99 protein-coding genes and 1 pseudogene (1 of these 100 cut by a window edge) are annotated in these 114,527 nt (G+C 71.3%); 39 read left to right on the forward strand and 61 right to left on the reverse strand.

Translation table 11 applies throughout. The features are described 5' to 3' along the window. Window positions 1-338 precede the first annotated feature (338 nt). Complete coding sequence (locus tag ACZ6MA_RS10025) at window positions 339-1,460, reverse strand: glycerate kinase family protein (protein WP_469433131.1); 1,122 nt, start codon at window positions 1,458-1,460, stop codon at window positions 339-341. Window positions 1,461-1,753: 293 nt separating this feature from the next. On the opposite strand from ACZ6MA_RS10025, the gene ACZ6MA_RS10030 reads away from it, so the two are divergent. Then, window positions 1,754-3,487, forward strand: a complete 1,734-nt coding sequence (locus ACZ6MA_RS10030; protein WP_469432556.1) for a BCCT family transporter — start codon at window positions 1,754-1,756, stop codon at window positions 3,485-3,487. Between the two features lie 6 nt (window positions 3,488-3,493). Here ACZ6MA_RS10030 and ACZ6MA_RS10035 read toward each other — a convergent pair whose 3' ends face one another. Together ACZ6MA_RS10035 and ACZ6MA_RS10040 are read right to left on the reverse strand one after the other, a co-directional pair. Next, complete coding sequence (locus ACZ6MA_RS10035) at window positions 3,494-3,997, reverse strand: methylated-DNA--[protein]-cysteine S-methyltransferase (RefSeq protein ID WP_469432557.1); 504 nt, start codon at window positions 3,995-3,997, stop codon at window positions 3,494-3,496. Between the two features lie 94 nt (window positions 3,998-4,091). After that, window positions 4,092-5,564, reverse strand: a complete 1,473-nt coding sequence (locus tag ACZ6MA_RS10040) for an AlkA N-terminal domain-containing protein (RefSeq protein WP_469432559.1) — start codon at window positions 5,562-5,564, stop codon at window positions 4,092-4,094. A gap of 145 nt (window positions 5,565-5,709) precedes the next feature. Here ACZ6MA_RS10040 and ACZ6MA_RS10045 point away from each other — a divergent pair, with 145 nt between their 5' ends. Both ACZ6MA_RS10045 and ACZ6MA_RS10050 read left to right on the forward strand, forming a co-directional pair. Next, a complete protein-coding gene (locus tag ACZ6MA_RS10045; RefSeq protein ID WP_469432560.1) occupies window positions 5,710-5,934 on the forward strand; it encodes a hypothetical protein in 225 nt (74 codons plus the stop codon). A 3-nt stretch (window positions 5,935-5,937) separates the two neighbouring features. After that, window positions 5,938-6,528, forward strand: coding sequence for a Clp protease N-terminal domain-containing protein (locus tag ACZ6MA_RS10050; protein WP_469432561.1), 591 nt, complete (start codon window positions 5,938-5,940; stop codon window positions 6,526-6,528). A 134-nt stretch (window positions 6,529-6,662) separates the two neighbouring features. On the opposite strand, the gene ACZ6MA_RS10055 is transcribed toward ACZ6MA_RS10050, so the two are convergent. From ACZ6MA_RS10055 to ACZ6MA_RS10065, 3 genes are all read right to left on the reverse strand, one after another. Continuing rightward, entirely contained in the window at window positions 6,663-8,087 is a 1,425-nt protein-coding gene (locus tag ACZ6MA_RS10055; RefSeq protein ID WP_469432563.1) for a phytoene desaturase family protein, read from the reverse strand. Between the two features lie 28 nt (window positions 8,088-8,115). Further along, on the reverse strand, window positions 8,116-8,943 hold the full coding sequence (locus ACZ6MA_RS10060; protein ID WP_469432564.1) for an inositol monophosphatase family protein: 828 nt from the start codon (window positions 8,941-8,943) through the stop codon (window positions 8,116-8,118). Window positions 8,944-9,059: 116 nt separating this feature from the next. Then, window positions 9,060-9,551 carry a DUF3761 domain-containing protein gene (locus ACZ6MA_RS10065; RefSeq protein WP_469432565.1) on the reverse strand — a complete coding sequence of 164 codons (492 nt, stop codon included), beginning with the start codon at window positions 9,549-9,551 and terminating at the stop codon, window positions 9,060-9,062. A gap of 258 nt (window positions 9,552-9,809) precedes the next feature. Here ACZ6MA_RS10065 and ACZ6MA_RS10070 point away from each other — a divergent pair, with 258 nt between their 5' ends. After that, window positions 9,810-10,865: a lipoate--protein ligase family protein gene (locus tag ACZ6MA_RS10070; protein WP_469432567.1), complete on the forward strand. Its 1,056-nt coding sequence runs from the start codon at window positions 9,810-9,812 to the stop codon at window positions 10,863-10,865. A gap of 62 nt (window positions 10,866-10,927) precedes the next feature. Here ACZ6MA_RS10070 and ACZ6MA_RS10075 read toward each other — a convergent pair whose 3' ends face one another. The 15 genes from ACZ6MA_RS10075 to ACZ6MA_RS10145 all read right to left on the reverse strand — a co-directional run bounded on the left by ACZ6MA_RS10075 (window position 10,928) and on the right by ACZ6MA_RS10145 (window position 31,370). Then, window positions 10,928-12,205: an MFS transporter gene (locus ACZ6MA_RS10075; protein WP_469432568.1), complete on the reverse strand. Its 1,278-nt coding sequence runs from the start codon at window positions 12,203-12,205 to the stop codon at window positions 10,928-10,930. Continuing rightward, window positions 12,205-13,452 carry an ATP-grasp domain-containing protein gene (locus tag ACZ6MA_RS10080; RefSeq protein ID WP_469432569.1) on the reverse strand — a complete coding sequence of 416 codons (1,248 nt, stop codon included), beginning with the start codon at window positions 13,450-13,452 and terminating at the stop codon, window positions 12,205-12,207. Before ACZ6MA_RS10080 ends, ACZ6MA_RS10075 begins: the two co-directional genes overlap by 1 nt. Before the next feature lie 92 nt (window positions 13,453-13,544). After that, a complete protein-coding gene (gene panD, locus ACZ6MA_RS10085; RefSeq protein WP_469432571.1) occupies window positions 13,545-13,967 on the reverse strand; it encodes an aspartate 1-decarboxylase in 423 nt (140 codons plus the stop codon). A 29-nt stretch (window positions 13,968-13,996) separates the two neighbouring features. Then, complete coding sequence (locus ACZ6MA_RS10090) at window positions 13,997-14,965, reverse strand: ornithine carbamoyltransferase (protein WP_469432573.1); 969 nt, start codon at window positions 14,963-14,965, stop codon at window positions 13,997-13,999. Between the two features lie 78 nt (window positions 14,966-15,043). Then, entirely contained in the window at window positions 15,044-18,991 is a 3,948-nt protein-coding gene (locus ACZ6MA_RS10095; RefSeq protein WP_469432574.1) for a non-ribosomal peptide synthetase, read from the reverse strand. An 80-nt stretch (window positions 18,992-19,071) separates the two neighbouring features. Continuing rightward, entirely contained in the window at window positions 19,072-20,946 is a 1,875-nt protein-coding gene (locus tag ACZ6MA_RS10100; protein ID WP_469432575.1) for a non-ribosomal peptide synthetase, read from the reverse strand. Then, a complete protein-coding gene (gene sbnA, locus ACZ6MA_RS10105) occupies window positions 20,943-21,944 on the reverse strand; it encodes a 2,3-diaminopropionate biosynthesis protein SbnA (protein WP_469432577.1) in 1,002 nt (333 codons plus the stop codon). The genes ACZ6MA_RS10100 and sbnA overlap by 4 nt, the downstream gene beginning before the upstream one ends. A gap of 50 nt (window positions 21,945-21,994) precedes the next feature. Then, window positions 21,995-23,026 (reverse strand): 2,3-diaminopropionate biosynthesis protein SbnB, encoded by a 1,032-nt coding sequence (sbnB, locus tag ACZ6MA_RS10110; RefSeq protein WP_469433132.1) that lies wholly within the window; start codon window positions 23,024-23,026, stop codon window positions 21,995-21,997. Window positions 23,027-23,277: 251 nt separating this feature from the next. Beyond that, window positions 23,278-24,318, reverse strand: coding sequence for a TIGR03842 family LLM class F420-dependent oxidoreductase (locus ACZ6MA_RS10115; protein WP_469432578.1), 1,041 nt, complete (start codon window positions 24,316-24,318; stop codon window positions 23,278-23,280). Between the two features lie 11 nt (window positions 24,319-24,329). Next, a complete protein-coding gene (gene hydA, locus ACZ6MA_RS10120; protein ID WP_469432580.1) occupies window positions 24,330-25,730 on the reverse strand; it encodes a dihydropyrimidinase in 1,401 nt (466 codons plus the stop codon). Further along, on the reverse strand, window positions 25,727-27,001 hold the full coding sequence (locus tag ACZ6MA_RS10125) for an aspartate aminotransferase family protein (RefSeq protein ID WP_469432581.1): 1,275 nt from the start codon (window positions 26,999-27,001) through the stop codon (window positions 25,727-25,729). Before ACZ6MA_RS10125 ends, hydA begins: the two co-directional genes overlap by 4 nt. Window positions 27,002-27,078: 77 nt before the next feature. Next, window positions 27,079-27,921 (reverse strand): nitrilase-related carbon-nitrogen hydrolase, encoded by an 843-nt coding sequence (locus ACZ6MA_RS10130; RefSeq protein ID WP_469432583.1) that lies wholly within the window; start codon window positions 27,919-27,921, stop codon window positions 27,079-27,081. Window positions 27,922-28,173: 252 nt separating this feature from the next. Continuing rightward, the gene (gene ggt / locus ACZ6MA_RS10135; RefSeq protein ID WP_469432584.1) at window positions 28,174-30,006 is read right to left on the reverse strand and encodes a gamma-glutamyltransferase; all 1,833 of its coding nucleotides are present in this window, start codon (window positions 30,004-30,006) and stop codon (window positions 28,174-28,176) included. Window positions 30,007-30,116: 110 nt separating this feature from the next. Next, a complete protein-coding gene (locus ACZ6MA_RS10140) occupies window positions 30,117-31,010 on the reverse strand; it encodes an SGNH/GDSL hydrolase family protein (RefSeq protein ID WP_469432586.1) in 894 nt (297 codons plus the stop codon). A 138-nt stretch (window positions 31,011-31,148) separates the two neighbouring features. After that, a complete protein-coding gene (locus ACZ6MA_RS10145) occupies window positions 31,149-31,370 on the reverse strand; it encodes a hypothetical protein (RefSeq protein ID WP_469432588.1) in 222 nt (73 codons plus the stop codon). 480 nt (window positions 31,371-31,850) lie between these two features. Between ACZ6MA_RS10145 and ACZ6MA_RS10150 the strand changes: the two genes are divergently transcribed. The 6 genes from ACZ6MA_RS10150 (at window position 31,851) to ACZ6MA_RS10175 (ending at window position 39,823) form a co-directional block, all read left to right on the forward strand. After that, window positions 31,851-32,357, forward strand: coding sequence for a hypothetical protein (locus ACZ6MA_RS10150; protein ID WP_469432590.1), 507 nt, complete (start codon window positions 31,851-31,853; stop codon window positions 32,355-32,357). 153 nt (window positions 32,358-32,510) lie between these two features. Further along, window positions 32,511-34,097 (forward strand): S1 family peptidase, encoded by a 1,587-nt coding sequence (locus tag ACZ6MA_RS10155; protein ID WP_469432591.1) that lies wholly within the window; start codon window positions 32,511-32,513, stop codon window positions 34,095-34,097. A gap of 156 nt (window positions 34,098-34,253) precedes the next feature. Then, on the forward strand, window positions 34,254-36,161 hold the full coding sequence (locus ACZ6MA_RS10160; protein ID WP_469432592.1) for a trypsin-like serine peptidase: 1,908 nt from the start codon (window positions 34,254-34,256) through the stop codon (window positions 36,159-36,161). A 116-nt stretch (window positions 36,162-36,277) separates the two neighbouring features. Next, complete coding sequence (locus ACZ6MA_RS10165) at window positions 36,278-36,736, forward strand: RrF2 family transcriptional regulator (RefSeq protein WP_469432594.1); 459 nt, start codon at window positions 36,278-36,280, stop codon at window positions 36,734-36,736. Between the two features lie 94 nt (window positions 36,737-36,830). Then, window positions 36,831-38,021, forward strand: coding sequence for a globin domain-containing protein (locus tag ACZ6MA_RS10170; RefSeq protein ID WP_469432596.1), 1,191 nt, complete (start codon window positions 36,831-36,833; stop codon window positions 38,019-38,021). A gap of 206 nt (window positions 38,022-38,227) precedes the next feature. Next, entirely contained in the window at window positions 38,228-39,823 is a 1,596-nt protein-coding gene (locus ACZ6MA_RS10175; protein ID WP_469432597.1) for a CocE/NonD family hydrolase, read from the forward strand. A 20-nt stretch (window positions 39,824-39,843) separates the two neighbouring features. Here ACZ6MA_RS10175 and ACZ6MA_RS10180 read toward each other — a convergent pair whose 3' ends face one another. Genes ACZ6MA_RS10180 through ACZ6MA_RS10195 form a run of 4 tightly spaced genes read right to left on the reverse strand, consistent with a single transcriptional unit; the run spans window position 39,844 to window position 43,112 of the window. Then, the gene (locus ACZ6MA_RS10180) at window positions 39,844-40,707 is read right to left on the reverse strand and encodes an amino acid ABC transporter permease (RefSeq protein WP_469432599.1); all 864 of its coding nucleotides are present in this window, start codon (window positions 40,705-40,707) and stop codon (window positions 39,844-39,846) included. Then, window positions 40,704-41,348 (reverse strand): amino acid ABC transporter permease, encoded by a 645-nt coding sequence (locus tag ACZ6MA_RS10185; protein ID WP_469432602.1) that lies wholly within the window; start codon window positions 41,346-41,348, stop codon window positions 40,704-40,706. Before ACZ6MA_RS10185 ends, ACZ6MA_RS10180 begins: the two co-directional genes overlap by 4 nt. Window positions 41,349-41,405: 57 nt before the next feature. Continuing rightward, complete coding sequence (locus tag ACZ6MA_RS10190; RefSeq protein WP_469432603.1) at window positions 41,406-42,350, reverse strand: glutamate ABC transporter substrate-binding protein; 945 nt, start codon at window positions 42,348-42,350, stop codon at window positions 41,406-41,408. Between the two features lie 18 nt (window positions 42,351-42,368). Next, window positions 42,369-43,112 carry an amino acid ABC transporter ATP-binding protein gene (locus tag ACZ6MA_RS10195; RefSeq protein ID WP_469432605.1) on the reverse strand — a complete coding sequence of 248 codons (744 nt, stop codon included), beginning with the start codon at window positions 43,110-43,112 and terminating at the stop codon, window positions 42,369-42,371. A gap of 195 nt (window positions 43,113-43,307) precedes the next feature. Here ACZ6MA_RS10195 and ACZ6MA_RS10200 point away from each other — a divergent pair, with 195 nt between their 5' ends. After that, window positions 43,308-44,054 (forward strand): GntR family transcriptional regulator, encoded by a 747-nt coding sequence (locus tag ACZ6MA_RS10200; protein WP_469432607.1) that lies wholly within the window; start codon window positions 43,308-43,310, stop codon window positions 44,052-44,054. A 42-nt stretch (window positions 44,055-44,096) separates the two neighbouring features. Here ACZ6MA_RS10200 and ACZ6MA_RS10205 read toward each other — a convergent pair whose 3' ends face one another. Next, window positions 44,097-44,537 (reverse strand): DUF6278 family protein, encoded by a 441-nt coding sequence (locus tag ACZ6MA_RS10205; RefSeq protein WP_469432608.1) that lies wholly within the window; start codon window positions 44,535-44,537, stop codon window positions 44,097-44,099. A gap of 250 nt (window positions 44,538-44,787) precedes the next feature. On the opposite strand from ACZ6MA_RS10205, the gene ACZ6MA_RS10210 reads away from it, so the two are divergent. Then, entirely contained in the window at window positions 44,788-46,557 is a 1,770-nt protein-coding gene (locus ACZ6MA_RS10210) for an SGNH/GDSL hydrolase family protein (RefSeq protein ID WP_469433134.1), read from the forward strand. A 35-nt stretch (window positions 46,558-46,592) separates the two neighbouring features. Here the strand turns inward: ACZ6MA_RS10210 and ACZ6MA_RS10215 are convergent, their stop codons facing one another. The 4 genes and pseudogenes from ACZ6MA_RS10215 to ACZ6MA_RS10230 form a co-directional block, all read right to left on the reverse strand. Further along, on the reverse strand, window positions 46,593-47,372 hold the full coding sequence (locus ACZ6MA_RS10215) for an exodeoxyribonuclease III (RefSeq protein ID WP_469432610.1): 780 nt from the start codon (window positions 47,370-47,372) through the stop codon (window positions 46,593-46,595). A 73-nt stretch (window positions 47,373-47,445) separates the two neighbouring features. After that, on the reverse strand, window positions 47,446-48,090 hold the full coding sequence (locus ACZ6MA_RS10220; protein ID WP_469432611.1) for an MBL fold metallo-hydrolase: 645 nt from the start codon (window positions 48,088-48,090) through the stop codon (window positions 47,446-47,448). 60 nt (window positions 48,091-48,150) lie between these two features. Continuing rightward, window positions 48,151-48,924 (reverse strand): carboxymuconolactone decarboxylase family protein, encoded by a 774-nt coding sequence (locus tag ACZ6MA_RS10225; RefSeq protein ID WP_469433135.1) that lies wholly within the window; start codon window positions 48,922-48,924, stop codon window positions 48,151-48,153. Next, a pseudogene (locus tag ACZ6MA_RS10230) lies at window positions 48,901-49,854 on the reverse strand (alpha/beta fold hydrolase); the annotation flags it as partial. The pseudogene ACZ6MA_RS10230 and the gene ACZ6MA_RS10225, both read right to left, overlap by 24 nt. Window positions 49,855-50,360: 506 nt before the next feature. On the opposite strand from ACZ6MA_RS10230, the gene ACZ6MA_RS10235 reads away from it, so the two are divergent. The 3 genes from ACZ6MA_RS10235 (at window position 50,361) to ACZ6MA_RS10245 (ending at window position 52,478) form a co-directional block, all read left to right on the forward strand. Next, window positions 50,361-50,645: a hypothetical protein gene (locus tag ACZ6MA_RS10235; protein WP_469433164.1), complete on the forward strand. Its 285-nt coding sequence runs from the start codon at window positions 50,361-50,363 to the stop codon at window positions 50,643-50,645. 602 nt (window positions 50,646-51,247) lie between these two features. Beyond that, the gene (locus ACZ6MA_RS10240; RefSeq protein ID WP_469432612.1) at window positions 51,248-52,108 is read left to right on the forward strand and encodes a leishmanolysin-related zinc metalloendopeptidase; all 861 of its coding nucleotides are present in this window, start codon (window positions 51,248-51,250) and stop codon (window positions 52,106-52,108) included. A 13-nt stretch (window positions 52,109-52,121) separates the two neighbouring features. Beyond that, window positions 52,122-52,478, forward strand: a complete 357-nt coding sequence (locus ACZ6MA_RS10245) for a hypothetical protein (RefSeq protein WP_469432614.1) — start codon at window positions 52,122-52,124, stop codon at window positions 52,476-52,478. A gap of 221 nt (window positions 52,479-52,699) precedes the next feature. On the opposite strand, the gene ACZ6MA_RS10250 is transcribed toward ACZ6MA_RS10245, so the two are convergent. Further along, entirely contained in the window at window positions 52,700-53,647 is a 948-nt protein-coding gene (locus ACZ6MA_RS10250) for a PLL family lectin (protein WP_469432615.1), read from the reverse strand. Between the two features lie 302 nt (window positions 53,648-53,949). Beyond that, window positions 53,950-54,978 carry a helix-turn-helix transcriptional regulator gene (locus tag ACZ6MA_RS10255; protein WP_469432616.1) on the reverse strand — a complete coding sequence of 343 codons (1,029 nt, stop codon included), beginning with the start codon at window positions 54,976-54,978 and terminating at the stop codon, window positions 53,950-53,952. Window positions 54,979-55,288: 310 nt separating this feature from the next. Here ACZ6MA_RS10255 and ACZ6MA_RS10260 point away from each other — a divergent pair, with 310 nt between their 5' ends. The 7 genes from ACZ6MA_RS10260 to ACZ6MA_RS10290 all read left to right on the forward strand — a co-directional run bounded on the left by ACZ6MA_RS10260 (window position 55,289) and on the right by ACZ6MA_RS10290 (window position 61,790). Next, window positions 55,289-56,113 (forward strand): VOC family protein, encoded by an 825-nt coding sequence (locus ACZ6MA_RS10260; RefSeq protein WP_469432618.1) that lies wholly within the window; start codon window positions 55,289-55,291, stop codon window positions 56,111-56,113. 121 nt (window positions 56,114-56,234) lie between these two features. After that, window positions 56,235-56,795, forward strand: coding sequence for a Gfo/Idh/MocA family protein (locus ACZ6MA_RS10265; protein ID WP_469432620.1), 561 nt, complete (start codon window positions 56,235-56,237; stop codon window positions 56,793-56,795). Then, window positions 56,792-57,178 carry a hypothetical protein gene (locus ACZ6MA_RS10270; RefSeq protein WP_469432622.1) on the forward strand — a complete coding sequence of 129 codons (387 nt, stop codon included), beginning with the start codon at window positions 56,792-56,794 and terminating at the stop codon, window positions 57,176-57,178. The genes ACZ6MA_RS10265 and ACZ6MA_RS10270 overlap by 4 nt, the downstream gene beginning before the upstream one ends. A gap of 401 nt (window positions 57,179-57,579) precedes the next feature. Continuing rightward, window positions 57,580-58,353, forward strand: coding sequence for a UbiA family prenyltransferase (locus ACZ6MA_RS10275; protein ID WP_469432624.1), 774 nt, complete (start codon window positions 57,580-57,582; stop codon window positions 58,351-58,353). 52 nt (window positions 58,354-58,405) lie between these two features. After that, window positions 58,406-59,431, forward strand: a complete 1,026-nt coding sequence (locus tag ACZ6MA_RS10280) for a spirocyclase AveC family protein (RefSeq protein WP_469432626.1) — start codon at window positions 58,406-58,408, stop codon at window positions 59,429-59,431. Next, window positions 59,428-60,807, forward strand: coding sequence for an FAD-dependent oxidoreductase (locus ACZ6MA_RS10285; protein WP_469432627.1), 1,380 nt, complete (start codon window positions 59,428-59,430; stop codon window positions 60,805-60,807). Before ACZ6MA_RS10280 ends, ACZ6MA_RS10285 begins: the two co-directional genes overlap by 4 nt. After that, entirely contained in the window at window positions 60,804-61,790 is a 987-nt protein-coding gene (locus ACZ6MA_RS10290) for an SDR family oxidoreductase (RefSeq protein WP_469432629.1), read from the forward strand. The genes ACZ6MA_RS10285 and ACZ6MA_RS10290 overlap by 4 nt, the downstream gene beginning before the upstream one ends. 76 nt (window positions 61,791-61,866) lie before the next feature. On the opposite strand, the gene ACZ6MA_RS10295 is transcribed toward ACZ6MA_RS10290, so the two are convergent. From ACZ6MA_RS10295 to ACZ6MA_RS10345, 11 genes are all read right to left on the reverse strand, one after another. Next, complete coding sequence (locus tag ACZ6MA_RS10295; RefSeq protein WP_469432631.1) at window positions 61,867-62,421, reverse strand: Clp protease N-terminal domain-containing protein; 555 nt, start codon at window positions 62,419-62,421, stop codon at window positions 61,867-61,869. Between the two features lies 1 nt (window position 62,422). Next, entirely contained in the window at window positions 62,423-62,665 is a 243-nt protein-coding gene (locus tag ACZ6MA_RS10300; protein WP_469432632.1) for a hypothetical protein, read from the reverse strand. 439 nt (window positions 62,666-63,104) lie between these two features. Then, entirely contained in the window at window positions 63,105-63,665 is a 561-nt protein-coding gene (locus ACZ6MA_RS10305) for a hypothetical protein (RefSeq protein ID WP_469432634.1), read from the reverse strand. Between the two features lie 5 nt (window positions 63,666-63,670). After that, a complete protein-coding gene (locus ACZ6MA_RS10310) occupies window positions 63,671-64,789 on the reverse strand; it encodes an ROK family glucokinase (RefSeq protein ID WP_469432636.1) in 1,119 nt (372 codons plus the stop codon). A gap of 525 nt (window positions 64,790-65,314) precedes the next feature. Continuing rightward, a complete protein-coding gene (locus ACZ6MA_RS10315) occupies window positions 65,315-66,139 on the reverse strand; it encodes an ATP-binding cassette domain-containing protein (RefSeq protein WP_469432637.1) in 825 nt (274 codons plus the stop codon). Then, on the reverse strand, window positions 66,136-67,188 hold the full coding sequence (locus tag ACZ6MA_RS10320; RefSeq protein ID WP_469432638.1) for an ABC transporter permease: 1,053 nt from the start codon (window positions 67,186-67,188) through the stop codon (window positions 66,136-66,138). Before ACZ6MA_RS10320 ends, ACZ6MA_RS10315 begins: the two co-directional genes overlap by 4 nt. Then, the gene (locus ACZ6MA_RS10325; protein ID WP_469432640.1) at window positions 67,185-68,198 is read right to left on the reverse strand and encodes a sugar ABC transporter substrate-binding protein; all 1,014 of its coding nucleotides are present in this window, start codon (window positions 68,196-68,198) and stop codon (window positions 67,185-67,187) included. Before ACZ6MA_RS10325 ends, ACZ6MA_RS10320 begins: the two co-directional genes overlap by 4 nt. 251 nt (window positions 68,199-68,449) lie before the next feature. After that, entirely contained in the window at window positions 68,450-69,199 is a 750-nt protein-coding gene (locus ACZ6MA_RS10330) for a GntR family transcriptional regulator (protein ID WP_469432642.1), read from the reverse strand. A gap of 191 nt (window positions 69,200-69,390) precedes the next feature. Continuing rightward, window positions 69,391-70,590, reverse strand: a complete 1,200-nt coding sequence (locus tag ACZ6MA_RS10335) for a cytochrome P450 family protein (protein ID WP_469432643.1) — start codon at window positions 70,588-70,590, stop codon at window positions 69,391-69,393. Between the two features lie 57 nt (window positions 70,591-70,647). After that, window positions 70,648-71,376, reverse strand: a complete 729-nt coding sequence (locus ACZ6MA_RS10340; RefSeq protein ID WP_469432644.1) for a bifunctional 4-hydroxy-2-oxoglutarate aldolase/2-dehydro-3-deoxy-phosphogluconate aldolase — start codon at window positions 71,374-71,376, stop codon at window positions 70,648-70,650. 574 nt (window positions 71,377-71,950) lie between these two features. Next, window positions 71,951-72,370 carry a guanyl-specific ribonuclease gene (locus ACZ6MA_RS10345; RefSeq protein ID WP_469432646.1) on the reverse strand — a complete coding sequence of 140 codons (420 nt, stop codon included), beginning with the start codon at window positions 72,368-72,370 and terminating at the stop codon, window positions 71,951-71,953. Window positions 72,371-72,553: 183 nt separating this feature from the next. Between ACZ6MA_RS10345 and ACZ6MA_RS10350 the strand changes: the two genes are divergently transcribed. From ACZ6MA_RS10350 to ACZ6MA_RS10365, 4 genes are all read left to right on the forward strand, one after another. Continuing rightward, a complete protein-coding gene (locus tag ACZ6MA_RS10350; RefSeq protein WP_469432647.1) occupies window positions 72,554-73,225 on the forward strand; it encodes a helix-turn-helix domain-containing protein in 672 nt (223 codons plus the stop codon). Then, a complete protein-coding gene (locus ACZ6MA_RS10355) occupies window positions 73,222-73,419 on the forward strand; it encodes a DUF6126 family protein (RefSeq protein WP_469432648.1) in 198 nt (65 codons plus the stop codon). Before ACZ6MA_RS10350 ends, ACZ6MA_RS10355 begins: the two co-directional genes overlap by 4 nt. An 86-nt stretch (window positions 73,420-73,505) precedes the next feature. Then, entirely contained in the window at window positions 73,506-74,168 is a 663-nt protein-coding gene (locus ACZ6MA_RS10360) for a heme oxygenase-like domain-containing protein (protein WP_469432650.1), read from the forward strand. 21 nt (window positions 74,169-74,189) lie between these two features. After that, window positions 74,190-74,774, forward strand: coding sequence for a GNAT family N-acetyltransferase (locus tag ACZ6MA_RS10365; RefSeq protein ID WP_469432651.1), 585 nt, complete (start codon window positions 74,190-74,192; stop codon window positions 74,772-74,774). Here ACZ6MA_RS10365 and alc read toward each other — a convergent pair. Next, window positions 74,749-75,900 carry an allantoicase gene (gene alc, locus ACZ6MA_RS10370; protein ID WP_469432652.1) on the reverse strand — a complete coding sequence of 384 codons (1,152 nt, stop codon included), beginning with the start codon at window positions 75,898-75,900 and terminating at the stop codon, window positions 74,749-74,751. The genes ACZ6MA_RS10365 and alc overlap by 26 nt on opposite strands. Next, window positions 75,897-77,240: an allantoinase AllB gene (allB, locus tag ACZ6MA_RS10375; RefSeq protein WP_469432654.1), complete on the reverse strand. Its 1,344-nt coding sequence runs from the start codon at window positions 77,238-77,240 to the stop codon at window positions 75,897-75,899. Before allB ends, alc begins: the two co-directional genes overlap by 4 nt. A 270-nt stretch (window positions 77,241-77,510) precedes the next feature. Between allB and ACZ6MA_RS10380 the strand changes: the two genes are divergently transcribed. Beyond that, window positions 77,511-78,299 carry an IclR family transcriptional regulator gene (locus ACZ6MA_RS10380; RefSeq protein ID WP_469432655.1) on the forward strand — a complete coding sequence of 263 codons (789 nt, stop codon included), beginning with the start codon at window positions 77,511-77,513 and terminating at the stop codon, window positions 78,297-78,299. Window positions 78,300-78,927: 628 nt separating this feature from the next. Here the strand turns inward: ACZ6MA_RS10380 and ACZ6MA_RS10385 are convergent. Beyond that, window positions 78,928-79,407, reverse strand: coding sequence for a DUF5955 family protein (locus tag ACZ6MA_RS10385; protein WP_469432657.1), 480 nt, complete (start codon window positions 79,405-79,407; stop codon window positions 78,928-78,930). 196 nt (window positions 79,408-79,603) lie between these two features. Here ACZ6MA_RS10385 and ACZ6MA_RS10390 point away from each other — a divergent pair, with 196 nt between their 5' ends. Then, on the forward strand, window positions 79,604-80,245 hold the full coding sequence (locus ACZ6MA_RS10390; RefSeq protein ID WP_469432658.1) for a nucleotidyltransferase family protein: 642 nt from the start codon (window positions 79,604-79,606) through the stop codon (window positions 80,243-80,245). Window positions 80,246-80,479: 234 nt separating this feature from the next. Next, window positions 80,480-82,105, forward strand: coding sequence for a malate synthase A (aceB, locus tag ACZ6MA_RS10395; RefSeq protein ID WP_469432659.1), 1,626 nt, complete (start codon window positions 80,480-80,482; stop codon window positions 82,103-82,105). A gap of 30 nt (window positions 82,106-82,135) precedes the next feature. Here aceB and ACZ6MA_RS10400 read toward each other — a convergent pair whose 3' ends face one another. The 6 genes from ACZ6MA_RS10400 to uraD form a co-directional block, all read right to left on the reverse strand. Next, a complete protein-coding gene (locus ACZ6MA_RS10400; RefSeq protein WP_469432660.1) occupies window positions 82,136-83,647 on the reverse strand; it encodes a YfcC family protein in 1,512 nt (503 codons plus the stop codon). Window positions 83,648-83,753: 106 nt separating this feature from the next. Continuing rightward, window positions 83,754-85,172: a nucleobase:cation symporter-2 family protein gene (locus tag ACZ6MA_RS10405; RefSeq protein ID WP_469432662.1), complete on the reverse strand. Its 1,419-nt coding sequence runs from the start codon at window positions 85,170-85,172 to the stop codon at window positions 83,754-83,756. Window positions 85,173-85,594: 422 nt separating this feature from the next. Next, the gene (locus ACZ6MA_RS10410) at window positions 85,595-86,992 is read right to left on the reverse strand and encodes an 8-oxoguanine deaminase (protein ID WP_469432663.1); all 1,398 of its coding nucleotides are present in this window, start codon (window positions 86,990-86,992) and stop codon (window positions 85,595-85,597) included. A 28-nt stretch (window positions 86,993-87,020) separates the two neighbouring features. After that, complete coding sequence (gene pucL / locus ACZ6MA_RS10415) at window positions 87,021-87,923, reverse strand: factor-independent urate hydroxylase (protein ID WP_469432665.1); 903 nt, start codon at window positions 87,921-87,923, stop codon at window positions 87,021-87,023. 7 nt (window positions 87,924-87,930) lie between these two features. Continuing rightward, a complete protein-coding gene (uraH, locus tag ACZ6MA_RS10420) occupies window positions 87,931-88,287 on the reverse strand; it encodes a hydroxyisourate hydrolase (protein WP_469432666.1) in 357 nt (118 codons plus the stop codon). Further along, window positions 88,284-88,811 (reverse strand): 2-oxo-4-hydroxy-4-carboxy-5-ureidoimidazoline decarboxylase, encoded by a 528-nt coding sequence (gene uraD / locus ACZ6MA_RS10425; RefSeq protein ID WP_469432668.1) that lies wholly within the window; start codon window positions 88,809-88,811, stop codon window positions 88,284-88,286. The genes uraH and uraD overlap by 4 nt, the downstream gene beginning before the upstream one ends. Window positions 88,812-89,081: 270 nt before the next feature. Between uraD and ACZ6MA_RS10430 the strand changes: the two genes are divergently transcribed. After that, on the forward strand, window positions 89,082-89,942 hold the full coding sequence (locus ACZ6MA_RS10430; protein WP_469432670.1) for a caspase family protein: 861 nt from the start codon (window positions 89,082-89,084) through the stop codon (window positions 89,940-89,942). A gap of 31 nt (window positions 89,943-89,973) precedes the next feature. Here the strand turns inward: ACZ6MA_RS10430 and ACZ6MA_RS10435 are convergent, their stop codons facing one another. Together ACZ6MA_RS10435 and ACZ6MA_RS10440 are read right to left on the reverse strand one after the other, a co-directional pair. Further along, window positions 89,974-90,309: a helix-turn-helix domain-containing protein gene (locus tag ACZ6MA_RS10435; protein WP_469433136.1), complete on the reverse strand. Its 336-nt coding sequence runs from the start codon at window positions 90,307-90,309 to the stop codon at window positions 89,974-89,976. Window positions 90,310-90,362: 53 nt separating this feature from the next. Then, on the reverse strand, window positions 90,363-90,614 hold the full coding sequence (locus ACZ6MA_RS10440) for a YkoF family thiamine-binding protein (RefSeq protein ID WP_365207936.1): 252 nt from the start codon (window positions 90,612-90,614) through the stop codon (window positions 90,363-90,365). A 123-nt stretch (window positions 90,615-90,737) separates the two neighbouring features. Between ACZ6MA_RS10440 and ACZ6MA_RS10445 the strand changes: the two genes are divergently transcribed. The 4 genes from ACZ6MA_RS10445 (at window position 90,738) to ACZ6MA_RS10460 (ending at window position 95,257) form a co-directional block, all read left to right on the forward strand. Further along, window positions 90,738-91,562 (forward strand): TIM barrel protein, encoded by an 825-nt coding sequence (locus ACZ6MA_RS10445; RefSeq protein ID WP_469432672.1) that lies wholly within the window; start codon window positions 90,738-90,740, stop codon window positions 91,560-91,562. A gap of 83 nt (window positions 91,563-91,645) precedes the next feature. Continuing rightward, window positions 91,646-92,548: a 2-hydroxy-3-oxopropionate reductase gene (locus ACZ6MA_RS10450; protein ID WP_469432673.1), complete on the forward strand. Its 903-nt coding sequence runs from the start codon at window positions 91,646-91,648 to the stop codon at window positions 92,546-92,548. 11 nt (window positions 92,549-92,559) lie between these two features. After that, the gene (gene gcl, locus ACZ6MA_RS10455) at window positions 92,560-94,272 is read left to right on the forward strand and encodes a glyoxylate carboligase (protein WP_469433137.1); all 1,713 of its coding nucleotides are present in this window, start codon (window positions 92,560-92,562) and stop codon (window positions 94,270-94,272) included. Between the two features lie 271 nt (window positions 94,273-94,543). Then, window positions 94,544-95,257, forward strand: coding sequence for a hypothetical protein (locus tag ACZ6MA_RS10460; protein ID WP_469432674.1), 714 nt, complete (start codon window positions 94,544-94,546; stop codon window positions 95,255-95,257). Between the two features lie 195 nt (window positions 95,258-95,452). Here ACZ6MA_RS10460 and ACZ6MA_RS10465 read toward each other — a convergent pair whose 3' ends face one another. Then, on the reverse strand, window positions 95,453-97,090 hold the full coding sequence (locus ACZ6MA_RS10465) for an AMP-binding protein (protein ID WP_469432675.1): 1,638 nt from the start codon (window positions 97,088-97,090) through the stop codon (window positions 95,453-95,455). Then, window positions 97,087-98,889, reverse strand: a complete 1,803-nt coding sequence (locus ACZ6MA_RS10470; protein WP_469432676.1) for an AMP-binding protein — start codon at window positions 98,887-98,889, stop codon at window positions 97,087-97,089. The genes ACZ6MA_RS10465 and ACZ6MA_RS10470 overlap by 4 nt, the downstream gene beginning before the upstream one ends. Window positions 98,890-99,184: 295 nt before the next feature. Here ACZ6MA_RS10470 and ACZ6MA_RS10475 point away from each other — a divergent pair, with 295 nt between their 5' ends. The 4 genes from ACZ6MA_RS10475 to ACZ6MA_RS10490 all read left to right on the forward strand — a co-directional run bounded on the left by ACZ6MA_RS10475 (window position 99,185) and on the right by ACZ6MA_RS10490 (window position 102,733). Beyond that, window positions 99,185-99,580: an SAV_915 family protein gene (locus ACZ6MA_RS10475; RefSeq protein ID WP_469432677.1), complete on the forward strand. Its 396-nt coding sequence runs from the start codon at window positions 99,185-99,187 to the stop codon at window positions 99,578-99,580. Window positions 99,581-99,652: 72 nt separating this feature from the next. Then, a complete protein-coding gene (lysA, locus tag ACZ6MA_RS10480; protein ID WP_469432678.1) occupies window positions 99,653-100,999 on the forward strand; it encodes a diaminopimelate decarboxylase in 1,347 nt (448 codons plus the stop codon). 115 nt (window positions 101,000-101,114) lie between these two features. Continuing rightward, window positions 101,115-102,269 carry a magnesium and cobalt transport protein CorA gene (locus tag ACZ6MA_RS10485; RefSeq protein WP_469432680.1) on the forward strand — a complete coding sequence of 385 codons (1,155 nt, stop codon included), beginning with the start codon at window positions 101,115-101,117 and terminating at the stop codon, window positions 102,267-102,269. 215 nt (window positions 102,270-102,484) lie between these two features. Then, on the forward strand, window positions 102,485-102,733 hold the full coding sequence (locus tag ACZ6MA_RS10490) for a hypothetical protein (RefSeq protein WP_469432682.1): 249 nt from the start codon (window positions 102,485-102,487) through the stop codon (window positions 102,731-102,733). A gap of 499 nt (window positions 102,734-103,232) precedes the next feature. Here the strand turns inward: ACZ6MA_RS10490 and ACZ6MA_RS10495 are convergent, their stop codons facing one another. From ACZ6MA_RS10495 to ACZ6MA_RS10515, 5 genes are all read right to left on the reverse strand, one after another. Next, entirely contained in the window at window positions 103,233-103,493 is a 261-nt protein-coding gene (locus tag ACZ6MA_RS10495; RefSeq protein ID WP_469432683.1) for a hypothetical protein, read from the reverse strand. Further along, a complete protein-coding gene (locus tag ACZ6MA_RS10500) occupies window positions 103,493-107,359 on the reverse strand; it encodes a polymorphic toxin-type HINT domain-containing protein (RefSeq protein ID WP_469432685.1) in 3,867 nt (1,288 codons plus the stop codon). Before ACZ6MA_RS10500 ends, ACZ6MA_RS10495 begins: the two co-directional genes overlap by 1 nt. Before the next feature lie 380 nt (window positions 107,360-107,739). After that, entirely contained in the window at window positions 107,740-109,332 is a 1,593-nt protein-coding gene (locus ACZ6MA_RS10505; protein ID WP_469432687.1) for a trypsin-like serine protease, read from the reverse strand. Further along, a complete protein-coding gene (locus ACZ6MA_RS10510; protein WP_469432688.1) occupies window positions 109,322-110,923 on the reverse strand; it encodes a S1 family peptidase in 1,602 nt (533 codons plus the stop codon). The genes ACZ6MA_RS10505 and ACZ6MA_RS10510 overlap by 11 nt, the downstream gene beginning before the upstream one ends. 85 nt (window positions 110,924-111,008) lie before the next feature. Further along, window positions 111,009-111,521, reverse strand: coding sequence for a hypothetical protein (locus tag ACZ6MA_RS10515; RefSeq protein WP_469432690.1), 513 nt, complete (start codon window positions 111,519-111,521; stop codon window positions 111,009-111,011). 585 nt (window positions 111,522-112,106) lie between these two features. Between ACZ6MA_RS10515 and ACZ6MA_RS10520 the strand changes: the two genes are divergently transcribed. Beyond that, window positions 112,107-114,527: the 5' portion of an nSTAND1 domain-containing NTPase gene (locus ACZ6MA_RS10520; RefSeq protein ID WP_469433138.1), read on the forward strand. Its footprint extends 1,506 nt past the window's final position; the window shows 2,421 of its 3,927 coding nt (coding positions 1-2,421); it begins with the start codon at window positions 112,107-112,109; its stop codon lies beyond the right edge, outside the window.

The following is a 114,527-nucleotide window of genomic DNA, read 5'->3' on the forward strand; positions in this document are numbered from 1 at the left end:
AGGCACGCTTGGTTTTACGGGGGGAGGAGCGCTGTCGCAAGAACTGGAACCCGGGGGGGGGGGGGGGGGCGCCCCCCCCCCCCCCCCACGCCGTTTGTCGTTTGGCGGTGGAGGTTCCCCGGCCGGGGGATACTCGGCTACCGGCCGTCTTGGCCGCCTCTCGCCTGGCCGGCGGGTTCTTCGCCTGCGGGCGGTCTTGGCCGCCTGCGGCGGCTTGGCGCCCTGCGGGCGCGTCCTCAATCGCCGGACGGGCTTAATTAAGCCCGTCCGGCGATTGAGGACAACCGCCGCGCAGCGGTGGTGCAAACAGCAGACGCGGCGGCCGGCACGGCAACGGCTCAGGTCAGGAAATCGCCGGCCAGGCGCTGGGCCGTGCGTTCCAGGAGAGTCGCCGCGTCGGTCATGCAGCGGGTGGGGTCGGGTTCCAGGTCGGTGAGGGCGTAGGCGCGGCGGATGCCCGCGCGGCCCAGGGCCTCCGGGGGGAGGGCCAGGCGGCCGCAGACGGCGATGACCTCCAGGCCGCGGGCGCGGGCCGCCGCCGCCACGCCCGCCGGGGCCTTGCCGTGCAGGGTCTGCTCGTCCAGCGACCCCTCCCCCGTGATCACCAGGTCCGCCCGGTCCAGCGCCGCCGCGAAGCCCAGGACCTCCAGCATCACGTCGATGCCCGGCCGGAAGCGCGCGCCGAGCCCGACGAGCGCCCCGAACCCGAGGCCGCCGGCGGCCCCCGCGCCCGGGGCGCGGGCGTACTCGGCCGCCTGGGGGCCGACGGCCTGTTCCAGGATCCAGGCGTAGTGCGCGAGGGCCGTCTCCAGCTCCGCGACGTCGCCCTCGTCGGCGCCCTTCTGCGGCGCGTAGACCGCCGCCGCGCCCGTCGGGCCGGTCAGCGGGTTGTCGACGTCGCTCGCGAGGGTGACGACTGTCTGTGCCAGGCGTGGGTCCAGCCCGGAGAAGTCCGCGGTGACCAGCCCGGCGAGCGGGCCGCCGCCCGGGGTGAGGGGCTGCCCGTCGGCGGCGAGGAAGCGGGCGCCGAGCGCCGCGAGCATCCCCGCTCCGCCATCCGTGGTGGCGCTGCCGCCGACGCCGAGGACGATGCGCCGGGCGCCCGCGTCCAGCGCCGCCCGCAGCAGCTCGCCGGTGCCGTACGTAGTGGCCGTGAGCGGGGCCCACACGCCCTCCGGCAGGTGCCGCAGGCCCGAGGCCTCGGCCATCTCCACCACGGCCGTCTCGCCGCGCAGCGCGTACGCGGCGTCGACGGGTGCCCCCAGCGGCCCGGTGACGTGCTTCGCGCGGCGCTCGAAGCCCGCCGCGAGGGCCGCCTCGACCGTGCCGTCGCCGCCGTCGGCGACCGGCAGCGACTCGACGGTCAGCCCGGGCACCGCACGCCGCAGTCCGGCCGTGAGGTGGGCGGCGACCTGCACGGCCGTGAGGGAGCCCTTGAACTTGTCGGCGGCGATCAGCACCCGTGGGGGCGTCCCCCCGGCACCGCTCGCGGGCCCCGGGCCGGGGGCGGCCCCGGCGTCCGGGTCCGCCGGCCGCCCCACCGAGGCGGTCATCGTCGGCCCCGGGCGGCCTTCCGCGTCCGGGCCGGTCGTCCTCGCAGCGTCTGCCACCTTGCATCCCCTGTTCTCCGGGCCTGCTCGCGCACAGGCAGTCGCGCCGCTGCGACCCTACCCGGCGGCATATGGCGTTGCCCATGCCTCGGGCGGCGTGCCAGGCCGCCCAATTGGGACTCTCCCGGCCATAGTGGGGCGTCATGAGCACCGACGCATCCGAGTCGACCGGCTCGGCCCCGCCGTCCGGCCCCGCCGAGCCACCACGGAACGGGCCTCCGCAGGACGGGCCGCCCGATCTCGCCGTCGTCGCCATCGGGGGCGCCGCGGTCCTGGCGGTGGTCGCCTGGGCGGCGCTCGGCAAGCATTCGTTCGACAGCGTGTCGTCGTCCGCCCTGAACTGGGTACTGTCGAATTTCGCCTGGCTGTTCGTGATCGCGGCCGATGTCTTCCTCGTGCTGTGTGTGGTGATCGCCGCGAGCCGGTTCGGCCGGATCCGGCTGGGCAGGGACGAGGACCGGCCGGAGTTCGGCAGCCTCGCGTGGATCGCGATGATGTTCAGCGCCGGGATGGGCATCGGCCTGATGTTCTACGGCGTCGGTGAGCCGCTCCAGCACTTCACCTCCCCGCCGCCCGGCAGCGGCGTCCCCGCCGGCACCCCGGCCGCGGCCCGGACGGCGCTGGAGTACTCCTTCTTCCACTGGACCCTGCACCCGTGGGCCATCTACGGGATGTCCGGCCTCGCCCTCGCCTACGCGGGCTTCCGCAAGGGCCGGGGCAACCGGCTCAGCTCGGCGTTCGTACCGCTGCTCGGGCAGCGGCGGGCGGACGGCTGGCCGGGCCGGGCCATCGATCTGCTGGCCGTGTTCGCGACGGTGTTCGGGACGGCGACCAGCCTGGGCCTGGGCGCGCTCCAGGTGTCGAAGGGCCTGAACATCACGACCGGGGTCGAGGATTCCAAGACCCTGGAGCTGATCATCATCGCGGGGCTGTCGGGCGCCTTCGTCCTGTCCGCCTTCTCCGGGCTGCACAAGGGCGTGAAGTGGCTGAGCACGATCAACATCCTGCTCGCCGCGTGTCTGATGCTCTTCGTCTTCCTGCTCGGGCCGACGGTCAACATCCTCAACACCATCCCCGCGGCCACCGGCGGCTATCTGCACGATCTGCTGGTGCTGGCCACGCGCACCGGGGCGTTCACGGACTCGAAGTGGCTCGGCGCCTGGACGATCTTCTACTGGGCGTGGTGGCTGTCGTGGGCCCCCTTCGTGGGCACCTTCATCGCCCGCATCTCGCACGGCCGGACGATCCGCGAGTTCCTCGTCGGCGTGCTGCTGGTGCCCAGTGGCGCGACGGTGGTGTGGTTCTGCGTCATGGGCGGCAGCGCGCTGCGGCTGGACATGACCGGTGCGGCCGACATGGCGGGGACGGTCGCGGACGGCGCGGAGGCGTCGATGTTCGCGCTGCTGGACACCCTGCCGCTCGCCACGCTCGTGTCGTGGGTGGCGATGGTGCTGGTGATGACGTACTTCATCACCAGCGCGGACTCCGCCTCGCTGGTGATGGGCTCGCTCTCCAGCCGGGGCGCGCTGCATCCGCGCACCTGGCTCGTGGTGACCTGGGGGGTGCTCATGGCGGCGGTCGCCGCCGTCCTGCTGGTGGCCGGCGGGCTCGGCTCCCTCCAGTCGGCGACGATCCTGGTCGCGCTCCCGTTCGTGCTGGTGATGCTGGCGCTGTGCTGGTCCCTGCTGACGGAGCTGCGCGCGGACCCGGGTGCGGGCCCCGCCCGCCATCACGCGGCGCACGGGCTGCGGGACGCGATGCGCACGATGATCGGCGAAGCGATCACCGAACGGGACCGGACCCGGCACCCCCGGCTGCGCCGGCTGGCGGACAGCGCCCGCGGCCGCGACGACTCCGATACCGGCCCCCGGGGCTGAGCCGCCTCAGAACAGCCGGTCCGGGGGCGAGGGCGTCGCGCCGCGCTCGAAGTCCAGCAGGCGGCGCTTGCGGTCCAGGCCGCCGCCGTAGCCGGTGAGGCTGCCGTTGGCTCCGATGACACGGTGGCAGGGGACGATGATGCTGATGGGGTTCTTGCCGTTCGCGAGGCCGACCGCGCGGGAGGCGCCCGGTGCCCCGATGCGGGCGGCGAGTTCGCCGTAGGAGAGCGTCTCGCCGAAGGCGATCTGCCGGAGGCCGTCCCAGACGCGGCGTTGGAACGGGGTGCCGTCCTGGTGCAGCGGGAGGTCGAAGGTGGTGGCCGCGCCGGTGAAGTAGGCCTCCAGTTGACGCACCACCTCGGGGAAGGGCCGGCCGTCCCGCGCACCGAAGGTCTCCAGGGGCGGCCGGTGCCGGTGGTCGGTCATATAGACCCCGGACAGCAGGCCGTCGGTCGCGACGAGGGTGAGCGGGCCGTAGGGGCTGTCGATGACGGTGTGGACACGGGTCATGAGGAGCGTTTCCGTTCGGATCGCGGCGGACGAGGAGCGTGGTGGAGGCGAGCGGAGGCGGCGGCACCGAGGGCGCCGGTCGTCGCCCGGCCGGTCAGGCCACCGGCATGCGGGCCGCCGCGTGATCGTCGGCCGACCACAGGTACTGGACGGCGTACGCGCGCCACGGCCGCCACGCGCTGGCGTGCCGGGTGAGCGCCCCGGGCGTGGCGGGCAGGCCCGTGGTGGCCGCGGCGCGCCGGACGCCGAGGTCCGTGGGGAGGAAGGCGTCGGGGTCGCCGAGGGCCCGCATCGCGATGATCTCCGTCGTCCAGGGGCCGATGCCGGGGAGCGCGGTCAGGCATGCCCGCGCCCGCTCCCAGTCGCTCCCGACGCCGAGGGCGAGTGCGCCGCTCGCGAGGGCGTCGACGACACGGACGACGGTGGCCCGGCGCCCGGTGGGCATGGCGAGGGCGGCGGGGTCGAGGCCGGCCAGTGCCTCGGCGGTCGGGAACAGGTGGGTGAGGCCGCCGTGCGGGGTTTCCAGCGGCGTGCCGTGGGCGGTGACGAGCCGGGCGGCGAGCGTGCGGGCGGCGGCGGTCGACACCTGCTGGCCGAGCACGGCCCGGACGGCGAACTCCTCGGCGTCCACCGTGCGGGGCACCCGCCGCCCCGGCGCCCTGCCGACGAGGCGGGCGAGCATCGGGTCGGTGCCCAGCAGCGTGTCGACGGCCTCCGGATCGGCGTCTAGGTCCAGGAGCCGCCGGCAGCGGCTGATGGCGCCCGCCAGGTCGCGCTGGTCACCGAGGGCGAGCCGGCAGTCGATGTGGCCGGGGCGTGGGCGCAGGGCGACGGTGCCGTGTCCGTAGGGCAGTCGCAGGGTGCGGTGGTAGGCGCCGTCGCGCCACTCCTCGACGCCGGGGACGGCCGTCGCGGCGAGGTGTCCGAAGAGGTTGTCGGGGTTCAGGGGCGCCCGGAACGGCAGACGGAGCGTCAGGACGCCGGCGGTGGAGGGTTGGTTGCCCCGGGTGGCGCGGGCGCGCAGCTCGGTCGGGGCGAGCGCGAAGACCTCCCGCACGGTCTCGTTGAAGGCCCTGACCGAGGCGAATCCGGCGGCGAAGGCGACGTCCGCCATGGGCAGTCCGCTGGTCTCGATGAGGATCCGGGCGGTCTGGGCGCGCTGGGCCCGGGCGAGGGCGAGGGGGCCCGCGCCCAGCTCGGCGAGCAGCTGCCGTTCGATCTGACGGGTGCTGTAGCCGAGGCGGGCGGCGAGCCCGGGGACGCCCTCGCGGTCGACCGTGCCGTCACCGATGAGCCGCATGGCACGGGCGACGAGGTCGGCGCGTTCGTTCCAGCGCGGCGAGCCGGGGCTGGCGTCGGGCGCGCAGCGCTTACAGGCCCGGAAACCGGCCTGCTGGGCGGCGGCCGCACTCGGGTAGAAGGACATGTTCCGGTCCTTCGGCGGTACGGCGGGGCAGCTCGGCCGGCAGTAGATCCGGGTGGTGAGGACGGCGGTGTAGAACCATCCGTCGAAGCGGGCGTCCTTGGACCGCACGGCCCGTACGCAACGGTCGAAGTCGGTGTGCATGAGTCAAGACTCGCCCCTCCGGGACGGCCTTGGCTGGCGGAAATCCGACATGGACGCCGGGCCGACCACGGGGGTGGCCATTCACCCACCTCCCACTTTGTCAACGGTGGTTGACGTCCGGCGTTTGTCACCCTAGGTTGACAGCATGGCCGGAACGGATGCGAAGGACGCGGTCGGCACCACCGAGGCCGCCATGAACGCTGATCCCCACGTGGGACTGCGCGCCGTCGCCGCGCTGCGGCGGCTGGTCGAGCGCCTGGAGGCGCTCCAGGTCGACAGCGCGCGGCGGCAGGGCTGGTCCTGGGAGGAGATCGGGGCCGCGCTGGGTGTGAGCAGGCAGGCAGTGCACAAGAAACACGCCAGGAGGTAGCTCATGTTCGAGAGGTTCACCAAAGAGGCCCGGTGCGCGGTGATCCAGGCGCAGGAGGAGGCGCGCGACCTGGCCCACACATGGATCGGCAGCGAGCACCTGCTGGTCGCCGTGGCCGCACAGGAGGGGGCACCGGGGGCTGCCACGCTGGCGCGGCTCGGCATCACGCCCGCCGCTTGCCGTGCGGCCCTCACCCCGGCGGGACCGCTCGACGCCGGTGACGCGGAGGCGCTCCGCGCGCTCGGGATCGACCTCGACGCGGTGCGTGCCCGTGCCGAGGAGAGGTTCGGGCCGGGCGCGCTGGGCCCCCGGGAGGAGCCCGTCAGGACCCGGCGGTTGCCGTTCGGCCGCCACCGGGGCGGCGCGAAGGGATCCCGGAGCCACATCCCGTTCACCCCGCGCGCCAAAAAGGCGCTGGAGCGTTCGCTGCGCGAGGCACTGGCCCGCAAGGACGGCCGCATCGGCCTCGAACACGTACTCCTGGGCGTCCTCCACCCGGAGGACGCCGTGACGGCCGGGGTCCTGCACAGGCTCGGCACGGACCCGGCGACCGTACGTGCCGGGGTCGTGGCCGACCTGGACCGGGCGGCGTAGCTGGTTTCGGCTGGGCTCAGCCAAATCAAGCCCGTCCGGCGATTGAGGACGCGCCCGCAGGGCGCCCGCCGCCGCAGGCGGCCAGGACGGCCCGCAGCCGAAGCCGTCGGTCAGGCACCCCCGGAGGACACGGCCTAGCCCGCGGAGCGAACCGTAAGCCGTCGCCAAACGGCCTTCGCCGCATGGTGCCCCGACATCCCGTGCACGCCCGGCCCCGGCGGAGTCGCGGAGGAGCAGAGGAAGACCGCCGGGTGGGCCGTGGCGTAGGGGACGCGGGCCAGCTTCGGGCGGATCAGCAGGCGCAGACCGGCGACGGAGCCGGTCGCGATGTCGCCGCCGACGTAATTGGCGTTGCGGGCGGCGAGCTGCGGCGGACCGGCGGTGGCGCGGGCGAGTACGAGATCGCGGAAGCCGGGTGCGAACCGCTCGATCTGACGCTCGATCACCTCGGTGGCGTCGCCCTCCCAGCCGCTCGGGACGTGCCCGTACACCCAGAAGGTGTGTTTGCCCTCCGGGGCGCGGGACGGGTCGACGAGGCTGGGCTGGGCGGTGATCAGGAAGGGGACGGCGGGGTCGTGGCCGTTGAAGGCGGCGTACAGGGCGGTGGAGATCTCGCCGTACGTCGGGCCGACGTGGACGGTGCCGGCCCGCCGGGCCTCCTCGGCCGTCCACGGCACCGGCCCGTCGAGGGCGTAGTCGACCTTGAAGACGCTCGGTCCGTAGCGGAAGCGGCGGTAGGCGTCGCCCAGGCCGGCGATCCGGGCCAGGGCCGTCGGTGAGGTGTCGAAGACGTATGCGCGGGCGGGCGGCAGGTCGTCGAGCCGCTTGACCTCGAAGTCCGTGTGGACGGCACCGCCCAGCGCCCGCAGGTACGAGCCGAGCGCGTCGGCGATCGACTGGGAGCCGCCGCGCGGCACCGGCCAGCCGCCCGCGTGTGCGGCGAGCGCGAACACCAGCGCCATGCCGCCGGTCCCGAGACCGGTGAGCGGCGCGATGCCGTGGGCGGCGAGCCCGGCGAACAGGGCGCGCGCCTTCTCGTCGTGGAAGCGACGGGTGAGCAGCGCGGCGGGCTGCGCGGCGACCAGGCCGAAGCGCGCGTAGCCGACCGGGTCGCGTGGCAGCCCGTCCCACTGGGTGCGCAGGAAGTCCGCCGCCAGCGTCTCCCACTTGCCGTGGAACGGCGCGACGAGCCTGCGGTACGCGCCGGCGTCCCGCGGGCCGAAGGAGTGGGCCGTGGCTCCGATGCTGCGGGAGAGGACCGCGGCCGTGCCGTCGGGGAAGGGGTGTGCCATGGGCAGCTCGGGGTGCAGCCAGTCGAGGCCGTACCGGGCCAGCGGCATGGCGTTGAAGGCGGGCGAGCCCGCGCCGAGCGGGTGCACGGCGGAGCACGGGTCGTGGCGGAAGCCGGGGAGGGTCAGCTCCTGGGTGCGGGCTCCGCCGCCGATCGCGTCGGCGGCTTCGAACACCTCGACCCTCAGGCCCCGCCGGGCCAGTTCGACCGCGGCCGTCAGCCCATTGGGCCCGGCCCCTACGACGACCGCGTCGAGCATCGTGGGCACCGCACGGACTCCCCTCGTCCCCTGCAGATCAGCCGGCGGACGCCAGCAGATCAAGGATATGCCGGGCCGTCGCGGCATCCCTCGCCGCGGTGAAGGGAAGGGTGTTGCCGCCTCCTATCCGGAACGGGTCCCCGCTGAGGGTCGCGCTCGCGCCACCCGCCTCGGCGACGAGCAGCAGCCCGGCCGCGTGGTCCCAGGCGTTCTCCCAGGAGAAGGCCACCGCGTCGAGGGTGCCCTCCGCCACCCGCAGGTACTCCAGGCCGGCGGAGCCGCACGGGCGCGGCACGACGCCGTCGGTGAGCAGCTTCCCGAGGATGAGCTTCTCCTCGTCGGTGGTGAAGTCGTAGTGCGAGACCGCCACCCGCAAGTCCTTGCCGGGCTCGGGCGAGCCGGAGCGCAGCGGCGAGCCGTTCAGCACCGCTCCTCCGCCGCGTCGCGCGACGGCCATCCGGTCCAGCGCCGGGGCGTACGTCCACGAGGCGAGCAGTTCGCCGTGGTGCGCGAGGCAGACGAGGGTGGCGAAGGCGGGGTCGCCGTGCACGAACTGGCGGGTGCCGTCGACGGGGTCGACGATCCATACCGGGTCCGGGCCGTGGAGCGCCTCCAGGACCGACAGGTCGGCGTGCACGGCTTCCTCGCCGACCACGACGGAGCCGGGCAGCAGGGCGGTGAGCGAGGCCGCGAGGTGCCGCTCGGCGAGCCGGTCGGCGACGGTCACCAGGTCGTGCGGGCCGTTCTTCTCGACGATCTCGTCCGCGGCGAGCTGCCGGAAGCGGGGCATGATCTCGGCGGCGGCCGCCCTGCGGACGGCCTCCTCGACATCGGTGAGGTCACCTGCGAGAAATTCATCGATCATACGTCCATCGAATCACGCCGCACCGACAATCGGTGGTGAGCCGGAGTCGGTGCGGCGTCATCGAGGTGAACCCTGCTTCCGGCGGTGGCGCTCAGGCCGTGGTCAGGACGGCGGTGTCAGGACGGCAGGTCCTTGAGCCACTGCGACACACCGCCGTGGTGGGAGCAGGTGCCCCTGCGATGGGCCGAATAGGAGTAGCTGCCGTCATTGCAGAGCGCGGAGGCGCCGCTGTGCGAACCGCCCGTCGAGGAGCCGCCGCCGCTCGCGCTCGACGAGGTACCACCGGACGAGCCGGAGCCGCCGCCCGAGCCGGAGCCGCCCGAGGAACCGCCGGAGGCCGATCCCGACGCGTCGGCGGGCGGCTCCGTCGTGGGCTCGGATGTGGGAGCCGAGCTGCTGCCGGCGGGCGTGGGGGTAGGGGTCGGGGTGGGGGTCGGCGACGGCGTGGATATCTCCGAGGGGGCCGCCGATGCCGACAAGGCCGGCTTGGGGTCCTGCTTGCTCCCGCCGTCTCCGTCGTCACAGCCCACCGCGCCGAAGCCCAGAGCCAGCACGGCGGCCAGTGCCGCGCCCGCTCGTGCCAGTCTGCCCGTCTGGTACGTGCTCACGATCAGGATCCCCCCTGTCGCACAGCTGCGCGAAGACGTTCCGCGCATGGCTCCGCACCCGGTCACGAGCCGGCGCCCGGCGATTCCGGGAGGGCGGGGTGGGGGGCGTGAAGCAGTGTGGAGCAGGCGCGTGGGGGCGCGTGAAGCTGTGCAGAGTGTACGTGGCCCACGTGGACGAAGCGTCGTAGAGCGGAGTTACCGTTGGTTCCCGCTGCCCCGGCCGGGTCGGCCGGTGGACAACAAGCTGGAGGATGCGCCGTGCACGGTGAGTACAAGGTGCCGGGCGGCAAGCTCGTCGTCGTGGACCTGGAGGTCGGGGACGGCACGCTGCGCGATGTGCGCGTGGCCGGGGACTTCTTCCTCGAACCCGACGAGGCGCTCCTCGACATCAACCGTGCCCTGGAGGGCGCTTCCGCCGACACCCCCGCCCCGCAGCTCGCGGCGCGCATCGACGCGGCGCTTCCCGAGGGCACGGTGATGTTCGGCTTCTCCTCGGAGGCCGTGGGCATCGCGGTGCGCCGGGCGCTGGCGCACGCCACCGACTGGCGGGACTACGACTGGGAGCTGATCCATTGCGGTCCGCAGTCCCCGGCCCTGCACATGGCCCTCGACGAGGTGCTGACGGCCGAGGTCGCCGCCGGGCGGCGGCCGCCGACGCTGCGGGTGTGGGAGTGGGGCTCCCCCGCCGTGGTGATCGGCAGCTTCCAGTCGCTGCGCAACGAGGTCGACGCGGAGGCGGCCGAGCGGCACGGCATCACCGTGGTGCGCCGGATCTCGGGCGGCGGCGCGATGTTCATCGAGCCCGGCAACACCATCACGTACTCGCTGTCCGTCCCCGACGCCCTCGTCCAGGGCCTCTCCTTCGCCGACAGCTACGCCTACCTCGACGACTGGGTGCTCGGCGCCCTGGACGACATGGGCGTCAAGGCGTGGTACCAGCCCCTCAACGACATCGCCACCGACGCCGGCAAGATCGCGGGCGCGGCGCAGAAGCGCGTGGTCAGTGGTGAGGGCGCCGTGCTGCACCACGTGACCATGGCGTACGACATCGACGCCGACAAGATGCTCGACGTGCTGCGCATCGGCAAGGAGAAGCTGTCCGACAAGGGCACCAAGAGCGCCAAGAAGCGCGTCGACCCGCTGCGCCGTCAGACCGGACTGCCGCGCTCCGCCGTCATCGAGAAGATGGTGGCGTCCTTCCGCGGCCGCTACGGGCTGGCGGAGGGTGCGGTCACCGCCGAGGAGATGGCACGGGCCGAGGAGCTGGCGGCGACGAAGTTCACCTCGCCCGAGTGGACGGCGCGGGTGCCGTAACGGGGCTCGGGGGGGGGCGGCTTCCGGGTGCGGTCCCCACTCCCCCCGGGCGCCCGTGGAAGTCAGGTGCGTGCCAACTCCCCGGGCTCCTCACCCGGCACCGCGTGCCGTGCGCGGTCGGCCCGCCGCAGGAAGTGGAAGACGACCGCGACGGCGGCGATGGCGGCGCCCGCCGTGTACCAGGGGACGGACGGGCCGGCCAACGAGGCGATGACGAGGGCGAGCTGTGATGCCGCCATCAGGCCCACGTTCATCGCGGCGGCGTACAGGCCCATGTTCCGCGACGTCTTCGCCGGGGGCGACAGGACGGAGACGTAGTGGATGAGCCCGGGCAGGACCATCATCTCGGCCACCGTCCACAACAGCGTCGCGAGAACCAGCACGGGTCCCGTCCGCGCCACTCCCATGAGGGCGAATCCTCCGGCCGCCAGCACATAACCGGTGATGAGGGTCGGCAGACTGCCGACATCGCGCATCACGGTGTTGAGGGGAACCTCGAAGAACACGATGATTCCGGCGTTGACGGCGAAGACGACCCCCACCCACATGTTCGGCAAGTGCAGGTAATGCGGGATGTAGACGCTGAGGAAGATCAGCGGCAGCCCATAGGCGTAGTGGATGGGAAGGCTGAGCAGCAGCACGGCCCACAACCGGCCGCCGCCGCCCGCCGGTTCCGGCACGGCGGTGGTCTTCTCCGCCGCTTCCGGTGGCGCGGGCCCGTCCCCGCGCACCGCCGGCTGCCGGAGGGCCCGGCTTCCCCAGGGGGACGCCAGACACAGCCCCACGGCCACGGCGGCCAGTGCGTTGAGGACGAACAGCACCGAGGGCCACCGGTCGAACAGGAAGGCGCCCACCACGGGCCCCGCCCCCAGGCCCAGATTGAAGGCGAGCCGGTTGAACGAGAACGCGATCTTCAGATCGCCCTCCGGGGACAGCCGGACCGTCTCCCCGTAGGAGGCAGGCATGAAGATCTCGTAACAGAACCCCCAGGCCAGCACGGTCGCGGCGAGCACCACCGGGTGGTGCGCGTAAGGGATCGCCGTCACCAGGACGGCGTTCCCCACCAGGCCCGACTTCATCAGGGTCGAAGCGGTCACCGCCCGCAGCAGTGGGCCCGAGCACAGGTCGGCGAGCAGCCCACCGAGGCTGTAACACGCGACGATCAGGCCCACCGTTCCCATGGCGTACTGATGACGGGCGATCAGATAGGCCGTGAGGAACGGGAGGACGACGCTTCCGCCCTGCAGGAGGAACGTGGCCAGGAACAGGACGCGGTTGCCCGGCCCGAGTCGGCGCACCGCCGCGGCGGTGTCGCGGAGAACGGAGCTGAGGACGGCCATCAGAGGCGGTACACCGAGTCCTTGAGCACCCGGACGCGCGCGTAGTCGGCGAGCACCGCGTCCCACGCCGGCCCGGTCAGGTAGACGCGCATCGCGCAGGTGGCCGCGTCGACGGTGGGCCGGATGCGTTGTCCCGGGGTCAGGTGCGGGTCGGCCCGGTGCACGCTCGGCAGCGCGGTGATGGCCGCCAAGGTCTCCTCGTCGACGGACCGGACGGTGCCTTCCGCGGTCGTGGCGGCCATGTAGCAGAGCGCCGGCTGACGCCGCTCGCAGATCCTTCCGGCGTACGCCTCCAGGAACGCGTCGGGGTCCACGTACGCCATGACGGACAGGTCCGCCTGATTCTGTCCCAGGCACACGTCGTGCAGGCTGGGCAGCATGCCTCCGTTCAGGCGCGCGCCGGTCTCCACCAGGACCGGTCCCCCGGAGGTCAGCATCACCTCGCTGTGCGCCGCGCCGTGCCGGATGCCCAAGGCGTCCAGCACGGTGAGCACATACGGGATCAGCACGGTCGCGGGGCCCTCGTCCGCGGGCAGCAGGATCTCCTTGTCGTACAGGTTCTTGCCGTCGGACCGGGTCTTCTCGTACTTCCAGACACTGCTGACGAACCGCTGCCCGTCGCGGCTCACGGTGTCCACGACGTATTCCTCGCCGTCGAGGTACTCCTGCACCAGTACGTGGGTGTTCGGCAGAGCGAAGGCGTCCCGGCCGGAGAGGACCTCCTCGGCCGCCCGCCGCACCTCGTCCGCCGTCGCGCAGATGCGGACGCCGTCCGCGTTGCAGGAGCTGAGCGGCTTCACCACCACGGGGAAGACCCCGCGCCGGGCCGCCCAGCCGACGGCCTCGTCCGCCGTGTCCGCCCGGTACTGCTCCGCGCTGCGCACACCGGCCGCGCGCAGCGTCTCGGCCATGACGTACTTGTCGCGGCGGGCCTCCGACAGCCGGGAGCCGTTGGTGGGCAGGCCCAGTGCTTCGCTCAGCCGGTCGGCCAGCGGTACGCCGGGCTCCTGGCCCGCGATGACGCACAGCGGGTCGTACTGCTTGAGGACGTCGAGGGTCGTCGCGTCATCGGTGTGCACGATGCTGCGCTCGTAGGCCGCCGGGTCCGGCGGAGTCCACGAGGGGATCGGCTCGGTCGTGCTCTGTACGTGGACGACGCGGACGCCGTGGCGGGCGAAGGCCTCGGGGTAGAACGCGGCGTTGTAATAGCCGTCCACGATGACGGCGACGGGAGCAACGGTCGGCATGGCATTCCTTGGTCGGGGGTCGGGCACGGCCGGGGGAAAGGGTGTGGCGACGCCGGCCGTGGTCCGCCGGGACCACGGCCGGCGTCGTTCACTCATCCGACGGAGTGGGCCACGTCGCCGCGCAGCGCACCGGGCAGTTCCCCGGGCTCGGCCGGGTCCTGGCCGACCGAGGTGATCCGGTTGCGCTCGTCCACGAACACGACGCGGGGCTCGTACTCGCCCGCCGTCGCCTCCGGGCACATCCGGTAGGCGATGATGATCACCAGGTCGCCGACGCCGATCAGCCGGGCGGCGGCGCCGTTGATGCCGACGACGCCCGACCCCTTCGGCCCCGGGATCAGGTACGTCGAGAGCCGGTTGCCGTTGTTGATGTCGACGATGTCGACCTTCTCGCCGGGCAGCAGACCGGCCTGGGTCATGAGGTCCTCGTCCAGGGTGAGCGACCCCACGTAGTGCAGGTCGGCCTGGGTCACCGTGGCCCGGTGGATCTTGGACTTGAGCATGGTCAGATACATGTGTCCTCCTGATGTCATCGGGTCGCGTGTCAGCGGGTCGCTGCGGGGGCCGCCGGCGGCAGGCCCGCCAGGCACCACTCGAGGACGCTCATGGCGCCGTAGAGCTTGTGCGCCGCCTGCTGGAAGGCGACGCTGCGGTCGCCGTCGAGGACGTCGGCGTCGACCTCCTGGCCGCGGTGCGCGGGCAGGTCGTGCATGAAGACCGCCGACGGGTACCGCTTCATCAGGGCCTCGTCCACGCGGAACGGGGTGAACGCGGTCATCCAGTCGGGGTCGTTCTTCACGGTTCCGGTGGTCTGCCACCGCGTGGTGTAGACGACATCGACGTCATCCGGCAGGTCGTCCATGTCATGGCGCTCCTCGACCAGCGCCTGATGTGCCGCGGCGTGCTCCTTCGCCCGCTCGAGACACGACTGCGGCAGGCCGTAGCCCCGCGGGGTGCGGACGTGCAGCTCCGTGCCGTGATAACGCGACAGGGCGAGGCTCAGCGCCGTGGCGGTGTTGTTGCCCTCTCCCACGTAGAGCACGCGCAGGCCCTTCAGCCGGCCGAGCGTGGTGAGCATGGCCGACAGGTCGGTGACGGCCTGCGTGGGGTGCTCGTCCTCGGTCATCGCGTTGATCACGGACATGGTGTTCCAGGAGGCGATGGTGCGCAGTTCGGCGGCCTCGGCCGACGTCCGGGCGACCAGGGCGTCGAGCATGAGACCGAGGATGCGTCCCGTGTCGGCCGCGTCCTCCCCGGTGTTCTCCTGGAGGTCGTCCGGGCCGTAGGCGACCAGGTGCGCGCCGAGTCGCAGGGCGCCGGTGGAGAAGGCGGTGCGGGTACGGGTGGACGTGGTACGGAAGTACGTCGCCACGACGCGGTCGGCGAGCGGACGGTGGCTCGCCGGGACCTCACCGCACGCGTACGCGCGCGACCGGTCGACCAGGGCGTACAGCTCCTCGTCGCTGACATCGTCGAGTGACAGCAGATGCCGTACGGGAGTGGAGCGGTGCAATGTCGTGTCCTTGTCTGCTGGGGCTGACTGCTGGGCTGTCTGCTGGGCTCGGGGGTTTTCGGGCTCGCCGGGCACGGCTCACCTGTTCTGGGGGACGCCCGCGGACAGGCGGGCGAGCAGTCCTCGCGCCGACGTGGCGATGTGCGGGGGCCGCATCATGTCGTAGTGGTCGGCGTCGACCACCTCCTCGGTCCAGGGAGCGGAGGTGAAGCGCTGCCAGGCCGTGCGCGCGACGCTTCCGTCCCGCAGGCTGGGGCCCGCGTAGACGACGTGCAGCGGCACCCGCAGCGGTGTGGGCTCCCAGTCCCGGAAGAGTTCCGTCTGCTGCCGGATCACGTGGAAGTGCCGGAGCAGGGCGGCGTTGTCCGCGGCGCTGCCGAGCGGTCGCGTCCGCTCCTGGACGGAGCGCAGCGCCTCGTCGTCGAGCGTCCGGCCGTCCGGCACCGCCGAGAGGACGGCGGAGACGAGCGGGGCGTGCCGCTGGAGGGCGTCGGGGCCGAAGGCGGCCCGCAGGGCCATCCGGAGCGACTCCCGGTCGCCGAGGGGTTCCTCGGTGCCCACGCCGCAGTCCCACACCTCGGCGAAGTCGATGACGATGCCGCGTGCCTCCAGCTCGGCGGCGACCGCGAGGGCGATGAAGCCGCCGAGGGACCAGCCGAACAGCACCAGGCGCCGCGCCGGGACGTGTTGGGTGACTTCGTCGGCGTACCGCCGCACCAGGTCTGCCACGTCGGCGGGTTCGGAGCCGGCACCGGCGGCCGACGGGGAACGGATTCCCCACACGGTCGTCGTCGGCGGCAGCAGACGCAGCAGCGGCTGGTACGAGTAGAGCGTTCCGCCGAGGGGGTGGAACAGCACCGTCGCGGACCGGGCGTCGGTGGCTCCGGCACCTTCCGCGAGCAGGACCGCCAGCCCGTCGCGGGTCTCGTCGGCGGTGGGCGGAGCGCCGTCGGCCGACAGTTCGGTCCGCACGGCCTCGGACAGGGCGGTGAGGGTCCGGCTGCCGAACACGGTACGCAGCGGGAGCCGGACGCCGAACTCCTTGCCGATCTCCCGTACGAGACGGCTGACCAGCAGCGAGTTCCCGCCGAGCGAGAAGAAGTCGTCGCCGCCCGAGACGGCCTCGCGGGGCAGCAGCCGGGTCCACACGGACGCCATGCGCCGCTGGACCGGGTCCGTGAAGTCTTCTCGCACGGCCGGCTCCGGGAGGTCCCCGGCACCGGCCACGAGTGCCGCGGTGTCGAGTTTCCCGGCCGGGGTCCGTGGCAGGCGCGGTACGACCGAGAACGACGCGGGGACCATGTACGCGGGCAGGCGGGCCGCCGCGAACGCGCGCACCCGCGCCGGGTCGCCGGCCGGGCCGGCCAGGACGAGGGCGGCGTGCAGCGCGGCCGTGGGAGTGCCGGAGCGCAGGACCACGACGGCGGCGTCCGTCACGTCCGGCGCGGCCCGCAGGACCGTGGCGATCTCCGTCGGTTCGACGCGGTAGCCCCGCAGCTTGACCTGGTTGTCGCCGCGCCCCAGGAATTCGAGGTCGCCGTCGCTCCGGCGGCGGACCACGTCACCGGTCGCGTACATGCGCCTGCCGTCCGGAGCCCGGCGGAAGCGTTCCGCCGTGAGGTCCGGGCGTCCGACGTATCCGGCCGCCAACTGGGGTCCGGCCAGGAAGAGTTCACCGGGGAAGCCGTCCGGGACCGGACGCATCAGGTCGTCCATGACGCGGGCGGTCACTCCGGCGAGCGGCCGGCCGATGACCGGGCGGGCGTCGGCGTCCTGGATGCGGCAGCCGGTGGCGTTCACCGTGAACTCCGTCGGCCCGTAGACGTTGAACGCCCGGGTCCGGGCGGTGGCGAGCCGCCGCCACAGCTCGGCGGGCACCGCCTCGCCGCCGGCCACGACGGTCCCCGGGACGTGCGCGTCGTCGTCGAGCAGTCCGGCGTCCACCAGCGCGGCTATGTGGGTGGGGGTGCCGTCCAGCACGTCGATGGCGTTGGCGCGCAGGAAGGCGACCATGGCGTCGGGGTCCGCCCTGATCTCGTCCGGCACCGGGTACAGGGTGTGTCCCGCGTGCAGCAGCTGGGTGCCCTGCCAGGACGCGTCGAACGAGAACGGGGCGTTGACCGCCACCCGTGCGGCCTGCGGCAGTTCGTCGAAGGCCAGGCGACCCATCGCCCGGCCGAACGCGGCCAGGCTGCCGTGGCGCACCGAGACGGGCTTCGGCGGGCCGCTGGTGCCGGAGGTGAAGATGAGGTAGGCGATGTCCTCCGGGTCGGGCCGTACCGCCGGCGCGGGCACGGCGTGGTCACCGGCACGGGCCGGGTCGTCCGCGCCGGCCGCGGTGCGCACCGGCACGCGGCGCACGTCGGCGAAGGCCGGTGAGGCCTCGCTTCCGGCATCCACCAGCACCAGCGTGATGCCGGCCGCTTCCCGCATCGAGCGCAGGCGGTCGGCCGGCAGGGCGGGGTCGAGCGCGGCGCAGGCGGCCCCGGCCGACCAGGCGCCGAACAACGCGCAGGTCTGGTCGACGGACCGGCCGACCGCCACGCCGACGACGTCGCCGGGCCGCACCCCCTGGTCGATGAGTGCCTGCCCCACGAGATCGGCTCGACGGACGAACTCCGCGTAGCTCATGGCTACTTCGCCGAAGACCACCGCCGGGCGGTCCGGATGGCGTGCGGCCCCCGCGCGAACGGCCTCCGGAAGGGGAACGAGGTCCCCGAGGGGCTGCTCGTCGCCGGTCCGCTCGCCGTGCGCGGACTCGCCCCCGGCCGGTTCGGCGATCGGGAGGTGGCGCACCGGCGACGACGGGTCGGCGCACAGCCCGGCGAGCAGCGTGCGGAACGCCGCGGCCAGGGCCCGGGCGGTCGCCGCGTCGTAGAGTTCCGTGCGGTACTCCAGATAGCTCTCCGCGCGCCGGGCGGCGCCGAGATGGAAGGTGAAGTCGAACTTCGCCGTCCCCGGGTCCACCGGCAAACGCTCGACGGCCACCTGGGGAAGGCGCAGGTCGGCCGACTCGTAGTGCAGTTCCAAAGCCGCCTGGAACAACGGGGCGTGTCCGTCTCCGAGGCGGGGCAGCCGGCCCAGGATCTCGTCGAACTCGACGCCGGTGTGTTCCATCGCGTCGAGCACGGTCTCGTGCGCCGAGCGCAGCAGCTCGCCGGCCGGTGCCGAGCCGTTCACGGTGAAACGCAAGGGGACGGTCTTCATGAAGTAACCGACCGCGTCGTCCGCGTCCGCCGCCGAGCGCATGTTCACCGTGGTGCCGAGCAGCAGGTCGTCGGAGCGGGCGAACCGGGTCAGGACGACGGACAGGGCCGAGGAGACGACCGCGAACGGCGAGACGCGCGACGCCGCGGCCGCCGTCCGCACCCGTGCGAACCAGTCGTCGTCCAGCGGCACCCGGCACCGGGCGCCCTGGTGCCCGGCGAGCGGCCCGCCGGCGTGGTCGGCCGGGAACAGTGCCCGGTCCGTGGCGTCGCCCAGCCGGCCCTGCCAGTAGTCGAGGTCGTCGCGCTCCTGCGCCTCGTCCACTTCCTCCCGCAGTGACCATTGTGCCCCGCAGGGGTCGTCGTGGGCCGGGGGGAGAGCGGTGCCGGCGTACAGGGCGCCCAGTTCCTCGAACAGCACCCGGAAGCTTTCCCCGTCGCAGACCACGTGGTGCAACACCAGGACGAACAGCCACTCCCGGTCCGCGCAGCGGATCAGGTGGGCCGCCGCCAGGGGGCCCCGGTCCAGGTCGAAGGTCTGGCGCGCCGCCTCGGTGACGGCCCGCATGCCCAGTCGGCGGGCCTCTTCGTGCGGATGCCGGCGCAGGTCCAGCTCCTCGTAGGGGAACGGGCCGGCCGGCAGGAGGCGGACCCACGGCCGCTCGTCCTCGTCCGTCGTGACCACGGTGCGCAGCGCCGGATGGCGTGCGTAGAGCGTGTCCAGGGCGCACCGCAGGGCGTCCGTGTCCAGGGGGCCGGTCAGCCGGAAGCCTTCCGCCTCGGTGTAGACCGGCAGGTCCTGTGTCAGCCTGCTCGCCATCCACACCGGTCGCATGATGGCCGGGAGAGGCCTGAGTTCAGCGGTGTTGCGCATGCGTGCTTACTCTCCAGGGGGGTGCGCTACGACTGCGGGCGGGTGGCTGCCGAGGCCGCGAGGGCGTCCGCCACCGCTTGCGACTGGCCGCCCAGCGTCGCCACCCGCATGAGCTGGACCGCGTTCAGCCGGACGCCGAGGCGGGAGCGGATCTTTTTGGTCATGCGCATGACGTCCAGCGAGGTGCCGCCCAGCGCGAAGAAGTCCGCGTCCGCGCCGTGCGGCGCGGCACCCAGCACGTCCTGCCAGATGCCGGCCAGCACGTCGGTCACGTCGTGCGCACCGTCACCGGACGGCCCGGCAGCGGATTCGGTCGTGGCTGAAGTCGCGGCTGAAGTCGCGGGTTCGGGTGTCGGCGCCGGAACAGCCTGCTCGGCCAGTGCGCGTCGGTCGATCTTGCCGTTCGGCGTGCGGGGCCACGCGCCGACGGTCACATACACGGAGGGCAGCATGTGCCGGGGCAGCCTCAGCGCCGCGTGGGCTCGCAGCCGCTCCTCGTCGATGGCCCCGTCCCGCGTCGGCCGCACATAGGCGACCAGGCGCAGGTCCGCAGCGCTCTCGCGCGGCATGACCACCGCCTCGGCGACGGACGGATCTTCCACCAGTCGGCTTTCGATCTCACCGGGCTCGACCCGGTGGCCACGGATCTTGAACTGGTGGTCGACGCGGCCCAGCAACTCCAGTTCGCCGTCCGCGTTCAGCCTTCCCAGGTCGCCGGTGCGGTAGAGCCGGCCGCCGGGTGGACCGAACGGATCGGGCACGAAGCGCTCGGCCGTCAATCCCGGCTGCCAGGCATAGCCGCGCGTGACCCCGCCGCCGCCGATCCAGATCTCCCCCGGCCCCCCGGGGGCGACCGGCCGACGCTCCTCGTCCAGGAGGTGCAGCGTGGTGTCCGGCAGCGGTCCACCGACGGGGACGACTCCCTCGTAGGCGCGAGTGACGTGATGGGCGGTCGACCAGATGGTGGTTTCGGTGGGTCCGTAGATGTTCCACACGTGCCGCGACGCGGCGCGCAGCCGGGCCGCCAGGGAGGGGGACATCGGCTCGCCCCCGCACAGGGCGACCCGCAGGCCCCCGGTCCACCCGTCGTCGAGCAGCATGTTCCACGCCAAGGGGGTGGCCTGGAGCACCGTCGCCCGGCTATCGGCCATCAGCTCGCGCAGCGCCTGGCCGTCCAGGACCTGGTGGTCCTCGGCGATCACCACGGAACCACCGGACACGAGAGGGAGGAACAGATCGATGAGGACCGGATCGAAGGAGGGGGAGGTGACGGACACCCAGACGTCGTCCGGGTCCGGGTCGACCACGGACGCCATCGCCAGCACGCCCTTGACCAGGCAACGGTGTTCCACGGCCACCGCCTTGGGCCGGCCGGTGGAACCGGAGGTGTACATCAGGTAGGCCACGTCGTCCGGCCCGGCCGACCGGCGCGTCCCCGGATCGGCGTCCGGCGGGTACGTGCCGGGATCCGGGTCGTCCAGCAGGAGAACGTCGGCCGGCTCCGTACCGCCCGCGAGTCTGCTGACCGTGAGAACGGTCCGGGCCCCGCTGTCGCGCAGCAAGTACTCCTGGCGCTCCGCGGGGTAGGCGGGGTCGACGGGCACGAACGCGGCGCCCGCCAGGAGCACTCCGAGAAGGGCCACGGGAAGGTCGGCCGAACGGTCGATCCGTACCGCGACCCGGTGCCCGGGGCCGGTGCCGTGCCGTGCGAGCCGGTCCGCCACCGCCGACGCCGCACCGAGCAGTTCCCCGTAGGTCAGTGACCGCGGGCCGCAGCGCACCGCCACCCGGTGGGGGGTGCGCTCCGCCCGCGCGGCGATGAGTTCCGGTATGCCCCGGTCGGGCCAGGGCGGCCCCGTGGGCACGTCCGGCATCGTGAGCGAGACCTCTGACGATGTCATTCCACGGCTCCGGAGGTCGCGAGGGGCTTGGGGTGCGAAGCCTGCCGACGCACGTCCAGGCCGTAGTTCCGCCGTACCCAGTCGGGCTCGTAGACGGAGTCGAGGTAGCGCTCCCCGAGGTCCGGGGAGATGGCGACCGCCGTGCGGTCCGGGTCCGGGCGTCTCTCGGCCAGCCACCGCGCGGCGCCCGTCACCACCGTGCCGGTCGAGCCGCCGAACAGATAGCCGCGCGAGGCCAGTTGATGACACGTCCGGACGGTCTCGGCCTCGGGTACGACGACCACGTCGTCCACCAGGGACTCGTCCAGCAGCTGGGGGCGTACCCCCGCCCCGAGGCCCGGGATCATCCGGGGACCGGCCGGGCCGCCGAAGGAGACCGATCCCACCGAGTCGACGGCCACGATGGTCACGTCGGGCCGGTGGCGGCGGAAGTACCGGGCGCAGCCCATCAGCGTGCCCGTCGTTCCCGCCCCGACGAACAGCACGTCCAGCCGGTCGAAGTCACGGGAGAGGGCCGGGGCGGTCCTGCGGTAGTGGGCCATCCAGTTGCTGGGGTTCGCGTACTGGTTCAGCCATACGTAACGGTCGTCGGAAGCGCACAACTTGTGCACGTACTCCAGTCGGGCACCGAGATATCCGCCCTCGGAGTGCGGTTCGGTAACGGTGTGCACCACACACCCGAAGGATTCCATCAGCTCACGGGAAGCCTTGTTGCACCGCACGTCGGTCACGCAGACGAACCGATAGCCGCGACTCGCGGCAATCATGGCCAGCGCCACACCGAGGTTTCCCGAGGACGACTCGACGATGACGGAGCCCGCGGCGAGCAGTCCGCTTCGCTCCGCGGAATCCACCATCTCGACCGCGGCCTTCAGCTTGACGGAGCCGGCGAAATTGAGCCCCTCGCACTTCAGGTAGAGCGAGGCGGACACCATGGGGCTCAGGTCGACATAGAGGTCTTCGACGTTGAATTCCTCCGGGCTAGCGATGATCGGCACACCGCACCTCGCCCCGAACGCTCATGGAGATGAGATCGGTGCCGTCGGCGTCACCCATACCGCTGCACCTCGGAAAAGAATTCGTCCACGACCAGCAGATCGCCGGACCGGTGCATCTCCTCCCAGACGAGCCTGCCGACCGCGAGGTCCAGGACGCCCAGTCCGAACGGGGAGAAGACGACCGGCCGGTCCTCGGGGACGCGGACGGCGCCGCTCATCACCTCGGCCAAGGTGCCGGTGATGAAATCCCGGTTTCCGGCCCGCTGCTCGGCCAGATGCGGCGAGGTGTCCGCCTTGAGGCAGTGCTCGACGTCGTCGACGATGTTCGTCGAGCCGAGAATGATCTCCGGTGACAGGTCGCGCAGCGAAACGTGCAGGACCAGTGGATTGTGCGCGAACCACTCGGGGTCGTGCACATGCGGGGTGCCGGCGACCGTCGCGAAGACCACCAGGTCACAGGATTTGATCAGGCTCTCGGCACTGTCGTGGAACACGACCTCCGGGGCGTCGCCGGCTCGCCGCAGGTAGTCGCGGAAGCCCGCGCCGTGCTCGGCGGACACGTCGTGGATGCCGACGGTGTCGAACTCCCAGCCGGTGCCCGCCAGGTAGGTGTGGATGTAGCGGGCGATCAGACCGGTCCCGATGAAGCCGATGCGCCTGGCGCGGCCCCGGCCCCGGCTGAGCAGGTCGGCGGCGAGCGCCGCGGAGGCGGCGGTGCGCACCGCGCTGATGACGGACCCCTCCAGACAGGCATACGGATATCCGGTCTCCGGATCGTTCAGCACCAGCACGGCGGAGGCACGCGGAATTCCGTGCCGGACGTTGTCCGGGAAGCTGGATATCCACTTGATGCCGTCCACCCCGGCCTCCCCGCCGAGCGCGGCGGGCAGCGCGATGATCCGCGCATCGGGCCGGTCGGGGAAGCGAAGAAAATAGGAGGGAGGATTGACGGTCCCACCGGCATCGTGCAGTCGGTAGGTGTCGGACACCAATGTGACGACCATGTCTTCCCGGCCGGTCAGGACTTTCTTGACCTGGGCACCGGAAATGACACTGAACGTCGGGACGCCGGGGCGATTCAGGGGAATCTTCGCCGTATCCCCGCCTGGCCGAATACTCACCTGAGGCCTTTCCTCGTCACGGGATGCGCATGTCGAATTATTTGTATTCAACATCCCGACGGCCTAGGGGGATACCTAGTGATCGAGCAGCGTTTCGTGTCCGCGTCCGTACTTACCGTTGCCCTTACCGGGCGGTATTAACGAAGTCGTCCGCCGGAGAGGGCGGTCGGCGCTGCTCGCCGCGCCGGCCCCGAGCGTCTTCCTCCTGCTGATCACCTGGGCCCTGACGTTCCCCCTCCCCCGCCCGGCCGGCCGGCGGCGAGCGCCGGGATGATCTCTTCTCCGTAGGCGTCGATGACGCGCTCCCGCGCGTCGTGCATGGCGTACACGGCGAACTGGTCGACCCCCAGCTCCCGCAGCGCCTCCAGCCGCTCGATGTGCGCGGCCGGCGGGCCCAGCAGGCAGAAGCGGTCCACGATCTCGTCGGGCACGAAGTCCGTGGAGGGGTTCCCGGCCCGGCCGTGGTGGCTGTAGTCGTAGCCCTCGCGCTGCTTGATGTACGCGGTGAGGGCCTCGGGCACCAGCCCGGAGTCCTCGCCGTAGCGGGTGACCAGGTCGGCGACGTGGTTGCCGACCATGCCGCCGAACCAGCGGCACTGCTCCCGGGCGTGCGCCAGGTCGTCCCCCACGTACGCGGGCGCGGCCACGCAGATGGTGACGGACGCCGGGTCGCGGCCCGCGTCGGCGGCCGCGGTCCGTACCGCCTTGACCATCCACTCGGTCAGGAACGGGTCGGCGAGCTGGAGGATGAAACCGTCGGCCTCCCGGCCGGCCAGTGCGAGCGCCTTCGGCCCGTAGGCGCCCATCCAGACGGGCAGCTTGCCGTCCCGCACCCACGGCAGCCGCAGCGTGGTGCCGCCGACGTCCGTCTCGCGGCCCTCGGCGAGGTCGCGGATGACGCGCATCGACTCCCGCAGGGTGGCGAGGGTGTTGGGCTTGCGTCCGGCGACCCGCATGGCCGAGTCGCCACGGCCGATGCCGCACACGGTGCGGTTGCCGTACATGTCGTTGAGCGTGGCGAATGTGGAGGCCGTGACCTCCGGGGTGCGGGTCGAGGGGTTGGTGACCATGGGGCCGACGATGAGGCGCTCGGTGTGTTCCAGGATGCGGCTGTAGATGACGAACGGCTCCTGCCACAGCACGGCGGAGTCGAAGGTCCAGCCGTAGCGGAAGCCGGCGCTCTCGGCGCGGCGCATGAGATCCACCACCGTGCCGGCGGGCGGGTCGGTCTGCAGGACGAGTCCGAAGTCCACGGGGGTGCTCCTTACGCGAGGTACTGACAGGTGGCTCGGGGGACGTACCGGCCGTGACCGGCGCGTCCGGTGAACCGCCGCCCGTCGATGACGGTTTCGCCGCGGGACAGGACCGTCTCGACCCGCCCGGTGATCTCTTTGCCCTCGTACGCCGAGTAGTCGACGTTCATGTGGTGGGTCTCGGCGGAGAGCGTCTGCCGCGCCCGCGGGTCGTAGACGACGAGGTCCGCGTCGCCGCCGGGGGTGATGGTGCCCTTCTTCGGATACAGGCCGAACATCCGGGCCGGGGCGGCGCAGGCGATCTCGATCCAGCGGCGCCGCGAGATGTGCCCGTCGACGACGGCCTGGTGGAGGAGGTCCATGCGGTTCTCCACGCCGGGCAGCCCGTTGGGGATCTTGGAGAAGTCCCCGCGGCCCAGCTCCTTCTGCCCGGAGAAGCAGAACGGGCAGTGATCGGTGGAGACCACCTGGAGGTCGTCCGTCCGCAACCCCCGCCACAGCGCCGCCTGGTGTTCGCGGGGCCGCAGCGGGGTCGAGCAGACGTACTTCGCGCCCTCGAAGCCCGGCTCGGCGAGGTTGTCGGTGGACAGGAAGAGGTACTGCGGACACGTCTCCCCGAAGACGGGCAGGCCCTTGTCCCGGGCGGTCACCAGCTCCGCCACCGCTTCCTCCGCCGAGACGTGGACGACGTACAGCGGTGCCCCGGCCACCCGGGCGAGCTGGACGGCCCGGTGCGTGGCCTCCGCCTCCAGCAGCGCCTTGCGCACCTCGCCGTGGTAGCGCGGGTCGGTCTCCCCCCGTGCGAGGGCCTGCTCCACGAGCACGTCGATCGCGATGCCGTTCTCCGCGTGCATCATGATCAGCCCGCCGTTGCCGGCGGCGTGCTGCATGGCCCGCAGGATCTGCCCGTCGTCGCTGTAGAAGACACCCGGGTAGGCCATGAAGAGCTTGAACGACGTCACGCCCTCCCCCACCAGGAGGTCCATTTCCTTCAGCGAGGCGTCGTTCACCTCGGAGAGGATCATGTGGAAGGCGTAGTCGATCGCGCAGGTGCCCTGGGACTTGGCGTGCCAGGTGTCGAGCCCTTCGCGCAGCGCGCGGCCGCGGGACTGCACCGCGAAGTCGACGACGGTGGTGGTGCCGCCCCACGCCGCGGCGCGGGTGCCGGTCTCGAAGGTGTCGCTGGAGGCGGTGCCGCCGAAGGGGAAGTCGAAGTGGGTGTGGGCGTCGACGCCACCGGGGATGACGTACTTGCCCGTGGCGTCGATCGTGCGGTCGGCGGTCCAGCCCGCGGCGAACGCGCTGTCGGGCGCGGCGAGGGCCGCGACCTTGCCGTCCTCGACGAGGACGTCCGCGTGCCCTTCCTCCGCCGCGGTGATGACGAGGCCACCGCGGATGACGGTCCTGGTCATGGCCGCTCCCTTCCGGCGATCGTGTGCTGGGCCCGGCGCAGTGCCTCTTCGAGGAGCGCGGCGCCCTCCTCGGCCTCGGGGATGGTGAGCGTCAGGGGCGGGGCGATGCGCAGGGTGTTGCCGTCGCGGCCGCCCTTGCCGATGAGCAGGCCGAGTTCGCGGGCGGCTTCCAGGGTGTGGGTGGCGGCCTCCGGTGCGGGCGAGCCGTCGTCACCGACCAGCTCCATGCCGATCATCAGGCCGCGGCCCCGCACCTCGCGGACGACCGGCAGGCCGGCGGCGACGGCCCGCAGCCGTTCGATGAGGAGGCCGCCGACCCGGCGGGCGTTGCCCTGGAGGTCGTGTTCCAGGAGGTAGGTGAGGTTGGCGAGGCCGGCCGCCATGGTGACGGGGCTGCCGCCGAAGGTGGAGATGGAGTTGGCCTCCAGGCAGTTCATGACCTCGGCCCGGGCGACGACGCCGCCCACCGCCATGCCGTTGCCGATGCCCTTGGCGAAGGTGAGCACGTCGGGCGGGCCGCTGCGGGCGTGTGCCTGCCAGCCCCAGAAGTGGTCGCCGGTCCGCCCCCAGCCGGTCTGGACCTCGTCGGTGATCCACAGGATGCCGCGCGGGGCGAGGACCTCGCGGAAGGCCGCGTACAGCCCGTCGGGGGGCGCGGTGAATCCGCCGACGCCCTGGACGGGTTCGGCGATCAGGGCCGCGACGTTGCCGTGCGTCTGGGCGAGCACGTCCTCCAGGTCCGCGACACAGGCCTCGATGAACCGCGCGTCGGAAAGGTGGGCGAAGGGGCCGCGGGTGCGGATGCCGCCGTGCACGTACAGCGTCTGGAGCGGGGAGAGGCTGGTGGGCGACCAGCCGGCGTTGCCGGTGACGGCGACGGAGGCGAAGGACCGGCCGTGGTAGCTGTTGCGCATCGCCAGGACCTGGTTGGAGCGGCGGTGGGAGGTGGCGAGCAGCAGGGCCGCGTCATTGGCCTCGGTGCCGGAGGTGGTGAAGAAGACCCGCGCGTCGGGGATGCCGGACAGCGCGGCGATCCGTTCGGCCAGCTCCACCATGTGCCGGTCGAGGTAGAGCGTGGAGGTGTGCAGGACGCGCCCGGCCTGGTCGCCGACGGCCTTGGTGACCTCCGGCAGGGCGTGCGCGGTCATGGTGGTGAGGATGCCGCCGAAGAAGTCCAGGTAGCGCCTGCCCTCGGCATCCCACACATGGCGGCCTTCGCCGTGGGTGATCTCCAGCGGGTCGCGGTAGTAGAGGGCGAGCCACTCGGGCATGACGGCCCGGTGCCGGTCGTGCAGGCCGCGAGGGGCCGGAGCGGGGACGGGTCCCTCGCCTCCGGGGACCCCCCGGCTCACGGCTGGACCAGCCCGTCGTACGCGTCGGGCCTGCGGTCGCGGTAGAACGCCCACTGCCGGCGCACGTCGTCGATCAGGGAGAAGTCGAGGTCGCGGACGATCAGCTCTTCCTTGGTGTCGCTCGCGACGTCACCGACGAACTGGCCGCGCGGGTCGACGAAGTACGAGGTGCCGTAGAAGTCGTTGTCGCCGTACTCTTCCTGGCCCACGCGGTTGATCGCGGCGACGAAGTACTCGTTGGCGACGGCCGCCGCGGGCTGTTCCAGCTTCCACAGGTGGGCGGAGAGGCCGCGCGAGGTGGCGGAGGGGTTGTAGACGAGCTGGGCGCCGGCCAGGCCCAGGGAGCGCCAGCCCTCGGGGAAGTGCCGGTCGTAGCAGATGTAGACGCCGACCTTGCCGACGGCCGTGTCGAAGACGGGCCAGCCGAGGTTGCCGGGCTTGAAGTAGTACTTCTCCCAGAACCCCTTGACCTGGGGGATGTGGTGCTTGCGGTACTTCCCCAGATAGCTGCCGTCGGCGTCGATGACGGCGGCGGTGTTGTAGTAGAAGCCGGACTGCTCGACCTCGAAGACGGGCACGACGATCACCATGCCGGTCTCGCGGGCCAGCTCGCGCATCCGGTTGACGGTGGGGCCGTCCGGGACGGACTCGGCCCAGCGGTAGTGCTCGCTCTCCTGCACCTGGCAGAAGTAGGGGGCGTTGAAGACTTCCTGGAACCCGATCACCTTCGCGCCCTGCGCGGCGGCGGCACGGGCGTGTTCCTCGTGCTTGGCGATCATCGACTCGGTGTCACCGGTCCAGGTCGCCTGGACGAGTGCGGCGCGGACAACGTTGGCCATGAGCTGCTCCTTTGCCGGGGCGTCAGCCAGCCCGACACGTAGATCACGTGTGGATGCGACCGTATGACCCGCCCCGACCCGTGGCAAGACCATCCGGCTTCCTGGGGACAACCGGTCGCGCGGGACGGGCGCGGACGGCGCGGCGGGGCGCGGAAGGGGGCGCGCCCGGGGTGTGGCGAGGGGCGGCGGGCCGGGAGCCCGCCGCCCCTGGGCACGGCGTCCGTGCGCCGTCACTCCGCCCGGCGGGGCCGGTTACCCGTCCGAGGGGTGGACGACCATCGCGGAGCCGCCGCCGCGCCTGACGCGTTCGGCGGCGGCCAGCCAGCGGCCGTCCGGCAGCCGTTGGACGCCGGTGGCCGCGCCGATCTCGGGGTTCTGCTTGAACACGTGGCCGAGGGCTTCGAGCCGTCCCCGGACCCGGCTGTTCCACAGGCCCGGTTCCAGTTCGGTGGTCGCCGCGTTGCGCTGGCTGGCGCGCGGCGCGGCGATCGCGTCGACGAGCGGCATTCCGCGGTCCACGTGGTTGAGCAGGGTCTGCAGGGTGGTGGTGATGATCGTGGCGCCGCCGGGCGAGCCGAGCGCGAAGGCGGGCCGTCCGTCGTCGAGGACGATCGTCGGCGAGACGGACGAGCGCGGGCGCTTGCCGGGGCCGGGCAGGTTCGGGTCGTGGACGCCCGGGCTGACCGGCACGAAGGAGAAGTCGGTCAGTTCGTTGTTGAGCAGGAACCCGCGCCCGGGCACGGTGATGCCGCTGCCGCCGGTCTGCTCGATGGTCAGGGTGTAGGCGACGACGTTGCCCCACTTGTCGGCGGTCGTCAGATGCGTGGTGTGCTCCCCCTCGTAGGGGGTGGGCGCGGCCTTGCCGTGGGTGCCGCAGGGCACCGGTCGGCCGGGGTCGCCCGGGGCGAGCGGGCTGGTCAGTACGGCGTCGTCCTTGATCAGGCACGCGCGCGCGTCGGCGAAGCGCTGGGAGGTCAGCGCCCGGGTGGGCACCTTCTCGTGGGCCGGGTCGCCGACCCAGCGGTTGCGGTCGGCGAACGCGACGCGGCTCGCCTCGATGTAGCGGTGCAGATAGGTCTTCCTGTCCAGCTCCGACAGGTCGTCGCGCTCCAGGATGTTGAGTGCCTCGGCGACCGTGGTGCCGCCGGACGACGAGGGGGCGACGCCGTAGACGTCGAGACCCCGGTAGGAGGTCCGGGTGGGCTCCTGCTTCTTCGCCGCGTACGCCCGCAGATCGCGTGCCGTCAGATCGCCGGGGCGTACGACGCGCTTGGCCTTGGGGTCGACGGGGGGCTTGCGTACGGTCCGTACGATGTCGCGGCCGACCTCGCCGCCGTAGACGGCTTCGACGCCCTCGTCCGCCAGTTGCTCGTAGGTGTGCGCGAGGTCGGGGTTCTTCAAGGTGGTGCCGACGGCCGGTGGCTGCCCGTTCGGCAGGAAGAGCTTCGCGCTGGCCGGGAAGTCCTTGAAGCGGTCCTGGTTGTCGGCGGTCTGCTTGCGGAAGGTGGCGTCGACGGTGAAGCCCTCGCGCGCCAGGCGCTGGGCGGGGCGCAGCACCTGGGCGAGCGAGCGGGTGCCCCAGGTGCGCAGGGCCGTGTCCCAGGTGGCGGGGGTGCCCGGGGTGCCGACGCTCCGGCCGCTGGTGACGGCGTCCGCGAACGGGATGGGCTTGCCGTGCTCCAGGAACAGGTCCTCGGTGGCGCTGAGCGGGGCGCGCTCACGCCCGTCGATCATGGAGACCCGCTGTCGCTTCGCGTCGTAGTGGAGGAAGTAACCACCGCCTCCGACGCCGGCCGAGTACGGCTCGGTGACGCCGAGCGCGGCGGCGGTGGCCACCGCCGCGTCGACGGCGTTGCCGCCCTTGCGCAGCACTTCGATACCGGCGGCCGAGGCGTCGGGGTCGACGCTGGCCACCGCGCCGCCGTAGCCGACGGCGACGGGTGTCTTCTCGGGCGTACGGTCCGCGCCGGTGCGTTCCGTCGTGCCCGCCGCCGAGGCGGCGGGCACGACGGTGGTGGCGACCAGCACGGCCGTCACGGCCAGTACGGGCAGACGTCGTCGGGCGGTCGATCTCGCGCGGGCCATCCCTACCTCCATGCGGGGCGAACGAGCCCCGGAGCCTACTCGGAGGGCGGGCCCGAGGACAGGGTGCCGCGCACGGTCACCGCGCCGGTGCGTCCGGCTCGGCCGCTGCCTCAGCGCTTCTTGGCGACGCCGGACACCGCGCGGGCCATGGCCGCCTCGCCCTTGGCGTTGGGGTGGAACGGCGCGGCCGGGTTCTGCGGGTTCGCACCCTCCACCCAGCGGTCGGCTGCGGGCACGCACACGTCGTGGCCGACGGTCGGGCCGTAGGTGTCGGCGTAGCGGACCTTGGCCTTGGCGGCCTGCCGCTTGAGCATCGTGTTGAGGTGCTTCTCGGTGTCCCGCAGGTAGCCGACGTCACCGGCGGCGATCGGTACGGCGGGGAAGCAGCCGACGCCGTTGTCCGGCATGATCGTGGGGTAGCCGACGATGACGACGCGGGCGTGCGGTGCGCGCTTGCGCACGTCCTTCAGCACCCGGGCGACCTTGGGCGCCGCGGCGGCGATCCGGGCGGTGAGCTGGTCCTTGCCGCCCTGGGTGTACTTCGTGCGGCAGGGCGCGCCGGCCGGGTCGGTCACGGACAGCTGGGCGCAGGTGCCGATGATGTCGCCGAAGCCGATGTCGTTGCCGCCGATGCCGACGGTGACGAGCGTGGTGCGCTTGCCGAGGGCGTTGAGCTGAGGCGGGTTGGCACCCTGTGCCCGCCACATGTCGGCGGTGGTGGCGCCGCTGCAGCTGACGTCCTTGAACGTGCGGGTGTGCAGCCATCTGGCCGTGAGCGAGGGGTAGTTGACGCTGGAGCGCGCGCAGTCGCCGCCCGTCTGCTCGGGGACGCCGGGCGCGGAGGTGTAGGAGTCGCCGAGAGCGACGTACCGTTCTCCGCCCGTGCCAGCCGTGGCCTCGGAGGCCCCCGCGGGAGCGGCGACGCCGACCGCCAGCGCCCCCACCGCGCCGAGCGCCGCCAGCGCCTTCCCGTACCGCCCGCCGCGTGCGTAAGCCTCTGCCACTACTGCCTCCGTAGGTGTGCCGGGTGACCGCCGATGATCACCGCGCGGAAGTCAGACTCGCCGCGTGGTGACCGGCTGTCAACGTGAGACACGGCGGGGCCGCACGCCTTGGCGTGCGGCCCCGTGTTTCCTACCCGGTCAGCGCTGTGCGCCGCGCTCGAGCGGTTCCAGGTTCGACCACAGGGGCTCCTTGCCGAAGCGGCCCAGACAGAGGTCGAGGTCGGTGTAGGCGTCCATGCTCACCGGCTGGTCCGCCGGCCACACGGTGTCGCACTCCTCGCAGACCTTGATGACGTCGTCCTGCTCGCGTACGCGGCACCTGACGACCCATCCCTGATCACAGCGGGGGCACCAGTCCATGTCGAGGTTCCCTCTCCAGGGCCATGGGAAGGCCGAGATGATTTTGCCGGTTTCCGGTGCCACGACGATGCGCGGGTTCCACTGACCGGCTGTTCCCACCACCTTACCCATGGGGGACCACACAGACGGACCGCGCCATTCCTCTCGGCCTCTCCGGCTAAACGCTTCTCTTTATCCGCGCATTGCCTTGCCGGCCGGGTGGCATAACCGCGCCCCCGGGCTTCCCGGCCAGGGAAAATCGGAGGTCGAAATTCCGCTTCCCATGCACAAGTTCCAGCCAGCCATGGCGCGTTGATAATGTCATGCTCACGATCAAAGTGTTACTGGCAGTACGCCTGTGAAATGGGGCGGGAATGGGCCTGACGGACCTTCAAGAACCTGCAAAGTCCGCGTAGGTGATAGGTTCCAGCCACCCGCCTTTATCCCACCATTACGTGCCACGGCCTGAGCCGTGCCGCACGCATCCGGAAGGAATCCCTGGTGATATCTCGCGCGCGCAGAATGCTGCTTGCCGGCGTTATCGGTGGCGTCTCCGCCGTCACCGCTGCTTCCGCCATCGCTTTCGCGGCCCCCGCCCCGGGCGCGGACGACGCCACTCCGCCTTCGGCGATCGAGGACTTCGAGTACCCGGGTGCGGCGAAGATCCTCAAGGACACCGGCATCACCCTCCGCAAGGGTGACGGCCGCATCCTGCTGGGCGACTGCGCCACGGACAGCGACATCATCGTGATGACCCGTCCCACCCCGCAGACCAAGGCGGACAAGTACTGCTTCCGTCTCACGGGCGACAAGAAGTCGGGCTACCTCACGCTCGAGATCCCCCGCGTGTTCGGCCTCCAGACCGAGGACCACCCGGTCCGGGCCACCGTCACCGCCAATGGCGCCTCGCAGACCGTCGACGTGCCCAAGAACGACCTCAAGGGCGTCGGCGAGGGCATCCCCGGCGGCGAGCCCACCGCGCTCGTCGAGCTGCGCGTCACCGGCTGACAAACGCCACCGCCCGGCCGCATCACCGGCGCGACGGGCTCCGGCTGACCCATCCGGTCAGCGCCCCAAGGCCCGCGGCGCACATCCGCGCCCGATGGCCGCGACGGCCCCAACGGCCCTCTCGCACCTCTAGCCACCTCAGAAGGAACGAACATGTCCGGCAGACGTTCACGCGCAGCGTGGGTCACCGCTCTCCTCACCACCACCGTCTCCGCGGGCCTGCTGACCGGTACCCCGGCCGGCGCCGTCGTGGGTGACAACCCGGCCGACGGGACCTACGGGTTCACCGCGAAGCTCGACATCGGCGGCAAGCGCAGCTGCTCCGGCGCACTCGTCGAGCAGGGCTGGGTCATCACCGCGGCCAGCTGCTTCGCCGACAGCCCCGCCCAGGGCTTCAAGATCGCCGCGGGTGCGCCCAAGCTGAAGACGACCGTGACGGTCGGCCGCACGAACCTCTCCTCCACGGCCGGTGCCGTGACCGAGGCCGTCGAGCTCGTCCCGCACGGCGACCGTGACCTCGTCATGGTCAAGCTCGCCAAGCCCGTCACCGGCGTCACCCCCGTCGCGGTCTCCTCCGCCGCCCCCAAGCAGGGCGACGAGGTGCGCGTGGCCGGCTACGGCCGCACCAAGACCGAGTGGATACCCGAGCGTCTGCACAGCAACACCTTCACCGTGGACACCGTGAAGGACACCTCGGTCGGCCTCGCCGGCAAGGGCGCCGACGCGGTCGTCTGCAAGGGCGACACCGGTGGCCCGGCCTTCCGTGAGAACGCCGGCCGCGCCGAGCTGACCTCGATCAACACCGCGTCCTGGCAGGGCGGCTGCTTCGGCACCGACGCGGCCGAGACCCGCAAGGGCGCCGTCAACACCCGCGTCGACGACGTCGCCGGCTGGGTGTCCTCGGTCTACTCCCGCGGTCTGCTGAACAAGGCCGACTGGAAGAACGCCGACCTCCTCGCCTCGGGTTACTTCACCGGTGGCTCGGCCGGCGGCAAGCGCCACATGGACATGATCGTCCGCTGGACCGACGGCTCCGTGACCCTGTACCAGGGCGCCGAGTTCAACGACCCGAAGTACCCCTTCTCCTCGGAGTACAAGCTCGCCGAGGCCGGCAGCACCTTCAAGTACGCGCGGGCCATCTCGGGCGGCCGCTTCACCGAGAACGGCAGCGACGGCCTCATCGTCCGCTGGTCCGACGGTGAGCTGACCGAGTACACCCACGTGGACCAGAACGGCTTCCACGACGAGAAGAAGCTCGCCGACCCCAACGCCGCCTGGAAGAACGCCAAGCTGGTGACCGCCGGCCGCTACACCGGCAACGCGCTCCGCGACGACATGTTCGTCGTCTGGGTCGACGGCTCGATCTCGATGTACTCCGACATCGACGCCAACGGCATCCGCAAGGCCACCCAGATCCAGAAGGCCAACTCGACCTGGACGCACGCCGAGCAGATCGGCGCCGGCGAGTTCACCGGCAAGAAGACCAGCGACCTGATGGTCCGCTGGTCCGACGGTGAGGGCACCATCTACCCGGGTGTCGACACCGCGGGTCTGCACGGCGAGATCAAGATCCGTGACCCCAAGTCCGCGTGGACCAACGCCACGGTGATCACCGTCGGCGCGTTCGACGCGAACAAGGTCCCCAACGACGTCATCGTCCGCTGGGCCAACGGCAGCCTCACCATGTACCCGGGCGTGGACAGCGCCGGTACCCACAACGAGGTCCGTCTCGTCGGCTAAACCCCTGTGACGGCGCCGGGCCGGCCGCCCCTTCCGACCTGGCCGGCCCGGCGCGCGGATCGACGCGGCCCCTCCGCCCGAACCGGGCGGAGGGGCCGCGTCGCCGTCCCGGGCCCGTACCCCCCAACCTGATCCACCCTGATCGGAGTTCCGTTCTTGCGTACGTCACGCCTACGCCGCCTCGCCGTCTCGGCGGCCTGCGGTACCGTCCTCACCGTCGTCGGTGGCACCACCGCGACGGCCGCCACGACGCCGTCCCCCGGTGCGGGCCCGAAGGCGACTCCCGCTGCGAGCCCCACGGCCACCCGCGCGGTGCCCTCCCCGACGCCCCGGCCCGGCACCACCACCGCGGCCGCCGACAACGGTGACTGGTCGGTGGAAGACGCCCTGCGCTTCTGGACCCCGCAGCGCATCACGTCCGCGACCGACCCCTCCGGCCGCGCCCCGAAGCCCCCGACGACCAGCTCGCCCAAGGCCGCGCCGAAGGCCCGGGGCCTGGCGGGCGCCAAGCCGGACACCTCCGAGCACTTCCCCGGCATCAAGTCCGTCGGCATGCTCTTCGCCGTCGACAAGGACATGCGGGCGCACTACTGCTCGGCGAGCGCGGTACAGAGCGCCACCCGCGCCCTGATGCTGACGGCGGGCCACTGCCAGAACTCCAAGGCGGTGTTCGTCCCCCAGTACGACCCGACGAAGTCGCTGCAGAACCAGCCGTACGGCATCTGGCCGGTCGAGGAGTGGTTCGCGGACAAGAGCTACGGCAAGAACGCCAAGGGCCCCGAATCCGACCTGGACTTCGCGTTCGCGCGCGTCAAGGACAACGACGGCAAGAAGCTCCAGGACGTCGTGGGCGGCAGCACCGTGGCCCGTACGCCGGGCTTCGAGAACACCACCACGGTGATCGGCTACCCCTCGGTCGGCCACAACCCGCAGGACCTCCCGGTCCAGTGCACCACGCCGACGGACGCGCTGCCGGGCTTCAACCAGATGCGCATCGACTGCGCGGGCATGTGGGGCGGCGTCTCCGGCGGCCCCTGGTTCTCCAAGATCGACCGTACGACCGGCACCGGCGAGATCATCGGCAACGTGGGCGGCTACAACGGCGGCGGCCCCGCCGTGCCGAGCAGCGACCCGATGTACAACCGCATCAGCTACAGCCCGATGTACGGCGACCGGTTCTTCCAGCTGTACGACGACGCCGAGCACGGCCGGCACTCCGACCCCGGCCCGTACCGCCAGCCGAACCTGCCGTTCTCCCTCGGTGGCGCGGAGAAGTGGCAGCAGGCCAGGCTGACGGCCGCCGGTGACTTCACCGGCAGCGGGCGCGGCGATCTGATCGCGGTGTGGGCCGACGGCTCGGCCAGCCTCTTCGAGGGTGCCGAGACCAAGGACGCCAAGCACCCGTTCTCCGCCGAGGTCAAGCTCGCCGGGCCGGGCAGCGTCTGGCAGTACGCGCGCACCATCGGCGCCGGATCCTTCACCGGCAGCGGCACCGACGGCCTGCTGGTGCGCTGGTCCGACGGTGAACTCACCGAGTACACCCACGCGGACCGCGGCGGGTTCCACGACGAGAAGAAGCTCGCCGACCCGAACGCCACCTGGAAGAACGCCAAGCTGATCACCTCCGGCCGCTACACGGCCAACGCGCTCCGCGACGACATGCTCGTCGTCTGGGCCAACGGCTCGGTCACGATGTACTCCGACGTCGACACCAACGCCATCCGCAAGGAGACCCAGCTGGTCGGCGCGAACTCGACGTGGCCCAACGCCACGCAGATCGGTGCCGGTGAGTTCACCGGCAAGGGCACCGGTGATCTGCTGGTCCGCTGGAGCGACGGCGAAGGCACCATCTACCCCGGCGTCGACGCCGCCGGGCTGCACGGCGAGATCAAGATCCGGCCCGCCAAGTCCGCGTGGACCAAGGCCGACGTGATCACGGTGGGGTCCTTCTCCCCCAACAGCCGTCAGAACGACATCCTCGTCCGGTGGACCAACGGCAACCTCAGCGTGTACACCGGCGTCGACGGCGCCGGCACCCACGCCGAGGTGCAGCTCATCGGCTGACCGGCACCCCGCTCCGACGGCGATGGGCCGGCCTCCCCACCCGGGGAGGCCGGCCCATCGCCGTCGCGCCCGGTCCTTAATTGGATTCTGCGAATCCAATTAGTTACGGTGCGGGGGTGCGATTGACCAAGAGCACCGACATCGCCCTGCGCATCGCCATGCGGCTGGCGGTGACGGCGGACGCCGCGGGCCCCGCGGACGCGGCCGCGCCGACCACCCGCGAGGTGGCGGGCGCGGTCGGCGTGCCGTACACCCACGCCGCCAAGGTGGTCAGCAGGCTCCAGCACCTCGGGGTCGTCGAGGCCCGCCGTGGCCGGGGTGGCGGCCTCACCCTCACCACCGCCGGGCGGACGGGCTCGGTCGGCCGGCTGGTGCGCGAGCTGGAGGGGGCCGGCGACGTCGTCGGCTGCGAGGACGAAACACCCTGCCCGCTGCGCGGCGCCTGCCGGTTGCGCGGTGCCCTGCGCGCGGCGCAGGAGGCGTTCTTCGCCGCGCTCGATGCGATCACCGTCGAGGACCTGGTCGCCGAACCCACCGGCCCGGTCCTGCTGAGCCTGCGTACCCGCCCGAGCTGAGGACCACCCCCGGTCATCACACGGTCCCGCACACCCTTGAATACGAGTCTGAGATGCCGATTAAGCGCTCGGACGTGAACGACAGGAGTCGCCGATGCTGTCCCCGAAGTCGACCGAGATCGTCCGTGCCACCCTGCCCGCCGTCGGCGGCGCCATCGGCGAGATCACCCCGCTCTTCTACGACAAGCTGTTCGCCGACCGTCCGGAGCTGCTGCGCGACCTGTTCAACCGGGGCAACCAGGCCAACGGCAGCCAGCGCCAGGCCCTCGCGGGCGCCATCGCCGCCTTTGCCACCGCCCTCGTCGAGCACCCGGAGACGCGCCCCGACGCGATGCTCTCGCGCATCGCCCACAAGCACGCCTCGCTGGGCATCACCCCCGACGGGTACCCGCTCGTCCAAAAGCATCTGTTCGCGGCCATCGCCGAGGTGCTCGGCGACGCGGTCACCCCGGAGGTCGCGGCGGCCTGGGACGAGGTGTACTGGCTGATGGCGAACGCCCTCATCGCCATCGAGGCCCGGCTGTACGAGCGGGCGGGCACCCCCGACGGCGACGTGTGGATCCCCTGCCGCGTCGTCGCCCGCATGGCGGAGACCGCCGAGGTCACCACGTTCCTCGTCCGGCCGCTGGACGGCCGCCCGATACCGGCCGCCCGCCCGGGCCAGTACGTCTCCGTGCGGGTCGAACTCCCCGACGGCGCCCGGCAGATACGCCAGTACAGCCTCTCCGGCCGGCCGGACGACGCCTTGAGCTTCACCGTCAAGCGCGTCACCGGCACCCCGGACGGCGAGGTCTCCCACCACCTTCACGACCACGTCGAGGTGGGTGCGGTCCTGACCGTCAGCGTCCCCTTCGGCGACGTCACGCTCGCCGACGGCGACCGCCCCGTACTGCTCGCCTCCGCCGGCATCGGCTGCACGCCCATGACGGGCATGCTCTCCCATCTCGCGGCCACCGGCTCGACCCGCCGGGTCATCGCCGTGCACGCCGACCACAGCGAGGCCACCCACGCCTTCCGCGAGGACCTCGCGCGCTTCACCGAGAAACTGCCGAACGCGGTCGCGCACGTCTGGTACGAGCGGCCCGAGGGCCCCTGGCCCGCCGAGCGGACCGGCCGGGCGGACCTCTCCGGCCTCGACCTCCCCGCCGGCACCGTCGCCTACCTCTGCGGCCCGCTGCCCTTCCTGCGCTCGGCGCGCGCCCAGTTGCTGACGGCGGGCGTCGCCGCCGCCGACATCCACTACGAGGTCTTCGGCCCCGACCTGTGGCTGGGCGAGTCCGCGTAGGGCCCGTACCGCGGATGGTTTGTGTCGCGTAGGGCCCCTACCGCATCGCCGACCGGCGCGATCCGGCCAGCCCCGGACGATCAATCGTTACCCAGGCGTAACTTACGCGACTATTACCCCGGGTAAACAAACGAGGTTACCGTCGGGTCACTTTGCATCGGCGTGCCGTACCCCACCCCGCACGGCACCGACGTCAGGAGTGCCCCGTGCGACACCCTCGACAGGTTCTGCGCACCACGGCCGTCGGCGCCGCCTGCGCCGCGCTGCTCAGCGTCACCTCCCTCGGGCCCGCGCTCGCCGCCCCGCAGCGCGGGCCCGCCGCCGTGGCGCAGCGGGCGGGGGCCGCGGACGTCCGGTTCACCGACATCCCCGGCTCCGGCGGCATCACCCTCAAGGGCAACGTCTTCACCCCGCGCGACGCCGACGGCTCGCGCCGCTACCCGGTGATCGTGCTGCCCACCAGCTGGGCCATGCCGCAGCTCGAATACCTCGTCCAGGCCAGAGCGCTCGCCGACTCCGGCTATGTGGTGGTCAGTTACACCTCGCGCGGCTTCTGGCTCTCCGGCGGGAAGATCGAGACGGCCGGGCCGCCGGACATCGCCGATGCCTCGAAGGTCATCGACTGGGCGCTCGCCCACACCCCCGCCGACCCGGAGCGGATCGGTATGGCCGGGATCTCCTACGGGGCGGGCATCAGCCTGCTGGCTTCCGGCTTCGACAAGCGGATCAAGGCCGTGGTCGCGATGAGCGGCTGGGCGGACCTCATCGAGGCGATCTACGGTGACCGCACCCAGCACCGTCAGGCCGCCGAACTGCTCGGCGGGCTGGGCAAGCTGACCGGGCGGCCCGGCGAGGAGCTGCAGGGGATCCTGAAGGACTTCCTCGGCTCGAACCTGGACAAGGAGAAGGAGATGCTCGCGTGGGGTGCCAAGCGCTCCCCCGCCACCTATCTCAAGGACATCAACGCCAACGGCGCGGCCATCATGCTGGGCAACGCCTGGGGCGACACGGTCTTCCCGCCCGATCAGTACGCGAAGTTCTACGAGCGGCTCACCGGCCCCAAGCGGCTGGAGCTGCGCCCCGGCGACCACGCCACCGCCGAGGCCACCGGGCTGCTCGGGCTGCCCAACGACGTCTGGGCCAATGCCCACCGCTGGTTCGACCACCACCTCAAGGGCACGGCCAACGGCATCGACCGCGAACAGCCCGTCCAGCTGAAGTCCCGTACCGGCGGGGGCTACGAGTCGTATCCCGACTGGGCGGCGGTGGAGCGCACGCGGCGCACCCTGCCGCTGGCGGGCGGCAGAAGCATCCGGGCGGGCGTCGACTCGGGCGCGAACGGCGGCACCGCCCTGCTGTCCAACGTCCTCGACCAGTTCCTGAAGCTGCCGCCGGTGGTCTCGGTGCCGCTGCTGCCGCGGTCGTTCGCCGCCGTGTGGCAGTCCGACCGCTACGCCGCGGCGCAGCGCGTACGGGGCAGCGCGCGGCTGCACACCACGCTCACGAGCGACAAGGAGAGCGGCACGGTGGTCGCCTACCTCTACGACGTGGGCCCGCTGGGGGTGGGCAAGCTGGTCAGCCACGCCCCGTACACCTTCCACGACAAGGCCCCGGGCCGCCCCTTCGGTGTCGATCTGCGGCTGCTCGCGACCTCCTACGACGTCCCGGCCGGCCACCGGCTCGCGCTGGTGGTCGACACCGTGGACCCGCTCTACATCGAGCACAACCCGGACGGCGCGCGGCTGGGCTTCTCCTCCCCCGAGAACGACCCGTCCGAGCTGTCGATCCCCGTCCGCGAGTAACCGGGACCGGGGGGCCGGGTCTACCCCTGCGGGCCGCCGCCCGGCAACAACGTGCCGGGCTCGGCGTCGGCCACCTCGACCGCCTCGGTCTTGGGGTTGTGCTTCTGCCGCTTGGAGACCCAGGTGGCGAACCAGGACAGGAGCATGCACATCCCGATGTAGATCGGGGAGATGATCAGGACGACGGGGATGAACGGCAGATCGTAGTTGAGGTTGCCCGCGATGAGCTTGCCGGCGTGCAGGAACTCCTCGTAGGTGATGAGGAAGCCGAGCGAGGTGTCCTTCAGGGCGACGACGAGCTGGCTGATGATGGTCGGCAGCATCGCGCGCAGCGCCTGCGGCACCAGGACGTAGGACATCACCTGCGTCTTGTACATGCCCAGCGAGTACGCCGCCTCCCGCTGGCCGCGCTCGACGGAGTGCACGCCCGTGCGGAAGACCTCCGCGAGCACGGACCCGTTGTAGAGGGTCAGCCCGGTGACGAGGGCGGGCAGCGGCTGGACCTTGAGCGCGACGAAGATGAAGAAGATCATCACCAGCACCGGCATGGCCCGGAAGAACTCCACGAGGACGGTGGCGGCCCAGCGCAGCGGCCGGTGGGCCGAGAGCCGTCCGCAGGCGAGCACCCCGCCGAGGGCGAGGGAGAGGACCGCGGCGTACGCGAAGGCCTTCAAGGTGTTGCCGAGGCCGCGCAGCAGCAGTTCCTGGATGCCCTCGTACTCGAAGGGCCGCCATTTCGCGGCGGTGAACTGGTCGGTGTCGAAGAGGAGGTAGAGGATCCAGCCGAGCAGCCCGATGATCACGGCGGTCGAGACCAGGCCGTAGACGAGGTGCCGGCGCCGGGTCACGGGGCCGGGGACGTCGTACAACGCGGTACTGGTCATCGGGCGACTCCCCAGCGCTTCTCCAGCACGTTGAAGACCGCGCTGATGGTCAGGGTCACGATGAGATAGCCGACGGCGATCCAGATGAAGGACCAGATGATGCTGTAGCCCATCTCGTTGAGCGGTTTGTAGGTGCCGAGGAGTTCGGTGACGCTGAACGAGCCGGCGATCGCCGAGTTCTTGGCGAGCGCGATCAGTGTCGAGCCGATGGGCGGGATGACGGACCGGAAGGCCTGGGGCAGGACGACGTCACCGAGTGTCTGGGTGAAGGTCATGCCGAGGCTGCGGGCCGCCTCGCCCTGCCCGGTGGGCACGGTGTTGATGCCGGAGCGCACCGCCTCGCAGATGAAGGCCGAGGTGTAGCAGCCGAGGGCGAGGACCGCGAAGAGCTGGAAGGGCAGCACGACGCCGAAGCGCGGCAGGCCGAGCAGCACGGCGAAGAAGAGCAGGGTGAGCGGGGTGTTGCGCAGCACGTTCACCCATACCGTGCCGAAGACGCGCAGCGAGCCGACGGGCGCCACCCGGAAGGAGGCCGTCACGAAGCCGAGGACCAGCGCGAGCAGCGAGGCGTAGACGGTCAGCTCGACGGTGCCGAGCAGCCCTTTGCCGTAGAGGGAGAAGTTGTCAGTGAGTACGTTCATCGAGGGGACCTACCGGTCTCGTGCCGGGCAAGCCGTGTGTGCTGCATTCAGGAGTCCTCAGCCGGCGGGGTAGCGGTCGACGGGCGGCGGCGGTGGGGCGGGCACGCCGGACAGACCGAGGGTCGCGTCGTACGCCTTCTTCCAGTCGCCGTTCTTCTCGTGCGCCACGAGCGCGTCGTCGAGGGCGAAGCGCAGGGCGTTGTCGCCGCGGGGGACGCCGATGCCGTAGGGCTCCTTGGAGAACGGCTTCCCGGCCACTTTCAGTTCGGTGGGGACCTTGGCGGCGTAGCCCATCAGGATGGTGTCGTCGGTGGTGACGGCGTCCACCTGGAGGCTGAGCAGGTTGTCCACGCAGATCGAGTATGTGTCGTAGGCGACGGCCACGGCCTTGGGGTACTCGCGTTCGATGCGTTGCAGCGGGGTGGAGCCGGCGGCCGAGCAGACCTTCTTGCCGGCCAGGTCCCGGGGGCCGTCGATGTCGGTGTCCTTGGCCCGGACGAGCAGCGACTGTCCGGCGATGTAGTACGGCCCGGCGAAGCCGACCTGACGTTTGCGCAGGTCGTTGATGGTGTACGTGCCGACGTAGTAGTCGATCTGGCCGTTTTGGAGGGCGGTCTCGCGGTTGGCGGAGGCGATGGTGCGGAAGGTGACGGTCTTGGGGTCGAAGCCGAGCGAGGCGGACATCATCCGGGCGATCTCGACGTCGAAGCCGGAGTAGACGCCGGTGGCGGGGTCCTTCTCGCCCAGGTAGGGCTGGTCCTCCTTGGCGCCGACGACGAGGTGGCCGCGGCTCTTCGCCTTCCGCCAGGTGGGAGAGCCGGGCAGCCGGAAGCCGGTGGCGACGTGGTAGACGGGGAGCTGGTCGGGCTGCGGGCCCTTGACGGGCGGGCTGCCCTCCTTGCCGCAGGCGGCGGCCAGCAGGGCCAGGCCGGCGAGCGCCAGGGCCGCGGCGCACCGGCGGGTACGCCCGAGGTCACGCCGCCGCGTGCCGTTGCGTCTCATGTGCACGGTACCCCCCGCTCAGTGCTTGAGGATCTTGGAGAGGAAGTCCTTGGCCCGCTCGCTCTCGGGGGCGGTGAAGAACTCCTCGGGGGTGCGGTCCTCCACGATGCGGCCGTCGGCCATGAAGACGACGCGGTTGGCGGCGGAGCGGGCGAATCCCATCTCGTGGGTGACGACGACCATCGTCATGCCCTCCGCCGCGAGCTGCCGCATGACCTCCAGCACCTCGTTGATCATCTCCGGGTCCAGGGCCGAGGTCGGCTCGTCGAAGAGGAGGGCCTTGGGGTCCATGGCGAGGGCGCGGGCGATCGCGACGCGCTGCTGCTGGCCGCCGGAGAGCTGAGCGGGGTATTTGTCGGCCTGGTCGAGCAGGCCGACCCGTTCCAGGAGTTCCCGCGAGCGCTTGTCGGCCTCCTCCTTGCCGCGCTTGCGGACCTTGAGCGGGGCGAGGGAGACGTTGGCGAGCACGGTCTTGTGGGCGAAGAGATTGAAGGACTGGAAGACCATGCCGACCTCGGCGCGGAGCTTGGCGAGAGCCCGCCCCTCCTCGGGCAGGGGCTGTCCGTCGAGCAGGATGGTGCCGGACTCGACGGGCTCCAGCCGGTTGACGGCCCGGCACAGGGTGGACTTGCCGGAGCCGGAGGGGCCGATGACCACCACCACCTCCCCCCGGCCGACCGTGAGGTTGATGTCCCGCAAAACATGCAGTTTTCCATAGTGCTTATTGACGTCACGCAGCTCGATCAACGGATCGACGGCCATACCCAGCCCCACCCACTCTCAGCTGTCTCGCAGTCGACGCAAACTATCCATCTCAATACGGGACTTCACTGGAGACACGCACACATACGGGGATTCGGGCCGCATTAACCGCCATTTGCCCTAGGTACACAGATGAAGCCTGGGTACCTAGCCTGTGGGGGCCGACTGGGGGATCAGTGGGGGAAGGAGCCCGGTGTGGGCGACAGCAGGCCCGTCTACCAGCGCATCGCGGACGATCTGCGGCAGCGCATCGACGAAGGCACCCTCGCCGTGGGCGACCGCATACCCTCCCGCTCCGAGCTCAAGCGGACCTACGCGGCCAGCGATCAGACGGTGGACCGCGCGGTGCGCGTGCTGAAGGCCGCCGGCTACGCGGAAGGGCAGTTCGGGCGGGGCGTGTTCGTCACCGACCGGGCGCCGCTGGGCTCCCTGCTCCGCTCGACCGGCGCGGTCGACTCCCCCTTCGCCGCCCGGATCACCGCCCACGGCACCGCGCTGACCTGGGAGGCTTCCTCCAGCGAGACCGCCGCCCCGGAGCCGATCGCCGCGCGGCTGGGCATCGGGCCGGGAGAGCCGGTGCTGTGCACCCAGTACGAGTACCTGGCCAACCGGCACCCGGTCCAGCTCGCCACCAGCTGGGAGCCGCTCACCATCACCGAGGGCACCGACGTCGCCCACCCCGAGCGGGGGCCCTACGCCCGGCGCGGGGTGCGCGGCAGGCTCGCGGCCATCGGCGTCCGCGTCGTACGGGCGCGGGAACTCGTCGGCTCACGACCGGCGACCACGCCCGAGGCCGAGGCGCTCGGCTGCGCGGCCGGCAGTTGCGTCACCGTCGTCGAGCGCACCCACTTCGACGGCGACGACCGGGCCGTGGAGACCTCCGACATCGTGGTGCGCGCCGACCGCTGGCGGCTGGAGTACGACATTCCGTTCATTAGCTGAACAGGCGGGGGCGGGGCGGGCCGTACGCCCCGGGCGGGTGCGTCAGTGCTCCGACAGCTCGGCGTAGAGCTGCGACAGCTCCGGCGCGCCGTCCGCCGCCCACGCCTGGCCCGCCTCGACCACGTCGATCTCCCGGCCGTTGGCGAGCCGGACCACCGGCTGCCCGTTGGGCCAGATCCGCCACCCCGCGCCCGAGACGGTACGGACGATGACCGTCCCCAGATACAGCCCCGCGTCGTTGCCGAGCCAGGGCAGGAGTTCCGGATCGTCACGCCACCGCGGCTGCAACTGGTCGAGCTCCTCCAGGGACGACGGTGCGTCGTCGAGCGCGACGCCCGCCGACTGCGCGTGCGCGCGCAGCAGTTCGCACTCCGACAGCAGCTCGGCCAGCCCCTCCGGGTCCCGGTCGGCCTCGCCCGGCAGCGCCACGCCGTGCGCGGGCCCGTGCCGCTTGCGCCAGCTGTCCAAGAAGGGAATGTTCATACCGGCCAGGATCGCATTCGTTCGGATGGCCGCACCACCGGCGCGCGGTGCGCGACGTGGCCGGTTGGCCTCCTTGACGTTACCCATACGTCTCCCTAGCTTCATCCCGCCACATACAGTGCGGGGAACGCTGGGAGGCATGACACGCATGCTCCGATCATCGCGGCTCGGCGGGGACGTTCACAGCGGCCATCGGCACGGCAGACGGCACGACCGGCACAGACGGTGGACGACGAGCGCGATCGTCGCGATGGGAGCGGTCTGCGCCGTGGCCGCCGCGACCACCCCCGCGCTCGCCGACACCCCACGACAGGCCCGAGAGCCGCTCCCCCTGGAGCGGCTCTTCGACAACACGGCCATCAGCGACAACTCCCGCCCCGGCAGTGCGGATTTCGACGGGGCGGGCAACTCGCTCTCCGCCCAGGACCTGCGCGCCGCGGGCTGGACGCCCGGGCGGGCGCTCACGATCGACACGGCCCGGCTGCGCTGGCCCGCCTCCCCCGCCGGCCGGCCGGACAACGTACGGGCCGCCGGGCAGAGCGTGCGGCTGGACGGCCGGGGCGACGCCCTCACCTTCCTCGTCGCGGGCAGCGGCAAGGCCGGGCCGGGCGGCGACGTGACCGGCACCGGGACGGTGCGCTACCGCGACGGCTCCCGCGGTACCTACACGCTCACCGCCCCGGACTGGCGCGGCGGCCCGCTCACCACCAAGGCCGTCGCACTGCCCCATGTCAACACCCCGGGCGGCCAACGCGCCGAGACCGCACGGCTGTACGCGGTGACCGTGCCCGTGGCACGCGGCCGGGAGATCGCCTCCGTCGTCCTGCCGAAGGACCCCGGGCCGGCCGCCGATCTGCATGTCTTCTCGGTGGCGCCGCACATCCCCACGAACGGGTGGACCGGCAGTTGGGCGGCGTCCACCTCCGGGTACATCGCGGTGGGCCCGTGGACCGACCGGACGCTACGGCTGGTCGTGCACAGCAGCGCGGGCGGGCCCCGGACCCGGATCCGGCTGGAGAACACCTTCGCCTCGACGCCGGTGCGGATCGGGCACGCGAGCGTGGCGGTCCAGGGCAAGGGCGCGGCGGCGGCCGGCCGGCCCCGGGCACTGGCCTTCGGGGGCCGGGCGGGGGCCGAAGTACCGGCGGGAGCCCACCAGTTCAGCGATCCCCTGGGCTTCCGGGTGCCGCCGGGCACGAATCTGCTGGTGAGTATCCATCTGCCGGGGACGGTACGGGCCGTGCCCGTGCACAGTTACAGCAACCAGGTTTCGTATCTGAGCGGCGACGGCAGCGGGGACCGCACGGGCGAGCGCGGTGCGGGCGCGTACGGGCAGCAGCTCACCGGCTGGCCGTTGCTCACGGGCGTGGACGTCTCCGGCGGGCCGGGCTCGGTGGTGGCGTTCGGCGACTCGATCACCGACGGCGGCAACTCCACGGCGGACGCCAACCGGCGCTGGCCCGACCAGCTCGCGCGACGGCTCCGGGAGCAGCGCGAGGTGCCCCGGTTCGGGGTGCTCAACCACGGCATCTCCGGCAACCGCGTGGTGGGCGACCGCTACCCGGGCAACGGGACCAGCACCATCAGCAGCGGGGTCAGCGCCGTGCACCGGCTGGAGCGCGACGTACTGTCGCAGACGGCCGCCCGGACGGTGATCGTCTTCGAGGGTGTCAACGACATCCGCTCCGGCACGTCCGCCGATCAGGTGATCGCGGGGCTGCGGTCCATCGCGCAACGCGCCCACGCGCGCGGGATGCGGGTGGTGGTGTCGACCATCGCCCCCTGCGGCGGCTTCTACGACTGCACCCCGGAGGCCGAGGCCCGGCGCACCGCCGTCAACGCGCACGTACGCTCCAACGGCGGCGGCTACGACGCGGTCCTCGACTTCGACGCCGCGATCCGCGACCCGCGCCAACCGGACCGGATGCTGCCCGCCTACGACAGCGGCGACCATCTGCACCCCAACGACGCGGGGATGAAGGTGTTCGCCGACTCCGTCGATCTGCGCGCCCTGGCCTGACGGACCGGCCCGGCGCGGGGCGAGGGCGCCCGGACTCACACGTCCAGGTCGACGACGACCGGGGCGTGGTCCGAGGCGCCCTTGCCCTTGCGCTCCTCGCGGTCGACGTAGGCGTCCTTGACAGCGCCGGCGAAGGGGGCGTTGCCGTAGACCAGGTCGATGCGCATGCCCCGGTTCTTCGGGAAGCACAGCTGGCGGTAGTCCCAGTAGGTGTAGGGGCGGTCGTACTTCAGCGGGCGGGGGACGACATCGGACAGGCCGGTGTCGCGCAGGGCCGCGAGCGCGGCACGCTCGGCCGGGGTGACGTGCGTGGCGCCCTCGAAAACGGCCGGGTCGAAGACGTCCTCGTCGGTCGGCGCGATGTTGTAGTCACCGAGGACGGCGAACGGCCGGTCCGCCGCCGCGTCGGCCGCGACCGCGTCCCGCAAGGCCTCCAGCCAGCGGAGCTTGTAGGAGTAGTGGTCGTGGCCGACCTCGCGGCCGTTCGGCACGTAGACCGACCAGACGCGGGCGCCCCCGCAGTCCGCCGAGATCGCCCGGGGCTCCTGCGTGCCCTCGTAGTCGGGCCCGCCGGGCAGGCCCATGACCACACCGTCCAGACCGACCCGGGAGATCAGCGCCACCCCGTTCCACCGCCCGGTGGCGTGGACCGCGGACTCGTAGCCGAGCTCGCGGAGCGCCTCGGTCGGGAACTGCTCGGCGGTGCACTTGGTCTCCTGCACGCACAGCACGTCCGTGCCACTGCTCTCCAGCCAGGCCAGCAGCCTCGGGAGACGGGCGGTGATCGAGTTCACGTTCCAGGTGGCGATGCGCATGGGCCAACCCTAACGGCCGGGGCCGACAGTCACCGGCCGGTGGCGGTGACTGTCGGCCCCGGGCCGGCGGCGGTCAGAGTTCCACGGTCTCGCCGGGCGCCAGCCGGGAGTGGTCCGTCCCCGCCACGCCCGGCCCGGCCGGGCCCAGCATCCGGTCGTAGACGGGCCGGGCGAGATCGGTGAGCAGGGCGTCGTGGATGTCGATCGCGCGCCTCGCCCCGACCTCCCGGACGTAGTCGATGACCTCGGAGACCTTGTTCCAGGGCGCCATGACCGGCAGCATCAGCGTGTCCACCGGCCGCCCGGGCAGGGTCAGCGCGTCACCCGGGTGGAAGACGGCACCGTCCACGAGATAGCCGACGTTGGTGATGCGCGGGATGTCGGGGTGGATCACGGCGTGCAGCTGGCCGTGGACCTCGACATCGAAGCCGGCGGCGGTGAAGGTGTCCCCCTCGCCGACGACGTGCACCCGGCCGGGGAAGGCCGCCGAGACCTGCTCCGCGACGCTGCGCAGCGTCCACAGCTCGGCACCCGGATTGGCCTCCAGGCCCGCCCGCAGCCGGTTCTCGTCGAAGTGGTCGGGGTGCTCGTGGGTGACGAGGACCGCGTCCGCGCCGAGGGCCGCGTCCTCCTCGCTGAAGGCACCCGGGTCGATGACGAGCGTGCGGCCGTCCTTCTCCAGCCGGACGCAGGCGTGGCTCTTCTTGGTCAGCTTCATGGCACCCATCTTGCTCCTCGCGCCCCGTCCCGCTCCGCCCCGAGCCCGGGTTTCCCGCCGTTACCGGGGCTGCCCGGGCTCGCCGGGCCGCTCGGCGACGATGCTTTCGGCCACCGCGAAGGCGGCGTTGGCCGCCGGGAGCCCGCAGTAGAGGGCGGCGTGCAGGAACGTTTCCTTTATCTCGTCCGGGGTGACACCGTCCCGCAGGGCGGCCCGCAGGTACAGGGCCAGCTCGTCGAGGTGGCCACCCGCGGTGAGGGCGGTCAGGGTGACGAGGAAGCGGGTACGCCGGTCGAGCCCGGGGCGCGCCCATGTACCGCCCCACGCCACGCGGGTGACGAAGTCGTCGTACTCGGCACGGAAGCCTTCCGGTGCGGTGTGGCCCTCGCCCTCCTCGCCGAGCACCTCACGGCGCACCCGGACGCCGGTCGCGTGTGTGTCGGCGTCCGCCGGGGCCTGGCCGGCGGCCGGTGCCTGGCCGGCGGCGGGGGCGGGTGTGACGGTGGGGGCCGGGGGGACGGCCGACGCGTCGGCGGGAGCCGGGGTGGCGGCCGGGGTCGCGGCGGGCGTGGTGTAGGGGTTGGACTCCGCCGGGGTGGCGTACGGGTTGTCGCCCGTGTCGGTCGGCGGATGGCCGGCCACCGCGGCAACGGTGGCTGACGGGGCCGGCACCGACGGCGGGGCGGAGACGGCGGGTGCGGCGGACGCGGGTGCGGCGGACGCGGGTGCCGCGAAGGGGCTCGCGTCCCGGGCGGGGCCCGGGACGGCGGCCTTCGGGCCCGGGGCCGCGACCGGCGACGGCGTGACCGGCGGCTCGGCAGCGGGCTGCGGCATCGGGGGCGGGCCTGCTGCGGGCGTCAGGGGCCCGGCCGGGGCGGGCGTCAGGGGCCCGGCCGGGGCGGGTGTCTGGGGTCCGGCAGGGGCGGACGTCACGGGCCCGGCAGGCCCCGCCGGTGCGGGGCTCGCGGCGGGAGCGGGGGCGGTCTGCCAGGCCGTCGTGAAGTGCCGGACCAGCAAGTCGGTGACGGCCGCGGGCTGCTCGACCGGCGCCAGGTGCGAGGCGGCCGGCACGACGGCGAGCCGCGCGTCGTGGATGCCGGCGACCAGCACCCGGGCGTCGGCGGGCGGGGCGACCTGGTCCTCGGCCCCGACGAGGACCAGCGCGGGAACGCCCGTACGGCCCAGGTCGTCACGGATGTCGAAGGCGGCCAGTGCCTGGCACGCGGCGATGTAGCAGAGCGGATCCGTGGTGCGGACCATCTGGACGGCCCACTCCACGATGGCGGGCTGGGCGGCCACGAACGCGGGGGTGAACCACGCCTCGGGCGCGGACCGCGCGATGGGGTCGAGCCCGTTCGTGCGGACCACGTCACCGCGCTGCCGCCAGGACTCGGCGGTGCCGAACCGGGCGGAGGCGGCGACGAGGGCGAGCGCGGCGAGGCGCTCGGGGTGGCGCAGGGCGAGATCGGCGCCGACCGCGCCGCCGATGGAGCAGCCCGCGAAGCCGAAGTGGTCGATGCCGAGTCCGTCGAGGGTGGCCAGCAGCCGGTCGGTGAGGTCACCGACGGAGCCGAGCGGCCGGGCGGGGGCGCCGCCGTGTCCCGGAAGGTCGAACCGCACCACCCGCCACTGCCGGGCAAGCTCCGGGACCTGCCGGTCCCACATGTGCCAGGTGGTACCGAGGGCGGGGCCAAGGACGAGAACCGGGGCGTCTTCCGGCCCGTCACAGCGGTATTGCAGCGTTTCGATCTTCGTCTCGCTCACGGGTTCACACCTTCATCTGTCACGATCTGTCACACGCCCCCGCGAGACCTCCCCATGCCTCCGCTGCTGGAAGCAGGTCCGCCACGTCCGGTTTCACGTACCACTTCTTGGTCGTCTTCACGTTCGTGTGCCCGGCCCACGTGGCAAGCAGCACGACGCCCGAGCATCGTACAGACGGACCCGGCGAAGGCCGGTTTCGTCCCTGACCTTGTAGGCCCGCACCCGGAGCTGCCGACCGCTCAGCGCGGCGCCGAGTTCATCCACGCGTTCGCCCGCCATACTCACGGTGAGCCGAGGGCGGCACGACACGGGCCGCCGATCTCAGCGATACGCGAGTGGCCGAGCCGAGCCCTGTTTTCTACGCCATATCCTCCTGGCGAGGAGTAGGACCAAGGCAGGAGAGGCACGTGAGGTCATTCGGGCTGCGGCGGGTCGATGCCTTGTGGGCGGCTGCCCGTTCCATCGAGGTCTCCCCTCGGTGGCCGCGAGGGAGCGAGCGGTCGGTCATGGTGGGGGGCTTCGGTGAGATCGCCGAGCTGGCCGGCCTTTTGGAAGTCGATTTGTCGGCCAGCCCCTTCGACTGCATGTGTTGGGGAGATGTGACCTTCACGGTTCGGGGCGAACTGGGAACGGTATTGGGTGAATTGACACACCACAGCGGCGGCGGCCTGGACTGGCCGCCATGGGGCGGCCAGGTCCCACTTCTCCGGCTTGAAGAGCTGACCCAATGGCTGGTCGTGCGTGGTGTGGTCGAACCGCGCCTGGACGCCGGCCCGCTCGGTCCGATCTGAGCGACTCCCCCGGGCGGGAACGGGGCGGCCACGCCGCTCGGGGCCGACGCAGGCGGGGCGGGCGGCTGTCCACGGCGTTTCGTCCGGCGGGCGCCGCCGGGAGCACATGGTTGCCGATCTTGTCGGTGCTGAGGCACAGGGAGCAGACGACGGCTCCGTGCGTCAGGCAGGCCGCCACGTCGGGGCGTTCCGATTCCTGGCGGCATATCGGCCGCGTCGTGGCCGGGGGCGGCCCCCGCACGCGGAGCGTGTCGACGGTGGACGGTTCCCCCGTCGGGGCGGGGCGGCGGCCAACTCGACTCCGGCCTCCCCTGGGTTGATACGTGGGCGAGGGAGCGTAGCGTAGTAAGTACTGGGCGGCGACCCGACCTTGCTCGGGCAGCATCGAAGGCCGCCGGTCAGCGGACTACACACCGTAGAGCCGATGCGCGCGATGTGCCGGGACCTGCCGAAGTCCGGTCGGGACCTGTTGAGAGCTGCCCTGCATGAGGCACCCATAGCGATCTCCATGGACGACTCCCCGCACGGCCCCCTGTTTCCGCAGGGCTTCTCCCGTGGTGTTCCGGTGCGGCCGCGGAGGCCCTTCGTGGAGGAGGGAGATCATGGCTGAATACGAGACCTACTGCGCGAGAGCCGACGAGGCGCGTGCCCGCGAACTCGCCTCGACCACGTCCCCGTACACGATCGAGGTGGAATTCCTCGGCGGTCTGAACGAGGCCCAGAAGGCCGCGTTCGCCACCGCGGCGGACCGCTGGGCCAAGGTCATCGTGGGGGATCTGCCGGACGTGAACGTCAACGGCAGGATCATCGACGATCTCTTGATCCGGGCCCAGGGCGCGACCATCGACGGACCGGGAGTCATCCTGGGGCAGGCGGGACCGGGGCTGCTCAGACCGGCCGGCGGACCCGGGGAGTTCCTTCCCGCGACGGGCATCATGGCCTTCGACAAGGACGACCTGGCCAGCATGCAGGCCAAGGGGACACTGGTGGATGTGATCACCCACGAGATGGGGCACGTCGTCGGCCTCGTCACCACACCCGCGTTGAAGAAGGGGCTGGTCCAGGGCGTCGGCGGCGACAATCCCGTCTTCCGTGGTCAGCAGGCCCAGGAGGAATACCGGAAGCTGAGGGGAGCGGACCAGCTCAAGCCGGTACCGGTGGAGAACGAGGGGCAGCCGGGCACGCGCGACGCGCACTGGAGGGAAAAGGTGTTCGCCAACGAGCTGATGACCGGGTTCGTCAAGGAAGCGCCCAATCCGCTGAGCCGTATGACGGTGGGGGGTTTGCAGGACCTCGGCTACGTGGTGGACCTGGAGGCCGCCGACGACTACAGCCTGCCCAGCCTCCTGGCGCTCGCCGAGGAGGGCCGGCTGCGGACGCACATCGCCCCCATCGACGTCGGCATCGTGCTGCCCACCATTCCGACCGTACTGCCCTCGGACAGCCTGGTCACCGCCGCATGAGGGAAGCTCACCGATGAGCCGTGAGCGGAAGCGTCACGCGAAGAACGGGCGCGGGGCCGCGCCGGAGGAGGGAGAGCCGTACGTGGTCCTGCGGCCGGACGTCACCGTCCTGGGCGCCGAGGCGCTCGTTCCCCGTGACCATGTCGTACGGCCCGCGCCCAACCGGTTCGGCCACGTTCTCGAACAGGACCAGCCGTACTGGTTCGACCGGACCGAGCCGCATCCGCAACCCGACGGGACCCTGACCGCGGGGACGCCCGTGGTCGTCCTCCGGGAGGAGGGCGAGCGGTGCCGGGTGGTCACCGGAAGCGGCCTGTACGTCTCCGTCGACCGGGCGAGCGTGGGGAGACCGCCCCAGGACGACGGGTGAACGGGTGGCGCATGCGCCGGCGGGGCACGCCATTCTCCTGCCGTGACGGCGGTGTGGCTCCGGCCCCGAACGGCCTGCCCCGATCGCGATCGGCCTGACAGAGCTTCTCCGGCTCCTGCCGGAGGCGCGAAGGCCCCGGCCCAGCGGCAGGCGATCACGCGTGGTCCGGGCTGCCCGGAAGGCAGCCCGGCGCGGTGCACGGTCCGGTGGGTGACGGGCCGTCAGCCCCGGAGGATGCCGTCGAACTGGGCCCAGTTCGACCAGGGCCCGCCGATGGCGCTCTGCCAGCGGTGGTAGACCCGGCCGCCGCTGTTCACCCCGAACAGCTCGACACGCCCGTCCGCGTTGGTCTCGGCGGCCACCTGGGTCAGACCGCCCTCCATCTGTGCCCATCCGGCCCAGCCGTCGCCTCCGCCGATCCGGGTCTGGGCGCGGTGATAGATGTTCCCGGCGCTGTTCGTCCCGAAGATCTCCAGGCGCCCGTCGGCGTTACGGGCCGCGGCGATCGACGAGAGGTTTCCGTCGAACTGCTCCCACCCGGACCAGGCGCCGCCGGGACGTCCGAGCTGCCAGCGGTGGAAAACGTTGCCGGCGCTGTTGACACCGAACAGTTCCAGCCGCCCGTCGCCGTTCGTCTCGGCGGCGACCTGGGTCAGCAGGCCGTCCATCTGCTGCCAGCCCGACCACGGACCACCGATGGAGGTCTGCCAGCGGTGGTAGATGTACCCGGCGCCGTTGGAGCCGAAGATCTCCAGGCGTCCGTCGGCGTTGCGGGCCGCGGCGATCGACGTCAGGTTCCCGTCGAACTGCTCCCACCCGGACCATCCGGCCCCGGGCGACGTCTGCCAGCGGTGGTAGATGTTCCCCGCGCCGTTGACGCCGAACAGTTCCACGCGCCCGTCCGCGTTCGTCTCGGACGCCACGGCGCGCAGGGCCCCGTCGAACTGCTCCCAGCCCGTCCAGACACCGCCGGCGGCACTGGTCTGGCCGCGGTGGTAGATCGCGTCCCCGGGGTTCGTCCCGAAGATCTCCAGGCGCCCGTCGGCGTTACGGGCCGCGGCGATCGACGACCCGAACACGGCGAACGGCGCGGCCGGCCCCGTACGGGCAGCGGCCGGCCCGGCCCCCGGCAAGACCGCCACCACCGCCGTGACCATGGCAACGACCACCAGCCGGAGCGTACGGGCCGTGTGTCTGTGTCTCGTCCTCATGTGACTGCCCTTCCTGCGCAGTGAGAGCACTGCGATCGGTAACAGGGAGGTACGTGAGCCGATGGACCCGCGGAACCCGGTGGAGACGCGGCCCGCACACTACTGCGCCGGGCCCGCGACAGACAGGGCGGGAGCCGGACGGCTTACCGGCCCACCCTCGATGCCGAGACCTGCCCCTGGGCCGGCGCCCTCGCGGCCGCGCGGCCCGATCCGAAGGGGACGTACGCCGGCCGCGGCCGCCCGGTTCCTCTCGCAACCGGTCATTCGTAGCGATCGCCGCGCGGAGAGGCGTGCCTCCCGTCGGATCGCGCCCGGCGGCCGGCCCGGGATGTGGCCGCTTGGTGCAGTCGTTCCGCGGCGTGTCGCAGGTAGGCGGTGACCTGGGGGTCGGCGTCGAGGGTGTAGTCGGCGTCGAGGGCGGCGAGGTGCTGGGCGATGTGGGGCAGGTGGTTGCCGGAGCAGTCGACGGTGCAGGAGTCCTCGTCGATGGGCGCGACGCGGTCGGGCAGGGCCCCGGTGCGGCGGCGGACGGTCTCGGCCGGTGCGTGGACCGTGGCGACGGCACGGTAGCGGGCGGGCGCGGTGGCGATCTTGGTGGCGACGTAGGCGGCCGGGTCGCCACCGGGGACCGGACGGGGGGTGAAGCGGTGCCGGAGAGGCGTGGGGGCGGTGATGCGGTCGAGGCGGTAGATGCGCCAGTCGTCCTTGCCGGTGTCGTGGGCAAGCAGGTACCAGGCGCCGCCGGAGGAGACGAGGTGGTGGGGTTCGACGCGGCGGGGCGCCGCGGTGGTGGCGCCGCGGGTGGTGTAGTCGAAGGTGATCATCTCGTGGTCGCGGCAGGCGACGGCGAGCAGGGCGAGCAGTTCGGGGTCGACGCGCGGGCCGCGGCTTTCCCAGTCGATGGCGGCGGTGGTCTGCTGCAGGGCGGCGACCTGGGTGCGCAGCCGGGCGGGCAGGACTTGTTCGAGTTTCGCCAGGGCGCGCAGCACGGTCTCCTCCATGCCGGTGAGGTGGCCGACGGCGGTGCGCAGGGCGACGGCGGTGGCGGTGGCTTCGTCGTCGTCGAGGAGGAGGGGCGGCATGGCGGTGCCGGAGGCGAGCCGGTAGCCGCCGGCGTGGCCGGTGGTGCCTTCGACGGGGTAGCCCAGCTCGCGCAGGCGGTCGATGTCGCGGCGGACGGTGCGGCCGGTGACGCCGAGGCGGTCGGCGAGTTCGGCGCCCGACCACTCGCGGCGGGTTTGCAGCAGGGACAGCAGCCGGAGCATCCGGGCGGGAAGGTCACTCGTCATGCGTTCAGAGTGCCCGTCTTTACGGACATGGTTTGTCCTAAAAGCCCCCTAACGTGAAGGGCATGTCTCAGAACAAAACCCCTCAGAACACCTTGGACGTGGTGGATCCGCGCCGGCGGGCGGCCTTGGCCGTGGTGCTGATCGCCTCGTTCATGGAGCCGGTCCCGGCTTCCTGACGCAGGCGTGTCACCCGGATGACCCTGTCGCGGGGCCGGGCCACCGGGTGCCCGCCGGACTCGAAGCACACCGGAGGCCCCACACACCCTCCGCCTCTCACCAGGGGCGGAGCGAAGGAAAGGACTGTTTTCTGATGAGTTTCATGGCTCCCGGCCAGGTCGTCTGGTTCGAGATCGGCACCACCGACCCCGAGACGGTCACCGGCTTCTACGGCCCGCTGCTGGGCTGGAGCTTCGAAGTCGACCCCGATTCGTCCGTCGACGGCCGCACCTACACCCGCATCCTCGCCCCGGGCGCACCGTGGCCGATGGGCGCGATCCAGCAGGGCGACACCGACGGCGAGGTGATCAACCTCTCCATCCTGTCCGCCGACGTTCGGAAGGACGTGGACCGGCTCACCGCGCTGGGCGCCACGGTCGTGGTGCCGACGACGCAGGTGGCGGACGTGACGGTCTTCGCCCGCCTGGCCGATCCGCGCGGCAATCTGTTCTCCCTGTTCTCCCGGTCCACCTCGCAGCGGTTCGAGGAGCGGATCGCCGGCACGGAGGAGTACATGCGGCAGGCCGCCTTCACCCCGCCGCCGGGGGCGATGGCCGGTTTCGAGATCGCCACCACCGACGCGAAGGCCACCACCGCCTTCTACACCGACGGCTTCGGCTGGCGCTTCGAGGAGGCCGGAACCATCGGTGGTGTGCCCTGCCGGACCGTCCACGGGCCGGGAGCCGAGCACCCCTCCGGCCTGCTGTGGGACTACAGCGGCCGGATCGGCGCGGCCGACTACGTCATGCCCACCTTCCTGGTCACCGACGCGGCCGGCACCGCCCACGCGGCACGCGAGAAAGGCGCGACCGTGGAGCAGCCACCCACCTTCGCGCCGGGTGGCCCGGTACGCGCCCGCATTGGCGACCCCCACGGGCGCCGCTTCGGACTGTTCTCCCCGCCCGCCCAAGCCGCCTGACCCCCGGGCCGGGCGGCGCTGGGCAAGCGACCCGCGCCCTCCTGAACGCGACCGACGACACCTAGACCGAGCCCGTTGTCCGCGGGCTCGGCCACCTCACTGACATCCGAAAGGGATACTGATGAAGATCGCACTGTTGGGGACCGGTTTCGGACAGGCGCACGCCGCCGTCTACGCCGCCCGTGACGACGTGGACGTGGTGATGTTCGGCCGCGACCCGGACAAGACCGCGAAGGTGGCCGGCCGGTTCGGCTTCGCTTCCTCCACCGACATGGACGCCGCCTTCGAGGACGCCTCGTTCGACCTGGTGGACATCTGCCTGCCGATCCGGCTGCACGCCCCGTACGTCCTGCGCGCCCTGGAGGCGGACAAGCACACGCTGGTCGAACTCCCGCTGGCCGACGACCTGGACGACGCGAAGCGGGTCGCCGAGGCCGCCGCGCACAGCGACAAGCATGTGTTCGTGGACATGTTCGAGCGGTTCATCCCCGCCAATCAGGCCCTGTTCGACGCGGTACGCGAGAACACCTATGGGCGGCTGGAGCAGCTCACCTTGTGGAATGCGACCGCGCACCTGTGGCCGGGCGCCTCGCTCGGACTGAAGGTGCTGCCGCTGGAGGCGCTGCACAGCGACATGACATCATCACCCGCACCCTCGGCCTGCCGAAGGGGCTGTCCGTGACCACCGTGGAACGCGACGAGGACTCCGGGGCGATCGACGCGGCCTTCCGTTTCGACGGCGCGGTGGCCCGCAGCTCCCTCTCCTCTCTGATGCCCAAGGCGTGGGGTGCCCGTGGCGGCTACACCGCCACCTTCGAACACGGCGTGCTGGACGCCTCCTCCACGATGGGCTTCGACGGCAAGCCGACCGGCACACTCACCGCCTACACCGCCGACGGCGCCCACGAACGCGAACTGCCGCCCGCCGACCAGTACACCGCCATGATCAGCCACGTCATGGACGTCGTGGAAGGCAAGGCCGAGAACCGGATCGCCCCGGACAGCGTGCTCGACGCTCTGAAGCTCACCCTCGACCTCGACCGGCAGGTCAACAGCCCGCGCTGAACCACCGCCCCCGGGACGGGCTGGGGCCGCCAGCCGCCCGGGGGCGGAAACCGGGCCTGTACGGCCTCTCCGACGGCAGGTCAGCCGCCGCCCGTCAGCGATCTTCCGGCTCGGGCGGTGCGCCGACTCGCACTGGTGTCTCGGCACATGAAGCGCTGTGACCCTGGGGATTGACTCTGTGCCCGTTCCTGTCCTGGGCCGCCGGCGCCGGTGGCCCGAGGCAGTGCCGGAGAGCGCGCTTCGGGAGGTTCGTGTTGGAGGACGGGTCAGCCGAAGCCGGACAGCCGCGGCGGCGAACGGCTCTGAGGATATTCCAGCGCTGCTGGTACGGGCTCAGGTCCGAGGTGGTGCTCAGCTGGCGGTTCAACGTGGTGGACCTGCCGGCCGCGGTGGTGCCAGGGGTGCTTTTCACGGTAGCGGCGTGGCGGAGCCTGCATCAGCCGACATCGGGTCTGGCGTGGTTGCTGGTCAAGAGCCTGGTCTATTTCTGGCTGTTCCTGTCCGTGCACACCCTGTCGAACCAGCTGATCGGTGTGGAGGAGGACCGCGCGAACAAGCCGTATCGCCCTCTCCCCCGCGGGCTGGCCACGGTGCGGGGGACGACACACCGCCTCGTGCTGGTGGTCGTGTTGTTCCTGCTGGCCGGGCAGGTGTGGGGGGTGCTGCCCTGGACGGTCCTGTGGGTGCTGCTGGTTGGGGTGCGTACGTACGAGAACCTGATGCGCTGGTGGTTCGTGAAGAACCCCGCGATCGTCGGGGGCGCCTTCGCACTGCTGGGAGCGGCCTGGCAACTGGCCGGCCCGCTGACGCCCACGGCCTGGTACTGGGTGGTCGCCGGCGCCGCGTACTGGCTGACCGGGTTCGTGGAGGACCTGCGGGACGTCCCCGGCGACACGACAGTGGGCCGCCGGACGCTGCCGATGGTCGTGGGCGGGCCCGTGGTGCGGGCGGTGGGGGGCCTGGCGCTCGTCCTCGTGCCGTGCGCCACGCTGTGGATTCCGGCACCGGGTATCACCACCCCGGTGGCCGTCTGGCTCGCCGTGCTGGCCCTCGGATGCCTGCTGGTCGCCACTCGCCTGTGGGTGCTGCGCAGCCCGCACCAGGACGCGGTGACCTACCAGCTGTACTGCTGCGCGTGGTGCTGGCTGCTGTGCGGGCCGGCGTTCTCGGCATGAGGACACGGGATGCCGCGGCGTGACCGTCGGACTCACCGAATGGAGCTCTTCCGTGACGACCACCGGCACCCCCTCCCCTCCCACCGGGCCCCTCGGGCTGCGGACCCTGATGTCGCGGCCGGTCCTGTGGTGGGCTCTGCTCGGCGCCGCCTTCGTGCTCCTGCAGTTGTACGTCTACACGGCCTGGCTGCTGCGGGGGGATCCCGCACCCGTGGGCACCGGGGCCGACCCGGTGCCTGGCGGGGTGCGGGTGTGGGCGTGGCTGTTCCAGGTCCTGGTGCCGTGCGCATTCGCCTGGTGCCTGGTGCGAGTGGCCCGCGACTGCCGCGCCCGGCACCGGCTGTCGTTCGACGCACTGCTGCTGGGCGGATGGTTCCTGGTCTACTGGCAGGACCACATGCCGGTGCTGTGGCGGGCGGACTTCTTCTACAGCTCCTACCTCGTCAACCTGAGTTCCTGGGCTCCGCAGGTGCCGGGTTGGGTGAGCCGGGGGGATGACCGCACACCCGCACCGCTGCTGTTGACCTCGACGCTCTTCCCGCTCCTGGGCCTGTGCACCGCCGTGGTGATCTGCGCGGTCCTGCGCCGGTGCGCGCGTCTGCCCGGCCTGGGTTCGCGCCCCGCGCTGATCGCGGTGGCCGTCCTGACCGGCATGGTCCTGGACCTGGTGTGCGAGTCGGCGCTGCTCCTGACCGGGCTGATCTCCTACCCGGGCACCGTGGGCGCCCTCACCCTGTGGCCCGGCCGGCCGTACCAGTTCCCGCTGTACGAAGCCGTACTGCTGGGCTCCGTGTGGGGGGTGGCGGGCTCGCTTCGGTTCTTCCGCGACGCCGAGGGCCGGTCCGCGATCGAGCGCGACGAGACCGGATTGCCGCCACGGGTGGCCGGGACCCTGCGGGTCCTGGCGGTCGCGGGTGTGCTGAACTTCCTGTTCCTGTCCTATGCCCTGCTCTTCAACACCATTTCCCTGCACGGTGATCCGGTGGGCCAGGACCGGCCCAGCCACCTTTCGAGCGCCGGCTGTCCCGCACCGGGCCGCCCGCCCCGCGCGCCGTCGGCGGAAGGAGCGGACCGGTGACCGGCAAACCGGCCGCCGGATTCGGTCACGCCGTGATCTGCGGCGGCGGATTCGCCGGCCTGGTCACGGCGCACGTACTCGCCGGGTTCTTCGACCGGGTCACCGTCATCGAACGCGACCGCCTCTCCGACGGTCACGGCGTGCGTCCTGGGATCCCGCAGGCCCATCACGTGCACGGCATGCTGGCGCGCGGCGCCCGGATCCTGGAGGACCTCTTTCCCGGGCTGCGCGAAGAACTGCGGCAGGCCGGAGCACCCGTATTCGACTTCGGTGCGGCCTTCCCCGTGCTGACACCCGCCGGATGGACCCCACGGAACGAGACCGGCGTCCAGGCACAGTCCTTCAGCCGCACCGCGCTGGAAGACCGGATCCGGGCACGGGTCCTGGCCCACCCGCACATCACCCTCCTCGACGGCCATCTCGTATGCGGCCTGTCCGCCGCACCCGCCCGCACAGCAGTGAACGGCGTCCTCGTGCGTCCCGCCGTGCCCACGCCCGCCGCGGCGACCGAGCCGGCAACGATCCCGGCGGACCTGGTGATCGACGCCCAGGGCCGCTCGTCCCAGGTGCCCCGCTGGCTCGCCGAATCGGGCTGGACGAAACCCGCGACCCGCGTCGTCGACGCCCACTACGCCTACGCCTCGCGTCTCTACGCCCAGCCGGCCTCACCTCCGCCGCAGTGGGTGTGCACCCTGCAGATGACCTACGCACCCGACGTGCCCCGCGGGGGCGCGGTCGCGGCGGTCGACGGCCGACGCTGGATCGTCTCCCTCATGGGCGCCGCCGGCGACCTCCCGCCCAGCGCGCCGGATGAGTTCGCAGCCTTCGCAGCCGAACTGGGCAATCCCCATGTCGCCGACGCGATACGCCTGGGCGAACCTCTCTCCCCCGTACGGCGGTTCACCAACCTGGCGAACCGCTGGCACCGCTACGACCGACTGAAGGCCCGCCACGTCGAACGCCTGATCGCCCTTGGGGACGCACTGTGCACGTTCAACCCCGTCTACGGACAGGGCATGACCGTCGCGGCCATCCAGGCCACCGTCCTGGGGGACCTGCTGCGCACCCGACGCGCCGGCGGTCGCCTCGACGGCGCCGCACGCGACTTCCAACGGCGTGCCGCCCGCGGCGTCCGACTGCCCTGGCTATTCGCCACCAGCAGCGATTTGGGCTGGCAGGACACCACTTTGGGCCCCTTCACCCGGGCCGTGCGCTGGTACCTCGCCCGAGTACTGGCGCACATTCCCCACAACCCTGACCTCTACCGGCGCTTCGTCCTCGTCCAGCACATGCTCAAGGGCCCCGCCATTCTGCTGACCCCCCGCGTACTGGCCACCGTGCTGCGCTCACCGACCACTCCACGGAGGAACCCGTGACCCCGACCCGCTCCCGACCGGTCCTGATCACCGGCTGTTCCAGCGGCATCGGCAAAACCCTCGCCGTGCGCCTGGCCCACCACGGGTGGACCGTCTACGCGGCCGTCCGCGACCCCGCCCACACCCCGGACCTGCACGCGGCCGGCTGCCGTACCGTACTTCTCGACGTCACCGACGAGAGGTCCATGAGCGAAGCGGTCGACACCATCGAGACCGAGCACGGGCAGGTGGGCGCGGTGGTGCACAACGCCGGCACCAGCCACGTCGGGCCGGTTGAGAACCTCACCCCCGGCGCACTGCGCGACCAGTTCGACGTACACGTCGTCGGCCCTCTACGCCTGACCCAACTCGTCCTGCCGGGCATGCGCGCCGCGGGCCAGGGCCGCATCGTCATCATCGGCTCCATGGGAACCCGCTTCCCCGTACCCCTGCTCGGCGGCTACACCGCGACGAAAGCCGCAGCCGCCGTCCTGGGCGAAGTCCTCAGCGCAGAGGTCAAACCGTTCGGTATCGACGTCAGTGTCCTCGAACCGGGTTTCACCCGCACCGCGTTCCTCACCGGCGCCGCACACAGCGCCACCACCGCCGACCGTCTCGCCGCATCCGACGACCCCTACCGAGGGGCCGTGCGGACCTTCCGCGCCCTCCTCCAGGACACCGACCGGCGACTGAACGCCACCCCGGTCGAAAGGAACGGCCTGTCCGGGACCGCCCGATGGGGTGCGGCGCTCCTCGCCCTCGCCTGCGTCGACCCCGAGCGGGTAGCCGCACACATCGAACGGACGCTCACCGCGAAACGGCCCGCACGCCGCCGGCTCGTGACCGGACACGCCCGCCTCGCAGCCGTCGCCGCACGCACCCTGCCCGCCCCGCAGTGGGGCGCGCTCACCCGGGCCCTCCTGACGGGCACCGCACCGCGCGGAGCCCGCGTAGGGGCGGACCACGAAACCGGCCCTGTGGACGCGAGTTCCGCCAGCCCTTGATCCGGGGCCCCTGGTGAAGACGGCCGTGCCGCCCGGCTTCGCGGGCGGGCGGCACCCGCGTACTCGCAAACCGTCGCTACGAGGCGTCCTCGGCGTCGGTGGACACGCGGGCCAGTACCGCCGCGCGCAGGTCGTCGGCGTCCACTTCCAGGGCCGCCAGCACATCGAGGCCGCGGCCTTCTCCCGCGGCCAGCATGCCGAGCAGGATGTGTTCGGTACCGAACGTCTCCCGGCCCAGTGCGCGCGCCTCGCTCAGGGTGCGTTCGAGTGCCTTCTTGGCATCCGGGGCGTAGGCGGGCCTCGGGTACTGGAAGGCACCGGGGCCGAAGTTGTCATCGGCCCGGCGCTGGATCTCCTCGACGTCGATACCGAGGGACGCCAGGGCGTCCTTCGCGGGCTGTCCGCCGGTGGCGGCGATACCGGCGGCCTCCAGGACGCGTGTGGTCACCTCCCTGGCTCGCGCGAGTTCGACGCCCCGCTCGCGCAATACGTCCCCGGCCGTGCTCCGGTCGGTGCCGACCAGGCCGAGCAGCAGGTGTTCCGTACCGATGAAGTCATGGCCGAGGGCGATCGCCTCGTCCTGGGACAGCGTCACGGCGTGCCGCGCGCGGTCGGTGAAAAATTCGAACACGCTATTTCTCCTTGCCTTCGGCTTTGCGCCTGCCCGCATGCTTCTCGTGCACGGACTGCCGGCTGACGTCCAGCGCCGTGGCGATGCTCTGCCACGACCAGTCCTGGTCGCGGGCGTGGTCGACGTGGACCCGTTCGAGTTCTTCCAGGAGGCGGCGCAGGGCGACGACGGCCCGCAGCCCCACCGCGGGGTCCTTGTCGGTGACCTGTCCGGCCAGCGAGGCCGGTGTGTCCTCAGCTCCCATGTTCGTCAGGTTGCCCTGACGCTTGGCGCTTGTCAAGGAACCCTGACAGAGGTGAGAGGAGGGGGCCTGGCCCCCTTTGTGTCTGCGCAGGTCAGTCGTGGTTTCCCGTTTTCCCCATGGCCGAGGGGGCTGGGAAACCCTGGACCGGTGGCATGCCCTTCGGCTGAACTTCAGGTGGACAGCGGCCCGGTGCTCACGTCACCGGGCGGCGACAGAAGACCGGCCCCCTCGCGTCGCCGTCTCCAGCCCGGGAAGCAACGGGGGTGGGCTGGAGACGGCGAGGCGAGAGGGCGGGCCGAGGAAGGGATGTCCGCGTCGGCGGAAGGGGGAGCCTGGGCGGCGGGCCTGCGGGAGAGGGCGCGGGAGCTGGGGCGGTGCATGCCCCGCTGAGCGGAAACACGCGCTCGCCCGGCCGGGGCCGGGTGTGTCCCGGGGGGGGTCAGGGGGTCGTCGTCGAGACGACGTACACCTTGGGCCGTTCCGGATCGTCCAGGTTCGCCGTGATCTCCAGCGTCGGCTGCGGCTTGTCCTGCTCGCGGACCGTGCCCGCCCAGTGGTGGCCCTCGCCGAACTCCCAGTCGACCTCGTCCGCGTCGTCCTCGTCGATGGTGACGTCACCATCCTTGAGGTCGTCGGGGCTGGTGCCGGCGTTCGTGAGGAAGGTCTCGAAGCCCTCGCGCGTGGTGGTGAACTGGAGGTACAGCGAGCTGGATTTCCACGCGTTGGTCTCGAAGTGCGCGACGCCCTCGGACTCGGACGGGACGGTGACACCGTAGATCCGGCGCTGCAGCCGGGACGGCCAGCCCTCCTCCAGCCCGGTGGCGGCCGCCTGTTCCTGCTTGTCGCCGTTGCCGCCGCGGCTCTGCATCGCGGAGATGTACAGATAGCCGGCCGGGATGGCGATGAGGAGGAAGACGATGACGGGCTTGAGCCAGCGGTGCCTGGGGCGGGAGCCGCCCGGCTCCTCCGGATCGGCTGTCGCCGTGCGCTCGGGGTTCATCGTGATCACCCGCGGCCCGCCTGGGCATACCGCTCGTAGCGCTCGACGCGGCGGCGGTTGGCCCGGCGGAAGCGGCGGGCGACGAGCCGGGCCAGGTCCGCGGCACCGACCATGCCGGCCTCGGGGCCGAGCTGTGCCTTGACGATACGGGCCTCCGGGCGGTAGCCGCGGCCGGTGAGGTGGCGGCGGAAGGCGTCGCGGGCGGGGCCGATCAGCAGATCGTCGGCGGCGCTGACGCCACCGCCGATGACGAAGCAGGACGGGTCGAGGGCGGCGGCGAGGTTGGCGATGCCGACCCCGAGCCACTGGCCGATGTCCTGGAGCAGCTCCACGCACATGGCGTCGCCGGAGCGGGCCAGCTCGGTGATGAGCGGGCCGGTGATCTCGGAGATGTTGCCGCCGACGCGGTCGATGATGCCGTACGCGACGGGCGACTCGGCGGCGGCCAGCTCACGGGCCTCGCGCACGAGGGCGTTGCCGGAGCTGTACTGCTCCCAGCAGCCGCGGTTGCCACAGGGGCAGCGGTGGCCGCCGGGAACGACCTGCATATGGCCGAACTCGCCCGCGACCCCGTACTTGCCGCGCTTGACCTGGCCGTCCTCCAGGATCGCCCCGCCGATACCGGTACCGAGGGTGATCATCACGAGGTGGTCCTCGCCCCGGCCGGCCCCGAACCGCCATTCCGCCCAGGCGGCGGTATTGGCGTCGTTGTCGACCATGACGGGGACGGCGAGCCGGCCCGCGAGCCGGTCCCGCAGCGGTTCGTTGCGCCAGGAGAGGTGCGGGGCGAACAGTACGCGGTTGCGGTCGGCGTCCACCCAGCCGGCGGCGCCGATGCCCACGGCGTGCACGTCGTGCCGGTCGGAGAGGTCCAGCACCAGCTCGGTGATGGTGTCCTCGACGACCTTGGGGCTCTTGGACTTGTCCGGCGTCTCGGTGCGGATCTTCTCCAGGATGTTGCCGTCGGCGTCGACGACGCCCGCCATCACCTTGGTTCCGCCGATGTCGATGCCGACGGTGGGGACACGGGGCGCCGTCAGGTGCGAGCGCCGCTCGCGGGTACCCACCGTGCGGAGCACGGTCGCTCTCGCCGTACCCCGGTGGAGGTCTCGGTACATGCTCATGGCTGCACCTCCGCCACGGCGTGGCCTCCGGCGGGTGTACGGGGGCGTGCTCGCACGAGTCGTCGTCCCTGCGGGGTCTCGGAGAGGCGGTTGGCCTCTGGCCTACGGGTGGATGACGGGGCAGCCCGTCGTCGCCGATTGTGCCTCACGGGAGGCTTCCGTACCGCATCGCCTGCGGCGGGCTTGGCTGCTCTCCTGGCCGGCGGGTCTTCGGCTACCGGGCGGCCGTGGCTGCCTCTCGCCTGGCCGGCGGGTCGTCGCCAGACGGGCCGTCTTGCCGTCTGCGGCGGCTGAGCGCCCTGCGGGCGCGTCCTCAAGCGCCGGACGGGCTTGAAGTGGCTGGGCTCAGCCGCAACCGGCCCGGACGGGCTGATGGGGACGACCTCAGCCAAACCAAGCCCGTCCGGCGTTTGAGGACAGAGCACAGCAGCCCGTCCGGCGCCTGAGGACACCGCACAACCAGCCCGTCCGGCGATTGAGGACGCCGCCGCGCCGCTGAAGGCGTACAAGCCGCGCCGCAGGCGCCTACGCACCCTCGCCGGAGGCGACCGGTTTGCCGCCGATCACGTCCGGGCCCGGGGCCCTGGACAGTTCGTGGCTGAGCTGTTCGAGCTCGCTGCCGCCCGCCATCTGGCGGGTGAGCTCGTCCAGGGCGATCTCGGACTTCGCGTGGCTGCCGGCCATCGCACCGCGCTTGAGCAGGACGAAGCGGTCGCCGACGAGATACGCGTGGTGCGGGTTGTGGGTGATCAGGACCACGCCGAGGCCCGCGTCCCGGGCCGCCGCGACGTACTTGAGGACCACACCGGACTGCTTGACGCCGAGCGCCGCCGTCGGCTCGTCGAGGACGAGGACCTTCGCGCCGAAGTAGACGGCACGGGCGATGGCCACGCACTGCCGTTCGCCGCCGGAGAGCGTCCCGATGGGCTGGTCGACGTCCCGCAGGTCGATGCCCATGCGCAGAAGCTCGGCGCGGGTGGTCTCGCGCATCCGCGCGGCGTCGAGGCGCTTGAGGGGGCCGACGCCCTTCGTCGGCTCGGAGCCGAGGAAGAAGTTCCGCCAGACGGGCATCAGGGGCACGACCGCGAGGTCCTGGTAGACCGTGGCGATGCCGCGGTCCAGGGCCTCGCGGGGCGAGCCGAGCCGGGTCTCCTCGCCCTCGATCTCGAAGGTGCCGGCGTCGTGCTGGTGCAGCCCCGCGATGATCTTGATGAGGGTGGACTTGCCGGCGCCGTTGTCGCCGAGCACACAGGTGATCTCACCCGCGTGCACCTCCAGGGAGACCCCTTCGAGGGCGCGGACGTTCCCGTAGAACTTGCTGACGTCCTTCAGCTCGACCAGCGCACTCATTTCGTCGCCTCCGCCCGCTTGCGAACCCAGGCGTTCAGCAGCGTCGCCAGCAGCAGCATCGCGCCCAGGAAGAACTTGAACCAGTCCGGGTCCCACTGGGCGTAGACGATGCCCTTGCTGGTCATGCCGAAGATGAACGCACCGACGGCGGAGCCGACGGCCGAGCCGTAGCCGCCGGTCATCAGACAGCCGCCGATGACGGCGGCGATGATGTAGAGCAGTTCGTTGCCGACGCCCTCGCCGGACTGCACCACGTCGTAGGACATCAGCAGGTGCTGGCCGGAGACCCAGGCGCAGAAGGCGACCGCCATGTACAGGCCGATCTTGGTGCCCTTGACGGGCACGCCGACGGCCCGCGCGGCGTCGGCGTTGCCGCCGACCGCGAAGATCCAGTTGCCGATGCGGGTGCGCAGCAGGACCCAGGTGGCCAGGGCCACCAGGCCGAGCCACCACCAGATGGTGACCTGGAGGTCGACGCCGCCGATCGTCAGGTGCGAGGCGAAGACCGCGCGGGCGGAGTCGAAGCCCTCCATGTCGCCGATGGTCTTGGTGGAGACCGTGCCGCTGATGAGTTTGGTGAAGCCCAGGTTGAGCCCGGTCAGCATCAGGAAGGTGGCCAGCGTGATGATGAAGCTGGGCAGCTTGGTGCGGGTGAGCACGAAGCCGTTGAAGAAGCCGACGGCCAGCATGGTGAGCAGCGAGACACCGGCGCCGACCCAGACGTTCGCCGTCATCTGGTAGCTGAACATCGAGGAGACCAGCGCGGCGCTGGTCACCATCACACCGGCCGACAGGTCGAACTCGCCGCCGATCATCAGCAGCGCCACCGGGACGGCCATGATGCCGATGGTCGAGGACGCGTAGAGCACCGTCGACAGGCTGGACGCCCGCAGGAAGCTGTCGGCGACGGTCGAGAAGAAGACGAAGACCGCCAGCGCGCCGACGACCGCGCCCAGCTCGGGGCGGCCGAGGAGCCGGCGCACTTGCGAGCGCCGGGCCGGCCGCTCGCCGGGCGCGTCCTGGGCGGGGGCCGTCGCGGGCGCGCTCATCGCGTGCCCCGCTTGGTGAACTCGGCCAGGGTCTTGGCGTCGTCCTTGGTGACGATCTGCGGGCCGGTCAGCACCGGGCGGCCGCCGCCGAGCATGTCGCGGTTGTAGCGGTAGAGCCAGAGCAGGTCGACGGCCTGGTAGCCCTGGAGGTAGGGGTCCTGGTCGACGGCGAAGCCGAGGGTGCCGTCCTTGAGGGAGTCGGCGACCTTGGCGTTGAGGTCGAAGGTGTCGACCTCGGCCTTGCTGCCGGCCTGCTCGGCCGCCTTCACCGCGGTGGGCGCGAAGGGGGCACCGAGGGTGACGACCGCGTCGATGTCCTTGTCGGACTGGAGCTTCGCCTCGATGGACGACTGCACGTTGGGCATGTTGGTGCCCTCGACGTAGAGGTTCTGCAGCTCGCCCTTGAAGGTCTTCTTCACCCCGTCGCAGCGCTGCTCGTGGCCGACGTTGCCCTGCTCGTGCAGGACGCAGACGGCCTTCTTGCGGCCACGGGCGTTCAGCTCGTCACCGACGGCCTCGCCCGCGATCGTCTCGTCCTGGCCGATGTGGGTGAGCGCGCCGAACTCCTTGGACTTCTCGGAGCCCGAGTTCACCGTGATCACCGGGATGCCGGCCTTCTTCGCCTTCGCGATGACGTCCTTCATGGCGTCGGGCTTGGCGAGGGTCACGATCAGGCCGTCGACCTTCTGGTCGATCATGGCCTGCACGTTCTGGGCCTGCTTGTTCCCCTCCACGTCGTGGGAGTAGAGGAATTTGATGTTGTCCTTGACCGCCGCCTGCTTGGCACCGTTCTGGACGATGTCCCAGAAGGTGTCGCCATCACCCGAGTGGGTGACCATCGCGAAGGTCCAGCGGGGCGTGTCGACCGCGGCGCGCCCCTGGCCGGCCCTGGCCGCCGCCCGCTCCTCCGCGCGCTTGCCGCCCGTGGCGCTGCACCCCGCCAAGGTGGCGCCGAGCACCGCTGCCAGCACGGCGCTCACCGCACGTACGCCTGTCCGAACCCTTGCCACGAGGACTTGCCCCTTCTCACTGTCTGTCACGGTGCGGCCGGACCCCGTTCCCGCGGGCCCAACCGCCCAAGTATCCGTCACCATCCGTCACCGCCGACCGCCGGGGCTTCGCCGGGGTCCCTCGCGGGGCTGTTTCCGTGTGGCAGGAGTTCTAGTGGCGGGCGCCACACCGCGTCAATAGTTTGTCAGAACATTCTGACGAACTGACCCCTTAACGGAGCCATGAGCTCCGCTTTTTCGGCGGACGGAGGTCACGGCCGGACGAGGAGCTGGAAGTCGAAGGCGTAGCGCGAGGCACGGTAGAGGTGTGATCCGAATTCCACCGCGCGACCCGTGTCATCGAAAGTGGTCCGCTGCATCGTGAGCAGTGGCGCCCCGGTCGGCTCGGCGAGGCGTTCGCCCTCCTCGGCGGTCGCGGCCCGGGCGCCGACGGTCTGCCGGGCGCTGTGCAGCGTGATGCCGGCCGAGCGCATCAGCCGGTAGAGCCCCGTCCCCTCCAGTACGTCGCCGCCGAGGTCGAGCAGCCCGACGGGGAGGTGGTTGCACAGATGGGCCATGGGCTCGCCGTGCGCGAGACGCAGCCGCTCGACGCGCACGACGTCGGCGCCCTCGGCGACCCCGAGTGCGGCGGCGACCTGGGCGGTGGCGGGCTCGACGGTGTTGCGCAGCACCCGGGTGGCGGGCTTCTGGCCGGCCGCCTCGAGGTCGTCGTAGAGGCTGCTCAGCTCCAGCGGGCGCTTGACCTGGCTGTGCACCACCTGGGTGCCCACCCCGCGGCGGCGCACCAGGAGGCCCTTGTCGACGAGCGACTGGATCGCCTGCCGGACGGTGGGCCGGGACAGCCCGAGCCGCGCGGCCAGCTCGATCTCGTTGCCGAGGAGGCTGCCGGGGGCGAGCTTGCCCTGCTCGATCGCGGCTTCGAGCTGCTGGGACAGCTGGAAGTAGAGCGGGACCGGGCTGCCGCGGTCGAGAGTGAACTGGAGAGGTTGCTGCTTCGCCACGGAGGGAGCGTAGCCGTAGGACCGGATGACGGATAGTCCGGAGATCCGGTTGTCCGGACATGCCTGGAGGCCGGCACGGAGGGTGATCATGGCGGCCGGGACGCACACCCACGGATGAGGCCCGCGGGGCCGTGGCGGGCCGTCCGGGGACGGGCCCCGGGGGCCCGCCGCCGGGCTGACGGCCCGCCGGGTCAGAAGCTGACGGGCAGCCGGTGCGGGCCGCGGATGAGGAGGCCTTGCCGCCAGGACAGCGCGGCGGGGTGGGTGTCCAGAGCGAGGTCCGGGCAGCGCTCCAGGAGCGACCGGACGGCGATCTTGGCCTCCAGCCGGGCCAGCGGAGCCCCCAGGCAGTAGTGGATGCCGTGCCCGAAGGCGAGGTGCCCGCGTGCGTCACGGCGGATGTCGAAGCGGTCCGGCTCCGGGAAGCGGGCGGGGTCGCGGTCGGCGTCGGCGAGGACGGGCAGGACGAGCGCGCCCTCGGGGATCGGCGTGCCGCCGACCTCCAGGGGTCCGGTGGCGAAACGGAACGTCGGCGTCTCGACCGGTCCGTCGTACCGCAGCATCTCCTCGACGGCGTTGTCCAGCAGCCCGAGGTCGGCCCGGAGGTCCGCGAGCTGGGCGGGGTGGGTGAGCAGCGCGAGCACGCCGTTGGAGATGAGGTTGACGGTCGTCTCGTGGCCGGCGACGAGCAGTATCCAGGCCATGCCGAGGAGTTCCTCGGGCGAGAGCCGGTCGCCGTCCTCGTCGGTGGTGCGGATCAGCGCGCTCAGCAGGTCGTCGCCGGGGTCCCGGCGCTTGGCGGCGACCAGCTCGGCGAGATAGGCGGCGATCTCCGCCGCCGCGGTCCGCTTCTCCTGCGGCGGCGCGGAGCCGACCACGGTGTTCGACCAGCCGCGGAAGGCCTCCCGGTCGAGGGACGGCACGCCGAGCAGTTCGCAGATGACGCCCATGGGGAGCGGGAAGGACAGCGCGTCGACCAGGTCGGCCCGGCGGCCGGGGGCCGCGAGCATCGCGTCGATCAGCTCGTCGGTCATCTCCTGGACCCGGGGGGCCATGGCCTGGACCCGCCGGGGGGTGAACTCCTTGGTGACGAGCTTGCGCAGCCGGGTGTGGTGCGGCGGGTCCATGTTCAGCATGTGCGGGCCCGCGGCCACGAACGGCAGGGAGAAGTCCTCGCCGGCGTGCCGGATCTCCTTGGACAGCCGGGGGTCGTTGAGCAGGGCGCGCACCTCGTCGTGACCGACGACGAGCCAGGCGTCCGCGCCCTCCGGCATCCGCACCCGGTGCACCGGGCCTAACGCGCGCAGCCGCGCGTAGACGCGGTACGGATCGCGGGCGAACTCCTCGCCCATTCCCGCCAGATCGACTATTTCTCCCGTACCTGTCCCCATGGGTGGACCCTCCTCGGTTGACCGGGTCCTCACCATATCGGGCACGTGTTCGTCGGATCATCGTCCCCGCGAGGCCCCCGAACGGGCCTCGGGGACGGTGTCGAAGGCGTCGTCGGGGTCGAAGTGGCCGGTGGTGGCCGGGTGTTCGCGGGCGGAGTCGGGATCGGCCGCGTCGGCGAGCCGGCCCAGGAGGTCGGCGGCGCGCTTGGCGACGGTGTCGCGGTCGCCTTCGGAGAGCACGGAGCCCATCGCGCAGGCGACGGCCCCGGCCGCGATCCACTGGGGGGCGGTGTCGACGGTGATGCCGCCGGTGGGCAGCAGCGCCGACTGCGGCAGGGCGGCACGGATGTCCGCGATCCAGCCCGGGTGGTGGGCGGAGGCGGGGAAGAGCTTGAGGGCGTCGGCGCCCAGCTCCAGGGCCCGGACGATCTCGGTGGGGGTGGAGACGCCGGGGAAGACGGGCACACCGTAGCGGTGTCCGGTGCGGATGACCTCGGCGTCGAGGCTGGGCGAGACGAGGAAGCGGGCACCGGCCTCGACCGCCATCCGCGCGGAGGGGGCGTCCAGCACGCCGCCCGCCCCGATGAGCGCCTCGTCGCCGACCTCCCGGGCCAGGGTGGTGACGACCTCCAGGGCGAACGGCGTGGCCAGCGATATCTCCAGGCTGGTGAGGCCGGCGGAGAGCAGGGTGCCGGCCGTCGCCGTGGCCTGGTCGTAGCTGTCGCCGCGGACGACGGCGAGGACGCGCTGCGCGAGCGCGGCTCCGGTGATCTCCCAGCGGTACACGGCAGTTCGCCGCCCTTCTCGATGTGCGTACGGTGTCGATGCGGAGATGTGGAGTTGTGGAGATGCGTGGTGTACGGGCCGACCGGCCAGAGGGAACGTCAAGGAAAGCTGATGTGACCCGAAGAGGATCGCGCATGGCTCTTCGGGACCAACAGGGGTGGTCAACAGCGAAGTTGACGACGCGGCGGGCGACCGCGGAGGTCTTCGGCGGGCCCGCCGTCGGGCGGCCGGGGCCGGTCGGGGCCCGGTGCGCGGGGTAGCGCGGGTCAGCCGGCCACGCGGCCCGGACGCCCGCCCCGCGCGGCGCAGACGGCGCACCCGGCGGGTATGCCGGGCAGGACCTCGTGGGTGATCGCTTCCAGGTCCTTCATCACCGATGCCACGAGCGCCTCCCCGAACGTCGTCCCCTATCAAAACGTTAACGGGAGGCGCTGACAATCGGACCCCGGGCGCCACCTCCGACGGTCCGCCCGGGGGACTCGGTCACGCGTGTGAGAACGCGGAGAGTCCCGCCACCGTGCGCGGTGGCGGGACTCTCGTGCCGGCGTTGACGGGACCGTCGCGGTCCGCTTCGTCAGCAGGCGCGGTCGACCAGGTTGAAGGTCGCGTAGTGGTCGCCGGTGTAGTAGTCCTCCTGGCCCTTCTGCCCGGTGACGATGCGGCGGGCACCGCGGTCCGGGGAGCCGGGGGTCTTCACGGTGTACTCGTGGTAGTAGCCGCCGGACTGCTTCGGCAGCACGTTCTCGCGGTTGGAGAAGACGGTCCCGTCCTTCGGGTAGGGGAAGGGGCCGCCGGCGTCGATCAGACGCAGGGTGTCGTGGGCCTGGGCCGGCAGGGCGGAGTAGCAGACGTCGCCGACGGTCCGCACGGCGACCGTCGACCGGGCGGCGGGGGCGGTGGTCGCGGCCGGGGCGGCGACGGCGGTGCCGAACAGGAACGTCGAGGCCAGGACGGCGAGGGCGGCGGTGCGCGCGAGGCGGTGGGGGGTTCTCATACCCACCAGCATGGCGCGACGGGTACATGTCATGTCAACGCCGATGATCAACTGTTTCCCAGGTGTTCACGGCATGACCCGGGCGTTCACCGCAACCGGAAGATGTGCCCATCATTTTCGGGCCGGATTTGCCCCAGAGGCAAAACTTTTGCCCCTCGGGCAAGAGAGGGCTATACCGGAGCCATGAGCCAGTCGCCCGACCAGCCCGACGCTCCACCCGGCCCCGCGGCCGGGGCGGCCCCGCCCGACGGACCCGCCGGCCAACTGCCCGACGTCGCCCCCCGGCTGCGGGCCCTGCGCAAGCGCAGCGCGCTGACGCTGGAGACCGCGGCCGCGCGGGCCGGCCTCTCCCCCGCCCACCTCTCGCGGCTGGAGACCGGCCGTCGGACACCGTCGCTGCCGATGCTGCTGGCCTTGGCCCGCACTTACGGAACAACGGTATCCGACGTGCTGGGCGAGGTGCCCGCGGAGCGGGACCCCATCGTGCGGGCGGACCGGATGGAGCCCCAGGAGGCGGGCGGCTGGACGTACTGGCGGGCCGGCGGCTCGGGCCGGGCCATGCAGGCGCTGCGGCTGCACGTGCCGGCGGTCGGGGGCCAGGACGAGCTGGTGCGGGTGCACGCGGGCGAGGAATGGCTGTACGTGACGAAGGGGCGGCTCCGGCTGACGCTCGGCGAGACCGCGCATCTGCTCGGCCCGGGCGACTCCGCCCACTTCGACTCGCTCACCCCGCACCGCATCGCCGCCGCCTCGCACGGCGGGGTGGACCTGCTGTTCATGCACACGCTGATGCAGAGCGGTGTGGCCGAGCTGTGCCTCGGCGACGCCGGACCGACCCGAAGGGGAATGCCATGAGCGACGCCGACATCACGCGCGCCTCCACCGACGAGGCCGTGCTCCACCCCGGGCGCGGTCCCGTGGAACGCAAGCGGAACGAGGAGGACCGGGCCCCGATGGGCATGACCATCCGGGTCTTCATCTACCTGGTGGCCGTCCACTTCATCGTCGCGTTCTTCTTCCTCATCTTCTGGCTCGCCGGGGCGAAGTGACACGCCCGGCGCCCGGCGCCGCCACGGCGCGATCTTCTGGGAGCCTGGTCGTCGGTGCCGGTCGGTCCTACCCGGGAGGGGCAGCGATGACGCGTACGGCTGAGGACGTTCTGGCGGACGCCGTGCGCGATTCGGCGCCCGGCGACGGTGCGAACAGGCTCGTGCCGCTGATCGAGGCGGGCACGGCGCCACGGAAGGCGATCGCCGCCTTCGCGCTGGAGCAGCACCACGTCATCACCGGTGACCGGGGCAGCTTTCAGCGGCTGGCCGAGCGGGCGGCGGGGGCCCAGCCGGCGGTGGCCGGCTTCTTCACGTCCCTGGTCCAGGGCGAGGACGTCGCGCTGGACCGGCTCGGGACCCTGGCGGGCGCCTGCGGGCTGGACCGGGCGGCGGTGCGCGCGTACGAGCCGCTGGCCGGCTGCCAGGCGTATCCGGCGTACACGGCCTGGCTGGCCCTGCACGCCGAACCCGTCGACGTGGTCGTGGCGTTGACCGCCAACTTCGCGGCGTGGGGAGGGTACTGCGCCACCGTCGGCCGGGCCTTGCGCCGTCACTACGGGTTCGACGACGCGGCGTGCGGCTTCTTCGACTTCTTCGCCGAGCCCGCGCCCGAGGGCGCGGAGCGGTCGTCGGCGGCCGTCCGGGCCGGTCTGGCCGCCGGGCTGGTCTCGGAGCGTCTGGCGCGGCGCTACGGGCGTCTGCTGCGGGACTACGAGCTGATGTTCTGGAACACGCTCGCCGGGACCTGACCGACGATCTACGGTGGCGGCATGACGCCTACCGAACACACTTCCGTCGTCTACCGGACCGCCCGCGCCGGGGAAGCGGCCGCCGCCGAATCACTCGACAACTCCTTCACCACGGACGCGGTCATCGAAGTGACGGTCACGGACGACGGATTCCGGCTGCGCGAGGTGCCCGTCGACCCGCCGCTGCACAAGGTCTTCCCCGACGACGAAGAGGAGGAGGCGGCGGAGGCCGGGGACGGTGACGAGGACGGTGGGGACGCGGCCACCCGTGTCGTCGTCGCGCTCGACGGTGACGGCACGCTGTGCGGTGCGATCACCACCGAGTTCAGCGCCTGGAACAGCCGGCTCGTCATCGCCGACGTGCGGGTCGCCCCCGGCCACCGGGGCCGGGGCATCGGGCGCGGCCTCATGGACCGCGCCCTCGACCACGGGCGCCGGATCGGCGCGCGTACGGCGTGGTTGGAGGTCAGCCAGGTGAACGCCCCGGCGGTGCGGGCGTACCGGCGGATGGGTTTCACCCTGTGCGGCTTGGACGTCACCCTCTACGCGGGCACCGCCTCGGAGGGTGAGCAGGCCCTGTTCATGAGCCGTCCGCTGACACCGTGAGGCGGCGGGCCCCTTCCTCCGTGAGTGAGCCGTACAGGCGCAGGCGGGCGATGCCGCCGTCGGGGTAGATGTCGATCCGCAGATGTGTGGCCGTGGTGGCCTTCTCCAGGGCGAAGCGGTGGATGGTGTCGGGCTGGAGGCGGGTGCGGGGCAGGATCTCGGTCCAGCCGGTGGTGTGGTCGCACGGGTCGGCGCCGGTGGCGGTGTCGAGTACGGACAGGGCGGCCCAGCCCGCCGCGTTGCCTTTGTAGCAGCCCGTGTCGATCTCGACGGCGCGTGGCAGTGACTGCTCGGCGAGGCGGTAGCGGACCCAGTCGTGGCCCTTGTCACGGCGGCGGCGGGTCTCCCAGCCGTCGTCCATCTTGCGGGACCGGCCCGGCTGGATGGAGTGCACGGGCGGGGAGTAGAAGCGGTCGGAGGCGTCCTCGGCCCGGCCGCCGTTCTCCAGCGCGAGGAGGTCGAAGGTGCCGAGGGTGGCGAGCCACGCGGGGTCGGGGACGACCTCGCCGTGGACGCGGAGCCGTGCGATGCCGCCGTCGGGGTGCTGGTTGAGCCGGAGGTGGGTGAAGCGCCGGGGGTCGCGGACGGCGAAGCCGTTGGCGGCGTGGCCGCCGACGGGGGTGCGCGGGACGAGGACGGTCCACTTGACGTCGGCGGCGAGTAGTTCCTCGGCGGAGGGCGTGCCGGTGACGGTGGCGGCCTCGATGCTGACGGCCTGGGGGTGGTTGCCGCGGAAGTGGGCGGTGTCGACGACGATGCCGCGCACGACGCCGGGCGCGCCGAGCCGTATCAGTGCCCAGTCGTGATCGTCGTCCGTGGGGTGCGGGGTGTCGGCGCCGGTACCGCGGCGGCGGCGGGTCTCCCAGCCGTCCATGACTTTGCCCTTGTGGCCGAAGTGCTCGGGGTCGAAGCGGGCGGCCTCGGGGTTGAGGAGGTTCTCGCGCTCGGCGAAGAACTCGTCGTTGGCGGCGAGCACGCCCGCGCCCAGCCGGCGGTCGGCGAGGTCGGGCAGGTGGGTGAAGTCGAAGGCGGCCGTGCGGTAGTCGGCGTAGGGGTCGCCGCCCGGGTACGGGCGCGCGTCACCGGTGAAGGACGGAAGGGCGGGGTTCGCGGGGGTGCCGCTCATGTGCTGCGCTGCCTCTCCAGTAGTCGGCCGGTGGGGGCGCCGGGGGTGCCGTGGTCGGCTGTCCGGTGGCCTCGCAGCCACGTCGACCGTACGACGCCGCTCAGCGTCCTCCCGGCGTAGGCGGTGGTGGGGTTGCGGTGGTGGAGCCCGGCCGGGTCGACCGTGAAGGTGTCGTCGGGGGCGAGGACGGCGAAGTCGGCGTCACGGCCGGCTTCGATGGCGCCTTTGTGCGCGAGGCCCGCGAGGGCGGCCGGTGCGGTGGCCGTCCAGCGGGCCACGTCGGTGAGCGAGTGGCCGCGCCGGCGGGCCTCGGTCCACAGGGCCGGCAGGCCGAGTTGCAGGGAGGAGATGCCGCCCCAGGCCTTGGCGAAGTCGGGGACCTTGAGGTCGGTGGTGCAGGGCGAGTGGTCGGAGACGACGCAGTCGATGGTTCCGTCGGCGAGGCCCTGCCACAGGGCGTCCTGGTTGGCCGCCTCGCGGATGGGCGGGCAGCACTTGAACTCGGTGGCCCCGTCGGGCACTTCCTCGGCGGTGAGGGTGAGGAAGTGCGGGCAGGTCTCGACGGTGATGCGTACGCCCGCGGCCTTTGCCGCGGCGATCACCGGCAGCGCGTCGGACGACGACAGGTGCAGGATGTGCACCCGTACGTCCTGTCGCCGGGCGACGTCGACGAGCGCGGCGATCGCGTCGTTCTCGGCGGCGCGGGGGCGGGAGGCGAGGAAGTCGGCGTAGCGCGGCCCACCGCGCTGGGGGGCGCTCGCCAGGTGGGCGGGGTCCTCGGCGTGCACGATCAGCAGCCCGTCGAACGCGGCGATCTCACCGGCCACGGTGGCCAGGTCGGCGCGGCTCAGATGGGGGAACTCCTCGACCCCGGACGGCGAGAGGAAGGCCTTGAAGCCGAAGACTCCGGCGTCGTGCAGGGGCCGCAGATCGCTCACGTTGCCGGGCAGCGCCCCGCCCCAGAAGCCGACGTCGACATGGACCGCGGGGCGCGCCACCTCTTGTTTGACGCGCAGGTGGGCGACGGTGGTGGTGGGCGGGACGCTGTTGAGGGGCATGTCCACGAGGGTGGTGACGCCTCCGGCGGCGGCCGCCCGGGTGGCGGCGGCGAACCCCTCCCACTCCGTGCGGCCGGGGTCGTTCACATGGACGTGGGTGTCGACGAGCCCGGGCAGCAGGGCGTCCTCCCCCAGGTCCACGACGCGGGCACCCGCTGGGGTCGGGCCCCGGTAGGGCAGGACGGCCGTGATCCGGCCGGCGGCGACGGCGACGGAGGCGGGGCGGGTGCCCTCCGGCGTGACGACGCGGGTCGAGCGCAGGACCAACTCCACCTCGGGCACGGCATCTCCTCGCATTCCGGCGTCGGACGAGTGTCGGACGAGTGCGCGTTTTTCAACGTTCTGTTGAACCAGGTGGGTGGCAGTCTTCATTCGTGTCACAGCCGCGTCAAGACCTGTCGGGGGTTCACCCGGGTTCGGCCGCCGTTCGGCCGACCCCGTCGACGCCTTCCGTTGCACGGAAGAATCCTTCCGTCACGCAAAACGACGCGTAGTGCGGCCGGGGGCCTGCCGGTAGGCTGCTCTCCCACGCCTCCCGGAAGGACCCGTGCCGTGCCCTCGTCCGCCGAGCCCAAAGCCGCCTCGCCCACCGGAGGCGTCCAGTCGCTGGAGCGCGCCTTCGATCTGCTGGAGCGGATGGCGGACGCCGGGGGCGAGGTCGGGCTGAGCGAACTTTCCGCGAGCAGCGGGTTGCCGCTGCCCACCATCCACCGGCTGATGCGCACGCTGGTCGCCTGCGGCTACGTCCGCCAGCAGCCCAACCGCCGCTACGCGCTGGGCCCCCGGCTGATCCGGCTCGGCGAGAGCGCCTCCCGGCTGCTCGGCGTCTGGGCACGCCCGTATCTCGCCCGGCTGGTCGAGGAGACCGGCGAGACCGCGAACATGGCGCTGCTCGACGGTGACGAGGTCGTCTACGTCGCGCAGGTGCCCTCGCGGCACTCGATGCGGATGTTCACCGAGGTCGGCCGTCGGGTGCTGCCGCACTCCACGGGTGTCGGCAAGGCACTGCTCGCCCAGGCCGCCGACGACGATGTCCGCGCGCTGCTGGTGCGTACGGGCATGCCGGCGGCCACGGAGAAGACCATCACGACGCCCGAGGGCTTCCTGGAGGCCCTGGCCCGGGTTCGCGAGACGGGTTACGCGGTCGACGACAACGAGCAGGAGATCGGGGTCCGTTGCCTGGCGGTCCCGGTGCCCGACTCCCCCACGGCCGCGGCCCTCTCCATCTCCGGCCCGGCGGGCCGGGTCACGGAGGCCGCCGTGGAAAAGATCGTGCCCGTCCTCCAGGAGGTCGCGGCCGAACTGTCGGTGGCCCTCGCCAGCAAGTCGGCTTCCGCCTGAGGGAAACGGACGCCGCCCGCCGCCCGCCGTCCCGGCGGGTTCCGCGTTCCGCCTGCCGCGTGCCGCGTGCCGCGTGCCGCCTGCCGCCTGCCGCCTGCCGCCTGCCGCCTGCCGCTTGAAGATGAACCACGCTCCGGCGGGCGTCGGCCGGTGGACGCCTGGTCGCTCACGCCCCGTCGGGGGCCTCGCGGGAGGCGACACCGCGGCCGCCGCCCGGGGACCAAGCGACTCGCCGTCATCGGCGTTCGACATCGGGCCGCCGGGCCCTTGGGCGTTCACGCCCGCCGGGGGTCTCGCGGAAGGCGACACCGCAGTCGCCGCCCAGGGACCAAGCGACTCGCCGTCATCGGCGTTCGGCATCGGGCTCCCGGCCCCGGGGCGTCGACGCCCCGTCGAGGGCCTCGCGGGAGGCGACACCGCGGCCGCCGCCGCGAATCCGCGTCGGCACTGCCCGCCACCCGGGGGCGAAGCGACTCACGCCGTCATCGGCGTTCGGCATCGGGCCTCCGGTCCCGGGGCGTTCACGCCCGTCGGAGGCCTCGCGGAAGGCGACACCGCGGCCGCCGCCCGGGGACCAAGCGACTCGCCGTCATCGGCGTTCGGCATCGGGCCTCCCGGCCCGGGCCGTTCACGCCCCGTCGGGGGCCTCGCGCGGGCGGGGGATCTCCGCCGCGGCGCGCAGCGGTTCCGGTGCAGACGGGTCCGGCAGGGGGCCCGGCATCGGCTCCGGTGCCAGGTCCGGCATCGGCTCCGGCACCGCGTCCCGCATCGGATCCCGCGCCGGATCCCGGCGGTATTGCCGGGGCACCGTGCCCGGCTGTTCGCCGAAGCTGTCGACCGCCGCGCGGACCTCGCCGAGGGCCTGGGCCAGGGCGCTGACCGAGCCCACCGCGCCCGCGACCAGCAGCAGCGAGCGGCGCAGCCGGGGGACTTCGGGTGTGCCCGCGCGGGCCATGGCGTCCAGGGCGGCCAGTTCGTCCTCGGCGGCGTCCCGGTCGGGTAACCGCGCGGGGTGCGCGGCGAGCGCCCGGCGCAGCCGGGACACCGCGGCACGCAGCTCGCCGACCCTCGGGTCGTCGCCGATCCGGCCCGCTCGCTCCTCTTCCACCACAACGGCGCCTTCCGCCACGGTTCTCCCCCTCCCACCCGGTCGCGCGGATCAGTTAACGCCACTTTCCGTGCGGAGCGCCACACTCACAGCGAAATTCAGGCCGCGCGCTCACGTACGGGTGACAAACGGCTGTCCACCGCACATCGGACCGCGGTCGCATGAACCCGCGGCACACATCCGGTAAGCAAGAGCCATGGCACAGACGACGGATGAGGCGGACACGACGGCGGGGCCGGCGCCCGTCGCCGGATTGCTGCTGGCGGCCGGTGGTGGGCGGCGGCTCGGCGGGCGGCCCAAGGCGCTGCTCGCGTACCGGGGCCGGCCGCTGGTGGAGCATGCCGCCCGGGTGTTGCGCGAGGGCGGCTGCGGGCCGCTGTGCGTGGTGCTCGGGGCGGGGGCGGCGCGGGTGCGGGAGGGGGAGGGGCCGGCGTGGCCGCCGGGGGCGGACGTGACCGTGGTGGACAACCCCGACTGGGCGGCGGGCATGGGGACTTCGCTGCGGGCCGGGCTGGCCGCCCTGGCCCCCACGGGCGCGTCGGCCGTGCTGGTGACCTTGGTGGACCAGCCCCGGATCGGACCGGCCGCCGTGGCCCGCGTACTGGCCGCGCACCGGGCGGGCGCGGACCTGGTGGCCGCCGCGTACGACGGCGAGCGGGGCCACCCGGTGCTGTTCGCGCGAGGGCACTGGGAGGGCGTCGCGGCCGTGGCCACCGGTGACCGGGGAGCGCGCGCGTATCTACGGGAGCACGCCGGGGCCGTCACGCTCGTCGAGTGCGCGGACGTCGCGGCGCCGGACGACATCGACACGCCGGACGACCTCTCGCTGCTCGACTGAGCAGCGAGAGGTCCCCGAGTGAGCGCCGAGCGAGGGGGTGAGGTGGCACCCAGCGCCACCCGGCCCCGCGCGGCCCCGGAACCGACGTGGCGGAAAATCTCTCGCCATCCACGGACCATTGAACTTCCACTATGAGAAAACTATTCTCCACTGGCACCGCGTGCCGTCACCGTGAACCGTAAGACCGAGCGTCCCGGCGGCCGGGGCGTCCGCCCGCTGAAGGAGTGACAGCCCATGTCCGCACCAGCGCCGTCCCCGCTGGCCACCGTCGTCGCCGGCCCCGCTCGCGTCCCGGCCCGCCAGGGCGAGGTCCTGACCGACGCGGCGCTCGCCTTCGTCGCCGCCCTGCACCGCCGGTTCACCCCCCGGCGCGACGAGTTGCTCGCCCGCCGCGCCGCCCGCCGCGCCGAGATCGCCCGCACCGGAACGCTCGACTTCCTCCCCGGGACCGCGTCCGTCCGCGAGGACCCCGACTGGCGCGTCGCCCCCGCCCCGGCCGCGCTGGACGACCGCCGGGTGGAGATCACCGGCCCGACGGACCGGAAGATGACCGTCAACGCCCTGAATTCGGGGGCCCGGGTCTGGCTCGCCGACTTCGAGGACGCCTCCTCCCCCACCTGGGAGAACGTCATCGGCGGCCAGCTCAACCTGATCGACGCCTACGAGCGCCGTATCGACTTCACCAGCGAACAGGGCAAGTCGTACGCCCTCAAACCGGCCGATCAGCTCGCGACCGTCGTCGTGCGCCCGCGTGGCTGGCACCTCGACGAGCGCCACCTGACCGTCGACGGCAGGCCCGTCCCCGGCGCCCTCGTCGACTTCGGCCTGTACTTCTTCCACAACGCCCGACGGCTGACCGACCTCGGCAAGGGCCCGTACTTCTATCTGCCCAAGACCGAATCGCATCTGGAGGCCCGCCTCTGGAACGACGTCTTCGTCTTCGCCCAGGATCACCTCGGCATCCCCCGGGGGACCGTGCGCGCGACCGTCCTGATCGAGACGATCACCGCGGCGTACGAGATGGAGGAGATCCTCTACGAGCTGCGCGAGCACGCCTCCGGGCTGAACGCCGGGCGCTGGGACTACCTCTTCTCCATCGTCAAGAACTTCCGTGACGGCGGGGCGCGGTTCGTCCTCCCCGACCGCAACGCCGTGACGATGACGGCGCCGTTCATGCGCGCGTACACCGAACTGCTGGTGCGCACCTGCCACAAGCGCGGCGCGCACGCCATCGGCGGCATGGCCGCCTTCATCCCCTCCCGCAAGGACCCGGAGGTCAACGAGGTCGCCCTCCAGAAGGTCAAGGCCGACAAGGACCGTGAGGCGCGCGACGGTTTCGACGGGTCCTGGGTCGCCCACCCCGACCTCGTGCCCGTCGCCCGCGCCTCCTTCGACGCGGTCCTCGGCGAACGGCCGCACCAGAAGGACCGGTTGCGTGAGGACGTCCGCGTCGGTGCCGGGGAACTCATCGCCGTCGACTCGCTGGAGGCGAAGCCCACCTACGAAGGACTGCGCAACGCCGTCCAGGTGGGCGTCCGCTACATCGAGGCGTGGCTGCGCGGTCTGGGTGCCGTCGCCATCTTCAACCTCATGGAGGACGCGGCCACCGCCGAGATCTCCCGCTCCCAGATCTGGCAGTGGATCAACGCGGGTGTCGTCTTCGACAACGGCCGCAAGGCCACCGCCGAGCTGGTCCGCGAGGTCGCGGCCGAGGAACTCGCGGCCGTCCGTGCCGAGGCCGGCCCGGACGCCTTCGCCGCCGGGCGTTGGCAGGAGGCCCACGATCTGCTGCTGAAGGTCGCCCTCGACGAGGACTACGCGGACTTCCTCACCCTGCCGGCCTACGAACTGCTGGACTGACCGGCCGGTGGCCCGCGCCGGGCGCGGCCGTCAGCTCATGGCCGCGCCCAGTGCCACGAAGCCGCAAATGAGGACGGCCAGGATCGCCAGCAGCGGCCAGACGAACCGCAGGTACTTGTCGTAGCCGACCTTGGCCAGGGCCACCCCGCCCATGACGACGGCGGTCGTCGGCACCCACAGGTTCATCCAGCCGCTCGCCGCCTGCCAGGCCGTGACGACCACCGCCCGTGAGACGTCGGCGAAGTCCGCGAGCGGCGCGAGGATGGGCATCGCGAGGGTGGCGTGGCCGGAGGTCGAGGGGATCAGGAAGGCCAGCGGCAGGTTCACGAGGTAGACCATGACCCCGAAGAGCGCCGCCGGGGTGCCGGAGACCACGCCCTCGATGGAGTGCAGCACCGTATCGATGATCTTCGAGTTGTTCATGATCACCGTGATGCCCCGGGCGAGGACGATCACGAGGGCGGGTGCGATGAAGTCCGCCGCGCCCTGTGCGATCGTGGCACTGAGCCGCTGCTCCCCCAGCCGGGCGACGAGCCCGACCAATACCGCGGCCGTGATGAACAGCGCCGCCAACTGCGCGAAGGACCAGCCCAGTTCCCAGGCGTAGGGTGTGGCATCGGCGTCGCCCGTGAGGGCGCTCGCCCAGGGGATCACCGAGAAGATCATGAAGGTGAAGACCAGTGCGACCACGGCGAGCACCGCTTGGTGCAGGCCCGTGAGCCGCGGGGGTTCCACCGCCGCGGCCGCCAGTTCACGGTCGCCCGGGCGGAAGCCGACCAGGGAGCGGGCCGGGTCGGTGCGCACCCGGTGGGCGTACCGCACGACGTAGCCGATGGTCACGCCGGTGAGGACCGCCCACATCGCGAAGCGCAGCGCGATCCCGTCGCCCAGCGAGACGTCGGCGGCCGACGAGGCCACCCCGGTGGCGAACGGGTTGACCGTGGAGGCGAGCACACCGACGCCCGCGCCGAGGATGATCGTGCCGGTGGCGACCATGCGGTCGTAGCCGAGAGCCAGCATGAGCGGCACGATCAGCCCGTAGAAGCCGAGGGTCTCCTCGGCGAAGCCCTCCACCGTGCCGAGCAGGGAGAAGACGGTCATGACGGCCGCGATCAGCAGCGCGCCGCGGGTGCGCAGCCGGTGGGCGAGCCGTTCGATGCCGCGGTCCAGGGCGCCGGTGGCGAAGACGACGGTGATGAACGCGCCGATGGCCAGGACGAAGAGGAAGACGCCGGCGCTGCCGTACAACTGCCCGGCGGCGTCCGGGGCGACCTGGCCGGTGGCGCCGTCGCGCACGCCGTAGAGGCCGTTGACCGGGGACAGGAACAGCTCGCCGAGCCGGTGGGTGAAGTCACCGGGCGCCGGCTCGCGGTGGTAGGTGCCCTGGAGCGGGTTGCCGTCCGCGTCGCGTTTGTACACCCCGGAGGGGATGACGAAGGCGAGGATCCACACGGCGACGGTCACGGCCGCGAGGACGGTCAGGGCACTGGGGAAGACGAAGCCGCGTCTCTCCTCGGGCTCCCCCTCGGCATCGCGGTCCACGCCGGAACCCCTCTCCGCACTGACGGGTGGTTTTCGCCTTGATTGTGGCGTAATGCGGAGGCTCTCCCTAGCCGCCACGCACGGAGGCGCCCGTACCGGCGGTGGATCAGCGCACGACCGGCACCGGCTGCTCCGCCACCACCGCCTCCGGGGCGGGGCGCGTGCGCCGGTGGCCGAGGTGGTTGAAGGCGAGGTTGAGGACGACGGCCGTGAGACACCCGGCGCTGACCCCCGAATCAAGGATGATCTTCAGGGTCTCGGGGATGGCGGTGTTGTCGTAGAAGGTCTTGGAGACCACCGGGATCAGGCCCATGCCCAGCGAGGTGGCGGCGATCAGCAGATTGTCGCCCTGTTCCAGCCCCGCCGTGCGCAGAACGTTGACGCCGCTGGCCGCGACCGTGCCGAAGAGCACGATGCCCGCGCCGCCGAGCACCGGCTGCGGCACGACGGCGATGAGCGAGGCGAAGACGGGGCTCAGCCCCAGCAGGACGAACATCAGACCGCAGACGGCGACGGTGTAGCGGCTGCGCACCCTGGTGAGGGCGACCAGACCGACGTTCTGGGCGAAGGCGCTGTTGGCGAAGCCGTTGAAGAGGGGGCTCAGCGCGGTGCCGAGCGTGTCGGCGCGCAGCCCGCCCGCGATGACCTTCTCGTCCGCCGCACGGCCCACGATCTCGCCGAGCGCGAGCATGTCGGCGGTGCTCTCGGTCATGCAGACCAGCATGAGGATGCACATGGAGACGATGGCGGCGACCTCGAACCGGGGGGCGCCGAAGTGGAACGGCGCCGGGAAGCCGACGACGGCGGCGTGCCGGGTGGCGGTGAAGTCGACGACCCCGGCCGGGATCGCCACGAGGGTGCCGGCGATCAGGCCGAGCAGGATCGCGATCTGCTGGAGGAAGCCGCGTAACAGCCGTCGCAGGACCAGCACGATCAGCAAGGTGGCACCGGCCAGGCCGAGATTGGTCAGGGAGGTGGGCTTCTCCGGGTGGCCGCCCTGTATCCAGCCGAAGGAGACCGGTAACAAGGTGACGCCGATGAGGGTGATGACGGTCCCGCTGACGATGGGCGGGAAGAAGCGGACGAGCCTGCAGAAGTAGGGGGCGAGGAGGAAGCCGAGCGCGCCGGCCACGATGACGGCTCCGAAGATGACCGGGAGGGCGTCCCGCTTGTCGGTCTGGGTGTCGGCGATGGCGATCATCGGGGCGACGCCCGCGAAGGAGACGCCGTTGACGAACGGCATCCTGGCCCCGACCTTCCAGAACCCGATCGTCTGCAGGAGGGTCGCGAGGCCGGCCGTGAAGAGGGAGGCGCCCACCAGGAAGGTGATCTCCAGGGGGGAGAGCCCGAGGTAGGCGCCGAGGACGAGCGGGGGTGCGACGACGCCCGCGTAGCTGGCGGCGACGTGCTGGAAGCCGGTGGCGATCAGCCGGCCCGGGCGGGGCACCCGGTCCACGGGGTGGACGTCACCGTCCTCGGTCGCCGGTAGGGGGCTTGGCTCGGTGGACCTGGGCGCTGCGGCCACGTTGGTTCCTCCTGTCGCGTCTTGTGTCGCCTGTCGCCTGGCCGGCGGATCTTCGGGCTGCGGTTCGTCCTGCCGACGGCGGGGCCGTGCCGCCTGCGGCGGCGAGCGCCTCTCGCCTGGCCGGCGGAACCTTCGGCTGCGGGCCGTCTGTGCCGCCTGCGGCGGCGAGCGCCCTGCGGGCGCGTCCTCAAACGCCGGACGGGCTTGGTTTCAGCTGGGCTCAGCCCAATCCAGCCCGCTGGGGGCACCTCCCGGCGGTAGCTGGGGGAGATTGAGGACACCGCCGCGCAGCGGAGGCGCACACACGGCGGCCCGCAGCGCCCCGCCACACGCTGCCCGTGGGTCCCGGTGGGACCCACGGGCCCCGGCTGAGGGCCGTCCCCCTCGGCCGAGTCTGGGGAGCCTCGCGCGATGGCCGGGTCTCAGTGCGCGGCGGCGATGCGGGCGAGGCGGCGGGCCTCCCGCCGTGCCTCGCGGGCGATGGTGTCCTCGTCGGCGGTGACGAGCCGGCCGTCCTCGACGACGGGCTTGCCGTTGACCAGGGAGAGGGTGACGGGGGCGGCGGCGCCGAGGACGAGCGCGGCGACCGGGTCGGCGATGGTGGAGTGGCCGAGGCCGTCGAGCTTCCACAGCACGAGGTCGGCGAGTTTGCCGGGCTCCAGCGAGCCCGTCTCGTCCTCCCGCCCGAGCACCCGCGCACCGCCGTGGGTGCCCAGCCGCAAGGCCTGCCGGACGCCCAACGCCCCCTCGCCGCCCGCCAGTCGGTGGACGAGGAGGGCGTTGCGCAGTTCGGTGTGCAGTTCGCCGGACTCGTTGGAGGCGGTGCCGTCGACGCCGAGCCCGACGGGGACGCCCGCCTTCAGCATGGCGGGGACCCGGGCGGTACCGGCCCCGAGCCGGGCGTTGGAGGAAGGGCAGTGGGCCACGCCCGTGCCGGTGCGGGCGAAGGCCGCGATGTCGGCGTCGTTCATGTGGACGCAGTGGGCCATCCACACGTCGTCGCCGAGCCAGCCGGTGGAGGCGAAGTAGTCGGTCGGCCCCATGCCGAACAGTTCCTTGCAGAACCGCTCCTCCTCGACCGTCTCGGAGCCGTGCGTGTGCAGCCGGACGCCCTTGCGCCGGGCCAGCGCCGCCGACTCCCGCAGGAGTTCGGTGGAGACGGAGAACGGCGAGCAGGGGGCGACCCCGATCCTCAGCATCGAGCCGAAGCTCGCGTCGTGGTGGGTGTCGATGGCCTCCTCGGTCGCGCGGAGCGCCGCCTCGGTGGTCTCCACCGCGAAGTCCGGCGGCAGCCCCCCGGCCGACTGCCCCCGGTCCATCGAGCCGCGGGTGGGGCAGAACCGTACGCCCAGCTCCCGGGCGGCCCGGATCTCGGCACCGAGCAGGTCGCCGGCCCCGCGCGGGAAGACGTAGTGGTGGTCCATGGCGGTGGTGACACCACCGCGGACCATCATGGCCAGGGAGCCGCGGGCGGCCGCGTAGACCATGTCCTCGTCGATGCGCGACCAGGTGGGGTAGAGGGCGACGAGCCAGTCGAAGAGGCCCGCGTCCTGGGCGAGGCCGCGGGTGAGCCACTGGTAGAAGTGGTGGTGGGTGTTGACGAGGCCGGGGGTGAGCAGATGACCGGTGCCGTCGACGCGCCGGACGACCCCCGCGAGGCCCTGGGGGGCCGCCCCCGGGCCCACCGATTCGATTCTGTTGCCGCCGACGACGACATGACCCGAGGCGTACTCGGTGTCGTGCGCGTCGACGGTGGCTATGGCGCAGTTCTCGATGACGACGCGCGTCGTCGCGCCGTCGGGGTCCGGGGCGGCTGCCATGGTGGTCCTCGTTCCGTCGGGGGTGCGCTCAGAGGTTCGTCGGATCGACGGGGATGCGCTGCTCGGCGCCGTCGCGCAGGACGGTCGCCTCGATGAGGCCGTAGGGCCGGTCGGCCGCGAAGTACACGGCTCCGTCGGCGGTGTCGTTCTTGATGCCGAACGGTGACAGGTCCACGAGGAAGTGGTGTTTGTTGGGGAGCGAGAGCCGGATCTCCTCGATCTCCGGGCCCCGCTCGACGACCCGTGCGCCCATCGCGTAGAGGGTCTGCTGGAGGGAGCGGGAGTAGGTCTCGGCGAAGCCGCTCAGCAGGTCCCCGCGGGTCCGTTCGTAGGAGCGGTCCCAGTCCGGCGCGGGCCGGGAGTCGTCGGTCCAGGCGTGCCGCCAGCGGGCGTGCACCTCGGTGGCGAGGATCCGGTCGTCGGTCTCCTTCAGCGTGGTGTAGCGGTCCTTGACGTATCCGCGGAATTCGGAGTCGGTGGTGTTCATCACCACGAGGTCCTTGAGGCCCGAGACGATCTGCCAGGCCGAGCCGTCGAAGGTGATCTGCGCGGTGCGCGTCTCCTGGTTCTTCCGGACGAAGGAGTGCTCGCCGGGGCCGGCGGTCCCGATCCGCTCCCAGGCGTACTCCTCGATCCGCACGCGCGCGCCGGTGACCGCCTGCTGGCTGGTGACGAAGTGGCGGGCCAGCTGGATGCCGAAGTGCTCGGCGGTCTCGACGCCGTGTTCCTTGGCGAAGGCGAACACCGTGTTCTTGGTGGCGTCGGTCGTCAGGACGTTGGTGTTGGAGCCGGAGAGGTGGACCTCGTCCATGTCGCCGGAGAGCGCCACCGAGACGTTGAGGTCCTTGACGTGGTGGGTGGCCCCGTCGCGGGTGAGCTTGAGGAGGCGGTTCTCGGCTTTGCCGTACTGGTTCTGGCCAAGGATGGGCATGGGCGTGCTAGCTCCCTCGGTATACGGAGTAGCCGAACGGGTTGAGCAGCAGCGGTAGGTGGTAGTGCTCGCCCGGTGTGACGGCGAAGGCGACCGTCACCTCGGGGAAGAAGGCTGCGCCCGCGGCTCGGCTGCGTGCGAGATACGGCTCGACGGCGAACGTGAGCCGCGCGTGGTGCGTGCCTTCCGGCAGTGCCGGAAGGTCCGTGCAGCGCCCGTCCCGGTCCGTGGTGGAACGGCCGAGTGCGCGGTAGGGGTCGCCCTCGCCCCGGGCGGCCAGCTCGACGGTGACTCCCGGGGCCGGGCGCCCGGCGCTGGTGTCCAGGATGTGGGTGGACACCGAGGCGGTCTCCTCGCTGCTCATGGTGGTGCTCCTTCGCCGTCGGGTGCTGCCGCGAGCCGGGCCAGCCGGATGCGGTTGATCTTGCCCAGTTCTCCTCGCACGATCTCGCGTTCGTGTTCCGGCGCGTTGTCGAGACGATGACGAACGGCGTCGAGCATCTGCTCGGCGGTCAGTCCGGTGGCGCAGATCAAAAAGACGTGCCCGAACTTCTCCTGGTAGGCCAGGCCGAGGGCGAGCATCTCGGCCCGCAGGGCGTCGGGCGCGTCCGCCATGCCCCGCTGTTCGCGGGCGGACGCCGGGTCCCCGGGCCGGGGGCGCCCGATCGGCGGGTGCGCGGCCATCGCCTCGGCCAGCTCCGCCGCCGTGAGCCGGGCCGTGGCGGCGTCGCTCGCGGCGAGCAGGGCCGCGGTGTCGGGATACGGGCGCCGGGCGAGGATCTCGTCGCCCCAGGCCGCACCGGCGCAGACTTCGCGCAGTGCGGCCCGGGCGGCGTCATCCTCGGCGGCGTTGAACCGGGTGAGCCCCGGCGTCGGACTCGAAGTCACGGCGGCCTCCGCGGCGCTTGCGTGCGGTGCTCGGACGGGCTGCGCATAGCTAACGCCTTCGACAACACCGCGTCAACACTTTGTTGAAATTCCCTCGGGGGTGGCGGACGGGCCCGGAACACGGCGTCCGGATACCGGATGCGCGGGCGGCGTGATCGTCCGATCGAGGCGTCTTGTCCGATAGATGATTACGCCGGTCACGGCCACGGCACCCATACCGCGAACCACGGAGATACCGGGGACGGACGCCGTCCGCACGGAGGGAACACCATGCCCACTGGCCTGTCGATCCACATCGGCCTGAACAAGGTCGACCCCGCGCAGTACGACGGCTGGGACGGCGAACTCAACGCCTGCGAGAACGACGCCCGGGACATGGCCGAACTCGCCGAGAGCCTGAACTACCGGGACCGGACGATGCTGCTGACGGCGGACGCGACCACCGCGAACGTCACCGCGGCGCTGAAGAAGGCCGCGAAGGAACTGCGGAGCGGCGACATCCTCTTCCTCACCTACTCCGGTCACGGAGGCCAGGTCCCCGACCTCAACGGCGACGAGGAGGACCGGCAGGACGAGACCTGGGTCCTCTTCGACCGGCAGTTCGTCGACGACGAACTGTACGAGCTGTACGGGAGTTTCGAGGACGGCGTGCGCATCGTCGTGCTGTCGGACAGCTGCCACAGCGGAAGCGTCGCCGAGCAGGTGACCGGGATGCTCGCGCCCGAGGCGCTGGAGAGCGCCTTCGGCACCCGGGAGCCGAAGGAGGCGGAGAAGCGGATCAAGGCCCTGCCGCTCTATCTGACCAACAAGCTGTACCAGCGCGACAAGGCGCTCTACGACCGGATCCAGCGGGAGCTGCCCGCCAAGGACGTCCGGGAGATCGGGGCCAGCGTCCTGCTGATCTCCGGCTGCCAGGACGACCAGACCTCCATGGACGGTCCCGTCAACGGCGCGTTCACCGGTGCGCTGCTGAGCGTCTGGAACAGCGGGTCGGGGTTCTCCGGCGACTACCGGGCGCTGCACCGCCGGGTGAAGGAGGAGTTGCGCGGCGAGTACCTCCAGAGCCCCAATCTCTTCCTGGCCGGCCGGCCCGACCCGGAGTTCGTCGAGCAACGGCCGTTCTCGATCTGACCGGCTGCGGTCCGACCGGCTGCGGCGCGCCTCAGGTGCCGGTTCCGGCTCCGCCCCGGGCGGCGTTCTCCCTGTTCAGGTAGTTGTAGACGGTGAAGCGGCTGACGCCGAGCGCGCCGGCCACCGTCTCCACGCCGTGCCGCAGCGTGAAGGCGCCGCGTTGTTCGAGGAGCCGTACGACCGACTGCTTGGTCCTGCGGTCCAGTTCCGCGAGCGGCATGCCGTGGCGGCGTTCGAGCTCGGCGAGGATGTGGTCCAGCGAGTCGGACAGGTGGGGCAGCCGCACGGCCACGACCGGGCGGCCCTGCCAGGACAGCACGACGTCGTCGCCCTCGGCCCGGTCCGGTTCGAGCATCTCCCCGCCCATGGCCTCGACGAGCGGTCTGACCGCGTCACGGAAGGGGCCCGCCGTCGACTCCGTCACGAACCGTCCTCCGGAACCACGTTGATCTGCAAGGACACCCGGGTGGCACCGGCCCGCAGCGACGCGCGCACCAGCTCGTCCACCGCCGTCAACACGGCTTCGGCCCCGCCCTCGGCGGTGTTGCCGAACGGGCCGACGTCGACGGCGTCCAGCGCGGCACCCTGGACCACCTCGCGGGCCACCACCGCGTGCGGCGGGGCCTCGTCGAGATCGAACGGTTCGGTCGTGAACTCCACTCTCAATCGCACGCGGCCCAACCTACTGCGCCCGCCCGCTCCCGGCGCCGCCCCTCTTGACAGGCTTTCCCCTCCGCGAGCACGCTTCCGGTAAGCAGAAGTTGACTTCCGCATTACGGAAGGATTTCCTGGCCGATGAGCCTCCGCGATCAGCGCTTCGATGTGAACCTCTCGATCCTCTTCACCGAACTCCCGCTCCTGGAGCGCCCGGCGGCGGCCGCCGCGGCCGGCTTCACGGCGGTCGAGCTGTGGTGGCCCTGGCCCGCGACACCCACCCCCGACCCGGCGGAACTCGACGCGCTGCGTGCCGCGTTGACCGAGGCGGGCACCCACCTGGTGGGGCTGAACTTCTACGCCGGCGAACTGCCGGGGCCGGACCGGGGCGCCCTGTCCGTACCCGGCACCGCATCCGAGCGCTTCCGCGCCAACATCGACGTCGCGGCCGACTTCGCCCGGTCGGTGGGGTGCACGGCGCTCAACGCCCTGTACGGCAACCGCGTCGACGGCGCGGATCCGTGGGACCAGGACGCCCTCGCGCTGGAGAACCTGACGCTCGCCGCCCGCGCCGCCGACCGGGTGGGGGCGACCTTGCTGATCGAGGCGCTGAACGCCCCCGAGTCCCCCCGCTACCCGCTCGTCACCGCGGCCTCGGCGGTGGAGGTCGTGGAGCGGGTCGACGCGGCCACCGGGCTCGGCAACGCCCGCTTCCTGATGGACCTGTACCACCTGTCGCGAAGCGGCGAGGACCTGCACGAGGTCATCGACCGCTACGCCGGCCGGACCGGCCACGTACAGATCGCCGACGACCCGGGCCGCGGCGCCCCCGGCACCGGCGGCCTCGACGTCCCCGAGCTGCTCGACCGGCTGGAGAAGGCCGGCTACGACGGGTGGATCGGCCTCGAGTACCGGCCGGACGGGCCGAGCGCGGACGCCTTCGGCTGGCTGTCGCGGCAGGACTGACCCCGTCGGACACCCCCGGCCTCCGTCCGGGCTCATCCGGCCCTCACGCACATTTACTGGCCCCATCGCACCGAGAGGACGCCATGAGCACCGCCCCACTCCCCGCCGTCGCCTGGATAGGCCTCGGCATCATGGGCTCCCCCATGTCCGAGAACCTCATCAAGGCCGGTTACCGCGTCACCGGCTTCACCCTCGAGACGGACAAGCTCGACCGGCTCGCCGCGGCGGGCGGCACCCCCGCCGCGTCCGTCGCCGAGGCGGTCCGGGACGCCGACGTCGTGATCACCATGGTCCCCGCCTCACCCCAGGTCGAGGCCGTCGCCTACGGCGAGGACGGCATCCTCGCCCACGCCCGCGAAGGGGCGCTGCTGATCGACATGTCGTCCGTCACCCCGCGGACGTCCGTGGAGCTGGCCGAGGCCGCCGCGGCGGCCGGCCGGGGCCTGCGGGTCCTGGACGCCCCGGTCTCCGGCGGCGAGGCGGGCGCCGTCGAGGGCGTCCTGTCCATCATGGTCGGTGGCGAGCGGGCCGACGTCGACGCCGCCCGGCCCCTCCTCGACGCCCTCGGCACCACCGTCGTGCACTGCGGGCCGCACGGCGCCGGACAGACCGTCAAGGCCGCCAACCAGCTGATCGTCGCGGTCAACATCCAGGCCTGCGCCGAGGCCGTGGTCTTCCTGGAGAAATCCGGGGTCGACCTCGCCGCCGCACTGGAGGTGCTGAACGGCGGCCTCGCCGGTTCGACCGTGCTGACACGGAAGAAACACAACTTCCTCGGCCGCGACTTCGCGCCGGGCTTCCGGATCGATCTGCACCACAAGGACATGGGCATCGTCACCGACGCGGCCCGCGCCGTCGGCGCCGTCCTGCCGGTCGGCTCGGTGGTCGCCCAGCTGGTCGGCGCGGCCCGCGCGCAAGGGGACGGCGGGCTCGACCATTCCGCGCTGCTGCGCGGGGTCGAACGGCTGTCGGGCACCGCGTCGTGAGCGCCGTGCGGATGCCCGCCATGGAGGCGGCGGTGCACATCATGAAGGACGAGGGCGTCGACATCGCCTTCGGCTGCCCCGGTGCCGCGATCCTGCCGCTGTACAAGGCGATGGAGGTGGTCGGCGGCATCGAACACCTCACCGTCCGGCACGAGGAGGGCGCGACCCACATGGCCGACGGCTGGGCCCGCACCAACGGCCGGGTCGGCGTGGCCCTCGCCACCTCGGGCCCCGGCGGCACCAACCTCGTCACCGGCCTGTACACCGCGCTCGCCGATTCCGTCCCGATGCTCTGCGTCACCGGCCAGGCGGTCTCCACCAAGCTGCACCAGGAGGCCTTCCAGGCGGTCGACATCGTGGAGATCGCGCGGCCCGTCACCAAATGGGCCGTGCAGATCAAGGAGGCGGCGCAGATCCCGTGGGCCTTCCGGGAAGCGTTCCGGATCGCCCGCCAGGGCCGCCCGGGGCCGGTCCTGATCGATATCCCCGTGGACCTCGCACGCCAGGAGATCCGCTACGACCCCGCCCTCGACACCCGGCTGCCGGTACCCGCCGTCGTGCCGCACGCGCCCCGGGTCGAGGCCGCCCTCGATCTGCTGCTCGCCGCCGAGCGGCCGCTCGTCCTCGCCGGCGGCGGAGTGATCCTCGCCGAGGCCTCGGCCGAGCTGCGCGCACTGGTGGAACACCTGCGGGTGCCCTTCCAGGTCACCCTCATGGGCAAGGGCGTCATCGAGGACGACCACGAGCTGAACCTCGGCACCACCGGCATCCAGACCTCGCAGCGCTACGCCAACGCCTCCTTCCTCGAAGCGGACTTCGTGCTCGCCGTCGGCGCCCGGTTCGGCGACCGCCACACCGGGGCGAACCTCGCGACGTACAAGGGCGACCGGACGTTCGTGCACGTCGACATCGAACCCACCCAGCTCGGCAAGGTCATCGAGCCGGACCTCGGCATCGTCGCGGACGCGAAGCTCTTCCTCGCGGCGCTGCTGGAGGCCGCCCGGGCCCGTGGGGCCCGGGCCGACGTCGGCGCGTGGGTCGAGCGCTGCCGGGAACTCAAACGGACCCTGGTCCGCCGCGAGGACTTCGACACCGTCCCGGTCAAGGCCCCCCGCGTCTACAAGGAGATCAACGCGGTCTTCGGCGAGGACACGTACTTCGTCACCGCCATCGGCCTCTACCAGATCTGGGGCGGCCAGCACCAAAAGGCCCACCGGCCCCGTCACTACCAGGTGTGCGGCCAGGCCGGCCCGCTCGGCTGGGAGATCCCGGCCGCGATCGGCGTCAGGAAGGCGCTGGAGGGGATGGGCCGGGGCGATGCCGAAGTCGTCGGCATCGTGGGCGACTACGGCTTCCAGTACATGGTCGAGGAACTCGCGGTCGCCGCGCAGTACGACGTGCCGTATGTGCTGATCATGCTGAACAACGAGTACCTGGGCCTCATCCGGCAGGCCTCGATCGGCTACGACATGAACTACCAGGTCGACATCCACTACGACGAGACCGGGACGGACAACGTCAAGCTCATGGAGGCGTACGGCTGTTCCGGCCGCCGGGTGGTGGACCCCGCGGACATCCGTCCGGCCATCGAATGGGCCCGCAAGGAGGCCGTGTCGACCTCGCGGCCGGTCCTGGTCGAGATCCTGATCGAGCGGGAGGCGAACACTCCGCACGGCCCGGACATCGACGCGGTCCAGGAGTTCGAGCCCGCCCCCCGGGGGTGACACCCGGGCCCCGTCCCCCGGGCGGCGGCGGTGCCGACACCTGTCCTGTCGCGCCCAGGCCCGCCGCCGTCCGGGTCCCCTTCCGCTCGCTAGCCGCGCGGCGGGCCGGCGGCCCGCCGCGCGGGTAGCGGACCGCGCGCGCTCCGGCGCACGGCATCGCGTAGGGGGCGCCGGGCGGACATACCCTTCGCGAATCGCTCCCCGGCCGCGCCCTCATCGTGGACGATGGGCCCGTACCCCGCCCCTACGGACCCCGTTGCTGGAGCCGAAGATGGCCAAGAGCGTGCCGGTGCACTGCCCGACGTGCCGCCGGGAGCACTCCTTCACCCCGCCGACCTTCCCCTGCGCGTGCGGAGCACCGCTGACCCTGCCCGTACTGCCCGACGCGACCCCCGAGTTACTGGCGCAGCGCACCTGGCGCGACTCATGGGTCGCGGTGCGCTGCCCGGCCTGTGACCGCCAGGACCAATGGCCCCGGCCCGAGTTCGGCTGCTCCTGCGGCACGGTCGTCCGGCTGCCCGTGCGGCCCGCGCGCGAACCCGTCGCGGCGCTCGACGAGGCCCCCGAGCCGGTGGTGCCGAGGCGGCCCGCCTTCCGTCCGCTGTCGATCCGCACCGAGCGGGACGCGGTCGCGGCGGCCGAGCGGTATCTGCGCTGGCTCGGCTTCACGGACGTGCGCCGCACGGGGAGCGGCACGGCCCCCAGCGCCACCGGCGTCGATCTGCGGGCCACCGGTGCCGTCGCGCGGGTCGACCCCACCACCCTGCCCACGACGCTGCGCGACATCGAGTGCCTGTGGCTGTACGGCCTCCTCGACTCCGCGACCGGCGTCTGCTTCTCCCTCGCGGGATACGCCCACGGCGCCCGCTCCCGCGCCGACGACCTGCGGCTTCCGCTGTTCCTCGTGGACCTCACGGGCGCCCCGCAGGCGCTCAACGACGCGGCGGACGAGCTGGTCCGGCGCGGCGCCGGGCCGGGCCGTTAGGCCACCGGCCACCGGCCGAAGCTCAAGTCTTCCTCTGAACTGGCCCCTGGGCATGGCGACTTGGTCACACCGGGCGGAGACTTCTTCTGGGCCCGCGAGAGCGATACGGGGGATCGCGGGCCCGTCCACGGGGGGTGCGGGGCGGGCCGGAGACGGCCCTCCCCGCTTACTCGTGCGCCCCGGCCGGGCCCGGCCTCACGCCGGCGCCGTGTCCTTCGGCGCCAGGGCCGCGGTGGCCTGTTCGCGCAGTTCCACCTTGCGGACCTTGCCGCTGACGGTCATGGGGAACGCCTCGAGGATCCGCAGATGCCGGGGGATCTTGAAGTGGGCCAGCCGCCCCCGGCAGAACCGGGCCAGCTCGTCGCGGCCGAGGGTCTCGGCGGGGTCGCGCAGGATGACACAGGCCATGATCTCCTCGCCGTACTTCTCGTCCGGCACCCCGATGACCTGGACATCGGCGATCTTCGGGTGGGAGTGGAGGAACTCCTCGATCTCACGCGGGTAGACGTTCTCCCCACCCCTGATGATCATGTCCTTGATGCGGCCGACGATCCGTACGTAGCCGTCCTCGTCCATGACCGCCAGGTCACCGGTGTGCATCCAGCGGTCCGCGTCGACGACCTCGGCGGTGCGCTCCGGATCGTTCCAGTAGCCCAGCATCACCGAGTAGCCGCGGGTGCACAGCTCGCCCGGCTCCCCGCGGGGGACGGTGCGGCCGGTGCCCGGGTCGGTGACCTTCACCTCGATGTGCGGCAGCACCCGGCCGACCGTCCCGGTGCGGCGCCCGAGGTCGTCGTCGCGCCGGGTCTGGGTGGAGACCGGTGAGGTCTCGGTCATGCCGTAGCAGATGGCGACCTCGGCCATGTGCATCTCGGTGACGACCCGCTTCATCACCTCCTCGGGGCACGGCGAGCCGCCCATGATGCCGGTGCGCAGCGAGGAGAGGTCGTAGGTGGCGAAGTCCGGGAGGTTCAGCTCGGCGATGAACATGGTGGGGACGCCGTAGAGCGAGGTACATCGTTCGCGTTCGACGGCGTGCAGGGTGGCGACGGGGTCGAAGGTGGGGGCCGGGATGACGACGCACGCGCCGTGACTGGTGGCGGCGAGATTGCCCATCACCATGCCGAAGCAGTGGTAGAAGGGCACGGGCAGCGCGATCCGGTCGTTCTCGGTGTAACCGAGCGTCTGTCCCACGAAGTAGCCGTTGTTGAGGATGTTGCGGTGGGAGAGGGTGGCGCCCTTCGCGAAGCCCGTGGTGCCGGAGGTGTACTGGATGTTGACCGGGTCGTCGCAGCCGAGCCGTGCCTCGCGTTCGACGAGCCGTTCGCGCGCGACGCCCTGGCCGAGCCGGATCAGCCCGGCCCAGGTGGGGTCGGCGATGTAGACGACGTCGCGCAGGGACGGGCAGGTGGCCCGCACCTGCTCGACCATCCGCCGGTAGTCGCTGGTCTTGTGTTCGACGGAGGAGACGAGCACGCTGACTCCCGCCTGCCGCAGCACGTAGGCCAGTTCGTGCACGCGGTAGGACGGGTTGATGTTGACCATGATCGCGCCGATGCGGGCGGTGGCGTACTGGATCAGTACCCACTCGGGGCAGTTGACCGCCCAGATCCCGACCCGGTCGCCCTTGGCCACGCCCTTGGCGAGCAGCCCGAGTGCCACTTCCTCGACGGCCCGCCCGAACTCCGTGTAGGTCCAGCGGCGTCCGCCGGGGACGTCGACGAGCGCCTCGCGGTCACCGAAGCGCTCGATCGTACGGGCCAGGTCGGCGCCGATGGTGTGGTCGAGCAGCGGGCTCCCGGTCGGGCCCGCGGCGTGGGAGGGTGTGCTCACCGGTGGTCTTCCTCTCGGTACTCGGTGCCGCCGCCCTGCGCGGTGTGCTCGCGCAGCACGATGCGGCGGATCTTGCCGGACACGGTCTTGGGCAGTGCGGCGAACTCCAGCCGACGGACGCGCTTGTAGGGCGCGAGGGTGGCCCGTGAGTGCGCGAAGAGGGCCTTCGCCGTCTCCGGGCCGGGCTCCCAGCCCTCGGCGAGGACGACGTACGCCTTGGGCACGGCCAGCCGCAGCGGGTCGGGGGCGGGGACGACGGCCGCCTCGGCCACGGCCACGTGTTCGAGGAGCGCGCTCTCCAGCTCGAACGGGCTGACCTTGTAGTCGCTGGACTTGAAGACGTCGTCCTGCCGGCCGACGTAGGTCACATAGCCGTCGGCGTCGCGCGTGCCGATGTCACCGGTCCGGTAGTAGCCGCCCGCCATGGCCTCGGCGGTGCGCTCCGGGTCGCCGGCGTAGCCGGTCATCAGGCCGACGGGCAGCCGGTCGGGGTCCGTGAGGTCCAGGGCGATCTCGCCCTCGTCGGCGGGCTCGCCGGTGACGGGGTCGAGGAGGACGACGGTGAAGCCGGGGCTGGGCCGCCCCATGGAACCGGTCTTGAGCGTCTGCCCGGGCGGGTTGGCGATCTGCACGGAGGTCTCGGTCTGGCCGAACCCGTCGCGGATGCCGACACCCCAGGCCCGCCGGACGGTCTCGATCACCTCGGGGTTGAGGGGTTCCCCCGCGGCGACGACCTCGCGCGGGGGGTGGCGCAGCGCGCCCAGGTCGGCCTGGATGAGCATCCGCCACACGGTGGGCGGCGCGCAGAAGCTGGTGATGCCGCAGCGGTCCATCTCGGCCATGAGGCGGGCGGCGTCGAAGCGGGTGTAGTTGAAGACGAAGACGGTGGCTTCGGCGTTCCAGGGGGCGAAGAGATTGGACCAGGCGTGCTTGGCCCAGCCGGGTGAGGAGATGTTGAGGTGGACGTCACCGGGCCGGAGCCCGATCCAGTACATGGTCGTCAAATGGCCGACCGGATACGACACATGGGTGTGTTCGACGAGCTTGGGACGAGCGGTGGTGCCGGAGGTGAAATACAGCAGCAGGGTCTCGTCGGAGCGGGTGGGGCCGTCCGGTGCGCACTCGTCGTCGGCCCGGGTGGAGTCCTCGTAGGCGAGCCAGCCGGTGCCCCCGCCCGGGCGCGGCGTGCGGGCCCCGGCGGTGCCCGGCCGGGTGCCGACCGCGATCCTCGTGTAGTCACCGGGTACGGCGTCGAACTTCCCCGTGTCCTCGGCCCGCACGATCACGTGCCGGGCCCGGCCGCGCTCGATGCGGTCGGCGAGGTCCGCGGGGCCCAGCAGCGGGGTGGCGGGGATGACCACGGCCCGCAGCCGCATCGCGGCGAGCGCGGTCTCCCACAGTTCGGCCTGGTTGCCGAGCATGACGACAATCCGGTCCCCGGCCCGTACGCCCTGGTCACGCAGCCAGTTGGCGACCTGGTGGGAGCGGCGCCGCAGGGCGTCGAACGTCAGCCGTGTCTCGCCGCCGTCCTCCTCGACGATCCACAGGGCGGTCCGGTCGTTGCCCTCGGCAATCCGGTCGAACCAGTCGTAGGCCCAGTTGAACTCCGCCGGCCGGGGCCAGCGGAAACCGTCGTACGCCGCCCGGTAGTCCTCGCGGTGTGCGAGCAGGAAGTCGCGGGCCGCCCGGAACTCCGCGGTCGCGTCGGTGGGTGGTCTGCTTGCCGTCACAAGTCCTCCAAGGTCGCCGGGCGTCGCCCGCCCTTCCTCGGCGGTGCCGGGAAGTGCCCTTGAGAGCATCGTGCGACGGTGTCCTGACTCTCACTACCCTCACACGGGGGCGGACACGTTTCGGGGACGGAGCTTTCGCGCGTGCGGGGAGTCCTGCGCGGTCTCCGCCGAGCGCGCGGCCCGTGGGTGCGGGTGCGGATGACGCGGCAGACGGCGGGGTACGGGCCGGTGTCGGCCACCGGGCGTCAATAACCCGTCAAGGGAGGGCGCCGTGGGGTCAACAGCGTGTCAAGGACACACTCGGCGCGGTGCGGGCCGGGCATAGCGTGGGCGACGCGTTTCCCGACATCTCACGAGGATCGTCATGCACCTGAGCCGAACCCCCGCCGAAGCCGCCGCCGTCGCCGCCGTCACCACCGACAGCCCGCAGGCCGACGACGGAGAACCTTCCGAACCGGCCCACAGTCATCAGGCAGCGCCCCTGTACGTGCCCGTACGGCTCTGCCCCAGCGGGTACACCCTGCGTGTCTTCCGCACCCCCCTGGGCACCCGCACAGCCGTCGCTTTCACCACCGAGCGGCGGCTGTGCGACATTCTGGGCGCGGGTCACCCGTCCGTCCGTCTCGCCCTGCCGGCCGTCCGCGCCCTCGCGGTGCCCCTCGGTGTCCGGCTGGTCTCCGTCGACCCCCTGCTGACGGCCCCCGCCGTACGGCCCCTCCCCCCGGACGCCGGCGCCCTCCTCCCGGCCTCCCCCGGCTGACGGCCGCGCCGGCGACGACGCCGGCCGGCTGCCCCACCGGTTCTCACTTCTCCCCCTCGACGGAGGCCGTCCGTGTCCCTTCCCCTCGCCCCGCCGCCCCTGCCACCGCTGCCCGAGGAGCCGGCGCCCGCGCCCGTGTGGCCCGCGTCGACGCGGAGCCTGCCCACGGGCGACCTCGCCGTCGGCGGCGTCGCCCTCGCCGAACTCGCCGACCGCTTCGGCACCCCCTCCTACATCGTCGACGAGGACGAGGTGCGCGCCCGGGCCCGCGCCTGGCGCACCGCGCTCCCGCACGCCGACGTCGCCTACGCCGGCAAGGCGTTCCTCACCCGCGCCATGATCCGCTGGGTCCGGGAGGAGGGACTGTGCCTGGACGTCTGCTCCGCCGGGGAGCTGGAACTGGCCGCGCACACCGGTTTCCCCGCCGACCGCATCGTGCTGCACGGCAACGCCAAGAGCCCCGACGACCTGCGGACCGCGCTGCGCCTGGGGGTGGGCCGCGTCGTCATCGACCACACCGACGAGATCGCGGGCCTCGCCGCCCTCGTCCCGCCGGGCACCCGGCAGAAGGTGCTGGTGCGTGTCGTGCCGGGGGTCGAGGCCGGGGCACACCCGGCCGTACGGACCGGCATGGAGGGCCAGAAGTTCGGGCTGCCGGTCGCGGGCGGCGAGGCCGAGGACGCGGTGGCACGGATCCTCGGCCGGCCCCGGCTGGAGCTGGTGGGACTGCACTGCCACCTCGGTTCGCAGATCGCCGGACTCGACCCGTACGTCACGGCGGTGCGGCGCCTGGTCCCGTTGCTCGCCCGGATCCGTGACTGGCACGGGGTGACGCTCCCGGAACTCGATCTCGGCGGCGGCTTCGCCATCGCCTACCGCGACGGCGACCCGGCCCTGGACCCCCGCACGTACGCCGAGCGGGTCGGCGGCGAACTCGCGCTGACGTGCGCCCGGTTCGGCCTTCCGGCACCCCGGCTGACCGTGGAGCCGGGCCGCTGGATCGCCGGGCCCGCGGGCGTGGCGCTCTACCGGGTGCTGGCCGTCAAGACCACGGGCGCGTCGACGTTCGTGGCGGTGGACGGCGGCATGAGCGACAACCCGCGCCCCGCGCTCTACGGGGTGCGCTACACCGTCCGGCTCGTGGGCCGCGCCTCACCCGCGCCGCCCCGCGCGACGACCGTGGTGGGACGCCACTGCGAGGCGGGCGACGTCCTCGCCGAGGGAGTGCCCCTGCCCGGCGACATCCGCCCCGGCGACCTCCTGGCCGTCCCGGCGTCGGGCGCGTACCACCTGTCCATGGCGTCCGCGTACAACCTCGTCGGCCGCCCCCCGGTGGCGGCCGTCTCCGGGGGCCGGGCGCGGCTGCTCGTACGCCGCGAGACGCTGGAGGATCTGCGCGGCCGTGACGTGGGGGAATGAGGGCGCTCTTGCGCGGGCTCGTGGGATCTCATGAGTCACACCTGCCCCGGGGGATTATTTTGGGGCCGTATATCCTGTTCGCGGTCCGTGCTGAGCGAGAGGAGGCCAAGCCCCCATGTCCGAGAACCCTCCGCGCCGACAGCCCACCCCGAAGAAGGCGTCCTGGCTGCGGCCGCCGGCCGGTCGTACGGGCGGCACTCCCCCGGTGAGGCGTCCGTCGCCGGCCCCCTCGGCACCGGCGGGCGGCGAAGGCAGCGTCGTCCACGCCGCCGTCTACCGCGACGGCCACCGCGTCAGCACCCCGACCTCTCTGGCCGACACCTACCGCCGGCTGCGCGAACAGCCCGAGGCCATGGCCTGGATCGGGCTGCACCGGCCGACGGAGAACGAGCTGGTCTCGCTGGCCGAGGAATTCGATCTGCACCAGCTCGCGGTGGAGGACGCCCTCGAAGCCCACCAGCGCCCCAAGCTGGAACGTTACGGCGACACCCTCTTCGTCGTCCTGCGCGCCGCCCGCTATCTCGACGCCCCGGAGGAGGTCGACTTCGGGGAGCTGCACATCTTCGTCGGCCCCGACTTCGTGATCACCGTCCGGCACGGCGCGGCCCCCGACCTGTCGGCGGTCCGCCGCCGCATGGAGGCCACCCCCGAACTGCTGGCCCTGGGCCCGGAGGCGGTGCTCTACGCGATCCTCGACGCGGTCGTCGACGGCTACGCCCCGGTCGTGGCCGGCGTGCAGAACGACATCGACGAGATCGAGACCGAGGTCTTCGGCGGCGACCCCGCCGTCTCCCGCCGCATCTACGAACTCGCCCGCGAAATGGTGGAGTTCCAGCGCGCGACCCGCCCCCTGGTCGGCATGCTCCACGGCCTGATGGCCGGCTTCGCCAAGTACGGCACCGACGACGAACTCCAGCGCTACCTGCGCGACGTCGCCGACCACGTGACCCACACCAGCGAACGCGTCGACGGCTTCCGCTCGGCCCTGGCGGACATCCTCGCGGTGAACGCCACCCTCGTCACCCAGCAGCAGAACGCCGAGATGCGGGCGCTGGCGGAGGCGGGCTTCGAGCAGAACGAGGAGATCAAGAAGATCTCGTCGTGGGCGGCGATTCTGTTCGCCCCGACGCTGGTGGGGACGATCTACGGGATGAACTTCGAGCGGATGCCGGAGCTGGCGTGGGCGTTCGGGTACCCCTTCGCGATCCTGCTGATGGCTGTGGTGTGCGTGAGCCTGTACTTCATCTTCAAGCGGCGGGACTGGCTCTGAGGGATCAGCCCCAGGGGTAGGATCCACGCCCTTACGCAGCGGTTGCGGCACGCCCTGGGAGGCGGATCCGGCCGCTGGGGAGAATGCAGGGGCGTGGACGCTGCTCATGCCGTACGGCGACCTGCTGAGCAGCAACCAGCACCTTCACCACGTGGCCGAGCACCGGCTCAGAAGCGGCTGCGGCAAGAGGCGGCGCTGACGCGAGGGCCCGCAGCATGCCGCACCTGGAACGGACCGCCGTGTACTACGTACTGCACCCGCGGCCCATCAAGCGGAAGCGTGACCCGGGGAAATGGTCGCCGATTGCGAAGGCGTACGTAGACGGTCTGGTCGACGCCGGGCTCCTCCTGGACGACAACTCGGGCCATCTGGTCGGCCCGTATCGGAAGATGGGCCAACCGGTGATGACCGGCGGTGCGCGCGTCTCCCTTGTCGTGGTCGAACTCGCTCCGACGAGTGCCTGACCTGGGGTGATTCGAGGAGCGTAACAAATGCACGGCCGGCGCGTACCTAGACGCGGGGGCTCCGCTTGGGATCCCCCGCTACATCTAATACCTATATGAGGAGATGCCTCCGATGCCTGCTGCAACTGCCGCGAAGGCCACTCCCAGCTACCCGGCCTCTAAGACCCTGCGTGACCTGGACGACTTGCTGCTGAACTCGGCGGCCCGAGCGCCCACATCATCGTCCTGCACCCTCAACCGGCCACTCGGCTCCCGCGCCGCAACACCAAGAACCACAATGTGCGGGATTATGTGGCCGGTCTCAGGCGTTCATTGAGCCCGCGGCGAGAACCGTGGCCGCGAAACGGACCTGTACCTTGTCGTCGCGTGTGGGGCCAGTTTCCCAGCGCCTCTTAAGCCGGTTGATTCTGCACTCGACCGCTGACGTTCAGTCCTCCTCGAAAAATTCCAAGGAGGGCTCATTCATTGTCATCACCGATCCAGAAAAAGCGCCCCTGAATCAAACTTCATCGAGAAGTCCGATGGCCTCTGGGAGCCCGAGAACCGCTGCCCTGCGCTCCGGGTTCTCCTCCCGCTCCGCGCACTCAAGAATCAGCGATACAACTTCCCGGCGCCCCTCTCCGGAGAGCTCACGAAAGAGAGCCGCAGCAGGCTCAATGATGTCAGTTCCGATATCCGGATCAATATCTTCGTCGTCTGTCAGGTCGATTGATACAACGACACTTACGAACGCGCAAGCCAAGACTTTTTTAATGTCCATCAGGGAACGACCTTCACTCGGATGTTGGTGATCAAGAGGCCACCTAGGATTTTTCGAGCCCGCACAGCCTCGGCTTCGGTGGGGACCTCCCACCGACCTGTGTAACCGTTCTGTTCAAGTGCCAGAGACTGATTCATGGCTTGCCTGTACGCCTTATTGAAGGTTGTAACGCTCACCTTTCTATCGATCATCACTTTGTTTGCCGCGTCAAAACCGTCAAATTTGACCTGGGACAGACTATTCCCGCTAGCCTTGTAGTACTGAAGCGCTGGAGCCACTCCAGCCCTTGAGCCCGTAGCTCCAGCATCGTAAGCACGCGCTCTCGAACTCATGTTGGCGTTCTCATTCACCCAATGAACGTCGCCGTCGCAGTTGTGGACCAAGACCGGAGTAGCCCCAGCCAACACATAGTACGTGTGGAGGTCGTTGACAGTAAGGTTGTAGGCGGGGGCGAGTCCGGTCCAGTGGCGAGTGCTGCCGATCTGTGCTCTTCCACCGCCAGGGGTGCGGAGGACGTCCTGCGGGGTGAGGTCAGCCGCATCCTTCCACTGTTTTCCATTTTCGGCCCAGAAGGGGTGACGGTCCGTGGTAGTGAGAGATCCGCCGCCAATTTTCCGGTCGAGGGTAATTTCAGTGAAATAACGATCGTCCGGTGTGTAAATCGTCGCATCGACACGGCGTGGGCCGGTAAGCCCGCTTTCCGGATCGGTGGACATAACCTGGTCACCGCGCTCGATATTTTCAATCGATCGAGTGGTCCCGTTGCCCATCAGTACCGGAGTACCAGCCGCGAAGCTATGCGTGGGGCACGCACCTAGCTTCTTTCCCCACCGGGTGCCCTTGGCTATGCTCTCTACACCCTCGGCCAGCTTCTCAAGCAACTTCACCTTGCCAGTCGGGAGCACACCGGCGGCGGCCATGGTACACCCAATAAAGGTGGGATCTTTGATGCATTTTTCAATATCGGCGCCACCGGAAAGTTCCCAGGCAAACTTAGCCATAAGTTTGGCGAGCCCAGGGTCAGCCTCGGGGACGACGACCTGGTACCGATCCGGCACAAAAGCACACGGCGGCAAAGTGTCTCGATTATACGCAACGATGCAGCGTGGCTTCTTTTTCTTTTCCGCCTCGACTTGCTCCTTCCGCAGCTTATCGGCTAGACGCTTAGCTTCGGCGATCTCCGCTTCACGCTGACGCTTGACCTCGGCCCAGGTCTGAGTCGCCGCTGCGTCTGCCTCGGCCTTGCTCCTACCTGCCGCGATTTCGGATGCGCGTGCCTCTTCTGCCGCGTAATCTGCGTTCTCCGCAGATTCAAGGGCGTACTGTGCGGAGAACTCGGCTTGGGCAGCCGATGCCTCGGCGTCGTCGGCATCGCGGTCGGCAGCAGTCGCGGCTTTCCGAGCGGTGGCCGCGGACTGGCTTGCCCGGGCCGAGCTTGCGGCGGCGGCGTCGGCTGACTTCCGCGCGTCGGCGGCGTATCCCTTGGCCGACTCGGCGGACTTCTTGGCCTGGCCGGCGGCGGCGGCCGCTTCGGTGGCGGCGTCGTTGGCATGTGCCGCTGCCTCAGCGGCACGCCAGCGGCTGGCCTGTGCCTTGGCAGCGACGATCTGGCCCTCGGCCAGGAGCCGCTCGATCTCGGCGCGGTGGTGAGCGGTGAGGCCGTCCTTGCGGGCGGCCGTGTGCTGGCCGACGGTGATGAATTCGTGCAGTTTCGCGGGAGGGCCTGCCAGTGCTGCCTTGGCCGCGGCCTTGACTTCGTCCCCACTGCTGGCATCGCTAAGGAGCTTGGAGGCTGTGACCTCTTCGTCCGTCACGCGTGCCGCGTACTGGCCGATCTCGAGGAAGGTGGCCAGGGTCTTGCCGCGGCCATCGGCCAGGGCGGCCTTGGAGGCGTCCTTGACGCTGACCCCACCGGAGTTATTGATTTTCGAGACAGCGACTGCGAGGTCGTCCTTGCCGACGGCGTACTGGCCGGTGGTGTAGAACGCCGCTACCTGCTCTGTGGTGCCCTTGAGCGCCTCGGCGGCACCTTGCCGGATCGAGGAATAGGGGCTGTTGACACTGAGCTGGAGAACTTCGTCGCGTACCTCCTCCAGACCGGCTCTCCTCCAGCCGTTGCGGAGGTACTCCAACACGTCGTTGTCCGAGCCGCCGAGCGCTGTGGCGGCGGCCTCCTGGTGCCAGGGGCCGCGGAGCTTGAGGGCGTCAAGGGCAAGCTTGCGGCCCTTGGCCGCGAGCGCGGTGACGTCGGCGTCGGCCTTGACTGCCTCGGCGGCCAAGGCCTCGGCTGTGGCATCGAGGGCATGTGCGTCGCGGGCGACGGCCGCAGAGGCCGAGATCAGCTTGTCGTTGCGCGCCTTTTCCGAGCGGGCCCGTTCCAGGGCTGCTTGGGCGTGGGAGGCAAGCTCCTGGGCTTCGACGTCGAGAGCGACTTGATGAACACTCGTGGCAGTCTTGACGGCGGTCGCCGCCGTCTCGGCTGCGATCTTCGCCGCATCGGCCCACTTGCGGGCGTTTGCAGCAGCCTCCGCGCTCTTGCCGGCATACTTCGCAGCCAGATCGGCGGCATCAGCTGCCTTGTCCGCGTGATCGGCAGCGGAGTTGGCCGCGTCACGAGCCGCATAGGCCTGCTGCGCCGCTCGTCGCGCCAGGGCAGTGGCATTGTCAGCGGCCTGATTGGCAGCGTTGGCATAGCGCCGGGCCTCGGCTGCGGCTTCGCGTGCCTCTGCGGAGTGGATACCCGCAGCCTCGGCATACTCGTTGGCCTGCTCAGCGGAGGCCGCGGCGGCGTTCGCGTTGGCGCCGGCGCTGCGTGAGGCCTCCGCGGCGATACCGGCGGCTTCCGATGCCTTGCCCGCCTGCTGTGCGGCGGCGGCCGAGGTGCGGGTGAGGGACGCTGCATGGCGAGCTGCGATCGCCGCGTGCTTGGCGGTCTCCGCCTTGCTCGCGTTCCCAGCCGCGGCGATCGCCGCGTTGTAGGCGTCGTTAGCCGCATTCGCTGCCGCTGCGGCGGCGTTTGCTGTCTGCGCTGCGGCCAGTGCGGCAGTGCGGGCGGCCCGATGGGCTGCGTTGGCCGCTCCGATGGCCTCCTGGGCGGCGGCCGCTGCTGCTCGCGCGGACGCGGCGGCCTGCTGGGCCTTGTAGGCGGCGCGGTTCGCGTCCTTGCGGGCGGCCTCGGTCTCCCGGGCGGCCTTCGCGGCGGTTTCCTTGGCCAGGTTCGAGGCAGCGACCGCACGGGCGGAAGCCTCCTCGGATTTTTTGGTGGCTGCCTCGGCCTGGTTGCCGGCCTGCTTGGCCTGCTCGGTCAGTTGGGCGACAGTGGCGTGTTCCTGGTCACGGTTGCGGGCCACATACTGCCCGATCTCCAGGAATTCGGCTATGTCGTCTGCGGAGCCCTGCAGCGCGGCCTTGCCAGCGGCCTTGAGGTTCGAGCCGCCGGAGTTGATCAGCTTGGAGACTTCGGCCTCGTTGTCGGTCTCCCGCGCCTGGTACTGGCCGGTCTCCAGGAACTTCGCGACGGCCTCGGGGCCAGACTGGATGGCGGCCTTGCCGGCCTCCTTGACAGACGGTCCGCCGAAGTTGATGGCGCGTGCCGCCTCGACCTCACGGTCTTCCTGCAGCGGCTTCTGCCAGCCACTGCTCAGATACGCACGCAACTCGTCCGGGGTGCCCTGTAGTGCCTTCTTCGTCGCCTCGCGCACCGCAGAGCCACCGGAGTTGAAGATCCGGCTGGCGTCAACTTGGTCGTCGTCGTATTGGATCGTGTCGGCTTCGCCGAGGAACTTGCGGATGTCCTCGTCGGAGCCCAGAAGCGCCTGTTCGGCGGCCTCTCGGATGCCCGCGCCACCGGCCTCCCAATAAGACACGGTCAGGCCTCGGTCAGTGAAGCCGTCAGGGGCCTCCTGGGCGGACGCAGGCGCGGCCCCGAGCAGACCTGCCGCCAAGGCCAAGGGCAGAATGACAGTGTTAAGCCCTCTGCCTGCAATTCCCCGCCCACGGGATAGCTTTCCGGGCTTCGGTCTTCCGGAATTGATTGTGCGCCGTTTCATACGGCGGTTCCCCCCTCACTCAATGTTTTCGAGCACGTTTGTGGACTTCGCAGTGATGAAGCGGCTCTCGCTGTCTCGCCGCCTGCGGTGTCTCCTGGTCGCCCCTCAGCGGCTGAGCGGTTCACTTCGTTCCTGGCCTGCACGCGTCTGAACCGGGGGCGCAGTGCCGCCTGCGCCCCCGGGTTCTGCATGAGTGGTCAGTTGACGAGCTGGGTGCCGCCGTGGGTGCCGTCCCTGTCGATGCGGGGCCACAGACCCACGTGACCGTTTTCCCAGATCACCAGGACGTCGTTTACGGCTCGGTACTGTGCATCGGCGAAGACGCCGGTCGTCAGAAGCCGGGCGCTCTTCCACGAGGAGCCGGCGTCCCTCAAGCTAGAGGTTTCATCCCACGTGCCGGTGTAGACACTGGAGTAGAGAGTTACCTGGCCGTTATCTCTGACGGTGAGAAGCTGAGCGTCTCCAAATTCTCCCGCACTGACGTGTGTAACGTTCTTCCACTTCTCGTCGGCTGTGGTGATCTGCTTCCATCCGCCGAGGCCCTTGCTGTCAACGTCGGCATACATGGACGTGGAGCCGTTTTCCCAAAGAACGACGAGGTCGTCTCGCAGACCGTTGTCCGTGAAGCGTCCGGCCGCGATGGATTTGGCGTTCTTCCAGAACGGGTTTTCTCCGCCGCCCGCCCGGAGCGTCTTCTCGCCGGTTGCCCCGTAGTGATTCAGGTGTGTGAATTCGGTTACTCCGCCGTCGGCCCAGCGGACGACTAGTCCGTCGGATCCCGTTGCTGCCTGTTGGTCGGCGAACTGGCCGCCGGTGACTGCTCTGGCGTCCTTCCACCTGCTTCCCGCACCGGCGATCCTGTGCTCCGCCACGAAGGGCGATGTTGTCTCCCGGTTGTCCGCTCCTTGGAACAGACTGGCTGAGCCGTCCTTCCATGCGACGAACAGGTCCATGCGGGTCTCACCGGGCCGACCCATGAAGTAGCCGGAGGCAGTAAGGGCCGCCTGGTCCCACGATCGCTTGGACAAGACACCGTGGTAGGCGACGGCAGACATCCAGTCTTCAAGGTCGTCGACTCGCGTGGCTGGCACGTTTCGGCAATCACCTGTCCACGAGGGCCCATTGATAGCGGCAATAGCGACGGGCCAAGGGAAGGGGCTTTTGGAAAGTTGCAGCTCCCTGTACACCGGGGCTCCGGTCTCCCCTTCACAGACCGCGGCCTCACCGGGCTTACCACCGCCGACTTCGACCGTGGTGGCCGTGGCACGGCCCAACTGCAGCGAGGGGGCGTACAGACGGTCCGGTGCCTCTCCGTCCTTGCCTCGCCCGTACCGGGCGAGACGTACCCCTTCGCCCTGTTTCACCGGGTCAGGGGGGTAAATGGAGTGGTTTCCGCCCAGGTCGCGTGCCAACTTGACCATCACGACGTCCCGGTCGTTTCGCGGCACGAGCTCTACGGCTTCTACGCGGGCACCGGGGTCGCGGGACAGTGCTGCACTGCCTGCTGTGACGGTGGTCTTGAGTTTCGGTGGACCACCGGCGATGTGGAAGCCCTTCGTGGGATCGTCGGCAAAGCAGCTGGCAGCGGTAACCACCCAGTCGGAGGCCACCATCCAACCCGTACAGCTGCGGCCACCGATGTCGAGTTTTGCGACGAAGCTGTACCGGTCCGCATCTTCTGCGCCCGCCGGGCTGGCGGCAAGCATTCCTGCCGGTAGTGCGATGCACAGAAGGCCGACCATCCGTGCGGCGAGTTTCCTCCTGAGCGCGGCCCCGGGCTTAGCTGACAAGTTCGATCCCGGTGTGCGTGCCCTCGGCGTCGACACCCGGGTACAGACCCAAGTTGCCGTTGTTCCAGCTGATCAGGATGTCGTTGACCTTGGAGTTGTCGCTGGTGAAGGAGCCAGTGGTGATGGTCTGCATGTTGTTCCAGGAAGACCCGGCATCGCGGATTTTTGTGCGGCCGTGGTAGCCCTTGGTATCGACGCCGGGGAAGACGCTGGTCTCGCCGTCCTTCCACTGGATGAGGAGGTCGGAGGTCTTCTTGCCGGTGAACTCGCCCGCGCTGATCTGTGCGGCGTTCTCCCAGGATTTGGTGGCCTCGGTCAGCTGGACGTGTCCCTTGAGGCCCTTGGTGTGGACGTCTGTGTACATGGAGGTGGAACCGTTCTCCCACAGGACCAGCACGTCGTCGCGCAGGCTGTTGCCGGCGAACCGGCCCGCCGTGACCAGGCGGGCGTTCTTCCAGAAGGGGTTCTTGTTTTCCTTGTCGCTTTTTTCCAGTTGTTTCTCGCCGTGGACGCCGTTCTGGTCGAGGTGTGCGTACTCAGTCACTTCACCGTCGGTCCATCGGACGAACAGACCGTCGCTGCCGCTGTCGGCGAAGCTGCCGCCGGTGATGGCCCGGGCGTACTGCCAAACGCTGTCCGCTTTGGCGATCGTGTGCTGGGTGGAGAAGGGGGTCTTGGTGTCGGTGCCGTCCGAGCCCTGGTAGAGGCTGGCCGAGCCGTTCTTCCAGACAACGAACAGGTCCATGCGCCGACCGCTGCCGGGGGAGCTGGTGAAGTAGCCCGAGGCCGTGTAGGCGGCCTTCTTCCAGTCGGCCCGGGGCAGCAGGTCCCGGGAGGCGACGGACTGTATCCACCGGGCGATGTCATCGGTCCGGGCGTCGATGGCGTCGGTGCGCGTCTCCGTCGGGTCGGTTCCCCGGCACCCGCCCTGCCGGGACTTGCTGTGGATAGCGACGAGTTCGTAACGGCCGTTGATTTCACGGAAGGCCGGGCCGCCGGTGTCGCCTTGGCATATCGCGGCGCCGTCAGTCTTCGCTGCCAGGGGGAGGGCGGTGCCCTTCGCCTCGCCGGCGGTGAACGTGGCTGTGTGAAGGCGCTGAGGAACCCACTCGTCCTTCGTGCGGCCGTATCCGGTGACCCGTAGGTCTTCGCCCGGCACTACCGGGTTGACGCCGATGCCGAGCGGGGTGATGCCCGTGACGGGCCGGGCCAAGCGGGCCATGACCAAGTCGCGGTCCGTGCGCGGTACGAGGTCGACGACGTCCACCGTCGTGCCGGCCTGCTGGGTGGCATCGACGCGGCCGATGGTTGCCGTGGTCTTCACCGCGGGGGCGCCCGCGGGGATCTTGGTGCTCTGGGCGGGGTTCTCGGCGAAACAGCTCGCGGCGGTCACCAGCCATTGTTGCTCTACCAAAGATCCAGAGCAGCTGCGCTTGCCCTCGCCGATGCTGAGCTGCGCCGTGAAACCGTAGGAATCGGTGAGCGGCTGGCCGACGACGGCGTTCGCCGAGGGGCCGGTAAGCAAGGCAGCTGTAGTGATGACTGTGATCAGTCCTGCCATCCGCGCGGTGCGCAGAGATATGCCGGGCATGGTTTTTGGTTCCTTGGCATGTGCGGTCCGGCGCTGCAGAAGGCGCCGAGGCGGGTAAAGAGCTGGGTGACAAGCAGTTGGCTGGTCAGCCTGTGATACGGAGTTCGACCAGGACCGTCTCCTGCCCGGAGTCACCTGCTTCGCCGATCGGCTTGTACTCGTTCTTCGGGACACTGATGACCGTGTCCTTGCCCCCGCCAGTGAGCTTGACCTGGGCAGGGTGGTCATTGGTCCAGACGCCGTACGCATCCGCCAATTGCATGGTGAGATAGCCCCGCTTGCCGATCACCGAAAAGCAGAAGTTCTTCTGGCCCGCCCGGGACTTCACCATCACGTCATACGCACCAGCGCAGTCGGTCAGGACAAGATGCCCGTCACCCCGGTACAGCGCGATTCCCTGCTCCTTCAAAATTTTCGCCGCACCCGGGTACTCGAAGTTCTCCACCGCGTAGGCCATGTCGTCATCGGCTGCCGCCGCAGTCACAGCGCGGGACTGCGTGACGGGGCGAGCCGCCGCCGTAACCGTATATCCGGACCATGCAGCAGCGATGACCGCAAGGCTCGCAATAACTATTCCTCGACCAAACAGTTTGATCATGACAACCCATCGATCCATGTACAGGAGAATTGCGTCGCTTATCGCTATAGGCAACGCAGTTGGGGTGACTGCAAAGCAGCAACAGCCACAACTAAATCGATGCCGAGCAGATCTAAAAGGACCTGTCCCGTCATCGGCGCCCACCTGGATGGGTGCGGCCCGTGCCCGTTCTCCGACGGCCAGGTTTCCCGGGGCTTCGGAGGCAGATCACCCGAACCAGTGCAGCCCAAACGCCCACCTCATGTCGAAGGTTGTCCGGTTTCCCAACTGAGCTGACAACCAGGTAAACCGCTGCTGAGCTGCACCGATGAGTTGGGTGAGGCGTCGAGGGCAGGTCGCCTGTCGCCTGCGCGTGCCCGCGAACGCCTAGATGCACGCCCCGTCGCCCCGGCTGCCGTCGCAGCAGGGGCGCGCGAGAGGGAGCTCCTGCTCCACCGCACGGGCTCCCGAAGCAGCTGAAGGCGCATATACCTCAGTTTCTGCCCTCATCGCCTGATGAGATGATTCCCACTACATATCAGCAGGCGTCCACCTACCAGGGGATGTGCGACGCCCCTGGTCGTCGAGAAAGGCCATGAGACAGTGGTGGATGGGGCAACGCCCTGCGGCGAAGCCGATGAGATCCGGGCTTCCGAGCCGGCCCAACCCGGCGAGTGCCTGCGACGGTTGCGGCGCGAGCGGGGGGTGTCGCTCTTGCAGTTGTCGCGGCTCGCCTTCTACAGCAAGGGGTATCTGAGCCGGGTTGAGAATGGTGAGAAACCATTGACCTTGGGTCTGGCCCGGGCTTGTGATCAGGCACTCGGCACTGACGGTGCACTGGAGCGGTTCGCGCAGGCGGCGGATACCGAATCGACCGGCAAGAACCGGTCCGTGAATATTGATGTGTGTCCGTACCTCGGATTGTCGTCCTTTGGACCTGATGAGGCGCAGTGGTTTTTCGGGCGTGAGAAAACCATCGCCGACCTCGTAGCGCGACTGGCGGAGCGGCTCGCTGGCGGTGGGTCAGGGCCGCTGATGGTGGTGGCACCTTCCGGGTCCGGCAAATCCTCGCTGTTGCGGGCGGGGCTTCTTCCGGCGCTTGCGCGAGGCGCGCTGCCGCCGCGAGGTTCGCATGCATGGCCCACCATGTTCCTCAGCCCGGGCGAGCGTCCCCTGGAGAAGCTGCTGGTGCAGTTGGCGGCCGCGAGTGGTATCGCCCACTCGGTTCTGGTCGAAGCGTGGGAGGAAGGTCTGGAACCGTTCAGTAAAAAGGTGAGGTCCGGTCTGGTTTTGTCGCCATGCGTCGATTGCGAAGACGGCGGCGGAATAGGTGGGGTGCGTTTTTGCCAGTCTCACTCCGCCGGCGAGCCCGCTGGGGGTGTGCCTGGTCTGGTCCTGGTGGTCGACCAGTTCGAGGAAGCCTTCACGCTCTGTCAGGACGATGACGAGCGCGGCGCTTTCGTTGCTGCCCTGCTGGCGTTGTCCGACAGTGTGGCTCGTGATGGTGGGCGGCCGCTCGTCCTGGTCATCCTCGGAGTACGAGCGGACTTCTACCACCGCTGTCTCGCGTTCCCCGGCCTGGCGCTCTCGCTGCAACGGGGACACGTGGCCCTGGCGCCGATGGACGAAGAGCAGCTGCGGGATGTCATCACCGGGCCGGCGGGCAAGGCCGGCCTGGCCGTGGAGCCTGGGCTGGTCGAGATCCTTCTTCGGGACGCGGGGCTGACGCCGGGCGCCCCGGGGCAGTCGCCTTCGCTGCGCCCAGGTGCTCTGCCTCTCCTGTCTCATGCCCTGCTGTGCACCTGGCAGCACCGCGAGGGGACCTCCCTGACAGTCGCCGGCTACCGATTGACCGGTGGACTCTCGGGGGCGGTGGCATCCACGGCGGAGCGCGCCTATCTGTCCTTGTCCTCCTCTCAGCAGGAGGCGGCCCGTCGTGTCCTCCTTCAGTTGGTGAATGTCGCCGACGAACGGGAGACGAGTCGTCCTGCACGCCGGGCCGATCTCCTGGAACTGGATCTGGACGCCGGGCGGGGTGACACGGCCGCCGTGCTTGAGGTGTTCACCGGTGCCCGACTGCTGACCCACGACGCCGACCGGGTAGAACTCACCCACGAAGTGCTGCTGTGCGCGTGGCCCCGGCTGCGCCGGTGGGTCCAGGACGACCGTGCGGGACTCCATGTCCGTCAGCGTCTGGCGGAAACGGCCTGTGCCTGGGAGGAGGAGGGCCGTGACGCGGGTCTGCTCTACCGCGGCGGTCGTCTGGCCGCCGCGAGGGAGTGGGCCGCCGCGCCGGGGGGCCGGAACGCACTCGGCTCCGTTACGCGGGCGTTCTTGGACGCCAGCATCCGGCACGACAGTGCCAAGAGGCTGGCGAAGAAGCGTCGCGTGACGCGATTGAGGGCTCTGTCGTCGGTTCTCGCCATCCTCCTCGTCCTGGCGCTGACCGCAGGTGTCGTGGCCTTCCAGCAGTGGCAGGCAGCTACGAACAATCACCGCCTGGCCCTTTCCCGGGAAGCGGCGGCCAAGGCGGATTTGCTCGCCCGCGAGTCCCCAGAGTCGGCGATGCTCTCCGCGCTCACGGCCTACCGCCACGCACCTACCGTCGAGGCTCGCGGCAGCCTCCTGAGCGCCTATGCCAGGCATCGGGCCAACGACCTCAACGGCCACCGGGTCACCGTCAACACCATCGTCTATTCTCCCGACGGGCGTACCGTGGCCACCGGGAGCGATGATCACACGGTGAAGCTCTGGGATACCGCTTCGGGCAAGGTCCTGGCCACGCTTGGGGGGCATACCGAAGGTGTTAACGCGCTCGCGTTTTCGCCCGACGGACGGACGCTCGCCTCCGCGAGCCACGACCGCAGCGTCAAGCTGTGGGACGTCGCGTCGCGCAGGATGCTCGCGACCTTCAAGGGGCACCAGGGCGGAGTTCTCGGCGTGGCATTCAGCCCCGACGGACGCACCGTGGCCACTGCTGGCCACGACCGCACGATCAGGCTGTGGGACACAGCGACGCGTCAGCAG

The sequence above is a fragment of the Streptomyces sp. NPDC042259 genome, from assembly GCF_055582085.1.

What these genes read in the sequence shown, in the direction of transcription:
- ACZ6MA_RS10155 (WP_469432591.1), top strand. Translation starts at nt 32,511, where the DNA reads ATGTCCGGCAGACGTTCACGCGCAGCGTGGGTCACCGCTCTCCTCACC.
- hydA (WP_469432580.1), bottom strand. Translation starts at nt 25,730, where the DNA reads ATGACCAGGACCGTCATCCGCGGTGGCCTCGTCATCACCGCGGCGGAG.
- ACZ6MA_RS10035 (WP_469432557.1), bottom strand. Translation starts at nt 3,997, where the DNA reads ATGACCCGTGTCCACACCGTCATCGACAGCCCCTACGGCCCGCTCACC.
- ACZ6MA_RS10475 (WP_469432677.1), top strand. Translation starts at nt 99,185, where the DNA reads ATGCACCTGAGCCGAACCCCCGCCGAAGCCGCCGCCGTCGCCGCCGTC.
- ACZ6MA_RS10495 (WP_469432683.1), bottom strand. Translation starts at nt 103,493, where the DNA reads ATGGACATTAAAAAAGTCTTGGCTTGCGCGTTCGTAAGTGTCGTTGTA.
- ACZ6MA_RS10305 (WP_469432634.1), bottom strand. Translation starts at nt 63,665, where the DNA reads ATGAACCCCGAGCGCACGGCGACAGCCGATCCGGAGGAGCCGGGCGGC.
- ACZ6MA_RS10060 (WP_469432564.1), bottom strand. Translation starts at nt 8,943, where the DNA reads ATGATCGATGAATTTCTCGCAGGTGACCTCACCGATGTCGAGGAGGCC.
- ACZ6MA_RS10510 (WP_469432688.1), bottom strand. Translation starts at nt 110,923, where the DNA reads ATGCCCGGCATATCTCTGCGCACCGCGCGGATGGCAGGACTGATCACA.
- ACZ6MA_RS10040 (WP_469432559.1), bottom strand. Translation starts at nt 5,564, where the DNA reads ATGCACACCGACTTCGACCGTTGCGTACGGGCCGTGCGGTCCAAGGAC.
- uraH (WP_469432666.1), bottom strand. Translation starts at nt 88,287, where the DNA reads ATGAGCAGCGAGGAGACCGCCTCGGTGTCCACCCACATCCTGGACACC.
- ACZ6MA_RS10125 (WP_469432581.1), bottom strand. Translation starts at nt 27,001, where the DNA reads ATGCCCGAGTGGCTCGCCCTCTACTACCGCGACCCGCTGGAGATCACC.
- ACZ6MA_RS10050 (WP_469432561.1), top strand. Translation starts at nt 5,938, where the DNA reads ATGTTCGAGAGGTTCACCAAAGAGGCCCGGTGCGCGGTGATCCAGGCG.
- ACZ6MA_RS10445 (WP_469432672.1), top strand. Translation starts at nt 90,738, where the DNA reads ATGAGCCTCCGCGATCAGCGCTTCGATGTGAACCTCTCGATCCTCTTC.
- ACZ6MA_RS10240 (WP_469432612.1), top strand. Translation starts at nt 51,248, where the DNA reads ATGGCTGAATACGAGACCTACTGCGCGAGAGCCGACGAGGCGCGTGCC.
- panD (WP_469432571.1), bottom strand. Translation starts at nt 13,967, where the DNA reads ATGTATCTGACCATGCTCAAGTCCAAGATCCACCGGGCCACGGTGACC.
- ACZ6MA_RS10360 (WP_469432650.1), top strand. Translation starts at nt 73,506, where the DNA reads ATGACGCGTACGGCTGAGGACGTTCTGGCGGACGCCGTGCGCGATTCG.
- ACZ6MA_RS10190 (WP_469432603.1), bottom strand. Translation starts at nt 42,350, where the DNA reads ATGAGACGCAACGGCACGCGGCGGCGTGACCTCGGGCGTACCCGCCGG.
- alc (WP_469432652.1), bottom strand. Translation starts at nt 75,900, where the DNA reads ATGAGCGGCACCCCCGCGAACCCCGCCCTTCCGTCCTTCACCGGTGAC.
- ACZ6MA_RS10260 (WP_469432618.1), top strand. Translation starts at nt 55,289, where the DNA reads ATGAGTTTCATGGCTCCCGGCCAGGTCGTCTGGTTCGAGATCGGCACC.
- pucL (WP_469432665.1), bottom strand. Translation starts at nt 87,923, where the DNA reads ATGCCCATCCTTGGCCAGAACCAGTACGGCAAAGCCGAGAACCGCCTC.
- ACZ6MA_RS10130 (WP_469432583.1), bottom strand. Translation starts at nt 27,921, where the DNA reads ATGGCCAACGTTGTCCGCGCCGCACTCGTCCAGGCGACCTGGACCGGT.
- ACZ6MA_RS10485 (WP_469432680.1), top strand. Translation starts at nt 101,115, where the DNA reads ATGTCCGAGAACCCTCCGCGCCGACAGCCCACCCCGAAGAAGGCGTCC.
- aceB (WP_469432659.1), top strand. Translation starts at nt 80,480, where the DNA reads ATGTCCGCACCAGCGCCGTCCCCGCTGGCCACCGTCGTCGCCGGCCCC.
- ACZ6MA_RS10215 (WP_469432610.1), bottom strand. Translation starts at nt 47,372, where the DNA reads ATGCGCATCGCCACCTGGAACGTGAACTCGATCACCGCCCGTCTCCCG.
- ACZ6MA_RS10210 (WP_469433134.1), top strand. Translation starts at nt 44,788, where the DNA reads ATGGGAGCGGTCTGCGCCGTGGCCGCCGCGACCACCCCCGCGCTCGCC.
- gcl (WP_469433137.1), top strand. Translation starts at nt 92,560, where the DNA reads ATGCCCGCCATGGAGGCGGCGGTGCACATCATGAAGGACGAGGGCGTC.
- ACZ6MA_RS10490 (WP_469432682.1), top strand. Translation starts at nt 102,485, where the DNA reads ATGCCGCACCTGGAACGGACCGCCGTGTACTACGTACTGCACCCGCGG.
- ACZ6MA_RS10460 (WP_469432674.1), top strand. Translation starts at nt 94,544, where the DNA reads ATGGCCAAGAGCGTGCCGGTGCACTGCCCGACGTGCCGCCGGGAGCAC.
- ACZ6MA_RS10410 (WP_469432663.1), bottom strand. Translation starts at nt 86,992, where the DNA reads ATGGCAGCCGCCCCGGACCCCGACGGCGCGACGACGCGCGTCGTCATC.
- ACZ6MA_RS10355 (WP_469432648.1), top strand. Translation starts at nt 73,222, where the DNA reads ATGAGCGACGCCGACATCACGCGCGCCTCCACCGACGAGGCCGTGCTC.
- ACZ6MA_RS10310 (WP_469432636.1), bottom strand. Translation starts at nt 64,789, where the DNA reads ATGAGCATGTACCGAGACCTCCACCGGGGTACGGCGAGAGCGACCGTG.
- ACZ6MA_RS10145 (WP_469432588.1), bottom strand. Translation starts at nt 31,370, where the DNA reads ATGGACTGGTGCCCCCGCTGTGATCAGGGATGGGTCGTCAGGTGCCGC.
- ACZ6MA_RS10075 (WP_469432568.1), bottom strand. Translation starts at nt 12,205, where the DNA reads ATGGCCGTCCTCAGCTCCGTTCTCCGCGACACCGCCGCGGCGGTGCGC.
- ACZ6MA_RS10180 (WP_469432599.1), bottom strand. Translation starts at nt 40,707, where the DNA reads ATGACCAGTACCGCGTTGTACGACGTCCCCGGCCCCGTGACCCGGCGC.
- ACZ6MA_RS10365 (WP_469432651.1), top strand. Translation starts at nt 74,190, where the DNA reads ATGACGCCTACCGAACACACTTCCGTCGTCTACCGGACCGCCCGCGCC.
- ACZ6MA_RS10255 (WP_469432616.1), bottom strand. Translation starts at nt 54,978, where the DNA reads ATGACGAGTGACCTTCCCGCCCGGATGCTCCGGCTGCTGTCCCTGCTG.
- ggt (WP_469432584.1), bottom strand. Translation starts at nt 30,006, where the DNA reads ATGGCCCGCGCGAGATCGACCGCCCGACGACGTCTGCCCGTACTGGCC.
- ACZ6MA_RS10470 (WP_469432676.1), bottom strand. Translation starts at nt 98,889, where the DNA reads ATGCTCTCAAGGGCACTTCCCGGCACCGCCGAGGAAGGGCGGGCGACG.
- ACZ6MA_RS10320 (WP_469432638.1), bottom strand. Translation starts at nt 67,188, where the DNA reads ATGAGCGCGCCCGCGACGGCCCCCGCCCAGGACGCGCCCGGCGAGCGG.
- ACZ6MA_RS10225 (WP_469433135.1), bottom strand. Translation starts at nt 48,924, where the DNA reads ATGCCGCAGCCCGCTGCCGAGCCGCCGGTCACGCCGTCGCCGGTCGCG.
- ACZ6MA_RS10315 (WP_469432637.1), bottom strand. Translation starts at nt 66,139, where the DNA reads ATGAGTGCGCTGGTCGAGCTGAAGGACGTCAGCAAGTTCTACGGGAAC.
- ACZ6MA_RS10205 (WP_469432608.1), bottom strand. Translation starts at nt 44,537, where the DNA reads ATGAACATTCCCTTCTTGGACAGCTGGCGCAAGCGGCACGGGCCCGCG.
- ACZ6MA_RS10265 (WP_469432620.1), top strand. Translation starts at nt 56,235, where the DNA reads ATGAAGATCGCACTGTTGGGGACCGGTTTCGGACAGGCGCACGCCGCC.
- ACZ6MA_RS10030 (WP_469432556.1), top strand. Translation starts at nt 1,754, where the DNA reads ATGAGCACCGACGCATCCGAGTCGACCGGCTCGGCCCCGCCGTCCGGC.
- ACZ6MA_RS10185 (WP_469432602.1), bottom strand. Translation starts at nt 41,348, where the DNA reads ATGAACGTACTCACTGACAACTTCTCCCTCTACGGCAAAGGGCTGCTC.
- ACZ6MA_RS10100 (WP_469432575.1), bottom strand. Translation starts at nt 20,946, where the DNA reads ATGACATCGTCAGAGGTCTCGCTCACGATGCCGGACGTGCCCACGGGG.
- ACZ6MA_RS10390 (WP_469432658.1), top strand. Translation starts at nt 79,604, where the DNA reads ATGGCACAGACGACGGATGAGGCGGACACGACGGCGGGGCCGGCGCCC.
- ACZ6MA_RS10335 (WP_469432643.1), bottom strand. Translation starts at nt 70,590, where the DNA reads ATGGGGACAGGTACGGGAGAAATAGTCGATCTGGCGGGAATGGGCGAG.
- ACZ6MA_RS10345 (WP_469432646.1), bottom strand. Translation starts at nt 72,370, where the DNA reads ATGAGAACCCCCCACCGCCTCGCGCGCACCGCCGCCCTCGCCGTCCTG.
- ACZ6MA_RS10450 (WP_469432673.1), top strand. Translation starts at nt 91,646, where the DNA reads ATGAGCACCGCCCCACTCCCCGCCGTCGCCTGGATAGGCCTCGGCATC.
- ACZ6MA_RS10235 (WP_469433164.1), top strand. Translation starts at nt 50,361, where the DNA reads ATGGTGGGGGGCTTCGGTGAGATCGCCGAGCTGGCCGGCCTTTTGGAA.
- ACZ6MA_RS10170 (WP_469432596.1), top strand. Translation starts at nt 36,831, where the DNA reads ATGCTGTCCCCGAAGTCGACCGAGATCGTCCGTGCCACCCTGCCCGCC.
- ACZ6MA_RS10435 (WP_469433136.1), bottom strand. Translation starts at nt 90,309, where the DNA reads ATGGGCGGGGAGATGCTCGAACCGGACCGGGCCGAGGGCGACGACGTC.
- ACZ6MA_RS10080 (WP_469432569.1), bottom strand. Translation starts at nt 13,452, where the DNA reads ATGCCGACCGTTGCTCCCGTCGCCGTCATCGTGGACGGCTATTACAAC.
- ACZ6MA_RS10430 (WP_469432670.1), top strand. Translation starts at nt 89,082, where the DNA reads ATGCCCACTGGCCTGTCGATCCACATCGGCCTGAACAAGGTCGACCCC.
- ACZ6MA_RS10045 (WP_469432560.1), top strand. Translation starts at nt 5,710, where the DNA reads ATGGCCGGAACGGATGCGAAGGACGCGGTCGGCACCACCGAGGCCGCC.
- ACZ6MA_RS10220 (WP_469432611.1), bottom strand. Translation starts at nt 48,090, where the DNA reads ATGAAGCTGACCAAGAAGAGCCACGCCTGCGTCCGGCTGGAGAAGGAC.
- ACZ6MA_RS10300 (WP_469432632.1), bottom strand. Translation starts at nt 62,665, where the DNA reads ATGGGAGCTGAGGACACACCGGCCTCGCTGGCCGGACAGGTCACCGAC.
- ACZ6MA_RS10350 (WP_469432647.1), top strand. Translation starts at nt 72,554, where the DNA reads ATGAGCCAGTCGCCCGACCAGCCCGACGCTCCACCCGGCCCCGCGGCC.
- ACZ6MA_RS10095 (WP_469432574.1), bottom strand. Translation starts at nt 18,991, where the DNA reads ATGGCGAGCAGGCTGACACAGGACCTGCCGGTCTACACCGAGGCGGAA.
- ACZ6MA_RS10245 (WP_469432614.1), top strand. Translation starts at nt 52,122, where the DNA reads ATGAGCCGTGAGCGGAAGCGTCACGCGAAGAACGGGCGCGGGGCCGCG.
- ACZ6MA_RS10195 (WP_469432605.1), bottom strand. Translation starts at nt 43,112, where the DNA reads ATGGCCGTCGATCCGTTGATCGAGCTGCGTGACGTCAATAAGCACTAT.
- ACZ6MA_RS10515 (WP_469432690.1), bottom strand. Translation starts at nt 111,521, where the DNA reads ATGATCAAACTGTTTGGTCGAGGAATAGTTATTGCGAGCCTTGCGGTC.